This window comes from Nonomuraea sp. B208 (genome assembly GCF_057536035.1).
In genome coordinates this window covers 325,352-433,894 of the sequence record NZ_BAAJOU010000025.1, presented here as the reverse complement: position 1 = coordinate 433,894, position 108,543 = coordinate 325,352, and the positions used below count along the sequence as shown (strand labels likewise).

General features: G+C 70.0%; 116 protein-coding genes and 3 pseudogenes (2 of these 119 only partly in view). 82 read left to right on the top strand and 37 right to left on the bottom strand.

Features of this window, described 5'->3' with window-relative positions; translation table 11 throughout:
• Window positions 1-91, top strand: the 3' portion of a protein-coding gene (locus AC27IY_RS30255) for a hypothetical protein (RefSeq protein WP_487179972.1). It extends 914 nt beyond the left edge of the window; 91 of the gene's 1,005 nt are visible here — the last part of the coding sequence; its start codon lies beyond the left edge, outside the window; its stop codon occupies window positions 89-91.
• A gap of 11 nt (window positions 92-102) precedes the next feature.
• On the top strand, window positions 103-345 hold the full coding sequence (locus AC27IY_RS30250; RefSeq protein WP_487179971.1) for a hypothetical protein: 243 nt from the start codon (window positions 103-105) through the stop codon (window positions 343-345).
• Window positions 346-509: 164 nt separating this feature from the next.
• Here AC27IY_RS30250 and AC27IY_RS30245 read toward each other — a convergent pair whose 3' ends face one another.
• Window positions 510-731, bottom strand: coding sequence for a BldC family transcriptional regulator (locus AC27IY_RS30245; protein ID WP_026214226.1), 222 nt, complete (start codon window positions 729-731; stop codon window positions 510-512).
• A 257-nt stretch (window positions 732-988) separates the two neighbouring features.
• On the opposite strand from AC27IY_RS30245, the gene AC27IY_RS30240 reads away from it, so the two are divergent.
• Complete coding sequence (locus AC27IY_RS30240; protein WP_423451335.1) at window positions 989-1,207, top strand: DUF4229 domain-containing protein; 219 nt, start codon at window positions 989-991, stop codon at window positions 1,205-1,207.
• On the opposite strand, the gene AC27IY_RS30235 is transcribed toward AC27IY_RS30240, so the two are convergent.
• Window positions 1,204-2,346, bottom strand: a complete 1,143-nt coding sequence (locus AC27IY_RS30235; protein ID WP_423477816.1) for a hypothetical protein — start codon at window positions 2,344-2,346, stop codon at window positions 1,204-1,206. The genes AC27IY_RS30240 and AC27IY_RS30235 overlap by 4 nt on opposite strands.
• A gap of 156 nt (window positions 2,347-2,502) precedes the next feature.
• Between AC27IY_RS30235 and AC27IY_RS30230 the strand changes: the two genes are divergently transcribed.
• The 17 genes from AC27IY_RS30230 to AC27IY_RS30150 all read left to right on the top strand — a co-directional run bounded on the left by AC27IY_RS30230 (window position 2,503) and on the right by AC27IY_RS30150 (window position 21,023).
• On the top strand, window positions 2,503-3,219 hold the full coding sequence (locus tag AC27IY_RS30230) for a demethylmenaquinone methyltransferase (RefSeq protein WP_364458994.1): 717 nt from the start codon (window positions 2,503-2,505) through the stop codon (window positions 3,217-3,219).
• A gap of 234 nt (window positions 3,220-3,453) precedes the next feature.
• Entirely contained in the window at window positions 3,454-4,707 is a 1,254-nt protein-coding gene (locus AC27IY_RS30225; protein WP_449947044.1) for a geranylgeranyl reductase family protein, read from the top strand.
• A 64-nt stretch (window positions 4,708-4,771) separates the two neighbouring features.
• Window positions 4,772-5,167 carry an NADH-quinone oxidoreductase subunit A gene (locus AC27IY_RS30220; RefSeq protein ID WP_344208271.1) on the top strand — a complete coding sequence of 132 codons (396 nt, stop codon included), beginning with the start codon at window positions 4,772-4,774 and terminating at the stop codon, window positions 5,165-5,167.
• Window positions 5,168-5,169: 2 nt separating this feature from the next.
• Window positions 5,170-5,721, top strand: coding sequence for a NuoB/complex I 20 kDa subunit family protein (locus tag AC27IY_RS30215; protein WP_344208270.1), 552 nt, complete (start codon window positions 5,170-5,172; stop codon window positions 5,719-5,721).
• Window positions 5,718-6,413, top strand: a complete 696-nt coding sequence (locus AC27IY_RS30210; protein WP_425565106.1) for an NADH-quinone oxidoreductase subunit C — start codon at window positions 5,718-5,720, stop codon at window positions 6,411-6,413. The genes AC27IY_RS30215 and AC27IY_RS30210 overlap by 4 nt, the downstream gene beginning before the upstream one ends.
• The gene (locus tag AC27IY_RS30205; RefSeq protein ID WP_329586885.1) at window positions 6,410-7,738 is read left to right on the top strand and encodes an NADH-quinone oxidoreductase subunit D; all 1,329 of its coding nucleotides are present in this window, start codon (window positions 6,410-6,412) and stop codon (window positions 7,736-7,738) included. The genes AC27IY_RS30210 and AC27IY_RS30205 overlap by 4 nt, the downstream gene beginning before the upstream one ends.
• Entirely contained in the window at window positions 7,735-8,391 is a 657-nt protein-coding gene (nuoE, locus tag AC27IY_RS30200) for an NADH-quinone oxidoreductase subunit NuoE (protein ID WP_344208269.1), read from the top strand. The genes AC27IY_RS30205 and nuoE overlap by 4 nt, the downstream gene beginning before the upstream one ends.
• Complete coding sequence (gene nuoF, locus AC27IY_RS30195) at window positions 8,388-9,677, top strand: NADH-quinone oxidoreductase subunit NuoF (RefSeq protein ID WP_344208268.1); 1,290 nt, start codon at window positions 8,388-8,390, stop codon at window positions 9,675-9,677. The genes nuoE and nuoF overlap by 4 nt, the downstream gene beginning before the upstream one ends.
• Complete coding sequence (locus tag AC27IY_RS30190) at window positions 9,674-12,049, top strand: NADH-quinone oxidoreductase subunit G (protein WP_364459010.1); 2,376 nt, start codon at window positions 9,674-9,676, stop codon at window positions 12,047-12,049. The genes nuoF and AC27IY_RS30190 overlap by 4 nt, the downstream gene beginning before the upstream one ends.
• Entirely contained in the window at window positions 12,046-13,344 is a 1,299-nt protein-coding gene (gene nuoH, locus AC27IY_RS30185) for an NADH-quinone oxidoreductase subunit NuoH (protein ID WP_423451331.1), read from the top strand. The genes AC27IY_RS30190 and nuoH (AC27IY_RS30185) overlap by 4 nt, the downstream gene beginning before the upstream one ends.
• Window positions 13,331-13,846, top strand: a complete 516-nt coding sequence (gene nuoI, locus AC27IY_RS30180) for an NADH-quinone oxidoreductase subunit NuoI (RefSeq protein ID WP_344208265.1) — start codon at window positions 13,331-13,333, stop codon at window positions 13,844-13,846. Before nuoH (AC27IY_RS30185) ends, nuoI begins: the two co-directional genes overlap by 14 nt.
• Window positions 13,839-14,651 (top strand): NADH-quinone oxidoreductase subunit J, encoded by an 813-nt coding sequence (locus AC27IY_RS30175; RefSeq protein ID WP_364459015.1) that lies wholly within the window; start codon window positions 13,839-13,841, stop codon window positions 14,649-14,651. The genes nuoI and AC27IY_RS30175 overlap by 8 nt, the downstream gene beginning before the upstream one ends.
• Window positions 14,648-14,944: an NADH-quinone oxidoreductase subunit NuoK gene (gene nuoK, locus AC27IY_RS30170; RefSeq protein ID WP_020542667.1), complete on the top strand. Its 297-nt coding sequence runs from the start codon at window positions 14,648-14,650 to the stop codon at window positions 14,942-14,944. Before AC27IY_RS30175 ends, nuoK begins: the two co-directional genes overlap by 4 nt.
• Window positions 14,945-15,017: 73 nt before the next feature.
• On the top strand, window positions 15,018-16,874 hold the full coding sequence (gene nuoL, locus AC27IY_RS30165; RefSeq protein ID WP_344209082.1) for an NADH-quinone oxidoreductase subunit L: 1,857 nt from the start codon (window positions 15,018-15,020) through the stop codon (window positions 16,872-16,874).
• The gene (locus tag AC27IY_RS30160) at window positions 16,874-18,433 is read left to right on the top strand and encodes an NADH-quinone oxidoreductase subunit M (protein ID WP_364459020.1); all 1,560 of its coding nucleotides are present in this window, start codon (window positions 16,874-16,876) and stop codon (window positions 18,431-18,433) included. The genes nuoL and AC27IY_RS30160 overlap by 1 nt, the downstream gene beginning before the upstream one ends.
• Window positions 18,430-20,022 (top strand): NADH-quinone oxidoreductase subunit NuoN, encoded by a 1,593-nt coding sequence (gene nuoN, locus AC27IY_RS30155; RefSeq protein WP_423451330.1) that lies wholly within the window; start codon window positions 18,430-18,432, stop codon window positions 20,020-20,022. Before AC27IY_RS30160 ends, nuoN begins: the two co-directional genes overlap by 4 nt.
• 11 nt (window positions 20,023-20,033) lie before the next feature.
• Window positions 20,034-21,023: a polyprenyl synthetase family protein gene (locus AC27IY_RS30150; protein ID WP_344208260.1), complete on the top strand. Its 990-nt coding sequence runs from the start codon at window positions 20,034-20,036 to the stop codon at window positions 21,021-21,023.
• Here the strand turns inward: AC27IY_RS30150 and rarD are convergent.
• Window positions 20,985-21,923, bottom strand: a complete 939-nt coding sequence (gene rarD / locus AC27IY_RS30145) for an EamA family transporter RarD (RefSeq protein ID WP_487179970.1) — start codon at window positions 21,921-21,923, stop codon at window positions 20,985-20,987. The two genes, AC27IY_RS30150 and rarD, sit on opposite strands and share 39 nt — an antisense overlap.
• Window positions 21,924-22,080: 157 nt before the next feature.
• Here rarD and msrA point away from each other — a divergent pair, with 157 nt between their 5' ends.
• Window positions 22,081-22,743 carry a peptide-methionine (S)-S-oxide reductase MsrA gene (gene msrA, locus AC27IY_RS30140; RefSeq protein WP_487179969.1) on the top strand — a complete coding sequence of 221 codons (663 nt, stop codon included), beginning with the start codon at window positions 22,081-22,083 and terminating at the stop codon, window positions 22,741-22,743.
• A gap of 142 nt (window positions 22,744-22,885) precedes the next feature.
• Here msrA and AC27IY_RS30135 read toward each other — a convergent pair whose 3' ends face one another.
• Window positions 22,886-23,800, bottom strand: a complete 915-nt coding sequence (locus tag AC27IY_RS30135; protein WP_449947031.1) for a DUF6891 domain-containing protein — start codon at window positions 23,798-23,800, stop codon at window positions 22,886-22,888.
• Window positions 23,801-23,946: 146 nt separating this feature from the next.
• Here AC27IY_RS30135 and AC27IY_RS30130 point away from each other — a divergent pair, with 146 nt between their 5' ends.
• The 3 genes and pseudogenes from AC27IY_RS30130 to AC27IY_RS30120 form a co-directional block, all read left to right on the top strand.
• Entirely contained in the window at window positions 23,947-24,252 is a 306-nt protein-coding gene (locus AC27IY_RS30130; RefSeq protein WP_423451326.1) for a type II toxin-antitoxin system prevent-host-death family antitoxin, read from the top strand.
• A gap of 2 nt (window positions 24,253-24,254) precedes the next feature.
• Window positions 24,255-24,773, top strand: a complete 519-nt coding sequence (locus tag AC27IY_RS30125) for a type II toxin-antitoxin system RelE family toxin (RefSeq protein WP_423451325.1) — start codon at window positions 24,255-24,257, stop codon at window positions 24,771-24,773.
• A gap of 21 nt (window positions 24,774-24,794) precedes the next feature.
• Window positions 24,795-24,902 (top strand): annotated as a pseudogene (locus AC27IY_RS30120) (peptide-methionine (S)-S-oxide reductase MsrA); the annotation flags it as partial.
• A gap of 163 nt (window positions 24,903-25,065) precedes the next feature.
• Here AC27IY_RS30120 and AC27IY_RS30115 read toward each other — a convergent pair.
• Together AC27IY_RS30115 and AC27IY_RS30110 are read right to left on the bottom strand one after the other, a co-directional pair.
• A complete protein-coding gene (locus tag AC27IY_RS30115; RefSeq protein WP_487179968.1) occupies window positions 25,066-25,626 on the bottom strand; it encodes an SMI1/KNR4 family protein in 561 nt (186 codons plus the stop codon).
• Window positions 25,627-26,092: 466 nt separating this feature from the next.
• Complete coding sequence (locus tag AC27IY_RS30110; protein ID WP_487179967.1) at window positions 26,093-26,467, bottom strand: hypothetical protein; 375 nt, start codon at window positions 26,465-26,467, stop codon at window positions 26,093-26,095.
• Window positions 26,468-26,639: 172 nt separating this feature from the next.
• Between AC27IY_RS30110 and AC27IY_RS30105 the strand changes: the two genes are divergently transcribed.
• The 3 genes from AC27IY_RS30105 (at window position 26,640) to AC27IY_RS30095 (ending at window position 27,941) form a co-directional block, all read left to right on the top strand.
• Window positions 26,640-26,846: a hypothetical protein gene (locus tag AC27IY_RS30105; protein WP_423451323.1), complete on the top strand. Its 207-nt coding sequence runs from the start codon at window positions 26,640-26,642 to the stop codon at window positions 26,844-26,846.
• Window positions 26,843-27,259, top strand: coding sequence for a type II toxin-antitoxin system VapC family toxin (locus tag AC27IY_RS30100; protein WP_487179966.1), 417 nt, complete (start codon window positions 26,843-26,845; stop codon window positions 27,257-27,259). The genes AC27IY_RS30105 and AC27IY_RS30100 overlap by 4 nt, the downstream gene beginning before the upstream one ends.
• Window positions 27,260-27,557: 298 nt before the next feature.
• Window positions 27,558-27,941: a hypothetical protein gene (locus AC27IY_RS30095; RefSeq protein WP_487179965.1), complete on the top strand. Its 384-nt coding sequence runs from the start codon at window positions 27,558-27,560 to the stop codon at window positions 27,939-27,941.
• A 366-nt stretch (window positions 27,942-28,307) separates the two neighbouring features.
• Here AC27IY_RS30095 and AC27IY_RS30090 read toward each other — a convergent pair whose 3' ends face one another.
• From AC27IY_RS30090 to AC27IY_RS30080, 3 genes are all read right to left on the bottom strand, one after another.
• Window positions 28,308-28,652, bottom strand: a complete 345-nt coding sequence (locus tag AC27IY_RS30090; protein WP_487179964.1) for a transposase — start codon at window positions 28,650-28,652, stop codon at window positions 28,308-28,310.
• Between the two features lie 151 nt (window positions 28,653-28,803).
• Complete coding sequence (locus tag AC27IY_RS30085) at window positions 28,804-29,457, bottom strand: response regulator transcription factor (protein ID WP_487179963.1); 654 nt, start codon at window positions 29,455-29,457, stop codon at window positions 28,804-28,806.
• Window positions 29,435-30,586, bottom strand: coding sequence for a sensor histidine kinase (locus AC27IY_RS30080; RefSeq protein ID WP_487179962.1), 1,152 nt, complete (start codon window positions 30,584-30,586; stop codon window positions 29,435-29,437). Before AC27IY_RS30080 ends, AC27IY_RS30085 begins: the two co-directional genes overlap by 23 nt.
• A gap of 165 nt (window positions 30,587-30,751) precedes the next feature.
• On the opposite strand from AC27IY_RS30080, the gene AC27IY_RS30075 reads away from it, so the two are divergent.
• Entirely contained in the window at window positions 30,752-32,596 is a 1,845-nt protein-coding gene (locus tag AC27IY_RS30075; RefSeq protein WP_487179961.1) for a serine hydrolase domain-containing protein, read from the top strand.
• Window positions 32,597-32,749: 153 nt separating this feature from the next.
• Here AC27IY_RS30075 and AC27IY_RS30070 read toward each other — a convergent pair whose 3' ends face one another.
• From AC27IY_RS30070 to AC27IY_RS30060, 3 genes are all read right to left on the bottom strand, one after another.
• A complete protein-coding gene (locus AC27IY_RS30070; RefSeq protein WP_487179960.1) occupies window positions 32,750-33,196 on the bottom strand; it encodes an SRPBCC family protein in 447 nt (148 codons plus the stop codon).
• Between the two features lie 126 nt (window positions 33,197-33,322).
• Entirely contained in the window at window positions 33,323-33,727 is a 405-nt protein-coding gene (locus AC27IY_RS30065) for a DUF6069 family protein (protein ID WP_423477800.1), read from the bottom strand.
• Window positions 33,728-34,035: 308 nt separating this feature from the next.
• A complete protein-coding gene (locus tag AC27IY_RS30060; protein ID WP_487179959.1) occupies window positions 34,036-35,346 on the bottom strand; it encodes an FAD-dependent monooxygenase in 1,311 nt (436 codons plus the stop codon).
• A gap of 70 nt (window positions 35,347-35,416) precedes the next feature.
• On the opposite strand from AC27IY_RS30060, the gene AC27IY_RS30055 reads away from it, so the two are divergent.
• Window positions 35,417-36,055 carry a TetR/AcrR family transcriptional regulator C-terminal domain-containing protein gene (locus AC27IY_RS30055; RefSeq protein WP_487179958.1) on the top strand — a complete coding sequence of 213 codons (639 nt, stop codon included), beginning with the start codon at window positions 35,417-35,419 and terminating at the stop codon, window positions 36,053-36,055.
• Between the two features lie 87 nt (window positions 36,056-36,142).
• Here AC27IY_RS30055 and AC27IY_RS30050 read toward each other — a convergent pair whose 3' ends face one another.
• The gene (locus AC27IY_RS30050) at window positions 36,143-36,835 is read right to left on the bottom strand and encodes a TetR/AcrR family transcriptional regulator (protein WP_487179957.1); all 693 of its coding nucleotides are present in this window, start codon (window positions 36,833-36,835) and stop codon (window positions 36,143-36,145) included.
• 103 nt (window positions 36,836-36,938) lie between these two features.
• Here AC27IY_RS30050 and AC27IY_RS30045 point away from each other — a divergent pair, with 103 nt between their 5' ends.
• Window positions 36,939-37,877 carry an alpha/beta hydrolase gene (locus tag AC27IY_RS30045; RefSeq protein ID WP_487179956.1) on the top strand — a complete coding sequence of 313 codons (939 nt, stop codon included), beginning with the start codon at window positions 36,939-36,941 and terminating at the stop codon, window positions 37,875-37,877.
• A 356-nt stretch (window positions 37,878-38,233) separates the two neighbouring features.
• Window positions 38,234-38,689 (top strand): GNAT family N-acetyltransferase, encoded by a 456-nt coding sequence (locus AC27IY_RS30040; RefSeq protein ID WP_487179955.1) that lies wholly within the window; start codon window positions 38,234-38,236, stop codon window positions 38,687-38,689.
• A gap of 72 nt (window positions 38,690-38,761) precedes the next feature.
• Here AC27IY_RS30040 and AC27IY_RS30035 read toward each other — a convergent pair whose 3' ends face one another.
• Window positions 38,762-39,652, bottom strand: a complete 891-nt coding sequence (locus AC27IY_RS30035; protein ID WP_487179954.1) for a DUF1963 domain-containing protein — start codon at window positions 39,650-39,652, stop codon at window positions 38,762-38,764.
• A gap of 552 nt (window positions 39,653-40,204) precedes the next feature.
• On the opposite strand from AC27IY_RS30035, the gene AC27IY_RS30030 reads away from it, so the two are divergent.
• On the top strand, window positions 40,205-41,221 hold the full coding sequence (locus AC27IY_RS30030) for a nuclear transport factor 2 family protein (protein WP_487179953.1): 1,017 nt from the start codon (window positions 40,205-40,207) through the stop codon (window positions 41,219-41,221).
• Here AC27IY_RS30030 and AC27IY_RS30025 read toward each other — a convergent pair.
• The gene (locus AC27IY_RS30025; RefSeq protein ID WP_487179952.1) at window positions 41,214-43,901 is read right to left on the bottom strand and encodes an AAA family ATPase; all 2,688 of its coding nucleotides are present in this window, start codon (window positions 43,899-43,901) and stop codon (window positions 41,214-41,216) included. The two genes, AC27IY_RS30030 and AC27IY_RS30025, sit on opposite strands and share 8 nt — an antisense overlap.
• 160 nt (window positions 43,902-44,061) lie before the next feature.
• On the opposite strand from AC27IY_RS30025, the gene AC27IY_RS30020 reads away from it, so the two are divergent.
• Window positions 44,062-44,481, top strand: coding sequence for a hypothetical protein (locus AC27IY_RS30020; protein WP_487179951.1), 420 nt, complete (start codon window positions 44,062-44,064; stop codon window positions 44,479-44,481).
• Between the two features lie 32 nt (window positions 44,482-44,513).
• Here AC27IY_RS30020 and AC27IY_RS30015 read toward each other — a convergent pair whose 3' ends face one another.
• Both AC27IY_RS30015 and AC27IY_RS30010 read right to left on the bottom strand, forming a co-directional pair.
• On the bottom strand, window positions 44,514-45,704 hold the full coding sequence (locus tag AC27IY_RS30015; RefSeq protein ID WP_487179950.1) for a CU044_5270 family protein: 1,191 nt from the start codon (window positions 45,702-45,704) through the stop codon (window positions 44,514-44,516).
• Window positions 45,697-46,263: an RNA polymerase sigma factor gene (locus tag AC27IY_RS30010; RefSeq protein WP_487179949.1), complete on the bottom strand. Its 567-nt coding sequence runs from the start codon at window positions 46,261-46,263 to the stop codon at window positions 45,697-45,699. Before AC27IY_RS30010 ends, AC27IY_RS30015 begins: the two co-directional genes overlap by 8 nt.
• Before the next feature lie 326 nt (window positions 46,264-46,589).
• Between AC27IY_RS30010 and AC27IY_RS30005 the strand changes: the two genes are divergently transcribed.
• Complete coding sequence (locus tag AC27IY_RS30005) at window positions 46,590-47,159, top strand: helix-turn-helix domain-containing protein (RefSeq protein ID WP_487179948.1); 570 nt, start codon at window positions 46,590-46,592, stop codon at window positions 47,157-47,159.
• A 144-nt stretch (window positions 47,160-47,303) separates the two neighbouring features.
• Window positions 47,304-47,966 (top strand): hypothetical protein, encoded by a 663-nt coding sequence (locus AC27IY_RS30000; protein ID WP_487179947.1) that lies wholly within the window; start codon window positions 47,304-47,306, stop codon window positions 47,964-47,966.
• Here the strand turns inward: AC27IY_RS30000 and AC27IY_RS29995 are convergent, their stop codons facing one another.
• Window positions 47,967-48,575, bottom strand: coding sequence for a DUF1707 SHOCT-like domain-containing protein (locus tag AC27IY_RS29995; protein WP_487179946.1), 609 nt, complete (start codon window positions 48,573-48,575; stop codon window positions 47,967-47,969).
• 21 nt (window positions 48,576-48,596) lie between these two features.
• Window positions 48,597-48,785 (bottom strand): annotated as a pseudogene (locus AC27IY_RS29990) (response regulator transcription factor); the annotation flags it as partial.
• Between the two features lie 59 nt (window positions 48,786-48,844).
• Here AC27IY_RS29990 and AC27IY_RS29985 point away from each other — a divergent pair.
• The 6 genes and pseudogenes from AC27IY_RS29985 to AC27IY_RS29960 all read left to right on the top strand — a co-directional run.
• Window positions 48,845-49,354, top strand: a pseudogene (locus AC27IY_RS29985) (hypothetical protein); the annotation flags it as partial.
• A 141-nt stretch (window positions 49,355-49,495) separates the two neighbouring features.
• Complete coding sequence (locus AC27IY_RS29980; protein WP_487179945.1) at window positions 49,496-50,098, top strand: hypothetical protein; 603 nt, start codon at window positions 49,496-49,498, stop codon at window positions 50,096-50,098.
• 54 nt (window positions 50,099-50,152) lie between these two features.
• The gene (locus AC27IY_RS29975) at window positions 50,153-50,548 is read left to right on the top strand and encodes a hypothetical protein (RefSeq protein ID WP_371251369.1); all 396 of its coding nucleotides are present in this window, start codon (window positions 50,153-50,155) and stop codon (window positions 50,546-50,548) included.
• 36 nt (window positions 50,549-50,584) lie between these two features.
• Window positions 50,585-51,688, top strand: coding sequence for a hypothetical protein (locus tag AC27IY_RS29970; protein ID WP_487179944.1), 1,104 nt, complete (start codon window positions 50,585-50,587; stop codon window positions 51,686-51,688).
• Window positions 51,689-51,803: 115 nt separating this feature from the next.
• A complete protein-coding gene (locus tag AC27IY_RS29965; protein ID WP_449946978.1) occupies window positions 51,804-52,244 on the top strand; it encodes a MarR family winged helix-turn-helix transcriptional regulator in 441 nt (146 codons plus the stop codon).
• A 128-nt stretch (window positions 52,245-52,372) separates the two neighbouring features.
• Window positions 52,373-52,849: a hypothetical protein gene (locus AC27IY_RS29960; RefSeq protein WP_423451296.1), complete on the top strand. Its 477-nt coding sequence runs from the start codon at window positions 52,373-52,375 to the stop codon at window positions 52,847-52,849.
• 37 nt (window positions 52,850-52,886) lie between these two features.
• Here AC27IY_RS29960 and AC27IY_RS29955 read toward each other — a convergent pair whose 3' ends face one another.
• Entirely contained in the window at window positions 52,887-53,606 is a 720-nt protein-coding gene (locus AC27IY_RS29955; RefSeq protein WP_449946976.1) for a MerR family transcriptional regulator, read from the bottom strand.
• 63 nt (window positions 53,607-53,669) lie between these two features.
• Between AC27IY_RS29955 and AC27IY_RS29950 the strand changes: the two genes are divergently transcribed.
• Entirely contained in the window at window positions 53,670-54,332 is a 663-nt protein-coding gene (locus AC27IY_RS29950) for a hypothetical protein (protein WP_449946974.1), read from the top strand.
• Window positions 54,333-54,396: 64 nt separating this feature from the next.
• On the opposite strand, the gene AC27IY_RS29945 is transcribed toward AC27IY_RS29950, so the two are convergent.
• Window positions 54,397-54,948 carry a PIN domain-containing protein gene (locus tag AC27IY_RS29945; RefSeq protein WP_423451293.1) on the bottom strand — a complete coding sequence of 184 codons (552 nt, stop codon included), beginning with the start codon at window positions 54,946-54,948 and terminating at the stop codon, window positions 54,397-54,399.
• Window positions 54,945-56,039, bottom strand: a complete 1,095-nt coding sequence (locus AC27IY_RS29940) for a helix-turn-helix domain-containing protein (protein WP_423451292.1) — start codon at window positions 56,037-56,039, stop codon at window positions 54,945-54,947. Before AC27IY_RS29940 ends, AC27IY_RS29945 begins: the two co-directional genes overlap by 4 nt.
• A gap of 180 nt (window positions 56,040-56,219) precedes the next feature.
• Between AC27IY_RS29940 and AC27IY_RS29935 the strand changes: the two genes are divergently transcribed.
• On the top strand, window positions 56,220-56,597 hold the full coding sequence (locus tag AC27IY_RS29935; protein WP_449946971.1) for a VOC family protein: 378 nt from the start codon (window positions 56,220-56,222) through the stop codon (window positions 56,595-56,597).
• 15 nt (window positions 56,598-56,612) lie between these two features.
• On the opposite strand, the gene cpt is transcribed toward AC27IY_RS29935, so the two are convergent.
• The 4 genes from cpt to AC27IY_RS29915 all read right to left on the bottom strand — a co-directional run bounded on the left by cpt (window position 56,613) and on the right by AC27IY_RS29915 (window position 58,476).
• The gene (cpt, locus tag AC27IY_RS29930; protein WP_364459129.1) at window positions 56,613-57,146 is read right to left on the bottom strand and encodes a chloramphenicol phosphotransferase CPT; all 534 of its coding nucleotides are present in this window, start codon (window positions 57,144-57,146) and stop codon (window positions 56,613-56,615) included.
• Between the two features lie 27 nt (window positions 57,147-57,173).
• Entirely contained in the window at window positions 57,174-57,854 is a 681-nt protein-coding gene (locus tag AC27IY_RS29925) for an NADPH-dependent F420 reductase (RefSeq protein ID WP_344208222.1), read from the bottom strand.
• Between the two features lie 10 nt (window positions 57,855-57,864).
• Complete coding sequence (locus tag AC27IY_RS29920; RefSeq protein WP_487179943.1) at window positions 57,865-58,122, bottom strand: cellulose binding domain-containing protein; 258 nt, start codon at window positions 58,120-58,122, stop codon at window positions 57,865-57,867.
• A 135-nt stretch (window positions 58,123-58,257) separates the two neighbouring features.
• Window positions 58,258-58,476: a hypothetical protein gene (locus tag AC27IY_RS29915; protein ID WP_487179942.1), complete on the bottom strand. Its 219-nt coding sequence runs from the start codon at window positions 58,474-58,476 to the stop codon at window positions 58,258-58,260.
• Between the two features lie 125 nt (window positions 58,477-58,601).
• Between AC27IY_RS29915 and AC27IY_RS29910 the strand changes: the two genes are divergently transcribed.
• Entirely contained in the window at window positions 58,602-59,021 is a 420-nt protein-coding gene (locus AC27IY_RS29910; RefSeq protein ID WP_344208221.1) for a VOC family protein, read from the top strand.
• Window positions 59,022-59,255: 234 nt separating this feature from the next.
• Here AC27IY_RS29910 and AC27IY_RS29905 read toward each other — a convergent pair whose 3' ends face one another.
• Entirely contained in the window at window positions 59,256-59,645 is a 390-nt protein-coding gene (locus tag AC27IY_RS29905; RefSeq protein ID WP_449946967.1) for a hypothetical protein, read from the bottom strand.
• Window positions 59,646-59,820: 175 nt separating this feature from the next.
• Between AC27IY_RS29905 and AC27IY_RS29900 the strand changes: the two genes are divergently transcribed.
• The 9 genes from AC27IY_RS29900 (at window position 59,821) to rfbD (ending at window position 67,219) form a co-directional block, all read left to right on the top strand.
• Window positions 59,821-60,162: an MmcQ/YjbR family DNA-binding protein gene (locus AC27IY_RS29900; protein WP_371251551.1), complete on the top strand. Its 342-nt coding sequence runs from the start codon at window positions 59,821-59,823 to the stop codon at window positions 60,160-60,162.
• A 46-nt stretch (window positions 60,163-60,208) separates the two neighbouring features.
• On the top strand, window positions 60,209-60,622 hold the full coding sequence (locus tag AC27IY_RS29895) for a hypothetical protein (RefSeq protein ID WP_487179941.1): 414 nt from the start codon (window positions 60,209-60,211) through the stop codon (window positions 60,620-60,622).
• A 55-nt stretch (window positions 60,623-60,677) separates the two neighbouring features.
• Window positions 60,678-61,589 carry a DMT family transporter gene (locus AC27IY_RS29890; protein WP_344208217.1) on the top strand — a complete coding sequence of 304 codons (912 nt, stop codon included), beginning with the start codon at window positions 60,678-60,680 and terminating at the stop codon, window positions 61,587-61,589.
• A gap of 16 nt (window positions 61,590-61,605) precedes the next feature.
• Window positions 61,606-62,226, top strand: a complete 621-nt coding sequence (locus tag AC27IY_RS29885; protein WP_344209077.1) for a GntR family transcriptional regulator — start codon at window positions 61,606-61,608, stop codon at window positions 62,224-62,226.
• Window positions 62,227-62,302: 76 nt separating this feature from the next.
• Window positions 62,303-62,653, top strand: a complete 351-nt coding sequence (locus tag AC27IY_RS29880; protein ID WP_364459163.1) for a hypothetical protein — start codon at window positions 62,303-62,305, stop codon at window positions 62,651-62,653.
• A 267-nt stretch (window positions 62,654-62,920) separates the two neighbouring features.
• Window positions 62,921-64,378, top strand: coding sequence for a sugar transferase (locus AC27IY_RS29875; protein WP_344208214.1), 1,458 nt, complete (start codon window positions 62,921-62,923; stop codon window positions 64,376-64,378).
• Between the two features lie 2 nt (window positions 64,379-64,380).
• Entirely contained in the window at window positions 64,381-65,448 is a 1,068-nt protein-coding gene (locus tag AC27IY_RS29870; RefSeq protein ID WP_423451286.1) for a glucose-1-phosphate thymidylyltransferase, read from the top strand.
• Complete coding sequence (gene rfbB, locus AC27IY_RS29865; RefSeq protein ID WP_364459172.1) at window positions 65,445-66,371, top strand: dTDP-glucose 4,6-dehydratase; 927 nt, start codon at window positions 65,445-65,447, stop codon at window positions 66,369-66,371. The genes AC27IY_RS29870 and rfbB overlap by 4 nt, the downstream gene beginning before the upstream one ends.
• A complete protein-coding gene (gene rfbD / locus AC27IY_RS29860; protein ID WP_423451284.1) occupies window positions 66,368-67,219 on the top strand; it encodes a dTDP-4-dehydrorhamnose reductase in 852 nt (283 codons plus the stop codon). The genes rfbB and rfbD overlap by 4 nt, the downstream gene beginning before the upstream one ends.
• Here rfbD and AC27IY_RS29855 read toward each other — a convergent pair.
• A complete protein-coding gene (locus AC27IY_RS29855) occupies window positions 67,201-67,779 on the bottom strand; it encodes a dTDP-4-dehydrorhamnose 3,5-epimerase family protein (RefSeq protein ID WP_487179940.1) in 579 nt (192 codons plus the stop codon). The two genes, rfbD and AC27IY_RS29855, sit on opposite strands and share 19 nt — an antisense overlap.
• A 56-nt stretch (window positions 67,780-67,835) precedes the next feature.
• On the opposite strand from AC27IY_RS29855, the gene AC27IY_RS29850 reads away from it, so the two are divergent.
• The 8 genes from AC27IY_RS29850 to AC27IY_RS29815 are packed head-to-tail and all read left to right on the top strand — an operon-like array spanning window position 67,836 to window position 76,072.
• Window positions 67,836-69,056 carry a methyltransferase domain-containing protein gene (locus AC27IY_RS29850; protein ID WP_423451282.1) on the top strand — a complete coding sequence of 407 codons (1,221 nt, stop codon included), beginning with the start codon at window positions 67,836-67,838 and terminating at the stop codon, window positions 69,054-69,056.
• The gene (locus AC27IY_RS29845; protein ID WP_449946952.1) at window positions 69,053-69,829 is read left to right on the top strand and encodes a sugar phosphate nucleotidyltransferase; all 777 of its coding nucleotides are present in this window, start codon (window positions 69,053-69,055) and stop codon (window positions 69,827-69,829) included. Before AC27IY_RS29850 ends, AC27IY_RS29845 begins: the two co-directional genes overlap by 4 nt.
• Window positions 69,808-70,479 (top strand): PIG-L deacetylase family protein, encoded by a 672-nt coding sequence (locus AC27IY_RS29840; protein WP_487179939.1) that lies wholly within the window; start codon window positions 69,808-69,810, stop codon window positions 70,477-70,479. The genes AC27IY_RS29845 and AC27IY_RS29840 overlap by 22 nt, the downstream gene beginning before the upstream one ends.
• 2 nt (window positions 70,480-70,481) lie before the next feature.
• On the top strand, window positions 70,482-71,501 hold the full coding sequence (locus AC27IY_RS29835) for an NAD-dependent epimerase/dehydratase family protein (RefSeq protein ID WP_487179938.1): 1,020 nt from the start codon (window positions 70,482-70,484) through the stop codon (window positions 71,499-71,501).
• An 11-nt stretch (window positions 71,502-71,512) separates the two neighbouring features.
• Window positions 71,513-72,766, top strand: a complete 1,254-nt coding sequence (locus tag AC27IY_RS29830; protein WP_487179937.1) for a DUF4910 domain-containing protein — start codon at window positions 71,513-71,515, stop codon at window positions 72,764-72,766.
• Window positions 72,766-73,710: a hypothetical protein gene (locus AC27IY_RS29825; protein WP_487179936.1), complete on the top strand. Its 945-nt coding sequence runs from the start codon at window positions 72,766-72,768 to the stop codon at window positions 73,708-73,710. The genes AC27IY_RS29830 and AC27IY_RS29825 overlap by 1 nt, the downstream gene beginning before the upstream one ends.
• Before the next feature lie 19 nt (window positions 73,711-73,729).
• Window positions 73,730-75,178 carry an oligosaccharide flippase family protein gene (locus AC27IY_RS29820; RefSeq protein WP_487179935.1) on the top strand — a complete coding sequence of 483 codons (1,449 nt, stop codon included), beginning with the start codon at window positions 73,730-73,732 and terminating at the stop codon, window positions 75,176-75,178.
• Window positions 75,179-76,072 (top strand): glycosyltransferase family 2 protein, encoded by an 894-nt coding sequence (locus tag AC27IY_RS29815; RefSeq protein ID WP_364459201.1) that lies wholly within the window; start codon window positions 75,179-75,181, stop codon window positions 76,070-76,072.
• Here the strand turns inward: AC27IY_RS29815 and AC27IY_RS29810 are convergent.
• Entirely contained in the window at window positions 76,035-77,177 is a 1,143-nt protein-coding gene (locus tag AC27IY_RS29810; RefSeq protein WP_487179934.1) for an acyltransferase family protein, read from the bottom strand. The genes AC27IY_RS29815 and AC27IY_RS29810 overlap by 38 nt on opposite strands.
• Window positions 77,178-77,309: 132 nt before the next feature.
• Between AC27IY_RS29810 and AC27IY_RS29805 the strand changes: the two genes are divergently transcribed.
• Window positions 77,310-78,146 carry a hypothetical protein gene (locus AC27IY_RS29805; protein WP_487179933.1) on the top strand — a complete coding sequence of 279 codons (837 nt, stop codon included), beginning with the start codon at window positions 77,310-77,312 and terminating at the stop codon, window positions 78,144-78,146.
• A gap of 4 nt (window positions 78,147-78,150) precedes the next feature.
• Here the strand turns inward: AC27IY_RS29805 and AC27IY_RS29800 are convergent, their stop codons facing one another.
• On the bottom strand, window positions 78,151-78,951 hold the full coding sequence (locus tag AC27IY_RS29800; RefSeq protein ID WP_364459210.1) for a 2OG-Fe(II) oxygenase: 801 nt from the start codon (window positions 78,949-78,951) through the stop codon (window positions 78,151-78,153).
• Between the two features lie 152 nt (window positions 78,952-79,103).
• Here AC27IY_RS29800 and AC27IY_RS29795 point away from each other — a divergent pair, with 152 nt between their 5' ends.
• Both AC27IY_RS29795 and AC27IY_RS29790 read left to right on the top strand, forming a co-directional pair.
• Window positions 79,104-79,817, top strand: coding sequence for a hypothetical protein (locus AC27IY_RS29795; RefSeq protein ID WP_423451273.1), 714 nt, complete (start codon window positions 79,104-79,106; stop codon window positions 79,815-79,817).
• Window positions 79,814-81,181: an O-antigen ligase family protein gene (locus tag AC27IY_RS29790; protein WP_364459216.1), complete on the top strand. Its 1,368-nt coding sequence runs from the start codon at window positions 79,814-79,816 to the stop codon at window positions 81,179-81,181. Before AC27IY_RS29795 ends, AC27IY_RS29790 begins: the two co-directional genes overlap by 4 nt.
• On the opposite strand, the gene AC27IY_RS29785 is transcribed toward AC27IY_RS29790, so the two are convergent.
• Window positions 81,120-81,668, bottom strand: a complete 549-nt coding sequence (locus AC27IY_RS29785) for a dTDP-4-dehydrorhamnose 3,5-epimerase family protein (protein WP_487179932.1) — start codon at window positions 81,666-81,668, stop codon at window positions 81,120-81,122. The two genes, AC27IY_RS29790 and AC27IY_RS29785, sit on opposite strands and share 62 nt — an antisense overlap.
• Window positions 81,669-81,869: 201 nt before the next feature.
• Here AC27IY_RS29785 and AC27IY_RS29780 point away from each other — a divergent pair, with 201 nt between their 5' ends.
• From AC27IY_RS29780 to AC27IY_RS29770, 3 genes are read left to right on the top strand one after another with little or no spacing between them, the layout of a single operon-like run.
• Window positions 81,870-82,604 (top strand): WecB/TagA/CpsF family glycosyltransferase, encoded by a 735-nt coding sequence (locus tag AC27IY_RS29780; RefSeq protein ID WP_487179931.1) that lies wholly within the window; start codon window positions 81,870-81,872, stop codon window positions 82,602-82,604.
• 2 nt (window positions 82,605-82,606) lie between these two features.
• On the top strand, window positions 82,607-84,691 hold the full coding sequence (locus AC27IY_RS29775) for a glycosyltransferase (RefSeq protein ID WP_487179930.1): 2,085 nt from the start codon (window positions 82,607-82,609) through the stop codon (window positions 84,689-84,691).
• Complete coding sequence (locus tag AC27IY_RS29770; RefSeq protein WP_487179929.1) at window positions 84,688-86,022, top strand: hypothetical protein; 1,335 nt, start codon at window positions 84,688-84,690, stop codon at window positions 86,020-86,022. The genes AC27IY_RS29775 and AC27IY_RS29770 overlap by 4 nt, the downstream gene beginning before the upstream one ends.
• On the opposite strand, the gene AC27IY_RS29765 is transcribed toward AC27IY_RS29770, so the two are convergent.
• The gene (locus AC27IY_RS29765) at window positions 86,019-86,855 is read right to left on the bottom strand and encodes an AfsR/SARP family transcriptional regulator (RefSeq protein ID WP_423451267.1); all 837 of its coding nucleotides are present in this window, start codon (window positions 86,853-86,855) and stop codon (window positions 86,019-86,021) included. The genes AC27IY_RS29770 and AC27IY_RS29765 overlap by 4 nt on opposite strands.
• A 193-nt stretch (window positions 86,856-87,048) precedes the next feature.
• On the opposite strand from AC27IY_RS29765, the gene AC27IY_RS29760 reads away from it, so the two are divergent.
• From AC27IY_RS29760 to AC27IY_RS29720, 9 genes are read left to right on the top strand one after another with little or no spacing between them, the layout of a single operon-like run.
• Window positions 87,049-89,208: an Agd3-related carbohydrate deacetylase gene (locus AC27IY_RS29760; protein WP_487179928.1), complete on the top strand. Its 2,160-nt coding sequence runs from the start codon at window positions 87,049-87,051 to the stop codon at window positions 89,206-89,208.
• Window positions 89,205-90,614, top strand: a complete 1,410-nt coding sequence (pelF, locus tag AC27IY_RS29755; RefSeq protein ID WP_487179927.1) for a GT4 family glycosyltransferase PelF — start codon at window positions 89,205-89,207, stop codon at window positions 90,612-90,614. The genes AC27IY_RS29760 and pelF overlap by 4 nt, the downstream gene beginning before the upstream one ends.
• Window positions 90,611-92,017, top strand: coding sequence for a hypothetical protein (locus AC27IY_RS29750; protein WP_487179926.1), 1,407 nt, complete (start codon window positions 90,611-90,613; stop codon window positions 92,015-92,017). The genes pelF and AC27IY_RS29750 overlap by 4 nt, the downstream gene beginning before the upstream one ends.
• A gap of 22 nt (window positions 92,018-92,039) precedes the next feature.
• Window positions 92,040-92,768, top strand: coding sequence for a sugar phosphate nucleotidyltransferase (locus AC27IY_RS29745; RefSeq protein ID WP_364459244.1), 729 nt, complete (start codon window positions 92,040-92,042; stop codon window positions 92,766-92,768).
• Window positions 92,765-93,634, top strand: a complete 870-nt coding sequence (locus AC27IY_RS29740; RefSeq protein ID WP_487179925.1) for an NAD-dependent epimerase/dehydratase family protein — start codon at window positions 92,765-92,767, stop codon at window positions 93,632-93,634. Before AC27IY_RS29745 ends, AC27IY_RS29740 begins: the two co-directional genes overlap by 4 nt.
• A complete protein-coding gene (locus AC27IY_RS29735) occupies window positions 93,631-94,533 on the top strand; it encodes a glycoside hydrolase family 191 protein (protein WP_487179924.1) in 903 nt (300 codons plus the stop codon). Before AC27IY_RS29740 ends, AC27IY_RS29735 begins: the two co-directional genes overlap by 4 nt.
• A 1-nt stretch (window position 94,534) precedes the next feature.
• Window positions 94,535-95,836, top strand: coding sequence for a nucleotide sugar dehydrogenase (locus tag AC27IY_RS29730; protein WP_487179923.1), 1,302 nt, complete (start codon window positions 94,535-94,537; stop codon window positions 95,834-95,836).
• The gene (locus AC27IY_RS29725; protein ID WP_487179922.1) at window positions 95,833-96,786 is read left to right on the top strand and encodes an NAD-dependent epimerase/dehydratase family protein; all 954 of its coding nucleotides are present in this window, start codon (window positions 95,833-95,835) and stop codon (window positions 96,784-96,786) included. Before AC27IY_RS29730 ends, AC27IY_RS29725 begins: the two co-directional genes overlap by 4 nt.
• Entirely contained in the window at window positions 96,783-97,475 is a 693-nt protein-coding gene (locus AC27IY_RS29720) for a hypothetical protein (RefSeq protein ID WP_364459258.1), read from the top strand. The genes AC27IY_RS29725 and AC27IY_RS29720 overlap by 4 nt, the downstream gene beginning before the upstream one ends.
• A 25-nt stretch (window positions 97,476-97,500) precedes the next feature.
• Here the strand turns inward: AC27IY_RS29720 and AC27IY_RS29715 are convergent, their stop codons facing one another.
• The 4 genes from AC27IY_RS29715 to AC27IY_RS29700 form a co-directional block, all read right to left on the bottom strand.
• Complete coding sequence (locus tag AC27IY_RS29715) at window positions 97,501-98,547, bottom strand: 2-oxoacid:ferredoxin oxidoreductase subunit beta (protein ID WP_344208177.1); 1,047 nt, start codon at window positions 98,545-98,547, stop codon at window positions 97,501-97,503.
• Window positions 98,540-100,384 (bottom strand): 2-oxoacid:acceptor oxidoreductase subunit alpha, encoded by a 1,845-nt coding sequence (locus AC27IY_RS29710; RefSeq protein ID WP_487179921.1) that lies wholly within the window; start codon window positions 100,382-100,384, stop codon window positions 98,540-98,542. Before AC27IY_RS29710 ends, AC27IY_RS29715 begins: the two co-directional genes overlap by 8 nt.
• Window positions 100,385-100,510: 126 nt before the next feature.
• Entirely contained in the window at window positions 100,511-100,603 is a 93-nt protein-coding gene (locus tag AC27IY_RS29705; protein ID WP_350778063.1) for a putative leader peptide, read from the bottom strand.
• A 33-nt stretch (window positions 100,604-100,636) separates the two neighbouring features.
• Entirely contained in the window at window positions 100,637-102,259 is a 1,623-nt protein-coding gene (locus AC27IY_RS29700) for a polysaccharide deacetylase family protein (protein WP_487179920.1), read from the bottom strand.
• Window positions 102,260-102,400: 141 nt separating this feature from the next.
• Between AC27IY_RS29700 and AC27IY_RS29695 the strand changes: the two genes are divergently transcribed.
• The 5 genes from AC27IY_RS29695 to AC27IY_RS29675 all read left to right on the top strand — a co-directional run bounded on the left by AC27IY_RS29695 (window position 102,401) and on the right by AC27IY_RS29675 (window position 106,018).
• On the top strand, window positions 102,401-102,772 hold the full coding sequence (locus AC27IY_RS29695) for an NADH-quinone oxidoreductase subunit A (protein WP_423451258.1): 372 nt from the start codon (window positions 102,401-102,403) through the stop codon (window positions 102,770-102,772).
• 52 nt (window positions 102,773-102,824) lie between these two features.
• Window positions 102,825-103,355 carry an NADH-quinone oxidoreductase subunit B gene (locus AC27IY_RS29690; RefSeq protein WP_091079859.1) on the top strand — a complete coding sequence of 177 codons (531 nt, stop codon included), beginning with the start codon at window positions 102,825-102,827 and terminating at the stop codon, window positions 103,353-103,355.
• Window positions 103,352-103,894, top strand: coding sequence for an NADH-quinone oxidoreductase subunit C (locus tag AC27IY_RS29685; RefSeq protein ID WP_423451257.1), 543 nt, complete (start codon window positions 103,352-103,354; stop codon window positions 103,892-103,894). Before AC27IY_RS29690 ends, AC27IY_RS29685 begins: the two co-directional genes overlap by 4 nt.
• Before the next feature lie 20 nt (window positions 103,895-103,914).
• Entirely contained in the window at window positions 103,915-104,856 is a 942-nt protein-coding gene (gene nuoH / locus AC27IY_RS29680) for an NADH-quinone oxidoreductase subunit NuoH (RefSeq protein ID WP_329586622.1), read from the top strand.
• Window positions 104,857-104,992: 136 nt separating this feature from the next.
• Window positions 104,993-106,018 carry a hypothetical protein gene (locus tag AC27IY_RS29675; protein WP_487179919.1) on the top strand — a complete coding sequence of 342 codons (1,026 nt, stop codon included), beginning with the start codon at window positions 104,993-104,995 and terminating at the stop codon, window positions 106,016-106,018.
• A 106-nt stretch (window positions 106,019-106,124) separates the two neighbouring features.
• On the opposite strand, the gene AC27IY_RS29670 is transcribed toward AC27IY_RS29675, so the two are convergent.
• The gene (locus tag AC27IY_RS29670; RefSeq protein ID WP_449946902.1) at window positions 106,125-107,408 is read right to left on the bottom strand and encodes a serine/threonine-protein kinase; all 1,284 of its coding nucleotides are present in this window, start codon (window positions 107,406-107,408) and stop codon (window positions 106,125-106,127) included.
• A 151-nt stretch (window positions 107,409-107,559) separates the two neighbouring features.
• Between AC27IY_RS29670 and AC27IY_RS29665 the strand changes: the two genes are divergently transcribed.
• Window positions 107,560-108,543: the 5' portion of a NuoI/complex I 23 kDa subunit family protein gene (locus tag AC27IY_RS29665; RefSeq protein ID WP_487179918.1), read on the top strand. 234 nt of this gene lie beyond the right edge of the window; the window shows 984 of its 1,218 coding nt (coding positions 1-984); it begins with the start codon at window positions 107,560-107,562; the stop codon falls past the right edge of the window.

Sequence of the window (108,543 nt, the reverse complement as noted above, 5' to 3'; positions counted from 1 at the left end):
GCAGCGTCCGGCGCTGGTCGACATGCTCGGGGGTGACACGCGGATGGCGCTCGACGTCATGCTGTTCTTCAACCGGCGCTACGGAATCTAGGAGACTCGCTCATGTACGTCATCCGGCTCGCGGACGGCACCGTGCGCGTGCCGCAGAGCCTGGCCAGCGAGGACGGGCGGCTGATCGGCAACGCCTACGCGGAGCTGCGGCCCGGCGATCCGGACTACGAGCGGTGGCTGGCTGAGTCGCTGACGGAGGAGGAGCTGGAGACGCGCCGGGCGCGCTGGCGGGAGGAGAACGACGACCTGGAGCGCGAGTTCCTCGCGTTCAAGGCGCAGCAGGACGACGGCTGAGCCGAGGCCGCGTGTGCGGGGCCGCCGGACAGGCGCCAGCCACGGTCGGCGGTTGGCGCCGCCCCGTGCTTGCCGTACGGAAGTGGGCCGGGAAGCACGCGAACCTCAGAGGTCCCGCGGGCGGTGACCCTGCAGGATCACAGGATCACCGTCGTGACGGAACGTCAGACGCGCGGGGACTCCCCCGCCGGCCTGTCGGCCGTGAGAACGTCCTCGCCTCGGAGAAGGGCGTGCACTTCCGACTCGCGGAAGCGCCGGTGCCCTCCGGGGGTGCGGATACTGCTGATGCGGCCTGCCGCAGCCCAGCGCGTAACCGTCTTTGGGTCTACCCGGAAGAGGGCGGCAACCTCTCCTGGGGTCAGCAGACGCTCGCTGCTACTCTCCACCAATCTCTCCCCCTCGCATCCCGCTTCCTGCCAGCGGGCGGACAGGTAACCAGTGTGTCGAGCGAAGCCTGATTTATCCGTGGTTTTCGGAGAAGATCACGGGTTGTTATCAGCTGACTGCCCGATTGTTATATGATAGAGCCTCTTTGGGGCTCTCGTGGGTGTTTCTTTACGAAACTCCCTAACTGGGAACAGTAGCAGCGCTCGCGCCCGATGCGAAGAGCGACCGGGGGACAAGCCCGAGTAACCTCGAAGGCGTGCATCCCGTTGTCGTTTACACCGCCTCCCGCATCCTGCTGTTCCTCGTCACGCTCGGCCTCTTGGCGCTGGTCGGTCTGAGAAACCCGCTGGTCCTCCTCGTGGCGTCGTTCTTGATCAGCGGAGTGGCCAGCTATGTCCTGCTGTCCAAGCAGCGTGACGCCATGAGCGCGCGAATCAGCGACAGGCTCGACCAGCCGAAGCCGCAGGACGACTAGGGCAGGGGGAACATGCCAATCCGGGCATGGTACTCCCGTCCGAGTCTCGTTGTGTCGCTACCGACAAGTAGTCCGGTGGGTTGCGCGGAAAACGCCTTCACGCCGATGCCGCGCTCCCGGGTGGGATTCCAGCCGAGCGCCATTCCAGTGCTCGGATGAATGGCGCCGATGCCCGGCCGCGCGACCGCGCCGGGGCCGGCCGAGTCGCGTCCCTGCGGATTGTTCAGCCAGCGCTGGTGCCCGCCCACGTACACCGCGGCCCCCGTCACCGCGACCGCGTAGAGCGAGTCGCCGCCGGTCGCGTTGACCCAGGTGGGGCGGATGGCCGAGCCCTTGGCGAAGGTCTCGAAACGGGCCGCCGTGTCGCAGATCCCGCCCCTCGGGCCGCCCGTGGTGACCACCACGAAATAGCTGCCGTCGGGGGAGAAGTCGAGGCCGCGCACGTACGACGGGAACGTCTCCGCGCACTTCTGCGCGTAGGCGGCGGTCCGCCACGGCGCGACCCTGGCCACCGAGCCGGTCACGTCGATCAGCCCGAGCTGCGGCCGTGACTGCCCGTCGAGCGTGGTGAACGAGCCGTCCACCAGCAGCCGGCCACGGGCGAGCGCGAGCGCGTGCACCTTCACCTTCGGCGTCAGCGGCCCGCCCGGCCTGATGGCGAAGCCGGGGTCGGCGGCGCCCGTGGTGGCGTCGAGCCGGGCCAGCGCCTGGCGCGGGCCGGTGAAGTCGCCGCCGACGTAGAGGCTGCGGCCCTGCCGGGCGAGGGTGCTCACCGAGCCGCCGACGAGGTCGGGCGCGAAGCCGGGCACCACGGCGCCGTCGGAGAGCCGGACCTGGGCGAGGCCGCGGGCGCGGGCGTTGTTGACGCTCCAGAACTCGCCGCCGACGTAGACGGTGCCGTCGTCGCCGGCCGCGAGGCCGTACACGGGGCCGGGGACCATCGGGGCGAAGGCCGCCAGGACGCGGCCGGTCGGCAGGTCGAAGGCGAACAGGTTGTCGCGCGCCACGACCACTTTGCGCGCGGCGTCGCTCACCTCGCTGAAGGAGCCGCCGACGACGACGGTGCGGCCGACGACGGCGATGGCGTTGACGATGCCGTCCAGGACATGAGGGGTGTGATCGACCGGGTCGGCCGACACCACGCGGTCCTGTGCGACAGGACCGTGGGCGGCCGTGGCCGAAGCGATGATCGCCGCAAGGGCGACGCGGGCAAACATTCCTCAACAACTAGCAGACCCAGAGTAACGAGAGCGTCACTATCCGTTGATTGTCCCGAAAGCCATAAGCTTTCCCGCATGACGCGCGCTCAGTTGGACAAGCAGCCGGACGAGGTCGCCGCGATGTTCGATCGCACCGCCCGGCGCTACGACCTCGTCAACGACGTGATCTCCCTCGGGCAGGTGAGGCTCTGGCGCAAGGCGGTGGCCGCCGCCGTGGACGCCGGTCCCGGTGAGGTCGTGCTCGACCTGGGCGCGGGCACCGGCACCTCCACCGACACCTTCACCAGGCTCGGCGCCCGCGCCATCGCCTGCGACTTCTCGTTCGGCATGCTGAGCACCGGCGTGCGCCGGCACGGCGGCAACGCGCTGAGCGGCAAGGGGGTGCCGTTCATCGCGGGCGACGCGATGCGGCTGCCGTTCGCCGACGACACCTTCGACGCGGTGACGATCTCGGTGGCTCTGCGCAACGTGCACGACACCGAGCAGGCGCTGCGCGAGATGCTCCGGGTGACGAGGCCGGGCGGCCGGCTGGTGATCCTGGAGTTCTCGCACGTCACCGTGCCGGCGTTCGACCTGGTCTACCGCGAATATCTCATGCGGCTGCTGCCCAGGGTGGCCAAGGTCGTCGGCTCCAACGACGACTCCTACGAATATCTCGCCGAGTCGATCCGCGCCTGGCCCGACCAGCCCACCCTCGCGGGCGTCATCAGCAGGGCCGGCTGGGAGCGGGTGGCCTGGCGCAATCTGACGATGGGGATCGTGGCGATGCACCGGGCTTTCAAGGCGGTCTGACGGGCCGGCTGACACGAAATTTTCAGGAATAGTGCGGTCGATGGATTTCGTCCCCGTCCATGCCTCGCCGGTCACGCGTGACACGCCAACCCCGAGGATCACAGAACGGGTCCCCGACTGCCACTATGTACCCGAAAAGCAGTAGACTGCGGGCCGACAAGTTTGTGAAGGGGTTCACAAAGGAACGAAGGCGCCATACCCCGAGCCTTCGCGTGTGTAGGACAGGACAGTCCAGTGACCGTGCCACCAGCCACACAGGCTGACGCCGACGTCATCGTCGTCGGCGCCGGTCCCGCCGGTTCCGCAACCGCCTTTTACCTCGCTCAGGCCGGTCTCGACGTGCTGCTCCTGGAGAAGACCAGGTTCCCGCGCGAGAAGGTCTGCGGCGACGGCCTGACCCCCAGGGCGGTCAAGCAGTTGCTGAACATGGGCGTCGACATCGACGCCCCCGGCTGGATCAGGAACAAGGGCCTGCGCGTCGTCGGCGGCGGCCACCGCTTCGAGCTCGACTGGCCGCAGCTCGAACGCTTCCCCGACTTCGGCCTCGTCCGCACCCGGCAGGACTTCGACGAGATCGTCGCCGCCAACGCGGTCAAGAACGGCGTACGCCTGATGGAGGGCGTCACCGTCACCGACCCCGTGCTCGACGACCGCAGCGGCCACATCGTCGGCGTGCGCACCAAGGACGGGCGCGTCTTCCGCAGCCGCGTGGTCGTCGCCGCCGACGGCAACAGCACCCGGCTCGCGCTCGGGATGGGCCTGCACAAGCGCGACGACCGCCCGATGGGCGTGGCCGTGCGCACCTACTTCCAGAGCCCCCGTCACGACGACGACTACCTGGAGATCTGGCTGGAGCTCTGGGACGAGGACACGCTGCTGCCCGGCTACGGCTGGATCTTCGGCGTCGGCGACGGCACCGCGAACGTCGGGCTCGGGCTGCTCAACACCAGCGCCCAGTTCAAGAACATCGACTACCGCGACCTGCTGCGCCGCTGGTGCAAGGCCATGCCGGCCGACTGGGAGTTCACCGAGGAGAACATGACGGCCCCGATCCGCGGCGCCGCGCTCCCGATGGCCTTCAACCGGCAGCCCCACTACACGCGCGGCCTGCTGCTCGTGGGCGACTCGGGCGGGTCGATCAACCCGTTCAACGGCGAGGGCATCGCCTACGCGATGGAGACCGGCGAGATCGCCGCCGAGGTCATCGCCAAGTCGCTCAAGGGCACCACCCCCGCGCAGCAGGAGCGCACGCTGCGCACCTATCCTCAGACGCTGAAGGACGCCTACGGCGGATACTTCACGCTCGGCCGATGGTTCGTCGAGGCGATCGGGAAGCCGGGAGTTATGAGCTTCGGGACCAGGCACGGACTGCCTCACCCGAGGCTGATGCGCTTCGCCATCAAACTCCTTGGTAATCTCACCGACCGGCGAGGCGATGCGTCAGACCAGATCATCAACGCTCTCTCGAAGGTCGCCCCACCAGCATGAATCCCGCAATCAACAGATCCTGCTGCGCGCCCGCGCGCGCGGCGACTCCAGAGGAGGCGTAGCGATGGACCTTTACGTGCCCATCCTGGTGCTCGCCGTTCTCGCGGGGGGCTTCGCGATCTTCTCGGTCGCCATCGCTCCCTTCACCGGCCCCAAGCGCTGGAACCGCGCCAAGCTTGACGCCTATGAATGCGGCATCGAGCCGACGCCCCAGCCCGTCGGTGGCGGACGGTTCCCGCTCAAGTACATGGTCACCGCGATGCTCTTCATCGTGTTCGACATCGAGATCATCTTCCTCTACCCGTGGGCGGTCTCCTTCGCGCCGCTGCGGAACGACGCGGGCGGAGTGATCATGCCAGGGCTCGGGCTGTTCGCCCTGGTGGAGATGCTCCTGTTCATCGTCACCGTGCTCGTCGCCTACGCGTACGTGTGGCGCCGCAAGGGTCTGGACTGGGACTGAAAATGGGACTTGAAGAGAAACTCCCCAGCGGCTTCATCCTCAGCACCGTCGAGGCGGCCGCCGGATGGGCGCGCAAGAACTCCGTGTGGCCGGCCACCTTCGGCCTCGCCTGTTGCGCCATCGAGCTGATGGCCACCGGTGGCCCCCACTACGACCTGGCGCGCTTCGGCATGGAGCGCGCTTCGGCGTCTCCCCGGCAGGCCGACCTCATGATCGTCGCCGGCCGCGTCTCGCAGAAGATGGCGCCGGTGCTGCGGCAGATCTACGACCAGATGGCCGAGCCCAAGTGGGTCATCGCGATGGGCGTGTGCGCCTCCAGCGGCGGCATGTTCAACAACTACGCGATCGTCCAGGGCGTCGACCACGTCGTGCCGGTCGACATCTACCTGCCCGGCTGCCCGCCGCGGCCCGAGATGCTCATCGACGCCATCGTCAAGCTGCACGACAAGATCCAGAACATGAAGTTCGGCGCGCACCGCGCCAAGCAGATCGACGAGCTCGAACTGCGGGCGCTGCGTACGCTGCCGGTGATCGACCAGGGGGCAGCGAAGTGACCTCGCCCGACAACCTCCCCGAGGTCCCCGACGCGCAGGTGCCCGAGGTGCCGGCGGCCCAGGAGCCGCCGGTCGCCCGGCGCGGCATGTTCGGCGCCCAGGACTCCGGTGACACCTCCGGCTACGGCGGCCTCGTCGTGCGCCGGGCGCCGCAGCTGTCCACGCCCCGCCCGTACGGCGGCTACTTCGACGAGGTCGTCGACGCCCTGGCGCTCGACGACGCGATCGAGCGCGTGGTCGTCGACCGCGGCGAGCTGACCCTGCACGTCAAGCGCGAGCGCATCGTCGAGGTGTGCAGGAAGATGCGCGACGAGCCGACGCTCCGCTTCGAGCTGTCGCTCGGCGTCTCCGGCGTCCACTACCCGCACCTCGCGGGCGAGGAGCTGCACGCCGTCTACCACCTGTGCTCGATCACCCACAACAGGCGGGTGCGGCTTGAGGTCGCCTGCCCGGACGCCGACCCGCACATTCCATCCACGGTCAGCGTTTACCCTGGTCACGACTGGCACGAGCGGGAGACGTACGACTTCTTCGGCATCGTCTTCGACGGCCACCCCGGGCTCACCCGGATCATGATGCCGGACGACTGGGACGGCCACCCGCAGCGCAAGGACTATCCGCTGGGCGGCATCCCGGTGGAATACCGCGGCGCCACCATCCCCGCGCCGGACCGGAGGAGGTACTACTCGTGAGCACGTCCTACGACGAGGCGACAGAGGGCAAGGTCTACTCGGTCAACGGAGCCGACTGGGACCAGGTGGTCACCGGCGTCCGCGACTCCGAGGAAGAGCGGCTGGTCGTCAACATGGGCCCGCAGCACCCGTCCACGCACGGGGTGCTCCGCCTGGTCCTCACGCTCGACGGCGAGACGGTGACCGAGGCGCGCGGCGTCATCGGCTACCTGCACACCGGCATCGAGAAGAACATGGAATACCGGACGTGGACGCAGGGCACCACGTTCGTCACCCGCATGGACTACCTCTCGCCGATCTTCAACGAGACCGCCTACTGCCTGGGCGTCGAGAAGCTGCTCGGCATCACCGACCGCATCCCGCCGCGGGCGCAGGCCATCCGCGTGATGATGATGGAGCTCAACCGCATCGCCTCGCACCTGGTGGCGATGGGCACGTTCGGCATGGAGCTCGGCGCGACCACGCCGTTCCTGTTCGGCTACCGTGACCGCGAGATGGTCATGGACCTGTTCGAGTACATCACCGGCCTGCGCATGAACCACGCCTACGTCCGCCCCGGCGGCGTCAGCGTGGACCTGCCGGCCGGCGCGGTGGACAAGGTCGGCGAGTTCCTGAAGGAGATGCCCAAGCGGATCAAGGACATCCGCAAGCTCCTCGACGAGAACCCCGTCTACGTGCGCCGCACCAAGGACGTGGCCTACCTCGACCTGACCGGCTGCATGGCGCTCGGTGTCACCGGGCCCATCCTGCGGGCCGCCGGCCTTCCGTGGGACCTGCGCAAGTCGCAGCCCTACTGCGGTTACGAGACGTACGAGTTCGAGGTCGCCACCGAGCGCGGCTGCGACGTCTACTCGCGCTACCTCGTCCGCATGAAGGAGATGGAGGAGTCCCTCAAGATCATCGAGCAGGCGCTCGACCGGATCGCCGGCCCTGAGCTCAAGGGCCAGCCCGTGATGATCGAGGACAAGAAGATCGGCTGGCCGGCGCAGCTCGCGCTCGGCCCCGACGGGTTCGGCAACTCGCCCGACCACATCGCCCACATCATGGGCACCTCGATGGAGGCGCTCATCCACCACTTCAAGCTGGTCACCGAGGGCTTCCGGGTGCCGGCCGGGCAGGCGTACGCCAGCATCGAGTCGCCCAAGGGCGAGCTCGGCGCCCACGTGGTGAGCGACGGCGGCACCCGCCCCTACCGCGTGCACTTCCGCGAGCCGTCCTTCTGCAACCTGCAGAGCTTCCCCGCGATGGCGGAGGGCGGCCAGGTCGCCGACGTGATCGCCGCGGTGGCTTCTATCGACCCCGTCATGGGAGGTGTGGACCGGTGACGTACTCGCCGGAAATCCGCGAGCGTCTCGAACGAGACGCCAAGGAGATCATCGGCCGCTACCCGAAGACGCGGTCGGCCCTGCTGCCGCTGCTCCACCTCGTGCAGTCGGAGGACGGCTACGTCTCCGACGACGGCCAGGAGTTCTGCGCCGAGATGCTCGGCATCAGCAAGGCCGAGGTCACGGGCGTCGCGACCTTCTACACCATGTACAAGCGCAAGCCCGCGGGCGACTACCACGTCGGCGTGTGCATCAACGCGCTGTGCGCGGTCATGGGCGGCGACGAGATCTGGGAGCAGCTCTCCGAGCACGTCGGCGTGGGTCACGAGGAGACCACCGGCGACGGCAAGGTCTCCCTGGAGCGGCTGGAGTGCAACGCCGCCTGCGACTTCGCGCCCGTGATGATGGTCAACTGGGAGTTCTTCGACAACCAGACGCCCGAATCGGCCAAGCAGCTCGTGGACGACCTGCGCGCCGGCAAGGACGTGGCGCCCACGCGCGGCCCGAAGAAGCTGTGCACCTTCAAGGAGGCCTCGCGGGTGCTCGCGGGCCTGCCCGACGACCTGGCGGGCGAGGGCCCGTCGGCCGCCGGCCCCTCCCTTGAGGGCCTGAAGGTGGCCAAGGCCAAAGGATGGAAGGCCCCGGAGGCATGACGACCACGCTGACCCCGGTCCTGACCGCTAACTGGGACCGTCCCGACTCCTACACCCTCGACGCCTACGGCGAGTACGCGGCGGCCAAGAAGGCGCTCGGCATGGACCCCGACGCCGTCATCCAGGCCGTCAAGGACTCCGGCCTGCGCGGCCGCGGCGGCGCGGGCTTCCCCACCGGCATGAAGTGGGGCTTCATCCCGCAGGGCGACGGCAAGCCGCACTACCTCGTCGTCAACGCCGACGAGTCGGAGCCGGGCACCTGCAAGGACATCCCGCTCATGATGGCCAACCCGCACGCGCTGGTCGAGGGGATCATCATCACCTCGTACGCGATCCGGGCCAGCCACGCCTTCATCTACGTGCGGGGCGAGGTGCTGCACGTCATCCGGCGGCTGCACGCGGCCGTGCGGGAGGCGTACGAGAAGGGTTACCTCGGCACCGACATCTTCGGCTCCGGCTTCGACCTGGAGCTGGTCGTGCACAGCGGCGCCGGCGCGTACATCTGCGGCGAGGAGACGGCGCTGCTGGACTCGCTGGAGGGCTTCAGAGGTCAACCTCGGCTCAAGCCCCCGTTCCCCGCCGTGGCGGGCCTCTACGCCTCGCCTACCGTGGTCAACAACGTCGAGTCGATCGCGTCTGTTCCCTCGATCATCGCCAACGGCGCCGAGTGGTTCGCCGGCATGGGCACCGAGAAGTCCAAGGGCTTCGGCATCTTCTCGCTCAGCGGCCACGTGACCAGGCCCGGCCAGTACGAGGCCCCGCTCGGCATCACGCTGCGCGAGCTGCTCGACATGGCGGGCGGCATCAGGGCCGGGCACCAGATCAAGTTCTGGACGCCCGGCGGCTCCTCCACGCCGATCTTCACCGACGAGCACCTCGACGTCCCGCTCGACTTCGAAGGGGTCGGCGCGAAGGGCTCGATGCTCGGCACCCGGGCCCTGCAGATCTTCGACGAGACGACCTGCGTGGTCCGCACCGTGCTGCGGTGGACGGAGTTCTACGCGCACGAGTCGTGCGGCAAGTGCACGCCGTGCCGCGAGGGCACCTACTGGCTCAAGCAGGTGCTGAAGCGCCTGGAGAAGGGCCAGGGCACCGAGGAGGACCTGACCACGATCACCGACATCGCGGACAACATCCTGGGCCGTTCGTTCTGCGCCCTCGGCGACGGCGCGACCAGCCCGATCCACTCCTCGGTGAAGTACTTCCGCGAGGAGTACCTCAAGCACTTCGAGATCGGCGGTTGCCCGTTCGACCCGAAGAAGTCCACTCTCTGGGGTGAGCAGTGACCGTCGTAGAGACCGAAACGAACCTGGTGACCCTGACCATCGACGGGTTCCAGGTCAGTGTCCCCAAGGGCACTCTGATCATCAGGGCCGCCGAGCTGCTGGGCATCCAGATCCCGAGGTTCTGTGACCACCCGCTCCTCGACCCGGCGGCCAACTGCCGCCAGTGCCTGGTCGACATCCCCGACGCGGGCAACGGCCGCGGCTTCCCCAAGCCGCAGCCGTCGTGCGCCATCGAGGTCGCCGAGGGCATGGTCGTGCAGACCCAGCTCACCTCGCCGGTCGCCGAGAAGGCGCAGCGCGCGGCGATGGAGTTCCTGCTCCTCAACCACCCGCTGGACTGCCCGGTCTGCGACAAGGGCGGCGAGTGCCCCCTGCAGAACCAGGCCATGTCCAACGGTCGCGGCGAGTCCCGCTTCCAGGAGCAGAAGCGGACCTTCCCCAAGCCGCTGCCGCTGTCCACGCAGGTGCTGCTGGACCGCGAGCGTTGCGTCCAGTGCGCGCGCTGCATCCGCTTCTCCGACCAGATCGCCGGCGACCCGCTCATCGAGTTCTTCGAGCGCGGGGCCAAGGAGCAGGTGCGGACGGCCGACGGCAAGCCGTTCAACTCCTACTTCTCGGGCAACACCGTGCAGATCTGCCCGGTGGGCGCGCTCACCGGCGCCGCCTACCGGTTCCGGGCCCGCCCGTTCGACCTGGTGTCCACGCCGAGCGCGTGCGAGCACTGCGCCTCCGGGTGCAGCCTGCGCACCGACCACCGGCGCGGCCGCGTCACCCGCCGCCTGGCGGGCAACGACCCGCAGGTCAACGAGGAGTGGAACTGCGACAAGGGCCGCTGGGCGTTCAGCTACGCCACGCAGCCCGACCGGCTCAAGACGCCGCTGGTCCGCAACGAGGAGGGCGTGCTCGTGCCCGCCTCGTGGCCGGAGGCGCTGACGGTCGCCGCGCAGGGCCTCGCCAAGGCCCGCGGCAAGGCCGGCGTGCTGGTCGGCGGCCGGGTCACGGTCGAGGACTCCTACGCCTACGCCAAGTTCGCCCGGCTCGCCCTCGCGAGCAACGACGTCGACTTCCGCGCCAGGCCGCACTCCGCCGAGGAGGCGCAGTTCCTGGCCCACGCGGTCGCCGGCAAGGGCATCGAGATCAGCTACGCCGACCTCGAGAACGCCCCGCACGTGCTGCTCGTCGGGTTCGAGCCCGAGGAGGAGTCGCCGATCGTCTTCCTGCGCCTGCGCAAGGCGGCGCTGAAGAAGGGGCTCAAGGTCTCCTCGATCGCCCCGTTCGCCACCCCCGGCCTGGTCAAGATGGGCGGCGTGCTCGTCCAGACCGCGCCGGGCGCCGAGGCCGACGCCATCGGCGAGCTGGTCGGGCGGCTGCCCGAGGGCACGATCGTGCTGGCCGGCGAGCGCCTGGCCACCACGCCGGGCGCGCTGTCGGCGCTGGTCCGGCTGGCCAACGCCACCGGCGCCCGGCTCGCCTGGGTGCCGCGGCGGGCCGGTGAGCGCGGCGCGCTCGAGGCCGGCGCGCTGCCCAACCTGCTGCCGATCGGCCGCCCGGTCGAGGACGAGAGCGCCAGGGCCGAGGTGGCCCGGGTGTGGAACGTCGCCTCGCTGCCCGCCACGCCGGGCCGCGACACGGCCGGCATCCTCGCCGCCGCCCGCGACGGCGAGCTGGACGCGCTGGTCGTGGCGGGCGTGGACCCGTACGACCTGGCCGACCCGGCGGCGGCGCTCGACGCGCTGGAGAACACCCCGTTCATCGTCAGCCTGGAGATCCGCGCCAGCGCCGTCACCGACCGCGCCGACGTGGTCCTGCCGGTCGCGGCCGTCCAGGAGAAGAGCGGCACGTTCGTGAACTGGGAGGGCCGCGGCCGCAGCTTCGACGCGCCGCTCAAGGTCCCCGGCCTGCAGAGCGACCTCGCGGTGATCGCCAACCTGGCCGACCGCATGGACGTGCACCTCGGCCTGCCGGACGCCAAGGCGGTCCGGCGCGAGCTGGCCACCCTGGGCTCCTGGCGTGGCAGCCGGGTGCCCGCGCCACAGCTCGCCACCCGCGCCCAGGCGGCCCCCGCGGCCGGCCAGGCGCTGCTGGCGACCTGGCACCTGCTGCTCGACGAGGGCAGGCTGCAGGACGGCGAGCCTTACCTGGCGGGCACCGCCCGCCCCGCCGAAGCACTGGTCTCCGCGAGCACGGCCGCCGAGCTGGGCGTCGCGGACGGCGACAAGCTGGTGGTGGGCGGCGACGTCACCCTCCCCGTGCGCGTCGCCGACCTGCCGGACCGCGTGGTCTGGGTGCCGGCGAACTCCGGCGGCTGCTCGGTCACCCGTGACCTGCGCGCGGTGGCCGGCGACATCGTCACCATCGGGAGCGCCTCATGACCCACGTTCTCGCGGCCGATCCCACCCTCGCCGACTTCGGCAAGGACCCGCTGTGGATCACCATCATCAAGGCCGTGATGCTGTTCGTCTTCCTGATGCTGGGCATCCTGTTCGGCGTCTGGTTCGAGCGCAAGCTGATCGCCAGGATGCAGCACCGCTACGGCCCCAACCGGGCCGGGAAGTTCGGCCTCCTGCAGTCCGTCGCCGACGGACTGAAGATGGGGCTGAAGGAGGACCTGTTCCCGCGGACCGTGGACAAGGTGCTCTACCTGCTGGCCCCGGTCATCATGGTGATCCCGGCGTTCCTGGCCTTCTCGATCGTGCCGTTCGCGCCGATGGTCAACCTGTTCGGCGTCCAGACGCCGCTGCAGCTCGTCGACCTGCCGGTGGCGGTGCTGTTCATGCTGGCCATGGGCGCGGTGTCGGTCTACGGCGTGGTGCTGGCCGGCTGGTCGTCGCGCTCGCCGTACGCGCTGCTCGGCGGCCTGCGCTCGGCGGCCCAGGTGGTCTCGTACGAGATCGCGATGGGCCTGTCGTTCGTGGCGGTGTTCATCTTCGCCGGCACGCTGTCCACCTCGGAGATCGTCAAGGCGCAGGCCGAGACCTGGTACGCGGTGCTGCTGATCCCGTCGTTCCTCATCTACGTGGTCTGCATGTTCGGCGAGGCGGCCCGCATCCCGTTCGACCTGCCCGAGGGCGAGGGCGAGCTGGTCGGCGGCTTCCAGACCGAATACTCCTCGTCGCTGAAGTTCGCGCTCATCATGATGGGCGAGTACCTCCACACCTTCACCGCGTCCGCCATCGCCGTGACGCTGTTCCTCGGCGGCTGGCGGGCCCCGCTGCCGATGGAGTGGGAGTGGGCGCACACGGGCTGGATGCCGGCGCTGTGGTTCTTCATCAAGTTCGTGCTGACCTTCTGCTTCATCGTGTGGGTGCGCGCCTCGCTGCCCCGCGTGCGCTACGACCAGCTCATGTCGCTGGGCTGGAAGGTGCTCATCCCGGTCAACCTGGCCTGGATCCTCCTGGTGGCCGCGGTGCGCAACATCGTGGTCAACGAGGACAACAGGATGATCGGGGTCGCGCTGGGCGTGGTCATCGTGGTCGGCGCGCTGGCCATCTGGATGCGGTTCGACACCGTCAACCAGCGGCGCAAGGAGGCCAGGAAGGCCGAGGTCGACGCCGAGTTCGAGCAACTGTCCAACGAGCCCGCGGCAGGTGGCTTCCCGGTGCCGCCGCTCGATCTGCCGCACTACCACGGGGTGCAGCACAAGGAGATTCCCAGTGGGACTAACTGATTGGCTGAACCCCGTCAAGGGCTTCGGGGTCACCTTCCACACGATGTTCAAGAAGCCCGTCACGACCAACTACCCGGAGGTCAAGAAGCCGACGGCTCCGCGCTTCCACGGGCGTCACCAGCTCAACCGCTGGCCGGACGGGCTGGAGAAGTGCGTCGGGTGCGAGCTGTGCGCCTGGGCGTGTCCCGCTGACGCGATCTACGTCGAGGGCGCGGACAACACCGACGAGGAGCGCTTCTCGCCCGGTGAGCGCTACGGGCGCACCTACCAGATCAACTATCTGCGGTGCATCCTGTGCGGTCTCTGCATCGAGGCCTGCCCGACCCGCGCGCTCACCATGACCAACGAGTACGAGCTCGCCGACAGCAGCCGCGAGAGCCTCATCTACACCAAGGAGATGTTGCTCGCGCCGCTGACCCAGGGCATGGAGCAGCCGCCGCACCCCATGCGGCTCGGTGAGACCGAAGAGGACTACTACCGGCTGGGGCGGACCAATGGGTGAGACCATCACGTTCTGGGTGCTCGCCGTCGTCTCGGTCGGTGCGGCACTCGGCATGGTCTTCAACCGGAAGGCCGTCTACTCCGCGCTGATGCTCGGCACGGTGATGCTCAGCCTCGCGGTCCTGTACGCGGTGCAGGACGCGCCGTTCCTGGCCGCGGTGCAGATCATCGTCTACACCGGCGCGATCATGATGCTGTTCCTGTTCGTGCTCATGCTCGTCGGCGTCGACTCCTCCGACTCCTTCGTCGAGACGCTCAAGGGGCAGCGCTTCTGGGCGGTCATCGCGGCGCTCGGCTTCGGCACGCTGATCGTCGTGGCCGTCGGCAACGCGGTGTTCGCCCCGGCGGCCGGCCTCCAGCAGGCCACCGCCGGCGGGAGCGGCTACATCCGCTCGATCGCGCTCGCGCTGTTCACGAAGTACGTCTTCGCCTTCGAGATCACCTCCGCGCTGCTCATCACCGCGGCGCTGGCCGCGATGGTGCTCGCGCACCGCGAGCGGCTGGTCGAGAAGCCGACGCAGAAGGACCTGTCCAGGGCCCGCTTCCAGGGCGACCGTCCGTCCCCGCTGCCGGGGCCGGGCACTTACGCCAGGAACAACGCCATCGACATGCCGGCGCTGCTGCCCGACGGGTCGGTGGCCGAGGCCTCCGTCAACCGCTACATCGCCCGCTACGACGTCGAGCACGACCGCCTTCCCGCCGATCCCCGGCTCGCCGAGGCCATCAAGCACACGGCCGAGCAGGACGAGGCGCCCACGGAGGCCGAGCAGGACGCGACCGAGCACGGCAGTGAGGTGACCAAGTGACCACGCACTACCTCGTCCTGTCCGGCCTGCTGTTCGCCATCGGCGCCATGGGCGTGCTGATCAGGCGCAACGCGATCGTGGTGTTCATGTGCGTCGAGCTCATGCTCAACGCCTGCAATCTCGCCTTCGTCACCTTCTCCAGGCAGGTCGGCAACCTGGAAGGCCAGATCATCGCGTTCTTCGTGATGGTGGTGGCCGCGGCCGAGGTCGTCGTCGGCCTGGCCATCATCGTGACGATCTTCCGAACCCGCAGGTCCGCGTCCGTCGACGACGCCAACCTGCTGAAGTACTAAGAGGTGACTGGTGGAGTCTGAAATCGCTCAGATCACCCAGCACACCGGCGGCGTGATCGGCAACGCCTGGCTGATGATCGCCTTCCCGCTGGTCGGGGCGTTCATCCTGCTGGCGTTCAACAAGCTCACCAACCGCTGGGGCCATCTGCTGGGCGTGGCCATGTCCCTCGCCTCGTTCGTCGTGGCGGTGCTGGCGTTCTTCGAGCTGATCGGGTTCGGTGCGAGCGAGCGGCGCCGGGCGGTCGAGCTGTACGAGTTCATCCCCAACCTCGACCTGAAGATGGGGCTGCTGATCGACCCGCTGTCGATCAGCTTCGCGCTGCTGATCACCGGTGTGGGCTCGCTGATCCACATCTACTCGATCGGCTACATGGCGCACGACGAGCACCGGCGCAGGTTCTTCGCCTACCTCAACCTGTTCGTCTCGGCGATGCTCCTGCTGGTGCTGGCCGACAACTACGTCGGGCTGTTCATCGGCTGGGAGGGCGTCGGCCTGGCGTCCTACCTGCTCATCGGCTTCTGGCAGTTCAAGCCGTCGGCGGCGGTCGCGGCGAAGAAGGCGTTCGTCGTCAACCGCGTCGGCGACTTCGGCCTGCTGGTCGGCATGTTCGTCATCTGGACGACGTTCGGCACGCTCGCCTTCAAGGACCTCGGCGCCAAGATCGGCGAGACCGGCGCCTCCGACGGCGTCATGCTCGCCATCGGCCTGCTGCTGCTCCTCGGCGCGTGCGGCAAGTCCGCCCAGCTCCCGCTGCAGTCCTGGCTCCTCGACGCGATGGAGGGCCCGACCCCGGTCTCGGCCCTCATCCACGCCGCGACCATGGTCACCGCGGGCGTCTACCTGGTGGTCCGCTCCGGCGCGTTCTTCTTCCCCGAGGGCTCGGGGGCGGCGCTGGCCGTCACCATCGTCGGCGCGGCCACGCTGCTCGCCGGCGCCATCATCGGTTGCGCGAAGGACGACATCAAGAAGGGCCTGGCCGGCTCGACCATGTCGCAGATCGGCTACATGATGCTCGGCGCGGGCCTCGGCCCGGCGGGCTACGCCTTCGCCATCGGCCACCTCATCACGCACGGCTTCTTCAAGGCCGACCTCTTCCTCGGCGCCGGCTCGGTCATGCACGGCATGAACGACGAGGTGAACATGCGGAAGTACGGCGGTCTGCGGAAGTTCATGCCGATCACGTTCATCACGTTCTTCATCGGCTACCTCGCGATCATCGGCTTCCCGCTGCTGTCCGGCTACTTCACCAAGGACGGCATCATCGAGACCGCGGTGCACCACTCGCCGGTCCTCGGCTGGCTGGCCGTGCTCGGCGCGGGCATCACCGGCTTCTACATGTCGCGGATGGTCTTCATGACCTTCTTCGGGCAGAAGCGGTGGGCGGACGACGCCCACCCGCACGAGTCGCCGCTCGTCATGACGGTGCCGCTCATGGTGCTGTCGCTGGGCGCGCTGGGCCTCGGCGCGTGGCTGGTGCTGGGCGGGACGCTGTACAACTTCCTGATCCCGGCAGTGGGCGGCTCGACGGCCGACGCGCCGCACTTCAACCCGTTCACCACCCCGGGTCTGGTCACGCTCGCGCTCGTCGCGGTCGGCGCGGTCTTCGCCTGGATGCGCTACGGCCGGGCCGAGGTGCCCGCCGTGCAGCCGCGCGGCTCGTTCCTCACCACGTTCGCCCGCCGTGACCTCTACGGCGACGCGCTCAACGAGTCGCTGTTCATGCGTCCCGGCCAGTGGCTGACCCGCCTCGCGGTGTTCTTCGACAACCGCGGCATCGACGGCCTGGTCAACGGCCTGGCCGCCGGCATCGGCGGCAGCTCGGGCCGCCTCCGGCGGATCCAGACGGGCTTCGCCAGGACGTACGCGTTGTCCATCTTCATCGGTGCCGCCCTGCTGACCGGCGCCCTGCTCCTCGTTGGGACCATCTGATGTCACCCTGGCTTCCGATACTCATGGCGGTGCCCGTGGTGGGCGCCATCGTGGTGGCCCTGCTCCCCAAGGGCAGCGACAAGCTGGCCAAGCAGGTCACGCTGCTGGTCTCGCTTGCGGTGCTGGTGCTCACGGGCGTCATGGCGGCCGGGTTCGACCCCGACGGCGACCGCTTCCAGTTCACCGCCGCCTACAACTGGATCCCGAGCTTCGGCGTGAAGTTCGGGGTCGGCGTCGACGGCGTGGCACTCGTGCTCATCGCGCTGTCGGCGGTGCTGGTGCCGATCGTGGTGCTGGCCTCCTGGCACGACGCCGACGGCGTGAAGACCGCCGACGGCACGCTCGTCACGCCCAAGCGGTCGGTGAAGACGTACTTCTCGCTGCTGCTGGTGCTGGAGACGATGATGATCGGCGTCTTCGCGGCGACCGACATCTTCCTCTTCTACGTGTTCTTCGAGGCCATGCTCATCCCGATGTACTTCATGATCGGGTCGTACGGCGGCGCCCAGCGGTCCTACGCGGCCGTGAAGTTCCTGCTGTACTCGCTCTTCGGCGGCCTGCTCATGCTGGTCGCGGTGATCGGGCTCTACGTCGTGGCCGGCAAGTCCACGTTCATGTTCCCGGAGCTCGTCGGGGCCATCCAGGACCCGACAATGCAGAAGTGGCTGTTCGGCGGCTTCTTCATCGCCTTCGCCATCAAGGCGCCGCTGTGGCCGGTGCACACCTGGCTGCCCGACGCGGCGGCCCAGGCCCCGGCCGGCGCAGCGGTGCTGCTGGTCGGCGTGCTGGACAAGGTCGGCACGTTCGGCATGCTGCGCTTCTGCCTGGAGCTGTTCCCCGACGCCGCCAAGGCGTTCACGATGCCGATCGTGGTGCTGGCGGTCATCAGCATCATCTACGGCGCGATCGTCGCCATCGGGCAGACCGACATGAAGCGCCTCATCGCGTACACGTCGATCTCGCACTTCGGCTTCATCGTGCTGGGTGTGTTCGCCATGTCGTTGACGGCGTCGTCCGGCGCCGCCCTCTACATGGTCAACCACGGCTTCGCCACCGGCGCGCTGTTCCTGGCGGCGGGCTTCCTCATCGCGCGCCGCGGCTCGCCGTTCATCAGCGACTACGGCGGCGTGCAGCGGGTGGCCCCGGTGCTGGCCGGCTTCTTCCTGGTCGCCGGTCTGGCCGGGCTCTCGCTGCCGGGCCTGTCGTCCTTCGTCAGCGAGTTCATGGTCATGATCGGGACGTACGAGAGCCAGGCCCACGGCTCCGGCGCCCTGACCGCCGCCGCGGTGATCTCGGCGGTCGCCGTCATCCTCGCCGCCGTCTACATCCTGTGGATGGTGCAGCGGACGATCAACGGTCCGACGGCCGAGCCGGTCAAGGCGTTCAAGGACCTCAACGCCCGCGAGATCTGGGTCCTGGCCCCGCTCGTCGCGCTGATCATCGGGTTCGGCTTCTTCCCGAAGCCGCTGCTCGACGTGATCAACCCGTCCGTGCACCAGACGCTGACCAACGTGCAGGTGCCGGTCTCCACCATCGCTGAGAAGGGGACAGGTCAGTGAACCCCGCCATTGACGCACCCACGATCGAGTACGGCACGCTGGCGCCGCTGCTGATCGTGTTCGGCGCGGCCATCATCGGCGTGCTCGTCGAGGCGTTCGCGCCGCGCTACCTGCGCAAGTCCATCCACGTGCCGCTCACCCTGCTGAGCCTGGCCGGCGCGTTCGCGCTGGTGCTGGTGCAGGTGCTGCGCGGCCAGGTGTCCACCGCCCCCTCCGCCATGGGGGCGCTGGCCGTGGACGGCCCGTCGCTGTTCCTCTGGGGCGTCATCCTCGTCCTGTCGTTCGTGTGCGTGCTGCTCATCAACGACGAGGGACACTTCGTCGCCTCGGCGGCGAGCGTGCCGGGCAGCTCCGACGAGGAGGCGGCCGAGTCCGTCGACAACGGCTCCGGCCACACCGAGGTCTACCCGCTGGTGCTGTTCGCGGTCGGCGGCATGCTGCTGTTCCCGGCCGCGCACGACCTGCTGATGATGTTCGTGGCCCTTGAGGTCATGTCGCTGCCGCTCTACCTGCTGTGCGGCCTGGCCCGCCGGCGCCGCCTGCTGTCGCAGGAGGCGTCGATGAAGTACTTCCTGCTCGGCGCGTTCTCCTCGGCGTTCTTCCTGTACGGCACCGCCATGATCTACGGGTTCGCGGGCACCGTCTCGCTGCCCGGCATCAACCAGGCGCTGTCGGCCGGGACCGGGCTGGACCCGCTGCTGATGATCGGGCTCTCCATGCTCGGCGTGGGCCTGCTCTTCAAGATCGGCGCGGCGCCGTTCCAGGCCTGGAAGCCGGACGTCTACCAGGGCGCACCGACCCCGATCACCGCCCTCATGGCCTCCGGCACGCTGATCGCGGCCGTGGGCGCGGTGCTGCGGGTGTTCTGGGTCGGCCTCGGCAACCTCGACTGGGACTGGCGCCCGGTCATCTGGGTCATCGCGGCGCTGACCATGATCGTCGGCTCGGTGCTGGCGATCACGCAGACCGAGATCAAGCGGATGCTGGCGTACTCGTCGGTCGCGCACGCGGGCTTCCTGCTCGTCGGCGTGATGGCGACCTTCGGCACCGCCGAGCAGAACGCGGTCTCCCTCAAGGCGATCCTGTTCTACCTCGCGGTCTACGGCGTCACCACGGTGGGCGCGTTCGCGGTCGTCACGCTGATCCGCGACCCGGGCGGCGAGGCCGGTCACCTGTCGCGCTGGGCCGGGCTCGGCAAGCGCGCCCCGGTGCTCGCCGGCACGTTCGCCTTCTTCCTGCTGGCCTTCGCGGGCATCCCGCTGACCAGCGGATTCTTCGGCAAGTACGCCGTGTTCGCGGCCGCCCTCGACAGCGGCACGCAGCCCGGCGACCCGATCGGCGGCTGGATGGCCGGCCTGGTCGTGGTGGGCGTGATCGCCTCCGCGGTGGCCGCGTTCTTCTACGTCCGCGTGATCGTGCTGATGTTCTTCAGCGAGCCCGCCGCCGACGGCCCGGCGATCGCCGTGCCCAGTACGGGGACCGTGGCGGTCATCGCGGTTTCGCTGCTGGTTACCGTAGGAGTGGGGCTCTACCCGGAGTCCGTGCTCGGTATCGCCAACGACGCTGCTAGCAGCCTGTTCATTAGATAAGGGGAATCTCTATGTCTGCGCCACCCGTGGTTGACCTTCCCATTGAGGACGAGCGGTTGGCGCAGGACGTGGCCAACGGACTGGCCGCGGTCGAGAAGCTCCTGCGCTCGTCGGTGGAGAGCGAGGACGCCTTCGTCACGGAGGCGTCCAAGCACCTCATCGAGGCGGGCGGCAAGCGGTTCCGCACGCTGATGGTGTTGCTGGCCGCCCAGTTCGGCGATCCGTCCGCGCCGGGTGTCGTGCCCGGCGCGGTGGTCATCGAGCTGACCCACCTCGGCTCGCTCTACCACGACGACGTCATGGACGAGGCCCCGGTGCGCCGGGGCTCACCGTCCGCGAACGCCCGGTGGGACAACACCGTCGCCATCCTGACCGGCGACTACCTTTTCGCCCAGGCCAGCGACCTGCTCGCGGACCTCGGCCCCGAGCTGATCCGCATCCAGGCCCAGACGTTCTCCCGCCTCGTACGCGGCCAGATCCGCGAGACCGTGGGCCCGCGCGACGGCGAGGACCCGATCGCGCACTACCTCAACGTGCTCGCCGACAAGACCGGCTCCCTCATCGCCGCCTCCGGCCGGTTCGGCGCGCTGCTGTCCGGCGCCCCCGCGGACGTGGAGGAGCGGCTGAGCCGCGCCTGCGAGGCGATCGGCGTGGCCTGGCAGCTCGGCGACGACCTGCTCGACGTGGCCTCCTCCGGCGCGCAGTCGGGCAAGACGCCGGGCACCGACCTGCGCGAGGGCATCAGGACCCTGCCCGTCCTCTACGCGCTGGCCGCCGGCGACTCCCCGCGCCTGACCGCGCTGCTGTCGGGCCCCGTGGCCGAGGAGGACGTCGAGGAGGCTCTGGAGCTGCTGCGCGCCGACCCCGCCATGGCGCGGTCGCGGGCGGAGCTGGAGGCGTGGGTGGACCGGGCACGGGACGACATCTCCGGCCTGCCGGACATCCCGGCCCGCGAGGCGTTCCTAGCTCTGTGCGACTACGTGGTCCGGCGTTCCGGCTGAGGCCGCGTTCCTGCGTACCCGGGCGGTCTGACGGGCCGTCCTGAGGCTGTCGTACGTGAAGATCGCCAGGGCCAGCCACACGATCGAGAACCCGATCCACCGGCTGGACGGCATGACCTCCTTGGCGATCAGCACCCCGCACGCGAACTGCAGGATCGGCGCGATGTACTGCAGCAGCCCGATCGTGCTGAGCGGCACCCTGATCGCCGCCACGCCGAAGCAGAGCAGCGGCACCGCCGTGATGAGCCCGGCGCCGACCAGCAGCGCCGCGTGCCCCCACCCCTGACCGGGGAACGTCGACTCCCCGCTCGCCTGGAGGAAGACCAGGTAGCCGAGCGCGGGCAGCAGCAGCACCAGCGTCTCGATCGCCAGGCTCTCGGTCGCCTCGACGTTCGCCTTCTTCTTCACCAGCCCGTAGATGCCGAAGCTGACGGCCAGCACCAGCGCCACCCACGGCAGCCGGCCGTAGTCGAAGGTCAGCACCACCACCGCCAGCGCCCCGAACCCGACCGCCGTCCACTGCAGCGGACGCAGCCGCTCGCGCAGCAGCACCACCCCGAACAGCACGCTGACGAGGGGGTTGATGAAGTAGCCGAGCGCGGTCTCCACGACGTGGCCGCTGTTGACGGCGTAGATGTAGGTGCCCCAGTTGATCGTGACCGTGATGGCGGCCAGCGTGAGCAGGGCGAGCTTGCGCGGCTGCCTGGCCAGTTCTTTGACCCAGGACCAGTGGCGGCGGACGGCGAGCACCGCGAGCACGGACACCAGCGACCACACCATCCGGTGGGCGAGGATCTCCACGGCGCCGGAGGGCTTGAGGAGAGGCCAGTAGAGGGGGAAGAGGCCCCACATGGTGTAGGCGGCGATCCCGAACAGCACACCGCGCCGAGAGTCAGGCATGAACCCCATCTTCGCCGCTTACCACCCTTAACCACAAATTTCACCCTCTAAGCGGAAATGTGTAGATCTCCTAAAGCGTTGCGAGAGGTGAAGCCCACCGGGCCCGCCGCGGCGGCCCAGGTAGGCTGACCCGAGAAGGCGAGCTGGAGGTAGTGCGATGGGCTGGCTGTTCGGCGGCAACAAGACATCGATGGTCCGGCCGGAGGACGCCCTGCCGGGCCGCCCGGAGCGGATGCCCGTGACGCCGCGCCACGCGGTCCTGGACGCTCCGCTGGCCCCGCCGTACCCCGAGGAGCTGGAGGTGGCCGACTTCGGCCTGGGCTGCTTCTGGGGCGCCGAGCGCAAGTTCTGGCAGACCCCGGGCGTCGTCACCACGGCCGTCGGCTACCAGGGCGGCTACACCCCCAACCCGACGTACGAGGAGGTCTGCTCCGGCCTCACTGGCCACACGGAGGCCGTCCGCGTGGTCTTCGACCCCGCCCGGATCTCGTACGAGGAGCTCCTCAAGGTCTTCTGGGAGGCCCACGACCCCACGCAGGGCATGCGCCAGGGCAACGACGTCGGCACCCAGTACCGCTCGGCCATCTACTACCACTCGCCGGAGCAGCGCAAGGCGGCGGAGGCTTCGCGGGAGGCGTACCAGGGGGTGCTGAGGGAGGCCGGCTACGGCGACATCACCACCGAACTGGCCGAGGCCGGGCCGTTCTACTACGCGGAGGATTATCACCAGCAGTATCTTTTTAAAGTGCCGAACGGGTACTGCGGAATCGGCGGCACCGGTCTCACCTGCCCGGTGGGCATCGCACCCGCCGGCGAGTGAGCAAAGCGGACTTCGACGGGCTCCGTGCTATGGAACACCGGAGCCCGCTTTCCCGATGACCTGCCGGGGCGTGGACATCTACGATCAGCCGGTCGCTTACCTGGAGTTCTTCATGGTCGTCGGCTCCGCGGCCGGGCTGACGTCAGCCGATGAGCCTTCTGCGCCAGTCGATCTGCGTGACGGTGATGGCCTGCTCCGGATCGCCGTTCCATTCGGTGGTGAGGCCGGCCTGTTCGAGCGCGGCCACGACCTCACGGCCGATGGCCGCCGTGGTGGCCGGCGAGCCGTCGAAGCCGCCGTACAGGAGCGTCAGGCCGTGTCCGGCCGCGGCGGCGTCCGTGCACTGGCTGTGGAAGAAGACGTAGCCCCGGGCATCCGGTGAGCCCGCGTCGCCGACCTCCGCCCGGCCGCACGAACTGCAGCAGGCGAAGTTCTCCTTTGCCGTGATGCCAGCGGCCGCCAAGGCCGTGAAAGCTTGAGTGAGTCGTTCGGGGTCGGTCTCGTCCTCCCAGGCGGCCTGCTCCTCGACGCGCTCCAGCCACAGCCGGTCGGCCAGTTCGCGGGCCTGTTCAGGAGATACAGGCCGGCGATCGCCTGACACCAGGTGCTCCTCCGCGATCTCGGCCAGCTCCGCCCTGGTCGCATACCCGCCCCTGATCACCTCGCGGATGCGCGCTTCGAGGCTCTCGCGATCGTCCTCTTCCAGGTCGAGCGGCGGAGTCAGCTCGGGCGTGCCCAGGTCCAACGGGGTCCAGGCGAGCACGGATCGCCAGCTTTCCTCCTGACGTGCCCACGCGGTCATGGCTGCGATCACCGGCTCGGGCGTGTCGAGGATGACCTGGAAGTGCCTGTCGGCCCCGCCTTCACGATGCTCGAGCGTATAGTCGCCTCCGTCATGCCATACCTGCATGAAGACGTCTGGTAGGTCGGGGACCCGCTGAAGGATCAGGAACCTGTGATTCCGCCGTCCCAGCCCATCGACCAGTCCGGCGATGTCCTCCTCGCTTGCCCGCACGAACCGGCGACCGTCCTCGGTCACCACAGTGATCGCCAGCATGCTGCCCACCCTGACACACCACCCTCCGAAGGAGAAACCATTCGAGCGCGTCTGAGCCGGTCTGTGCCGTGGTCCGGAACGGAGATCTGAAAGGCACCGCTTGAGGGGCCATCGCAGTTCTGTGCAGAAAGATATACAGTTGATGCATGACTGTTCTGCACGATGTCACTGAGCTGAGTGTCACAGAGGCTGCTCGGCGAGGGGTTGCCCGTCTGGTGGCTGATGCGGAGCAGGGGGCCGATCTGGTCGTTACCCGTCGGCATCAGCCAGTGGCGGCCGTGGTAAGCATCCGCCGGCTCAAGGAGTTGGAGGAAGCGGCGGCGGATCTGCGTGATCTGGCGCTTGTGCTCGCCCGTTCGGTCACGGACACGGGTGAGCGAGTCTCGCTCGATGAGGTGCTGGCCGCCTTCGGGCATACTCGCGAGTCGCTGGCCGACATCCCGGACGAGTAAACGTGTCCGGCGTCGTCTTCACGGCGTCGGCGGTCGATGACCTCCGACGCATCGGCCCGGACGCGGTGCCCAAGGTGCTCAAGAAGATTCTTCTCCTGCTGGACAACCCTGAGTCTGGTTACCCGCTCGGCGGGGAACTGTCCGGTTTCCGGAAGCTGGTGGTCGGTCGCAACACCTGGCGTGTCGTCTACCGCATCACCGAGGACAAGCGAGTGGAGATCTGCGAAGTGTGGGCTGTCGGTGAGCGGGCTGACGCGGAAGTGTACGCCGAGGCGACGGCGAGGGTTCGCGAGGCGGGTGCTGATCGCCCCGAGATCGTCCAGCTCCGCCAGGTGATCGAGCGCCTTGGCGCGCTGGCCGATCACATTCGGGTGGAGAAAACACCCCCAAGAGAACCAGTTCCAGATTGGCTCGCGGACCGGTTGATCTACACGGTCGGGATGACTCGCGAGGACGTTGCTGCTCTTGATCTTCAAGAGGCGGTCGACCTGTGGGCTGAGTACCGGTCCAAGCCTCATTAGGTCGTACATCTATTGCCTGACGCGGAGCGCTATCACCAGCAGTATCTGTACAAAGTGCCCAATGGGTACTGCGGGATCGGCGGCACGGGCGTGGCCTGCCCGGTGGGCCTGACGTCCGGCGAGGCGTAGACCTGCGGAGATAGCTAGATTCTGGCCCATGGTCCACCGGCACGTTCGGCGTCGATCATGGGCCAGCGCCGTTTCTCGGGGGCCGGTCGCGACCAGCATCGCCCACGCGCATGACCACCGCTACGAATGACCCGAGACGGCGATGCTCAACGACAAAGAGACGTCAACTTGCGTATCGCAACCTCAGCTCGTCCATCGCGAGGTCCCAGAAGGACCTGTAACGGTTGGCGCCAGGCAGCCATGGCGCGAGATACCAGGCTTCCCACTCACCTTCAGAGGTCTTGACGTGGGGATTGAGGAGAGTCACTCCGTCATCCCAGTATCCGATCAGCAGGGTGTCGGGCACATACTCTCCTCTGTATTGGATGGAGTCCTGCTCCAGTCCATAGACGAAGTAGAGCTCGTTGGGCACGCTCCATGAGTTCTCGGGCTTGGGTTCTGACCAGCTCTCGGCGATCGAGGGATCGACATCACGGAGCCAGCCGACTTCGTCGGTGCGCAGCAGGCAACAGTCATTGTTGCTGCCCCACCCGTTGGCGAAGAGGAGAAACTGCCGGTAACTCGGCGGTAGCTCCACACCCAGCCGCTCTTCAAGCTCGCGGACCTCTGCTTTGGCGGCCGGGGGATACAGATCGCCGAGTGGGCTGATCGCCGGGTGGTCAGGACCCTCGGTCTGCGGATGGCTTGCAGGGAGGAGTTCAGACCATGCGTACGGGACACTCATCGCGAGAAGATATCCCGTTTCGAGTGGCTGCTGTACGTGCAGCACGAGCTTTGGCCGTCCCTCCCGATCATCTCCAAGCGTGAGATGATCAAGGTATGACCCTTCACGCCACTCTGATCTAGGGGGATCATGGTTCGCATCGCTGTGTCCGGTCACCGGAGGATACCGCCATACTGATCGACGGGGCGGTACGTGTGGCCCTTGCGGAGTACCGGTCGGGTGTCGCCGGGTTGTCCTGTCTGGCGGACGGGGCTGATCAGATCTTCGCTCGTGCGGTACTCGATCTCGGTGATGTGCTGGAGGCCGTGATCCTTACTCGGCGTCGTGGCGGTGGTGGTCGGTACGCGGGAGATGGGGCGCCCCATCAGAGACGCCTAGATCTATCTCCCGGGGACGTCGCGAGTTCGCTGCCGTCGCTTGTCGGGCAAATCAAGGCGCGCAATCGGCAGGTGAAGCAGCCTCTGCCTCAGATGCTGCGCTTGTCTTCGAGGTGAAGGACGGTCAGTTCATGTCCGTCGCGATCACGCTTGGCACGGCCGAGGATGCCGATTGCGAGATCGTCGTGGTTCTCCAACTCGCTGGGATCGACGTAGGTGAGAATGTCGGGGTGATGGCCTGTTACGGCCCAGCCGGATGCGTCGTCCAGGTCTATGACGTTGAAGTCGCCGGCCGGGGTGCCTGGGTGAACGGGGCCGTACTCCCGCAGAAGGGTGATCGCCTGCTGGGTGAGATCGTTGGCAGGCTCCATCAGGATCACGCAGGTTCCGTGGGCGAACAGGACCCACGACTTGGCGGGATCCAGGAGTCGACGCCAGATCTCTACGGTGGACGTCTGATTCATGCGGAGCAGCGTAACGTCCGGCTCTGACAAGCCCTGCCCGGCCAGGCTGACTTCCGTTACGGCCTGCTCTCAACCGGGGCATCAGCATCTCCTGGAACATCTGTGTCTCCCCGGAAGACGGGAGAACGAGGTGTTCCGGTCTTGGGACACCTCGTCCCATAGACTGGATGGCATGAGCGTGATGCGCGAGGAGCTTCATCATCTGGTGGACCGGCTGCCTGAGGAGAAGGTCGCGCCTCTGCTTCGCCTGGTCCGGGATCAACTCGATGAGCCGCAAACTGTTCGCGACTTGCCGTTCATCGGCATGCTGGATGCGGAGCCCGATTTTGCGGAACGTGCCGAGGAGATCTTGCGGTCGGAGGACAATCACTCTTTGTGATCGTTCTTGACTCAGGGCCGCTGGTCGCGGCGCTCAACGGCCAAGACAAGCACCATGATGCGTGCGCACGCCTTCTGAGGACTTACCCTGGCTCGCTGCTCGTCCCCTCCACAGTTGTCACGGAGGTGTGCCAGTTGGTCGAGAGGCGACAGGGCAGCAAAGCGGAGGCGGCCTTCTTGCGGACCTTCGGGTCAGGTCTGACACTGGTCGATCTCACCGAGCAGGATGTGGACCGGATGAGCGACTTGGTTGAGCTGTACGCGAGTCTTCCTCTGGGCGCGGTCGACGCATCCGTGATCGCGGTTGCTGAACGGCTCAACGTTTCGGAGGTCGCAACGCTTGATCGCCGTCACTTCACAGTGATCCGTCCGAGCCACACCAGCGCGCTTCTCCTCCTGCCAGAGACCTTATGAATTGCGACCTGACAGTACCTGTACAAAGTGCCCAATGGGTACTGCGGGATCGGCGGCACGGGCGTGGACTGTCCGGTCGGCTTGACGTCCGGCGAGGCGTAGACCTGCCGAGATAGATTCTCTAGGCGCTAGATACCTGGTCAGACGGCTGGTGGGCCTCTAGTACTCCAGTGACAATTCGCGATCTTGGTTGTTGTTGCTCACCAAGGGTGGCGAATGCTCATATCTGTCGACATGAAGCCTCCCGCTGGTTGTTGATCTTGTCATGTTGATCACGTCTTGGACCTAGCATTCTCACATGGGATTGGACATTACGGTCCTCATCGTCGACTGGGCGCACGTCAAGGAGGCCCCACCCGACCAGCGCCTGGAACTGCTCATGGGCGTCGCGTGCTCGGCTGATGGTTCGGACCTTGAGGATCCCGAGCGCGGATGGATGTGGCCCTCGGTGTCGGCCGCACCATGGTTCGCAAGGTACGAGTTTTATCGCACGCTGGGCTCGTTGAAGGCACATTTTTGGGCCGGCCAAGCCTGGGAGGAAATTCGTGGCTTCGCCGATCCGGATGGCTTCTTGTCAGGGCTGTTCTGGTACGGGCCTGACCCGGCCAACGATGCTGTCCACGTGCATGGTGATCTGTTTCCTGCTGATATCGACAGGAGCCGGGGACTGTCGCTCGCCTAGCCTCCAGAGGCTGTACCCGCCCTAGTCAAATCCTGGGTCAAGGCCGAACCGCGCCTTGAGGAACTTCGTGAGCCCTTCGCCGCGCACGCCGTGCGCCCTCCGGGGCATTGGATCGAGAACTTCGAGGAATTCGCCGACTTGCTCAACGATTGGGGTGAGGTGGTGCGCGAAGCCGACAGTCGCGGGTGGGGGCTGATCGGATTTACCATTTGACCCGCGCTCGACCGTTCCCTTCCCCAAGACGCGGGCCACGGTCAGACATGTCTGGGAGCCTAGGTTATGCAACGGCTCCGCCAGGAACATCCCTGCGCAGCGACACTGGGTACTGCGCTTGCTCCGCTTTGACGGACACCATCGTTGTGGTGGTCAGGCCGACGCGGCGGCCTCGAAGTCGGCGGGGCTACGGTAGCCCAGACTGCTGTGCAGGCGGTACAGGTTGTACCAGCCCTCGATGAACTCGAAGATCGCGCTGCGGGCCGCAGCTCTGGTGGGCCAGGACTGCTGGTCGAGGAGTTCGCCCTTGATGGCCGCGAAGAACGACTCGGCCAGCGCGTTGTCCCAGCACTGGCCGGTGCGCCCGACCGACAGCCGCACGCCGGGCCGCGCGGCCGGCTGGGCATAGGCGGCGCTCGTACATTGACATCCGCGGTCCGGATGGAAGATCACCGACGCGGTCGGTCGTCGTCGGGCGCAGGCCTGCTGCAGGGCCACCAGTGGCTATGACGCGGGTGTCGACGGCCTGAAGCGTAGGCCGAGGGCAGTTCGGACATCCGCCGGTAGTTCTGAGGGGTCACCCCGACCACGCGAAGTTCGTCGTCGGCGATGGTGTCGCAGAACTCGGCCGCAAGAGTGGGGCTCATGGTCAGTCGACCAGGCCGGCGCGGTAGGCGGCGATGGCCACTTGTACGCGGTTCGTGACGGCGAGCTTGACGAACAGGTGGGAGATGTGGCTCTTGACCGTGGCCTCGCTCATGTTCAGGCGGGCTGCGATCTCGGTGTTGGAGCGGCCGAGCCCGACCTCGACGAGCACCTCGCGCTCGCGTCCGGTCAGGGTCTCCAACCGGGCGAGCGCGTCACGGCGGCGCCGGATGGGTTGGTCGGTGGTGAGCCGGTGGATCAGCCGCCGAGTGATCCGCGGGGACAGCATCGAGTCGCCGCCGTGCGCGAGACGGATGGCCTGGATCAGGTCGTGCGGCGAGGTGTCCTTGAGCAGGAACCCGCAGGCTCCCGCCTCCAGGGCGGTGAAGACGTGCTCGTCGCTGTCGAACGTGGAGAGGATGATCACCGCGGGTGTCCGGGTGAGCCGGCGGATGGCCCCGGTGGCGGCGAGGCCGTCGTACCGGGGCATCCTGACGTCCATCAGGACGACGTCGGGCCCCAGGCGGCGGACCGCGTCGACGGCCTGGTTGCCGTCCTCGGCCTCGCCCACGACCTCCACGTCGGGTGCGGACTCGATGATGAACCGCAGTCCCGCGCGGATCAGCGGCTCGTCGTCAACCAGCAGTGTCCTGATCATGTGATTCCCTCGGGAATGCGTCCGTGGCGTGCCACGGCAGCCGGCCCTCCAGACGCCAGCCTCCCGCATCGTCCGGCCCGCCGCGCACCGTTCCGCCGATCAGCCGGAAACGCTCCGCCAGGCCCACCAGACCGACCCCGGCGCCGGTCTCCAGACTCGGCTGGAGCGATGGTCCGTTGGTGACCGCGATCGTGACGCCGTCTTCCCTGCTCCCGGTCGCCGTGACCGTGACCGGGGCCCCGTGGGCGTGCTTGTGCGCATTGGTCAGGCCCTCCTGGACGAGGCGATGCGCGGCTCTGGCCGTTTCCGATGGCCACGTGCCGATGTCGCCGTGCAGGGTGACGGTCCCGCCGGCCGATCGCCAGGAGTCCACCAGCCGCCGCAGGTCGGGGAAGCCGTCGTCGTCATCGTCGGGCCCGGCGCGCAGCACGCCAAGGATCTTGCGCAGCTCTTCGAGGGCCTCCTGCGCGCTGACCCTGATCAGCGCCGCCTCCCGCTCGATGCGCTCCGGCCCTGCGCTCGCGTTCACCTCGAGGCCGCCGGCATGCAGCGAGATGAGCGTGACCTTGTGCGCGAGCACGTCGTGCATCTCCCGGGCGATCCGGCCGCGCTCGGCGGACCTCGCCTGTTCGTTGCGCAGACGCTGCTCGGCCTCGGCGCGTTCGGCGCGCTCGCGCAGCGATCGGGTCAGCTCGCGGCGGGTGGTGGCGTACGCCCCTGCCGCCAGCGTGACCCCGGTCGCGGTCGCCGCCGAGATCAGCGCGTCCGTGCCCAACCGGCCGCCGTCCACCCACTGCTGGGCCAGGAACCCCGCCATGCCGATCGCCGCCAGCGCCGGGAAACGCCTGCCCGCGCCGGAGAACAGGCTGATCAGCAGCGGCCCAGGATTGCCCGACAGCACGTACGCGCCCGCCCCGGCGACGGCCACCGCCACCGGCCAGCGGCCCCGGAACCAGATCGCACCCGTGCCTGCCAGCCCGGCGACGGCGATGACGGGTCGCGGCAGCGGCGCCCACGGCGTCTTGACCGCCAGGACGGTGAGGAACAGGCAGAGCGCCACGGAGGCCGCGTTGATCGCGTGTGGCCCGAGCGCGGACATCCGCCGCAGCGCCGCGCGTAACGACAGCATCGGTCCAGCGTAACCAGGGCGGCGGCGCACCACCTCATACCGGCGTCGGCACTGGACGCCGGGCGTCTCCGACTTTCGTCGGAGACGCCCATGGCCGCGATGGCGATGCGGCCGCGCCCTCGCCGACCGCATCGTGGATGGCCCCGACAAGGTCAGGAGCCGCCCGTGTATGTCTTCCGTTCGATGCTCGTCGCGGTGTGCGCGGCGCTGATGATCCTCGTGCCGCGTCCCGCCGCGGCAGCTGCCGAGCTTCCGGACGAACGCGCTCTGGCCGCCTTCTTCGACGCCGCGATGGCGGACGGGCTGGCGGCCGACCATGTGCCGGGCGCGGTCGTCTCGGTGGTGGGCGGTGGGAAGATGCTCTTCAGCAAGGGGTACGGGCTGGCCGACGTCGAGAACCGCAGACCCTTCGACCCGGCCACCTCAATGGTCCGGATCGCCTCGATCACCAAGCTTTTCACCTGGACCGCGGTGATGCAGCAGGTTCAGCAGGGCAAGCTGGACCTGAAGGCGGACCTGAACCGCTACCTCACCGCGTTCCGGATCCCCGCGACCTACCCCCGGCCGATCACGCTGCAGGACCTGATGGACCACACGGCCGGGTTCGAGGACCGCACCATCGGCGTGGGGTCGCGGAGCAAGGACGACGTGCCGCCCTTGGCGGACTATCTCGCCGACAACATGCCCGCGCGGGTGCGTCCGCCCGGCGAGGTGTCGGCGTACTCGAACTATGGGGCGGCGCTGGCCGGACACATCGTGGCGCGGGTGAGCGGGCAGCCGTATGACGAGTACGTGCGCGACCACATCCTCGACCCGCTCGCGATGCGGCACAGCACGGCCGCCGAGCCCGTTCCCGCCCCCTTGGCCGCGGATCTGGCGCGCAGCTACGACTACGAGGACGGGGCGTATCGGCGCAAGCCGTTCGTCTTCGACAACCTCGCCCCCGACGGGTCGATCAGTGCCACCGCGAACGACATGGCCCACTTCATGATCGCTCACCTGCTGGACGGACGCTTCGGCGACCGGCGCATCCTCGACGAGCCGACGGCCCGGCTCATGCACCGGCGGACGTTCGCGGCCGATCCGCGCATCGACGGGTACGCTCACGGGTTCAAGGAGCAGACACTCAACGGGCATCGCGTGCTCATGCACGACGGCGGCTGGGAGGGCTTCCAGAGCGCGTTGCTGCTGGTGCCCGACGCCGGCCTCGGCCTGTTCGTCTCCACGAACAGTCTCGGCGGGGCCGACGCCATGACCAAGATCATTCCTGCCTTCTTCGACCGCTTCCTGCCTGGAGAGCGCGCCGTGCCCGACGGCGGTGCTCCCGTCGTGCCTGTCGAAGGCTTCTACAAGCTCACCAGGTCCGCGGAGTCCAGCATCGAGAAGGTGGTCGCCCTGACCAGTTCCACCCGGCTGCGGGTGGAAGGCGGGAAGCTCAGCTTCGGAGGCTCGACGTGGAGCCCGCTGGGGCCTGGGCTCTATCAGCAGAACGGCGGCACGCAGCGGCTGGCGCTGGTGACCGGTGGGAGCGATGTCGCGTACGTCGCCACGGACGGCCCCACCTACCAGCGCGTCCCCTGGTGGGACACTCCGCCGGTCAATGCCGTCATCGTCCTGCTGTTCGCCGTCACCGCACTGACCGCCGTGCTCGGCCTGCCGGTGGCCGCTGTGGTCCGTACGGCCAGGAAGCGTGCCGTTTCGCGTGTCTGGCGCGCCGGGCGTGTCCTGACTGGGCTCGCCGCCGCGGCCGGGCTGGTGTTCGTGGCGCTGTTCACGCTGGTTCTGACCGGCGACACGAGCATCCTGTACGGCGTGCCGACCGACGTCCAGGTCCTCCTGGTGCTGCCGCTGCTGGTCCTCGCCCTCACCGTCGCCGCGGTCGCCACGACCGTGAGGGCTTGGCGGAGCGCGGGCGTCCTGGCCCGCGGCCATCAGGTGGTCGTACTGGCGGGGCTGCTCGCCCTCCTCTGGTTCTGCCAGCACTGGAACTTGCTCGGCTGGCACCTGTGATCACTGAACCGCCTGGGGCGGCGAGCTGCCCGGTCGTGCTGACCGCCGGCGCAGCCGGATCAGGCGCCCGGCAGCCCGCCGTGCAGATCGAGGGAGGCGCGGTTCCTTCGAAGAGCAGCGTCAGCGAATTTCCGCTCTACACGATCGCTGTCGTCACGTACGGCTGTTCTGCTGGCCGGCGTGCGCGGCGAGGTCGTCGGCCAACCGCTGCACGAGGCGCTGCAAGAAGCGCTGCGCGAACCAGCGCGACCACCACGACGTGGTGTACTGCCCCTGCCAATGGATGAGAGTCCCACCGTCGGTGGGCTTCAGTTCGACCCGGGCCCGGTAGTCGCGGATGATCGGCAGGAACTCTGCCTCGTAGGCGAACAAGGTCGGCTCCCGCAGTTCCGTGATCTGCTCCCGGCTGACGTTCTTGCCCTTGCGGAATGCGCGAACCGCTCCCACCTGATCACGGCCGGCCGGATCGAGGTCTGCCGAGCGCTCTCGATCCAGGTCGCCCAGTGACGACCACCTCGGCCACGACTCGGCATCGACAAGTAGCGCCCAAATCGCTTCCCGGGGCGCTGCGGAGAAGGCAGAAACGGCGTAGTGAAGCATGGTGTCCTCTGGTTCATCGCGTAGGTCGCGGGGATGTCGGCTTGATCGCGCACCAATGTCCGTGCTCACAGTGAGCGTGAAGGATCGCCACGCACCGGCGCGGTGCCCCTCGCGCGGCTGCCGACGTCACCGGGTCTCGGGCAGGGGCAGGAAGCGCCGGAAGGCCGCAAGAGCGACGAAGAGGACCGCGAAATGCATGAGGCCCAAGGCGATGCCGCCGACCGAATCCAGGGACAGCGCGATCAGCACATCGGGGATCAGCGAGATGACCATGACCAGCGGCACCAGCCAGGACAGCATCCTGGCGGGGTCTTCGGCGAAGCGGCGCACGATCGTCCATCCCGTAGCACCGAGGATGACGCCGATCAGGGTCAACGAAAGGTAGGCAGGTGGGGTCAGACCTGGAACGACAGCAGAGTCCGCACCGAGAGCCTGCGCGGCGAGCGCGATCAGGGCGTTGAGTAGGCCGGCGCCGCCGGTGGCGGTCAGCACGGCAAAGCCGAATCCGCGGGCGATGGACTTGGTGATCACGAAGGTTCCTTCGGGTCAGCGGCTGACGGCCGCAACGGGTAGCGATCCGATGGGCGATCGCAGGGCCCCCGACGAGTGACGGCTGTTCCCCGATCAGGCAGCCTCGTCGACACCGGCCGTGAAGACGATCCGGACTTCACGAGGTCGCTTGCCTGGGAAATGTCGGCGGCTGGCATAGATGCACCTCGAACTCGTTCAGGGTGACGTCGAGATCGTGTGCTGCGACTACTGCGATCAACGTGAGGATGCGGAACATCAGCCGTCGCCGTGGCTGCCTCTCCGGGACCGGCCTCCCGCAGTGGATGTCGTCACCGAGCCGTGCCGGACACGACCGGAGCCGGACGTTCAGACGACTCGGCGACGAGCCGCCGGTGAACGATCCTGCGGGCAACACCGAGGACGAGCGCGCGCAACGCCGCTGCCGGCTTGCTCGAAGGGACGAACCTCTGCTGCTTGATCTTCGCGGTGCGCTGTTGCTCGGTGATGAACGGACGAAGCCCGGTCTCCCACGCGTTCAGAGCGTCGTCGAGATCGTCGGGGTGCTCCTGCACGGCCTTGCCGAGAGCAGCGCCGCCACACAGCGAGGCCGAAGCGCCCATACCCGAGTAGGTGGTCAGGCACCACGCCGCATCACCGAGCAGGACCACCCGGCCCGAACTCCACCGCGGCATCTTCACCTGGTGAACCGAGTCGAACAGGACGTCGGGGGCATCCTCCAGGGAGTCCAGGATGTGGCGCACCACCGGGTCGTCCATTCCCGAGTAGACCGACCGCAGCTGCTCGATTCGCGGCCCGCTGAACTGCTTCTGGATGTCATCGGTCCGGTACGTCAGCAGCGTCGTGGGCGCGTGATCAGCGAACCCGAACACCCACGCCGCGCGCCCGGCGCGCGGGACGACGACGGTGTCGGTCGGAGCGAACGAGGGCACGTGCTCCTTGAGTTGGAAGGCGCACACGATCGCGTTCCAATCCGTCAGGTAATCCTCGTCCGGGCCGAACACCATCCGGCGCACGGTCGAGCGCAGCCCGTCCGCTCCGACCACAAGATCGAACGTTTCGCGGTGCTGCGCGCCGGAACCGGCGTTCTCGAGCAGGACCTGTACTCCGTCGACGCCCTGGATGATCTCGATCGGGGTGGTGGCGAACCGCACCTCGACCGGGTCCTCAACGCCATCGCCGGTGATGCTCTGCCACAGCGCGGCCTCGATGTCGCCACGTAACACCGCCGCCGGACCAGGCTGGTCCAGGAACCCCAGTTCCGGCTTCGGATTGCCACGACGATCCAGCGCCCACGTGTTCCCGCCCTCCTTCCATGCAGGGTTGCGGGTGTGCAGGTGGTCGGCGATGCCCAGGTCGGCAGCGGCCTGTCGACCCTCTGGGAACAGGAAGATGAAGTAGCCCCCAGTTCGACGCTCGGCAGCCCGCTCGATGATCACGGGCGTCCATCCCGCTCGGCGCAGCCCGATCGCCGCGGACATTCCCGCGATTCCCAGACCGACGACCAACGCACGTTTCTGCATGGTGTTCCCCTCTTCCTGATCTGGCTGGTTGTTCCGATGACGGAGGCGAGGCTCATAACGCCTGGCAGGCAGCCGCTCCGTCGCCTCCGGGAGCCGCATGGCCGCAGTTCCTTAACTAAGTTCAACTCGCCTGGAGCAAGCGTGCCTGAACTTTGTTAAGGTGTCAACCGTGGCAAAGGGCATCAACAAGGAACGGATCGTGGCGGCAGCGCTCGAGCTGCTCGACGAGAAGGGCATGGACGCACTCACCGTCCGTGCGCTCGCTGCGCGGCTCGATGTGCAGGCACCCGCGCTGTACTGGCACGTCCGCAACAAACAGGAACTGCTCGACGAGATGAGCACGTTCGTGATGCGCCGCGTGACGGATGCGCTGTCGGAGATCCCGCCCGACGCCGGCTGGCGTGCCAACCTCGCCGACTACGGCCGCATCCTGCGCATGGAATACCTGCGCCATCGGGACGGGGCTCGCATCTTCAGCGGCACGCGCTTGTCGGACCCGGACGTGGTGAAAGCAAAGGAAACCTGGCTCGCGCGCTTCGTGGCGGCCGGATTCACCCTCGTCGACGCCGACGATGCCATCGACGTGGTCACCGCGTTCGTCGTCGGGTTCGTCATCGAGGAACAGGAGCGAGTGCAGTCGGACGAGACTTCCCCAGGTCGATACTCGGCCGCCGGACGCGATGCTTGGCTGGGCGAGGGGGCCGACCTGATCAAAGCCGTGGGTTGCCTGCCCGATGACCGCCACGCACGGTTCGCCCGGCACCTCGACATCGTCCTCGACGGACTCGCAGCGCGGCTGCACCGCTGATCGCCAAGGCCTGAGCCCTGCTGGTCGCAGACGACGACCGCGCGATCCGTGAGTCTCTGGAAGGTTTGACCGATCCCGTGGAGGCGCTCACCGTGTCGAAAGGTGCTGACCGGCCGGTGTCCAGTGATCGGTGGACGGCGAAGCTTGAGCCGCCGCGACGCGGTCCGCGATGTGGTCGATGACGACGTTGACCGCGCGGCGGTACGGGGTGGCGTCTTGGTTCACCTGGGACAGGAGCATGCCGCCTTGGATCGCGGCCAGCAGCGCGACCGCAAGCGCTTCGATGTCCTCGTCGGCGCCGAGGTCGCCGCGCTCGCGCATGCGAGCGAGCCCGGACTCGATCGCGGCTTGCCACGCAGCGAATCCCCTGGCCAGGCCGAGGCGAGCTGAGGGGTCGATGTCCGACAGTTCGCTGGCGAGGGAGCCGATCTCGCAGCCTCCGGCGCAGTGGACCGCGTCCAGCCGGACGGCGGCGCGTTCGCACCATTCGCGCAGTGCGTCGATGCTGTCGAGGTGGTCGAGCAGGGGTCGCTGTTGTTCGAGCTTGACGGTGTTCTGGTACTCGATCACCGCCGCCGTGAGGCCTTTCTTGTCTCCGAAGTAGTGATAGATCTGCGAGGCGCTGACCTTGGCACGGCGTTGCACGTCGGGGATGCTCGTGCCGGCCACGCCTTGCTTGAACATCAGTTCGGCGGCGGCGTGCAGGATGCGGTCTCGCGTGCGGCGACCACCCTCGGTGCTGGCTGCCTTGACCTGGGTCTCGACACCGTGCTTCGGCATGAGGGCAGCCTATCGAGATTGGAATTGACTTTCCAATTTCACGCTGCCTACGGTTGGAGTGTCCATTCCAAGATCGCTTCAGCGCACGCGAAAGGCGAAGCTCATGGCCCTCAACCCGCAAATCCAGACCGTGCTCGACGACTTGGCCGCGACCCCCGCGCCCGCGGCCAACACCCTCACTGTGGCGGAGAACCGTGCCGCCGGCCTCGCGTTCGCCTCGTTCGCCGGTGACGTCGTCCCGGTTCGCGAGGTTCGTGACATGGCCTTCCGCAACGGCGACCATGACGTCCCGATCCGCATCTACGCATCCGAGACGATCCGGACGGGCTCGCCCGCTCCGGTGACGGTGTTCTTCCACGGCGGCGGCTGGGTGTTCGGCGACCTCGACACCCAGGACCACTTCGCCAGGGTCGTCGCGACGCGGTCGAAGACCATTGTCGTCTCCGTCGACTACCGGCTGGCGCCAGAGCACCGGTTCCCGGCAGCCGTCGAAGACGCCTACGCGGCGCTGCGATGGGTCGAGCAGAACGCAGACGCCTTCGGTGCCGATCCGAAGCGCATCGCCCTGTTCGGGGAGAGCGCGGGAGGCAACCTCGCCGCTGTCGCCGCGCAGGAAGCGAAGCGACGCGGCGGACCGACCGTCACCTTCCAGGCTCTCGCCTATCCCGCGACCGACCGTTTCGACGACAGCGCATCGATGTACGACTACGCCGCCGGCCCCCTGCTGACGCGCCCTTGGCTCGAGTGGTTCTGGGGCGCCTACCTCAACACCCCCGACGAGGGTGCCGACCCCCGCGTCTCTCCACTGCGCGCGGAGGACCTCACCGGACTCCCAGCCGCGTTCATCGTCACCGCTGAGCTCGACCTGCTACGTGACCAGGGCATCCGGTACGCCGACGCTCTCCGCGAGGCCGGAGTGCCGGTGACACACCGGGCGGTCGAGGGTGTGCCCCACGCGTTCCTGTCCTTCACTCGCGACGTCCAGATCTCACGTGACGTGCTGAACGAGATCGGCGACGCCATCGGCGCGGCCTTCGCGTGACAGGTGGGCCATCCAACAGTGAGCGCTCCAACCGGACCACACTTTCAGAAGGACGCGCCCAAACCACCACTGTCGAACTAATACCGCAACGGCACTTGTTCGGGTGGGTGCCGCGCCATTCGTCGTAGCCGAGGCGGGTTCGGTGGTGGCGCATTTTCAATCCCGCCGGCCATCCTGTGGATTCTCCTCGATCTCGCGATCACGGTTGACTCCTTAACGTTGTTCAGGCAAGGTGGAGATCGTCTGGTTGACTTCGTCCAGGTGATTAAGGTGCCCGTGGCCGATGGGTTCGAAGACGGAATCGTGTATTCGAGCCAGGGCATCGTCATCAATACGTCCGTGAAAGGAAGCGCGTCATGGCTGTGACTGTCACGGAGGAACCATGGGACAGCGCGGACGGCCTCAAGCTGCGCCGGGCCATGCAGGTCGAGCTGGCAGCCCGGTACGACGTTCCCGATCAGGAAACCGAGCCGCCCACCGCCGACACGATCAGCGTGTTCCTCGTCGCGCGTGATTCGGGAGGCGGTGCGACGGGCTGCGGCGCGTTGCGTCTGCTGGGCGGAAACAGGGCCGAGATCAAGCGGATGTACGTGATCCCGGAGGCCAGGGGCACCGGCGTGGCGACCCGCATCCTGCGTGCGCTGGAGGACCACGCCCGACGGCACGGGACCGGCTCGGTGGTGCTGTCGACCGGCGTGAAACAGCCCGACGCGATCCGGTTCTACGAGCGCGAGGGCTATCAACCGATCGACGGGTACGGACCGTACGCCGGCGAACCGCTGGCCAGGTGCTTCAGCCTGCAGCTCGGCTGACGGGGGCACCCGTCGGCCGGCCTGGGTCAGCCGAGCCGGAAGGGGTGCCTCGATGCCGTCAGGTCCGGAAACCTATTCGGAGAACATGGTGAACGAGCGCATCCCGTCGAAGCGCTTGGCGGCGAGATCCTCGAAACTGATCAGGAAGCATCCGTAGTGGAAGTCGCTTGGCGTGTAGAACTGGGCGAGTGGCACCCAATCCTGAACCAACCGGTGCTCCGTCCCTGGACCATCAAGGCCGGCTTCAGGTCGGTTCTTGAGGTTCGCGGTCGCCATCTCGTGCCACGGGCCGTCGCTGCCGCCTATCTCCCTGCAGTGTCCGCCGATGCGGAGGGTGGACAACCGGTTGCCGGGCCCCGGCCAGAGGCTGTCGACGATTTCACACAGTTGGTCGAAGTGCTGCAAATCGTTGAACAGCTCGTTCACGTCATCTGACTGGCCTTCCATGGTCAACTCGTCAGTTTCATCCATCCATGCCGGCAGATCCGCCTCGACCCACGCGGAGAGCGTGCGCTCGGGAATGAGGAGTGGCATGCCGTAGTCATCGATCCCATCGAGCTCGGGCGGCAATGGCGGCACTGCCGTGTCCGCGCCTGCCGGAACGTACAGAACCCGCGCGTACTCCGGCTGCTCGTCAGGGCTGAAAGGAGCCAGCAGATCCTCCTCGTACCGCAGGAACAGGAGCAACGAGCCGTCCGCAGGCAGGGGGAGACCCTCGGCCCGCGGAAGGGCTGCGCAGTCCACGGAGGCGATGAACGGCAACGCGAACCCGTCCCTGTCGGTCGGCCATTCTGTGCCCACCGGTAACCGCGGCAGCCCTCCCTTCCGCCCGACAACTTTCTCGCCCGGGGCCGTGCCGCTCAGCCAGACCGCGAATCGGAGCTGACCCGCGAACTTGTCGATCTCGTCGTTCGGAATACCCTGGCCGATCGCCGCCTGGCGGAATTGCTCGTAACGATCCATGGGGAGAATTATGCACATCCGTGAGAGCGATATCTCATTGGGGGTCCGTATTTAGATGGTTTCCTGCTCGATGCCCGGAGGCTTTTCCGGGGAAAAAAATTCAGCGGACGGCGATGTCCCGTGCGGGATTGCCGGCATGCACGCTGAGTGTTTTCGGGAAGTATCCCGAATTCGGCTGGTGGGAGGTCGTTGCAGGCGCTGTGGAGGCGTAACGAGGCCACGGCGAGGGTCCGCGAAGCGGGTACAGGCCGTCCAGGGATCGTCCAGCTCGGCCAGGTGATCGAGCGCCTCGGTGCGCCGGCTGATCACATTCGGGTAGAGAGAGCAGCTGCCAGAGGACCGGTTCCCGATTGGCTCGCAGACCGACTGATCTCCGCCGTCGGGATGACGCGCGAGGACCGGCTTCCGTAAGGGCGAAGACAGTCGGACCGATGGCGCTTCCATGACCTACCTGGTGCGGTGCGTCTGGCTACCGTCACGTTGACAGATTTGCCGTGAAGAGGATCGGCCTAATTTCGGTGGCACCTGAAAGAACATCGAAAGGGGCAGGTCATGAAGGCGACGCGGGTTGCGGGGATGGGCCTCGCAGTCGGGGCGGTGCTGGCGCTATGCACGATCACGGGGCCGGCGCAGGCGACGGAGGAAAGCTGGGACAAAGCGGCGGGCTGCGCGGAGGCGCGGCCGGAGGTCACCTCCATCAGCGGCTGGGTCTCGCCCAACGCCTGCACTTTCATCAAGCGGCAGATCAAGTTCGGCAAGGTCACCACCCCCGACCGGGTGGATGCCTACGCCGAGATCTGGGCCAAGGACGCGACGCTGTGGGAGCCGGCGAAGGCGAGCGCGCCGCTGATCCAAGGTGAGGAGGCCATCAGAAAGTCGATGAGCGGATCGCTCAGCCTGGTCCCCGACTTCCGCTTCCGTGGCACGCGCATCGCCGTGAACGGTCCCGCCGTCATGTTCGAAGCGCACAACGAGGCCACGATCAAGGGACACGAGGTCACCTATCCTGCGGTCTACCGGGTCCAGCTGACCGACGGTGGCAAGGTCGACCAGGGCCGTCGCTACTACGACCGGCACACCTGGTTCAAGCCGCTCGACCCCGGGTTGCCCGACCTGTTCGCCGGCGTCGCCGACGGCAGCGCCCCCGACCAGGGCCGTAAGCCGGTCCTCGGCCCCGATGAGCTCGTCGCCCGTGCCGAGGCATGGAACAACGAGAACGCGGAGGCCCTGGTGGACCGGCTCACCGGCGCGCCGCTGTCCGCCCCTGGCCTGAACGGTGGCACGCTGCGCACCAAGCAGGGCAAGCTCGCCTACCTGAAGAGGTTCTTCGATCAGGTCAGCGATGTCCAGCTGCAGCCGGGTCAGGCCGTCAAGGTCGACGGCGCGACGTACCTGGAATGGTACGGAACGCTCCTGCCCAAGGGTCAGACCGACCTGGTCAGCTTCGGCATCATCGAGCGGGTCGGCGACAACGGTGACATCTCGAACGACTGGGCCCTGACCTTCGACCAGCTGCCGCTCGTCGCCGACGAAGCCAAGATCGCCGAGCTGTACGGCAGGCTCAGGTAGCGATCGCGGCCAGCTCCACCCGCGAGGAGATCCCCAGCTTGGGGAAGGCCTTGTAGAGGTGGTAGCCGACGGTGCGTGGGCTGAGGTACAGCTGGGCCGCGATGTCGCGGTTGGACGCGCCCGCGGCGGCCAGCCGTACCACCTGCCTCTCCTGCGTGGTGAGGACGCTGAGCGGATCGTCCGCCTGGCGCGGGGCCGCGGGGACGTCGCCGGTGGCGCGTAGCTCGGCGCGGGCGCGCTCGGCCCACAGCATCATGCCGAGCCGGTCGAAGGTCTCCAGGGCGGCGCGCAGCTGGGCGCGGGCGGCGGCCCGCTTGCGCGCCCGCCGTAGCCACTCGCCGTAGAGCAGCCGGGTGCGGGCCTGCTCGTGTGGTTGCTCGCCCTGCTCGTGCGCCCGCAGGGCCTCCTCGTACAGGTCCTCGTCGTTCTCGACGAGGGCGCGGCAGCGCAGGACGACCGCGTCGGCGGACGGCACGCCGACGCCGGCCGCCCAGTTCAGGTAGTACGCCAGGGGCTCGCGCGCCCGCTCGGGCTCCCTGGCCTTGACGGCGGCCTCGATCCGGTCAGGGGCGACGAAGACGGACACCGGCGCGTTGGCGGCCGAAATCCTCTCCAGGATCCCCAGCGACGCCTTCGGACGGCCCAGCGCGAGCTCCAGCCGCCCGAGCCCGGCCACCGCGACCGCCTCGGCCGTGCGGAGCCCGCGCATTTCCGCCTGTTCGAAGACGGCCGCGGCCGCCGTCCGGCAACCCTGCTCGTCGCCCAGCTCGCCGTGCGCCAGGGCGAGCAGCGCGGTGAGCGCGACCGCTCCGTTCCGCTGCCCCAGATCGCCGGTCACGGGGATGATCTCCTCCAGCCTGGTCGCCGCCTCGCGATACCTGCCGAGCAGCATCTGCGCCTGCAGCCGGGTCTCCACGGCGGTGGTCAGCCAGCCGCCCATGTCGTGGGCCCTGCACTCGGCCTCGACGCGCGCCGCGGCGGCCTCGCCCTGACCGTAGCGCCCGACGGGCGCGCACAGCTGGGCCATGAAGAGCATGCCTGGCACCTGGAGCGCGGACAGATCCGGAGCGAGCACCAGCTCCTGCATGAGCGTGACCGCATTCTTCAGGTCGCCGTTGACCAGCGCGGCCAGCCCGAGCGCGCCGCTCACCAGCGGAGAGCCGATCTCGGGCAGGGCCCTGAGCAGTCCTGCCGCCTGCTCCGCCAGGCCCGGGTCACCGGCGTACCATCCGCAGCGCACCGCCTCCACGATCAGGTAGGCCGCGCGCTCGGCGTCCAGCCTGGCGACCCGCTCCGCGCCGGCGATGATGAGCTCGCCGGCCGCGGCCTGGCTGCCCTGCTCGAACTCCCGATGGGCGCGCACCTGGATCAGGTGAGCGAGGGCCAGCGGATCCTGGATCTCCTCGCTGGCCCGGTCGGCCAGCGAGCCCGCGCGGGTCGGCTGGCCCGCGTCGCTGGCCGCCACGGCCGCGGCGGCCAGCCGTACCGACCGCTTGGCGGTGTCGGGGGTGAGTTCGGCGGCCCGTTCGTAGGCCGCGGCCATGGCCGCGAAGCCGGAACGGGTGCGCGCCCGCTCCGCCGCCAGCTCAAGCTCGCGCGCCACGTCCTCGTCAGGCGTGGTCGTCGCCGCGGCCAGATGCCAGGCCCTGCGGTCGGCGTGCTCGCCGCCATCGAGCACCTCGGCGAGCGCACGCCGTACGGCCAGCCGCGACGTCAGCGGCAGGTTCTGGTAGGCGGCGGCCCTGATGAGCGGGTGCCGGAAGGCCACCACGGCCCCGTTCACCGTGACCAGCTTGGCCTGCTCGGCCGCTTCCAGATCCGCCACCCCGGCGGAGAAGGACTCCGCGGCGCGCAGCACGATGCCAAGATCGCCTGTGTCGTCGGCGGCGAGCACCGCGAGCAGGGCCTGCGCCCTGTCGGGCAGCGTCCTGATCTGCTGCTGGAAGGCCTGCTGCACCCGGTTGGCGACCGGAATGGTGGTGAACGGGTTCAGCTGCCCGGCCCGCTGCTCCGAGGTGAGCGCGGACGGCAGCTCGATGAGCGCGAGGGGATTGCCGCCCGCCTCGTCCAGGACGCGGTCACGCACCTTCGGCGCCAGATCCCTGGCCGACTCGGCCAGCAGCGCGACGGCGGCGTCGCGGTCCACACCGTCCAGCCACAGCTCGGGCAGCCCCTGTGGATGGAACTCCTCCCTGCCCGCGAACACCAGCGCGATGCCTTCCGCGTCCAGCCGCCGCGCCACGAACACCAGCGCGTCGATGGACGCCCGATCGAACCACTGCGCATCGTCGACCAGGCAGAGCAGCGCCCCGTCGCCCGCGACCTCGGCCAGCAGGCTGAGCACGGCCAGCCCGACGAGGAACCGGTTCTCCGGAGCCGCCGCGCCCAGCCCCAGCGCGCCCTGCAGCGCCGCCGCCTGTGCCTCGGGCAGCGCGTCGATCCGGTGAAGCTCGGAACGCAGGAGCAGATGCAGGGCGGCGTACGGCAGCTCCGCCTCGGACTCGATGCCGACCCCGTGGAGCACCCGCGCCCCCGCGGCCCGCTCCGTCAGGTGGCCGAGCAACGCGGTCTTCCCGATGCCCGGCTGGCCGCGTACCACCAATGCGCCACTGCGCCCGGAACGCGCGTTCGCCAGCAGCCGATCCACCTGAGCCTGCTCCGCAGCCCGCCCGTACAGCATGGCCGAAATCTAGCGGAACGCGGACATAGCTCCGGCCTGGCAGTGCGAGCGGGGGAGCGTGACCGGACACTACCGTCACGATGACAGATTCGGCGCGGCGTCGGCCTGCGTAATTTCGTCGGCACAGGGACGACAGCGTCCCGCACGAAAGGATCTGATCATGGCCGCTCACGCCACCGCGCCCACTACTGCCGCCGACTCCAACGCCGGGGCCAAGCTGCTGCGGTTCGCGCTCAAGCAGGACGCCATCGGGTCGGGCGCCAACGGCCTCGTCTTCCTGGCGGTCGCAGCGATCTTCGGCTCGATGTTCGGCCTGCCCGCCGGGTTCCTCGTGCCGGCCGGCGCGTTCCTGGTCGCCTTCGCCGCGACCCTCCTCCACCTTGCGGCGCGTCCGGTGGTGAACAGGGCGGCGGTGATCGCGGTGATGGTGGTCAACGTGGCCTGGGTGGCGGCCAGCGCGGAGATGCTGATCGCCGGATGGTACCCGCTGACCGGTCTGGGCACGGCCTTCGTGGTCGTCCAGGCGGCAGTGGTGGCGGGTTTCACCGGCCTGCAGTTCGCCGGGCTCCGCAAGGCCTGAGCGAGCTGCGGACTGTGAGACCTCCGGATATTTCAGCTCGGCGCCTCGTCGGTCCATTCGGCGACCTCATAAGTTTCGTACTCCGACACCTCGCCTGGCTCGTGAAAACGGTCTGGCTGACTCTCGGTCGTCAGGCGGCGGGGCTTGCCGTCGTCTCCCGGGGGGAGATCGCGGGAGCCGTGCGGCGGCGTCGCCACGAGATCGCGCATGGCCAGCAGTGTTCCGTTGTCAGGGTCGATGATCCACTGGCGTCGGTAGGTACCGAGCTGCTTGGGTGCGGTGAAGAGGCCGAGGGGGACGGTCGTCTCCAACGGCAGGGCAATCACCACTCCAGGACGGCCCAACGGGTCGGTCGTCCTGCTCTCGACCTTGACGCCGGGCAGGGTGGCGAGCATCCGGAACGCGGCCGCCCGTACTGCCGGCGGGACGAGCGCCTCGGCCAGCAAGGTGCCGGCCACATCACTCAGCGCTCGGACGCGCTTCTCACCGTGCAGGGCCCGCATCGGCTGCCTCGTGACGACCGGAGCGTACGCTTCCCAATTGCCTTTGAGATCCAGCAGCGCGTTCTCCAACTGTTCGGGCTGGGTCGGCAGCGCGGCCAGCTGTTGCGGTGTCATGCCGAAGAATCGTCGATCGTCCACCCTGCGGCACGGTTGCCTGCTTTTCGGAGTTTCGAAGAACAGGGTGCCCGGCCCGTCCGCGGTCGCCACCTGCACCTTCATGGGAGCTCCCGCTTTCCGCCATTTCTGCCTGTCGCGGGCGGTCCACGGGCGGGCAGGCAAGTTCTGGACGGCGAAGCATGACTTGCCGCGCTGATCGGTCCAGTCGTCGTACTGCATCCTCGACTCGACCTTGTAGTGGTCCGCCGCGTTCTCGCCGACCGCGTAGATCTTCCCGGCGATACGGGTGGTGTGCCAGTACTTGCCGGTCGGCCCTTCCTGAACGTTGGCGGCGGCCACCAGCAGGGCGTTGCCCGGGGCCTGAGGGCTTCCGTTCTCGCCGAGACGGACCGGCTGGTCCCGGTCCGACGTCAGAGAGACGGTGGCCAGGGTCGCCGCGACCAGTGCGGTCGTCGCCATCATGCTCATCATCGGAACTCTGAAGCTGCGGCGGGAACGTCGGGGAGGATCAGAGCGCCAGTTGGCACGCAGGGCGAGCTGGTCCGGGGCCTCCTCCTGGGCCAGCGTCGTCCGCATCTGCCGGAGTGCGTCGAGTTCATCCATCGTTGTTCTCCCCCGGGAGGGCTTTGCGGAGTTTCGTCCGAGCCCGGTGAATTTTGGCCTTGACGGTGCCGAGGGGCAGATCCAGAATCGCCGCGATCTCGGCGTACGACAGCTGGCCCCAGGCCAGCAACAGAATGGCGCTGCGATCCTGGGAGCTCAGTGCGGCGAGGGCCTTCGCCAGATGAAGGCCCTGCGCCGCGGCGGTCATACGATCGCTGACCAGCTCGGCGATGCCGTCCTCGGCCGGGTCCACGCCTGTTCGGGCGAACGCCCTGAACATACGGGTTTCCTGCCGATGGTGCTTGGCGATCAGATTGCTGGCGATGCCCCATAGCCACGCGGCGAATTCTGATCGCCCGTCGAACCGTCCCCGCTGCCGGAACGCGGTGGCGAACGCTTCTGCCACGATGTCATCGGCGAGAGTGCGTCCGAGGCGGCGTTTGATGTAGGCGTGAAGCCGCGGGGCGTGACGGTGGAACAGTTCGCCGAATGCCTCAGGATCTTCCGAAGAGGCGGCGACAAGTTCCGCATCGCCGAGCTTCTCCGTAGGCCGACTCACCACTCTGGCCGTAGCCACGGGGCGGTGTGTCGCTTCATGATCGGGTCCTCCGGGTCCAAGGTGCTTGCTGTACCCCCTCTATCCCGAAGGCCGCTCCCCGGTTGCAGGTTCCTTGGGCACACTGTGGCGGGGTAGGGCTGCGCTGGCGAAAGCTCGAGTCACGCCTGGCGCGGGCCCAGCGCGATCTTCCTCATCGACCTGTCGTCCCTTCTGCTCACCGGAGTGGCGAAGGGTAGTTGAGGAATCGCTTTGCGTGGTCGAATTCTGGCGATCGCCTGATCGGGGAGTTCTCTTGGCCATAGCATCGTTGCTATGGTCTGGGTAGCGTGGAACTGGAACCGGAAGTTCGGGAGTGGCTGGAGAAGCTGTCGGCGGAGTCGTTCGCGCGGGCGGCCTTCTCCATAGATCTGCTGGCAGCGGAAGGCCCGTTACTGGGAGAAGCGTACACGCGACAGCTCGATGGCAAGCTGCGCGAGCTGCGGTTCTACCTTGATGACCTGACAATGCGAGTCAGCTACTGGATCACTTCGGATCGGCGGATCATCCTCCTGACGGTTTTCCACAAAACGCGAATGAGGGAAGATCGAGAAGTGGCGATGACCGAGCGGACCGATTGGGCTGATCTCCGTGACCGACGACTGTCCGAGCCCGGGGCGGCCGAGGCTTACGATGCGGCTCGTCTCGCCTTCGAACTCGGTAGGGCAGTACGACAGATGCGGGAATCTCGCGGGTGGAGCCAGAGTGAGCTGGCTCGCGCGGCTGACATGACGCAGTCGGCAGTGGCTCGTTTTGAAGGAGGAGGCACCGTGCCGACGCTGCCGGTCCTCGAGCGACTGGCCAAGGCTCTGGACGCCGATCTGGAGGTGCGGATCAACCCGCGTGCTCCCGTAGCCTGAGCCTGATGACCGCGCCTCACAGCGCGCGTAGTGAGAGTGAGGCGGAGGCTCTGGCCGGGAGTCTCACTCCCGACGATCGCCAAATGATCCGTACCGCTGAGCTTGCGCGGTACTGGCGGCCCTCGCGGAGGGGAACGGGGACCGATGGTGGTGGAATCGGAGGCCGAACGATCTGCATCAGGGCGCCATCAGCTGCCCGCTCAGGCGGGCGCGCTCGGCGCGGAGGGTGAGCAGGTCTGGGCGGTGACCGGGGAGCACAGCGGGCAGCCGGTGGCGATGCGCTGGGAGCAGGCGGGGTGGCGCCTGATCGGGGTGCCCGTGCTCGAGACGCCGGACCACGAGGTGTCGGGCAGCGTGCTCCGGGACGTCGCCGTGATCGGTCCCGATGACGTCTGGGTCGTGGGCGGGGTCTCGTGGCTGATGGAGCACGAGTACGACGACGAGGGCGAGCCGCTGGAAAGGGGCCGCCCGGTGGCTCTGCACTGGAACGGGAGGTCGTGGACCTGCCACTGGGGTCCGCTGGGGTCGAGCGCGGGGCGTCCTGCTGGGCGGATGACCAGGTTCGGCCAGGCGGAGCCCGATGGCAGGGGCGGCCTGTGGGTGCTCGGCCGGGGCGACCTGCTCTGGCATCTGTCCGACGGGCGCTGGACCCGGCACCGGGTGCCCGCGCCGGCGGGGTACGCGGCGAAGGTCAGCTCTCTGGCCCGGCGGCCCGGTACGAGCCAGGTCTACGCCGTGGGCTCGGTGACCTCGGAGGAGGAGGACGCCTTCGAGGTCTCCCACGTCGCCCTCTGGCGGGCAGGCTGATCAGCGCTTGCGCCGGTGGCGTGGCTTGCTGCTCACCCCGCCGAACAGTGCCAGGCCCTTCACCACCAGCACCGGCACCGACGGATCGACGTCCGCGCTGCCGTGTACGTCGAAGCCGCCGAAGATCCCGATGCCCTCGCTGCGCACCTCCATCCCCTCGGGCACGATGATCTCGGCCCCGCCGAAGATCGCGTTGATTCTGATCTCGATCTCCCTCGCCTCGAACTCGGCATCGGTCAGGTCGAGCCGCACGCCACCGAAGAGGGCCAGCCCCGTGGTCCGGCGCCGTACGCGCCAGCGACCCTTGCGCTCGCTGCCGCCGAAGACGGCGATGACGTTCTCGGGCGCGGACTCCGTGGCCGGCGGGTTGGAGACCAGGCTGGGGGCCACCGGGTGGCGCTGGTCGGCCTGGAGGTCATGGGTGAGGAGCTGGAGCTCTCCCATGGTCTTGGCCAGGTAGACCTTGTCCAGGCGTTCGGAGTACTCCTCGTGGCTCAGCTGGCCGGTGCTCATGGCTTCGCCGAGCACGGCGGCGATCTGCTCCCGGTTGCTGTCCGAGGCGCGGAGGTGTGACGGCTGAGGGTCCCTGGGCGAGGGGAGGTTTTCCATAGCAGTCACGATAGTACGCGTTCAGGGTCGGTTGAGGTAGAGGAGGACGGCCGGGACGCGGCGGTGGTCCTCCTCCGAGTTCGCCAGGCCGAGCTTGGCGAGGATCGAGCTGACATGGGTCTCCACCGTCCGGTCGGTCAGCCAGAGGCGCCGGGCGATGCCGACGTTCGTACGGCCCTCCGCCATCAGCGCCAGCACCTCGCGCTCCCGCGCGCTGAGCGACGCAAGAGGGTCGCCGGTCCGGCGGAAGCGACAGCAGCGGCGCGGAGACGCTGGCCCTGGCCGCGGCCCACCCCGGCCTGTACCGCCTCGCCACCGTCGCCGCGATGCTGGCGAGCATGCTCATGGTCCCGGCGGCTCTCGGCGTCAAGCGGCTCGTGGCGGACCGGAGTCCGGGACTCGGCTTCGTCGGCGCGGTGCTGACGGCCGCTGGATACATCTGCTGCTTCGGGATCGCCCTCAGCGGGATCACCGACGTCGCCATGGCCGAGCACGGCGGCCCCGTCCAGGACTACGCGATCGTCCTCGACAACAGCCAGAGCGACGCCTCGACGCTGTGGGTGTTCCTCCTCTTCGTGCTGGGCAACCTGGTCGGCACGCTGCTGCTCGGCCTGGCCCTCCTCCGCAGCCGCAGGGTCCCGCTCTGGACGGCCGCGGTCCTCGCCTGGCCTCCGCTCCACGTGACCGGACTGGTGGTGGGCAGCGAGTGGTTCGAGGTCGCGGGCGCCGCCCTGCAGGCGGTCGGCCTGACGGCCACCGGCTCCCGCCTCCTGCGGTGACCTTCCGGCGGGGGCCGGGCGTCTCGGAGACCCCTGTGAGCGGAGCCTGCGTCCGTGAGGCCTGCCCAGGGGTCCCGTTGGTTCCGGTGAGCCGCTGCTTCACAGGGAGCCCAGCCGAGGTGCTGTCGCTAGGCTGCGATCGTGATCAGCCGAGACGGGGAGCTCCTGGGCATGCGGGCCGCACACAGATTGGCCGAACTGGGCTGCTGTGAGATCGAGCCGGGATTGAGCGAGGCGGAGTTCGACCGCGTCGAGCGCGACTTCGGCTTCGAGTTCGCTGATGATCACAGGGCGTTCCTCGCAGCCGGACTGCCCGTGAGGGAGGAACCACAACCCGGGGCCACTTGGGAACACCCATGGCCGGACTGGCGCGGCGGTGACCCTGACCGCCTACGCGACCAACTCACCTGGCCCGTCGAGGGGATTCTGTTCGATGTCGAGCACAGCGCCTTCTGGCATGGCACCTGGGGCGACCGACCCGATGACCTGACAGCGGCGCTCGCTGCGGCGCGCAACCGACTGCACCTTGTGCCGACCCTCATCCCGGTCTACGGACACCGGTATCTGCCCGCAGGCCGCGGTACGTACGGGCATCCGGTGTTGTCGGTCTACCAAACGGACATCATCTTCTATGGCACCGATCTGGCGGACTACATCACGACCGAGTTCAGCGGAACAGACCGGTCGATAAGCGAAGACTGGATCGCGCCACCGCTGGTTCCCTTTTGGGGAGACCTCCTGTGAGGCCGTGTGGGGCAGGTCGTCGTACGTGGGCGGGGCCTCAACTAGGGTTTTCCCATGCCCCCCGGCAAGGCTTTCCTCGTTCTGGTGTGCGCCGCCTTGACACTGTCCGGTTGTGCGACCTCCTCCTGGGAGGACATTGGCAGCGCGAAGCTGTCGGCGGACGAGCGTACGTTGACGGTTGATTTGATATTCGGCGCTCCCGAGGGATCCTCGAGGCTTTGTGAGAGGGTGACGGACACGGAACTGGACGAGTCCTCCTCACAAGTGGCCATCGGGGTCCTGGTGGAGAAGGACTGCCCCCGGCAATGGCCCTGGGAGGAGCCCGTCTTCACCAACCTGATCGGCTACCGGCATCCGGTGAAGTTCACCCTGAAGCGATCCCTCGCTGGAAGAACCGTCATCAACAGCACCGACGGTCAGCGTGTGTGGATCTATCCGGAGGAGAGCTAGTCAGGAAACCGCAGGCTCCCCGAACTGGAAGCCACCATGGACGTTTCACTCAGCGCCTACGAACGCGCCCAGCACCTGTTCCCCGATCACGGCTGCCTGACCTGGATCAGAACCGGTACGTCCGACGAGGCGTTCGCCGGCCTGGTACGTGGTTTCGGCGGCGACCCGGCCACCGCCCATCCCGCCACCTGGGAGGACGCCGAAGGCGAAGCCTACGACGACCTGGCCGAGGACGCCGACGGCATCATGCTGGCCGCTCGGCACGGAGCGTGGACGGTCGCAATGGAGCTCTTCAACGCGCGGGGCATGAGCCTGCGGACGCTGCGCGACCTGGCGGCCGGCGGCGAGGCCTACAGCGTGGGGTGGACCGTGAACGGCCTGGCGAGCGTCACCTACGTGGCCAGGGGTGAGTTGGTCGCCACCTTCGAGCCCGGCGACCTGGCAGGCGTCGCCCCCGCGTCCGGCCGTGACTGGCTGGCCGGGCTCCCGGTGTCGGAGGAGCAGTGGCGGCGGCACTGGTTCGGCGCGGCGCTGGCCGTCGGGGAGGAGCTGTCCGGCGCGCGCGTGGACGGCTCCTGGCTGTGGCGGGAACACCTGTGCGTCCAGTTGCACCCGCTCCCGCCCCGCCCCGTGACGCCCGCGGACCTGCTGGACGCGGACATGCGGGCGGTCGCCGACCGCGATCCGCGCATCGGGGCGATCGCCGCCGACCCGACCCCCGCCCAGCTGCCGGAGATCATCCTTGTCGCCGCCGAACTGGCCGTCGCCACCACCGGCCTGGAGGGCCCGTCGATCGAGGAGGCCATGCGCTTCATCGCCGCCGGCGACCGCGGCGACACGGCCCAGGAGACCCGCACCCGCCTCTTCCGCCTGCGCGACCGGTACCGCGCCGAAGCCCGCGGCGTTCCCGGCGCGAGCCCGGGGCACGACACCGAGCACGGCCGCCTGCTGCTGAAGGAACGGGCCGTGCAGGCGCTGATCTACGCGCTGCGGCCCGGCGCCGACCTCGCCGAGGTCGCGCGAGAGACCGTCGAGGCCGCCGGAGAGACCCATCTCCGCGAGGACAACGGCGACCGCGAGCGGGAACGCATCCTGAGCGTCGTCACCTACTACCTGCGCACCGGGATGAGCCCGTGGTGACCGGTCCCGAGTAGGTGGCGTTCGTCGGTACTCCAGCCACACTTGTCGAGTCCTGAGGACTCGTCGGCCTTCCCAGAGCTCGCGGGGCGGGGCGGGCGTACGGGAGACTGGGCAGGTGACCGACGACCGTCCCGACGCGCCCGTGAGCAGCCCTTCCATCATCCTGCTCACGCTGGCCCGCCGGATCGAGACCGAGCTCAATGCCGCGCTCTCCCCGCTCGACCTCACGGTGAGCAGGCTGGGGCTGCTCGGACACATCGCCGGTGTGCCGGGCGTCTCGTTCAGCGATCTGGCGCGCATGTCCGGGACCACGGTTCAGAGCGTTCACGCGGCCGTCAAGACGCTGGCCGGAGCCGGGCTGGTGCGCGACAACACCGCCCGGGCCGGCTCGGCGTCCGCGATCGAGGTGACACCGGAGGGCGCGCGGCTCCTCAACGCGGCGAAGGAGGCGGTGAGCGGTGTCGACGAGCGGCTGTTCGGCCCGGACGCGGACCCGATCCAGCGGCAGATCGCCGACGCCGCCCGCGCCGCCTTCTCCGGCGGCGACCCCGCCTGATTCCTGGGCCGGTCGCGGCCCGCCCCTGGTCCGAATCCAGGCCTGGCCCGAGGCTGCCCGCACGACCTTCAAGGAGCCTGAAGGATGCGGTAGGCTTCAGGCTGCCTGAAGGTCGGGGAGGAGAGCTTGTGGAAGCGCTTTTGTTGTCGGTGCACGTGCTGGCGGGCATCGTGTTCGTCGGGGGTTCGGCCGTCGCGGCCAGTCTGTTCCCCCGTTACGCGCCCATCGCGGCCGGAGTTCCCGCCGGAGGCGTGCCTGAGGCCGCGTCGCCTCAGGTCGAGCCGGACCGCAATCGGGCCGTGGCTCTGGCGATGCACCGCATCACCCGCGGCTACAGCCTCTTCGGCATCGTCGTACCCGTCGTCGGCGTCGTGCTGGCCCTGGTCCAGGGACGGATGGGCGAGATCTGGGTCAATGTCTCGATGCTCCTGACCGCCGCCGCGGGCGGTCTGCTCGCCCTGCAGATCTACCCCCGGCAGCGGGCCGCGCTGGCCGAGCCTGGCGACGCCGGGTCTCTGCGCAGGCTGTCCATGCTCGCCGGGATCTACAACCTGCTCTGGGCCGCCGTCGTCGTCCTGATGATCGTCCGCCCGGGTGCTGACTGAGCGCGGGTCCGTCGAGGAGGCGTTCGGGCCAGAGCGCTCAGGACGGTGAGCGCCGACGTACGGATACCTCAAGGACCACGGCGTGGGCGCCGTCGGCGTCGACGAGATGTTCTTCCACCGTAGGGCCGGTGATGGCGAGGTGGTGGCGGCGCAGCCAGCCGAACAGGTCCCGCCCGGCCCGGACCACGTCCGTCGAGGGCGGGACGACGGCCCGTACGGCGGCGCGCGCGGGCAGGGTGAGCTGCTCGCCGCCGTCGCGATCGGTGCTCACCGCCGCCGTGAACCCGCCGGTCGGCTCCCCGCGCAGCCAGGTCAGCAGGGTCGCCGGCGGCGCCGGGCACAGCGCGGCCAGCTCGGACGGGTGGTCGAGACGCACGCGGCGTACGCGCAGGCGGCGCGAGCCCAGCGTGGTTTCCTGGGGCAGGATCGACATCGGCGTGGTCAGGCGGTCCTCGGCATGAGCCGCGGCGGCGGTGAGGGCGGCGATGTCGTGCCTGATGTTCGTCACGATCTCGGCCAGGGCCTGTCGCAGCTGCGCCTCGGGCGCGTCCAGCAGGTCGGCGATCTGGCGTAACGGCAGGCCGAGGCGCTGCAGGCCGCGGATGCGTTCCAATCGCGACAGCTCGGCCACGCCATAGCGGCGGTAGCCGGTGGATCCGTCTACGGCGGCGGGCGGCAGGAGTCCGATCTTGTCGTAGTGGCGCAGGGTTCGTTCGGACACGCCGACCATGCGCGCCAGTTGCCCGATCCGCCACATCCCTGGCTCCTCTCCGCGGCAGGTTGACTTTGTCCCTGCGGCAAGGTCCTACCGTCACCGTCCATGACCGATGCGAACCCTCGGAACCGGCTCACCGGTGTCCTGCTGTTGACCTCGTTGGTCGCCATGATCGCCGGTGCGGCCATCGTGGTGCCATCGGGGTTGACCCTGAATTCGGCCGACCCCGGCGCCGCGCTGGCCGCCGTGGGCGAGCAGCCCGGGCTGCACCTGACCGAGCTGGCCTTCGACGTACTGGGCTGGCTGGCGCTGACCGCGGCCGGGCTCGTGATGTCCGCCCGCTCCGCCCGGGCACCGGAACCGCACCTGGTGACGCTGGCCGGCGGGCTGCTGGCCGCCGCCGGGCTGGCCGGTCTGCTTCACGACGCGGGGAACCTGGCGCTGACCCAGCTGGCCGCCCGCCCCACCGCCCCGGCGGTCGCCACCGTGGCCTGGGCGGTGCTGCTCACCGCCAAATGGGCGGTCAACCTGGCCGGACTGCTGTGGGTCGCCGCCACCGCCGCGGCGGCGGCCGGCCTCCCGATGCCGGCCGGACTCCGCGTCGCCGGTGCGGCCGCCGCGCTCTCGGGCGCGGCCGCGGTCGTCCTTCCGTGGACGACCGGGACGGGCGGGCCGACGGCGGCGCTGGAGCAGCTCGGGTACGCACTCCACCTGCCGGTCATGATCTGGTACGGGGTGCTGGGCGGGCGCTACCTGCGTCACCGGTGATCGGCGACTCACCCGGTTGGAGGAAGCCGCGGTCAATTTGCGGATGATCGGTCGAAGGGACGGCCTAGAGAAGTTTGCGGTCTCTGGCCCAGCCGGGGAGCTCAGGTCCTGTGCAGGGAAGGCGCATTCCGGAGGCGCGTAGGTCGTCCACGTGGCTGCAAATCTCGGCCAGAGTCATTTTCCCGAGTCTGTGCAGCCGGGTCAGCAACCATATGGTGCCGTGGATCTCGAGTCCGTTCGCCCGGCCGACCTTCGTCGCGTCTCGGTCATCCGTGAGTGCGACCAACCCATGTACCTGGGCCGCGGCGAAGATGCTGGCTTCTCCCTTGTCGTAATCGTCGCTGGTGCCGAGCAGTTGGCTCCACGTCTCGAAGGCGATGAGCTCTTCGACCGAATCCTGAGGTTGGATTTGCAGCCATTCAAGTTCCGTGAGGCGGCGCAACAAAGGACACTCGTCCGAGTATTTGCCCAGCTCGTCGACAACGATAAGAGTCGTGGACATTTCCGTGACGCATGCTCCTAGAACATCGAGCCGGTCGGCCTTGGCGAAGTGAAGGAGCACCATGGTGTCGGTCACGAGCGGAGGCAGAGGGCCGGCAGGCTTCGGTTCGATCACGGGCACTCATCCGTCTCAGCTGTCGGAGGCAGGTCCGTCTCGCTTTTGAGTTGTCCGTGCATGAGTTCCAGAGCGCGATGACTGGTGATCCGACCGTTCTTGTACGCCGTCATCACCGCATGGGCGAAGGCCGGAGGTACGCGGATCTCGGCCAAATCCGGCTGTGGCGTCCAGCCCAGGGAATCCCTGAACTCTGCGAAGGTCGGTGGACAGATCCGCAGGTCCTTCTCTTCGTTCTGGTTGATGGCATCGGCGACTCTTGCCTGTCGGAGTGCGAGACTCCAGGACGTCCGGTACTCCGCTGCCAGACGGACCAACCCCGCTCTGGTGAGGGTCGTCGATGCCGCAGCAGACCGGATAGCCTCAACTGGCAAGAGAAGCTCAGCGGCGAAGGCGTCTATCACGGCTTCACGAGCTTCGCGGGAGGTGCCTACTCCCAGATCGGTGGAGTATTCATCGCCCAGGATCAGGTGTCCGAGTTCGTGGGCGGCAGTGGTTCGCCGCCGTCCGGGATCACCGCTTATGGAGACGACAGCGGCAGCCACGTCACCATCTGTCGCCGAAGCGCCTTCTCCTGAGAGATCGGTCACCAGGACGAACTGACCACACCGTTCGCAAAGGCCGGCGAGCGATTCGATGGGCGCGAGTCCCAAATTCAGCTCAGCTCTCAGCCACCGGGCCGCATTTGCAGCTGCCGTCGGTCCGTCGACCCTGCCGCTGTATCGCTTGATGGGGATGAGTTCCAGTGTCCCGAGAGAAACCAGGAGCCGGATCTCCCGAATCCAGGCCGCGAGAGCGGCATCCATGCGATAGGACACCTGTGCGGCAGATGACGCCGTGTCCTCAGTGAGAGGCGGACGGTGGGACATCACGATTGGAGGCGCGTTGAGGAAATGACCCAATGGAAGGTCGAGTGCTCGGGCCAGTCGTACGAGTTCCAGAGCGTCGAGACGCCTTGTGCCGGCCTCGATCTTGCTGATCATGGTCCTGTCGAGACCGGTCAGCTCGGCCAGCTGCTCCTGGGAGAACCGCATGGCCAGTCGAGACTCACGAACTCGCGCCCCGATGTCGGCCCAATCCAGGGTGCTCATGGTGCGATGATCGCACATTCGCTGGTTGGGTGACCACTGGCGCACTCCTCAGTGCGACTTCTTTACCCTGCCACCACCGCGATATTTGGTACGAAGCGTTCAATTAATGGGTACTGCGGGCGGGGTGCTGACCCGCGAGCAGAGCGATGATTTTCGGGGCGGAAGTCGGTCTAAGAGGGCATGAGTACTCAGCCGAGCACGTACGCCATCCAGCCCATCCTGTGCACCGCCGACCTTGAGCGGTCGAAGTCCTTCTACGCCGAGCTGTTCGGCGCGGAGGAGCACATGCGGGTGCCGGGCGACGACGGGCCGTTCTCCGTGGAGCTCCGCTTCGGCGACGTCCGTCTGGGGCTGCTCGCCTACATGCCGGGGGTCGAGGTTCCGCCGGGCCGGGTCATCGTGGCGGTGTTCGTGCCCGACGTCGACAAGCTGCTGCCGCTGGTGGAGCCGGCCGGCGGGAAGGTGCGGGGTCCGGCCAACGACATGCCGTGGGGCCACCGGGTCGCCCACATCACCGATCCGGACGGGAACCTGATCAACCTCACCCAGCAGCTCTGAGCAGGTCCTGCCAGGTCACGCGAGGTGGGCGGCGACGGCTCGGGCGCAGTCCAGCGGGTCCATCAGAGAGGTGTCGATCTCCAGGTCGTACGACACGCCCTCGTGGACCGTCGTCGCCTGGGACGCGGCCATGCCCGCAGGGCGGTCGCCGCGGGCCGCCTCGCGGGCCGCGGCGACCGCCGGGTCGCAGCGTACGCCGACGAACAGCACGCCGAGCCCGGCGAGGGCCTGCCGCCACCGCTCCTGGGAGTCCGGGCCGCCGATGAACACGTCGTCCACGACGACCCGGGCGCCCGCGCGGGCCATCGCGGCGATGCCCGCCGTCCACGCGCCGTCGATGATCTTGAACTCCGGTCCGACGACCACGCTGCCGTCGGGGGCGAAAGAGACGCCCGCGTCGGAGTCCCGCAGGGCGGGGGGCAGCGCCTCGACCATGGTGTCGACCGAGAAGAAGAGCCACGGGTCCGGCAGGACCGTCTGAAGGGACCGCGCGATCGTGGTCTTGCCCGAGCTGGAGCCGCCGTTGAGAACGATCACCTGAATGGTCATCGCGCCATCGTACGGGCTGCTGGGGTCTCAGCGGCCGGCGGCGGCGAGGCCGGATCGGATGGTCTCGGCGGAGGCCGGCACGCCGGGCGACTCCCAGAAGTCGGCGGCGTCACCCGCGTACGGGCCGCCGTAGACGGGGGTGCCCGGCTGGAACCGCCGGCCCTCCGCCAGGGCCCCCGCGTCCACGGCGTCGTAGCCGATCGCGTCGAGGAACGCGGCCGCCTCCTCCTTGGCCGCCGCGTCGTCGCCGGCGATCGCCAGGGCGCTGCGGTCGGCGGCCCCGGCGGGCCGGGCCAGCGCCCCGAGGTGCCGGAAGAAGATGTTGTTGAAGACCTTGACCACCCGCGACTCCGGCAGGTGCCGCTGGAGCAGCTCGCTCGACGTGGTCGAGTCGTCGTCGAGCTCGGGGAAGTGCCCGTCGCGCTCCGGGTAGTAGTTGTTGGTGTCGAGGACGGTCTTGCCGGCGAGCGGCTCCACCGGCACCTCGCGGTACGCCTTCAGCGGGATGCTCACCACCACCAGGTCGCCGGCCGCCGCGGCCTCGGCCGCCGTGGCCGCCCGCGCCTTCGGGCCGAGCTCCCCGACGAGGTCGCCCAACGTCTCGGGGCCGCGTGAATTGCTGAGCACCACGTCGTATCCGGCCGCGACGGCGAGCCGGGCGACGGTGCCGCCGATGTGTCCGCTGCCGATGAAAGCGATAGTCGTCATGCTTGCTCTATCACCGGGAGAAGCCTTGGCATTCCCGGTGACAGGGCAGGCGGGGGTCAGGAGCAGGTGTAGCCGGAGGGATGGGCGGTGTCGCCGTTCGGCCGGGTGGTCTGGAAGCCGAAATGGTGGCGGCCCCTGGGGCGAGGGCGCCGTTGTGGGCGGCGTTCCGCACCGTGACGGTCCGGCCGGAGACGGTGACGGCGCCGTTCCACCAGCCGGTCAGGGTGTGGCCGGCGGGCAGGGTGAAGGTGACCGTCCAGCCGGTCATGGCCGAGGCGCCGGTGTCGGTGAACCCGCCAGCACGGCGACCGCCGGGCGGAGCCTGGAGCGACCCGAGTAGATGACCACCGTGCTCTCCTTCTGGGTGGACCGATGGTCAGTGTGGGAAGCGGTACGAAATGTGTCAATGATTGTCTGAAATATTTCGGAACGCACGAGGCCGGCCTGGCCGGTTCTGGGACTGGTCGATGAAAGTTTCCTCGTCCATACTGAGGTCAGCGGGCAGGCAGAGGACGACCGCCGCCCGACCGAAACTTTCGAGAGCCACATCTGGCTGGAAATAGGCGGCCATATTGGTCAGGACATATCGACGTGTGTTCACGGCCGCCAGTATTTGCTTCATCGGGCGGCTTCCGTGGCAATTTTCTTCGTCATTCCCGTGAACGCCGTGTTAAGCCGCCATTTTCACGCCGCGCAGGTGGACAGGGTGAATAAGGAAGACGATATTGGGAGCAAGGAGGTTCATTCATGGAGGCACGCCTGGACCATCTCGTCTGCTGGGTCGCCGACCCGGCCGCCTCGCTGCGCTTCTACGAGCGGGTGGTCGGATTGCCCGGGGTCCGGGCCGAGGAGTTCCGAGAAGGCAGGGCGGGGTTCCCGAGCGTCCGGGTCGCGTCCGAGACGATCCTCGACCTCATGCCGTACGAGAGCGCCAGAGGCGTGGACGAGGGCACCGGGGTGCGGGGCACGGCGGGGCACCCGCTCAACCACTTCTGCCTGGCCGTGAATCGCGATGATTTCGACGCGCTCCAGGTGCGGCTCAAACAGAACGAGGTCGAGGTCACCGGGACCGGAACGAACTCGTTCGGCGCGCGCGGAATCGCGCCCGAGACGATTTATTTCGCCGACCCCGACGGCAATGTCATCGAGGTCCGATATTACGAGTGAACCTTTTCGACCTGATCGCGCTGGTCAGCAGGACCGGCGGCGCCTGGACCCGCTCCGGCAAGCGGGAATTTCGGGCCGGATATGACCGGCACCCGATCTCGCCCGCCGGACTCCGACAACGGGGAGAGCCTCCCCGGCCCTGCGCGGGCCGGGGAGGCAGGCGGGGAAACCCTCTCGATCCGGGGCCACCGTCCCACGGGGAGGGTCACTCAGGTGGACCCGCTCGGTCGACTGTCAGCACTTCAGCGTGAGCATGCAATAGAGACCCCGTGCGTGCTTGCCGACGTACCTCTTGACCGTCGGGTGGTTCCTGAAGTGGTTCCAGCCCTTCTTCGCGATCTTTTCGAGCTGGTTCCACAGCCACATGCCGCCGGCCTTCATGATGCCCTGGCAGATCAGCCACTTCTTCAAGTTGCTCTTGAACCTCTTGCAAGGGTTGGGCTTGCCCTGGACGGCCGCCGTCAGGGCGACGGTCTCCACCGAGGCGGTGGTGTGCCCGAACGTCGACTGCGCCGCCGCGGCGCGTAGGGCGGGGCCGGCCGGGGCGGCCTGGGCGAGGGCGGGGACCGCGAGAATCCCGATGGTGGTCAGGATCGCCACCACCAGCGTCTTGAGGGATCGCATCCGTTGTTCTCCTTTCCTTCGGAAGGCCCGTGAGATCACGAGAGGAAGGTAGGAGCGATCATGTTGAGGGTCTGTTGAGGCCCGGTTGAGCCGCCCCGGTTCGCCGGCCGCCGGAGTTGTCGGCGGGCTCTGGTAGACAGGCGGCATGGCTGTGAGCGTCGATGAGTTCCTGCAGATGCTGGACGAGCTGCCCGGGGTCAAGTTGAGCCACGGCGGCGAGTGGATCGGCGTCAAGGTGCGCGACAAGGGCTTCGGCTACCTGTGGGAGAAGACCGAGACGGTCGGGCTCAAGGCCACCGTCGAGGAGCAGCTCGCGCTGGTGGCCGAGCGGCCCGAGGTGTTCGAGGTGCAGTTCACCGCGGGGCGTTTCGGGTGGGTGGTCGTGCATCTCGACCGCATCGACGCCGACGAGCTGTTCGAGCTCGTGACCGAGGCGTGGTGCCTGACCGCGTCCCAGCAGATGGTGGCCGACTTCCTGGCGACCCACCCCATCGGGCAACGGGTGCAGTCCGGGTGATCTCCGCCGGTCGCGGGGGAAGGGGCTGCTGATCTACCCTTTTCTGGTGGACAGCGAGAGTCTGGCCGCGGCCGGCCTCCTGGCGGCGCTGAGCCGGACGGTGGAGATCTTCGCCGACTTACGGCACCCCTTCGTCCGGCACGAGCACATCTCCACCTTCTTCCCGCCCGCCGGCGTCCGCGTCGGCATCGCCTTCGTGCTGCCCGACGGCCGCGAGGTGCGCTTCGAGGTCTCCGTAGCAGCCGACGGCGACGTCTTCCACGTCGAGGGCTCGATCACCGCCGATGGCTCGATGACCTCCGATGGCTCGATCACCGCCGACAGCGAGACGCTGCTCGACCTGCCGCGCAAGACCCTGCCCGACGTCGGGGCCGCGCTCGACGCGCTCGACGACTACGCGGGCGACGTCGCCGAGGCCGCGAACCGCACGATCGACCGGCTGTTGGAGGAGATCGCCTGAACCTCGTTCCATGATTCATTGGACTTCATTGTCTGATTGTCTGACAATGTAGGACATGAGGAACGGACCTTTCGCCGTGGTCGCCGCCGCCGTGCTCTGGGGGACGGCGGGCACCGCGGGCCTGCTCGTCTCGGCCGACAGCGTCGCGCTCGCCGCCGCCAGGCTCGTCGTCGGCGGCGCGGCCCTGGCCCTGATGGCCGGGTCCGGGATGCGGCGGGTGCTGAGCCCGGGGCTGCTGCTCGGGGCCGTGGCGGTGGCGGCGTACCAGCTCTGTTTCTTCGCCGCCGTGGCGCGGACGGGCGTCGCGATCGGCACCGTGGTGGCGATCGGCAGCGGGCCCGTCTTCACGGGGCTGCTGTCCTGGCTGCTGCACAGGCGGCGGCCGAGCCGCCGCTGGGCGACGGCCACGGCCGCGGCGATCTGCGGCTGCGCGGCCCTGATAGTGGGCGGAGGAGTCTCGGCGGGCGGGCCGGCCTCCGGGCAGGTGGTGTCCGGGGTGCTGTTCGCGCTGCTCGGCGGCCTGCTCTACGCCTTCTACGCGGTCATGGCGGCCCGCGCCATCGGCGACGGCGGCGAGTCGAACGCGGTCATGGGCGTCATGTTCGGCGGTGCGGCGCTCATCATGCTGCCGGTGCTCGTCGTCCACGGCGGCGTCGGCTGGGAGCCGCGCGGCCTGCTCGCGGTGCTCTACCTGGGCCTGGGGACGACGGCGCTGTCCTACTTCCTGTACGGGCGGGGGCTGCGCAGCACGCCGGTCGCCACGGCGGCCACACTCGCCCTCGCCGAGCCCGCCGTGGCCGCGCTGCTCGGGGTGGTGGTGCTCGGCGAGCGCCTCGCGCCGGTGTCGGTCGCCGGGCTCGTGCTGCTCGCGTTCAGCCTGGCCGCGGTGGCGATCCCCGAGAGGGCGGCGCGGCCCGAGGTCCGCGTACCGGCGGAAGTGGGAGCCCCAGGCGTGGGGGAGCGTTAGAGTCGCAGGCGTGACGATGCCCCTCAAACCCGTCTCCACCGTGGGGGCGCTCGCCGACGCCCTGCGCAGCAGGGTGCTCTCGGGTGAGATCGCGCCCGGCACCCCGCTCCCCGAGCAGGAACTGGCCGCCTCCTACGGGGTCGCGCGGCCCACCGTCCGCGAGGCGCTGGCCGTCCTGGTGCACGAGGGGCTGCTAAGACGGGAGCGCAACCGCAGCGCCTACGTCCCCGAGGTGACGCTCGCGGACCTCGACGACCTCATGTACGTACGCCGCCCGCTGGAGGACCTGATGGCGCGGGCGATGGCCGGCCGGCGGGTGCCCGCGGCGGAGGCCGCGCTGCGGCGGATGGCGGCGCTGCCCGCCGAGGCGCTCTGGTCGGAGAGCGTGGCCGAGCACATGGCGCTGCACGAGGCGCTGATCGAGGCCGTCGGCAGCCCGCGGCTCGAACGGCTCTACGGCGTGCTGGCGGCCGAGACCCGGCTCGGGCTGGTCCGCCTGCGCGAGGTGTACGAGGACCGGGACGTGCTCGTCCGCGAGCACCAAGCCCTGCTGGACGCCATCGCCGGCGGCACCGCCGAGGAGGCGAGGGCGGCGGTGGCCGCGCACCTCAGCCACTCCTGGGGCGGCGGCGCCTGACGCCGGGAAATCGCTCCATGCGCCAATGCGCGCGAACCCTTGCGGGACGGCCATGGAACTCGCAAGAATCGCGGCCATGCACGGCAATCCGATGCCGGACTCTTACGTGTATGTCACGGAAGAGGGCGTCACCCGTCACTACGCGGACGGGAGCGTCGAGGCCCTCGCGTGGGAGGACGTCGTCGAGGTTCGTGTCGTCACCGAGCCCGGTGAGGACGTCCTTTTCGTTTTGCTCGATCGCGACGGCGAGGGTTGTGTCGTGCCCCGCTCCGCCACGGATGCGACGTTTCTCGCCCGCCTGCGCTATTTGCCGGATTTCGACCTCGACCGGCTGACGCTCGCGGCCGACTCCGCACGCGACGGGGTCGTGGTGGTGTGGCGCAGCCCGGATCCGCCGTCGGCGCTGCCCGACCTCGAATACGACTAGCGCGCTCACTAAACCGGCCATCTGCCGAAATGTAGCCGTAAACCTCCTAAATCCCTCTTGTGGACCGCTGCACCAAATGGAGCGTTCCGTCAACCCCTCGGCGTCCCCATCAAACGTCCGATTGTGGACGTTTGATGCCATTCCCCATGTCGGAGCCGATCTTTAATCTTTAGTGGGGGCCGCCGCCCTTAAGAGGGGGTTTTGTCAACCCATGTGGTGATTGGTGCGTCAGGTTATCAGGGAGCACGAAGTTCACAGGGTGGTGTTATGAGGGTGGGGACCGGGGAGTCCGCTGTCGTGCTCCTCAAAGCCGCGCCACGCCGCGCGTCCAGCATCTGGACCCGGGCGTACCTGCGGCTGCTGCTGTACGGGGACACGACGTGCGCGCTGCTCGCCTGCGTCTGCGTGCTGGGCGCACGGCTGCTGGGCGGGGCGTTCGTCCCCTGGGTGGAGTATCTGCTCGGGTTCGGCCTGGTCGCCGGCTGGCCCCTCGCGCTCGCGATGGGCGGCGCCTACCGCCAGCGCGCCAACGGCGAGGGCACCGAGGAGTTCAAGTCCGTCTTCAACGGCGGCGTCGGGCTGATGGCCACCGTCGCCATCATGGCCTACGCCACGCAGACCGTGATCGCCCGCAGCTTCGTGATGGCGATGCTGCCGCTGGCCCTCGCCGCCACGCTGGGCTTCCGCTTCCGCATGCGCAAACGCCTGCACCGCAAACGGGCCGTCGGCGACTACATGCGCCAGGTCATCGCGGTCGGGCACCGCGAGTCGATCATCGATCTGGTCATCCAGTTCAGGCGGCAGCCGTACCACGGCATGCGGGTCGTGGGAGCCTGCCTGCCGCCCGACCACGACCTCGACGCCGACCTCGACGGCGTGCCGGTGCTCGGCACGTTCGGGGACGTGGCGCGGGTGGCCGAGCGGGAGCGCGCCGACGCCGTGGCCGTGCTGGCCTGCCCGGAGCTGGACGGCGCGGCGCTGCGCCGGCTCGCGTGGAGCCTGGAGACCGCGCGTACGGACCTGTTCGTCGCGCCGGCGCTGCTCGACGTGGCGGGGCCGCGCATCAGCATCAGGCCGGTCGCGGGGATGCCGCTGCTGCACGTGGAGCACCCCGAGTTCGACGGCACCAAGCAGCTCGTCAAGACCGTCTTCGACCGGCTGGTGGCGGCGCTCGCGCTGCTGCTGCTCGCCCTGCCGCTGCTCGGCATCGCGCTGCTGATCCGCCTCACCAGCCCCGGCCCGGCGTTCTTCCACCAGACGCGGGTGGGCAAGGGCGGCGCGGAGTTCCGCCTGGTGAAGTTCCGGACGATGGTCGTGGACGCCGAGCGGCTGAAGGACACGCTGCTCGGCGCGAACGACTTCGACGGCGTGCTGTTCAAGATGCGGAACGATCCAAGGATCACCGCCGTGGGCGCTTTTCTCCGGAAGTACTCCCTCGACGAGCTGCCCCAGCTCCTCAATGTCCTGCGCGGGGAGATGTCGCTCGTCGGCCCGCGCCCGCCGCTGCCGCGCGAGGTCGCCGAGTACGGCACCGACGTGCGCCGCCGCCTCGTCGTCAAGCCGGGTATGACCGGGCTCTGGCAGGTCAGCGGCCGTTCCGACCTGACGTGGGAGGAGTCCGTACGGCTCGACCTGCGTTATGTCGAGAACTGGTCGCTCATCCTCGACCTGCAGATCCTGTGGAAGACCTGGTCCGTCGTCACCCGTGGAGAAGGGGCGTACTAGCGGTGAAAGCACTCGTGCTCGCCGGGGGGTCGGGCACACGGCTTCGGCCGATCACGCACACCTCGGCCAAGCAGCTCGTGCCGGTCGCCAACAAACCGGTGCTGTTCTACGGCCTGGAGGCCATCGCGGCCGCCGGGATCACCGAGGCGGGGCTGGTGGTCGGCGACACCCACGCCGAGATCGAGGCGGCCGTGGGCGACGGGTCGGCGTTCGGGCTGGAGGTGACGTACCTGCGGCAGGAGGCGCCGCTCGGGCTGGCGCACGGCGTGCTGATCGCCCGCGACTACCTCGGCGACGACGACTTCGTGATGTACCTGGGCGACAACTTCGTGGTGGGCGGCATCAACGACCTGGTGGAGCGCTTCGCGCGGGAGCGCCCGTCCGCCCAGATCATGCTCACCCGGGTCGGCGACCCCCGCCAGTTCGGCGTGGCCGAGCTGGACGCCGCCGGACGGGTGATCGGGCTGGAGGAGAAACCCGAGCGGCCGAAGAGCGACCTCGCGCTGGTGGGCGTCTACCTGTTCAGCCCGGCGGTGCACGCGGCCGTGGCCGAGCTGAAGCCGTCCTGGCGGGGCGAGCTGGAGATCACCGACGCCATCCAGTGGCTCATCGAGGCCGGGCTGCGGGTGGACTCCTCGGTGATCTCCGGCTACTGGAAGGACACCGGCAACGTCACCGACATGCTGGAGGTCAACCGGCTGGTCCTGGAGTCGGTCGAGCCGCGCGTGGACGGCTATGTGGACGCGGCCAGCGAGCTGGTCGGCCGGGTCGTCGTCGAGCGCGGCGCGACGGTCGAGCGCTCCCGCGTGGTCGGCCCGGCGATCATCGGCGAGCGCGCCCGCGTCCGCGACAGCTACGTCGGCCCCTCCACCTCGCTCGGGGCCGACTGCGTGCTCGCCGACGCCGAGATCGCCTACTCCATCGTCATGCCCCGCGCCTCGATCTCGGGGGTGGGCCGCGTGGAGTCCTCGCTCATCGGCCACGACGCCGAGGTCACCCCCGCGCCCAACACGCCCCGAGCTCACCGTCTGGTGCTCGGCGATCACAGCAAGGTACAGATCTCCTCATGACCAGAGTCCTGGTGACGGGGGGTGCGGGGTTCATCGGCTCGCACTTCGCCCGAAGCCTCCACGACATGGACGTCACCGTCCTCGACAAGCTCACCTACGCCGGCGACCGTGCCAACCTCGAGGGCGTCAGGCACGAGTTCGTCCACGGCGACATCTGCGACGCCGGCCTGCTCGCGCGGGTCGTGCCCGGCCACGACCTGGTGGTCAACTTCGCCGCCGAGTCCCACGTGGACCGCTCGATCGCGGGCGCGGCCGAGTTCATGCGCACCAACGCGCTCGGCACCCAGACGCTGCTCCAGGCGTGCCTGGAGGCCGGGGTGCCGAAGGTGGTGCAGGTGTCCACCGACGAGGTCTACGGCTCCATCGACGTCGGCTCGTGGGACGAGTCCGCGCCGGTCCGGCCGCGCTCGCCGTACGCGGCGTCGAAGGCGGCCGGCGACCTCATCGCGCACGCGTACGCGGTCACGTACGGGATGGACGTCTCGATCACCCGCTGCGGCAACAACTACGGCCCCCGCCAGTACCCGGAGAAGATCATCCCGCTGTTCGTCACGCGGCTGCTGCGCGGCGAGAAGGTGCCGCTCTACGGCGACGGCGGCAACGTACGGGACTGGATCCACGTCAGCGACCACTGCGCCGGCATCCGCCTGGTGGCCGAGAAGGGCGCGCCCGGCGAGGTCTACCACATCGCGGGCACGGCCGAGCTGACCAACAGGGAGCTGACCGGCCGCCTGCTGGAGGCGTGCGGCCGCGGCTGGGACCTGGTCGAGCAGGTGGCCGACCGCAAGGGCCACGACCGCAGGTACTCGCTGGACGACCGCAAGCTGCGGGCGCTCGGCTACCGTCCCGAGGTCCCGTTCGAGCAGGGGCTCAAGGACACCGTCCGCTGGTACGCCGAGCACCGGGACTGGTGGGACCGATGAGATGGCTGATCACGGGTGCGGGCGGCATGCTGGCCGCCGACGTCCTCGACCGGCTGACCAGCACCGGCGAACCGGTGCTCGCGCTCGGCCGCGCCGAGCTGGACGTGCGCGACCGGCGCGCGGTGCGCGAGTTCGTGGCCGCCTACCGGCCCGGCGCCGTGATCAACTGCGCGGGCTGGACCGCCGTGGACGACGCCGAGACCCACGAGGCCGAGGCGCTGGCGGTCAACGGCCACGCGGTGCGCTGGCTGGCCGAGGCGTGCGAGGGTGCCGGCGCGCGGCTGCTGCAGGTGTCGACCGACTACGTCTTCGACGGGGCGGCGGCGGGGCCGTACGGGGAGGACGACCCGACGGGCCCGCTCAACGCCTACGGCCGCACGAAGCTGGCGGGCGAGCGCGCCGCCCTGGACCACGGCCAGTACGTCGTCCGCACCGCCTGGCTCTACGGCGCGCGCGGCACCAACTTCGTCCGCACGATGATCCGCCTGGCCGGGGAGCGGCCCTGCGTGGACGTCGTGGACGACCAGCGCGGCCAGCCGACGTGGGCCGCCGACCTGGCGGTGAGCCTCGTCCGGCTGGCCCGCGCGGACCTGCCGCCCGGCGTCTACCACGCGACCAGCGCGGGCGAGACGAGCTGGCACGGCTTCGCCAGGGAGATCTTCGCGCTGCTCGGCGCGGACCCCGAGCGGGTGCGCCCGGTGCCGACCGCCGACTTCCCGAGGCCCGCCCGCCGCCCGGCCAACAGCGTGCTCGCCTGCCGCAGGGGCGAGCCGATCCGCCACTGGCGCGAGGCGCTGCACGCCGCCTGGCCGGTGCTGGTGGGGAGCCGTCAGTGCAACGTGGCGTAGAACTCCCGGCAGGCGCGGTAGTCGGGGAGCAGCCCGGCCGCCAGCGCCTCGGCGAGGGACGGCGCCGCGGCGTCCTGGTCCGACAGCACCGGCTCCAGCCCCGCCGGCCACTCGATGCCGAGGTCCGGGTCGAGCGGGTTGACCCCGTGCTCCCCGGCCGGGTTGTAGGTCGCCGAGCACAGGTAGACGACCGTGGCCTGCTCGCTGAGCGCCATGAACGCGTGCCCCAGCCCCTCGGCGACGAGCATCGCCCGGCGCGTCTCGTCGTCCAGCACCGCCGACTCCCAGCGGCCGAAGGTGGGGGAGCCGGCGCGCAGGTCCACGACCACGTCGAGGACGGAGCCGGCCACGCAGGTGACGTATTTGGCCTGGCCGGGCGGCACGTCCGCGAAGTGCACCCCGCGCAGCACGCCGGCGCGCGAGACGGAGCAGTTGACCTGGGCCACGCCGAACGGGTGCGGCAGCTCCGCGGCCTTGAACGCCTCCAGGAAGGCGCCGCGCGGGTCGGCGTGCACGCGAGGGGTGAAGAGCCACGAGCCTTCGATCGAGAGCTGATCCACGAACGCAGCATGCCAGACCACCGCTCCGGCGCACGAGCCCTGGGAGGGATCTTCAGATGACGACCGAGGTGACGACCTGCCGTCTGTGCGGCGCGGACGAGCTCGCGGGGGTGGTGGACCTCGGCGCGACCCCGCCGTGCGAGCTGTTCCTCACCGCCGACCGGCTCGCCGCGCCGGAGCCGACGTACCCGCTGCACCTGCGGGTCTGCACGAGCTGCTGGCTGGCCCAGCTCCCGCCGCTGATCACGCCGGAGGAGACGTTCACCGAGTACGCCTACTTCTCCTCCTACTCGACCTCCTGGGTGGAGCACGCGCGCCGCTTCGTCGAGGGCGCCGGGCTCCAGCCGGGCGACTTCGTGGTGGAGGTGGCCAGCAACGACGGCTACCTGCTCCAGCACGTGGTCGAGCGGGGCGTGCGCTGCCTCGGCATCGAGCCGTCGGCCAACGTCGGCCGGGCCGCCAAGGAGAAGGGCGTGCCGACGCTCACCGGCTTCCTCACCCCCGAGACCGGGCGGCAGGTGCGGGCCGGGCACGGGCCGGCCGACCTGGTGGTGGCCAACAACGTCTACGCGCACGTCCCCGACGTGGCCGGCTTCACGGAGGGGCTGCGGGCGCTGGTGGCCGACGGCGGCCGGGTCTCGATCGAGGTGCAGCACCTGCTGACGCTGGTGGAGCTCAACCAGTTCGACACGATCTACCACGAGCACTTCCAGTACTACACGGTCGCCTCCGCCCAGCGTGCCCTGGCGAGCGGCGGGCTGCACCTGGTGGACGTGGAGCTGCTGCCGACGCACGGCGGCTCGATCAGGCTCTGGGCGCAGCCCGAGGAGGCGCCCGTGTCGCAGCGGGTGGTGGACGTGCTCGCCAGGGAGAAGGCGGCCGGGCTGCACGAGCTGTCCGGGTACGCCGACTTCGCCGCCCGCGTGGCCAAGGTCCGGCGCGACCTGCTGCGCTTCCTCATCGACGCCGCCGACGCGGGGAAGACGGTGGTCGGCTACGGGGCTCCCGGCAAGGGCAACACGCTGCTCAACTACTGCGGGGTCCGGCCGGACCTGCTGGCGTACACGGTGGACCGCAACCCGTACAAGCACGGCAGGTTCACGCCCGGCTCGCGCATCCCCGTCCACCCGCCCGAGCGCATCGCCGCCGACCGGCCGGACTACGTGCTGGTGCTGCCGTGGAACCTGCGCGAGGAGCTGGTCGAGCAGCTCTCGTACGTCCGCGAGTGGGGCGGCCGGCTGGTCTTCCCCATCCCGAGCCTGGAGGTCGTGGGATGAAGGTCGTGCTGTTCTGCGGCGGGCGCGGCACCCGCATGCGCAGCGACTTACCCGGGGGCACCATGCCGAAGCCGATGCAGCTCGTCGGCCCGCGCCCGCTCGTCTGGCACGTGATGCGCTACTACGCGCACTTCGGGCACAAGGAGTTCATCCTGTGCCTCGGCCATGGGGCCCAGCACATCAAGGACTTCTTCCTGACCTACCAGGAGACCGGCTCGAACGACTTCGTGCTCAAGGACGGGCGGGTCGAGCTGCTGTCGACCGACATCTCCGACTGGCGGATCTCGCTGATCGACACCGGTCTCGACGCCACCATCGGCGAGCGGCTGCGCCGGGTGCGCCCGTTCCTGGGCGACGACGAGATGTTCCTCGCCAACTACGCGGACGTGCTCACCGACGCCCCGCTGCCGGACATCATCGCCCGCTTCGCCGCCGCCGACGCCGGGGCGTCGATGATGGTCGTGCCGCCCACCAACACCTTCCACGTGGTGGACGTCGGCGAGAGCGGGCAGGTCGGGGCCATCACGCCGGTGGCCGAGCTGCCGCTCTGGGTCAACGGCGGCTTCTTCGTGCTGCGCCAGGAGGTCTTCGAGCACCTTCCGCGCGACGGCGACCTGGTCGCGGACGCCTGCGCCGAGCTGGCCAAGCGGGGCCGGCTGATCGCGTACCCGCACCGGGGCTACTGGCGGCCGAGCGACACCGTGAACCAGCGCCTGGAGCTGGACAGCGCCTGGGCGAGGGGCGAACGCCCGTGGGCGCTGTGGGAGAGATGACGGGCCTGCGCCCGGCCCGGCTCGACGCGGTCGTGGCGCTCGGCGCGCACTGCGACGACCTCGCGATCGGCGCGGGCGGCACCCTGCTCACGCTCTGCGCCGGCCGTCCAGGGCTGCGGGTGGACGCGCTGGTGCTGTCCGGCGGCGGCACCGGGCGGGAGGACGAGGAGCGGGCCGCGCTGGCGGCGTTCTGCCCGGGGGCCGACCTCGCCGTCACGGTGCTCAAGCTGCCCGACGGCCGGCTGCCCGCCCACTGGGACGAGGCCAAGAACGCCCTGGAGGACCTGCGCGCCCGCACCGAGCCCGGTCTGATCCTCGCCCCCTGGCGGGGCGACGCCCACCAGGACCACCGCGGCCTGGCCGAGCTCGTGCCGACCGTCTGGCGGGGCTGTCTCGCGCTCGGCTACGAGATCGTCAAGTGGGACGGCGACCTCGGCCGCCCCTCGGTCTACCAGCCGCTCGACCCGGAGACGGCCGAGGCGAAGGTGCGGCTGCTCCAGGAGCACTACCCCTCCCAGCGGCACCGCCCCTGGTACGACCGGGAGACCTTCCTCGGCCTGGCCCGCGTCCGCGGCGTCGAGTGCGGCGCCAGGTACGCCGAGGCGTTCCACACCAACAAGATCGTCATCGACCTGGCCTCCGGAGGCTGACCTTGCGGATTCTGTTGACCGGCCACCAGGGCTACCTGGGCAGCGTGCTGGCCCCGGTGCTGGCCGAGGCGGGGCACGAGGTGATCGGCCTCGACTCCGGCCTGTTCGCCGACTGCCTGCTCGGGCCGGCTCCCGCCGACCCCCCGGGACACGCCGTGGACCTGCGGGACGTCCCCGCCGAGGCGCTGACCGGCATCGACGCCGTCGCGCACCTGGCGGCGCTGTCGAACGACCCGCTCGGCTCGCTCGCGCCCGACCTGACCTACGACATCAACCACCACGCCTCGGTCCGGCTGGCCCGGCTGGCGCGCGAGGCGGGGGTGCGCAGGTTCGTCTACGCCTCCACCTGCTCGGTCTACGGCGCCTCGGGCGGGGACGCGCTGGTGGACGAGGACGCGCCGCTGCGGCCGGTGACGCCGTACGCCGAGTCGAAGGTCCGGGTGGAGGACGACCTCGCGGAGCTGGCCGACGACGACTTCTCGCCGGTGTTCATGCGCAACGCCACCGCGTTCGGGTTCTCGCCCCGGCTGCGGGCCGACATCGTGCTCAACAACCTGGCCGGGCACGCCGTGCTGGCCGGCGAGGTGCGGGTGCTTTCCGACGGCACGCCGTGGCGGCCCCTGGTGCACGCCCGCGACATCGCCGAGGCGTTCCTGCGGGCGATCGAGGCGCCGCGCGAGGCCGTGCACGCCCGCGCGTTCAACGTGGGCACCGAGGCCAACAACGTGACCGTCAGGCAGATCGCCGACGAGGTGGCGGCGGCGGTGCCGGGCGCCGAGCTGACGATCACCGGCGAGAGCGGCGGCGATCCGCGCTCCTACCGGGTGGACTTCTCGCGCATCCGGCGGGCGCTGCCCGGCTACGAGGCCGGCTGGTCGGTCAAGGCCGGGGCGGAGGAGCTGGTGACGGCGTACCGGACGTACGGGCTCACCAAGCACGACTTCGAGCGGCGCTACACCCGGCTGGCCCGGCTGTCGGACCGGCGCGCGGCGGGCACGATCGACGCCGGGCTCCGGCCGTGACCGGCGAGGAGATGCACGAGCTCGTCCGCCGGCTCTACCCCCTGTGCCGCAGCATCACGGGCGACGGCGTCAGGAGCACCCTGGCGATCATCGGCGAGCGCCTGCCGCTGGCCGTCCGGGAGATGCCGACCGGGAGCGAGGTCCTGGACTGGACGGTGCCGAAGGAGTGGAACATCCGCGACGCCTACGTCAAGGACGCCTCCGGGCGGCGGGTGATCGACTTCCGGGAGTCGAACCTGCACGTCGTGGGCTACAGCGTGCCGGTGTCGGGGACGTACTCGCTGGCCGAGCTGCGCCCGCGGCTGCACACGCTGCCCGAGCAGCCGGGGCTGGTGCCGTACCGGACCAGCTACTACGCCGAGACGTGGGGCTTCTGCCTCAGCCAGGACGCCCTCGACCGGCTGCGCGACGAGGACGGCCCCTTCGAGGTGCGCATCGACTCGACCCTCGCGCCCGGCGCGCTGACCTACGGCGAGTACGTCGTCCCCGGCCGGCTCCCCGAGGAGGTGATGATCTCCTGCCACGTGTGCCACCCGTCGCTCGCCAACGACAACCTGGCGGGCATCGCGGTGGCCGTGGCGCTCGCGCTGCGGCTGCGCGAGCCCCGCTACACCTACCGGTTCCTGTTCGCGCCAGGCACGATCGGGGCGATCACCTGGCTAGCGCGCAACCGGTCGCGCCTGCACCGCGTGGCGGCCGGGCTGACGCTGGCCTGCGCGGGGGATCCGGGGGCGCTGACGTACAAGCGGAGCCGGCGGGGCGACGCGCTCATCGACCGGGCGGTCACGCACGTGCTGCGCGGCCGGCCGCACGAGGTGCTCGAGTTCTCCCCGTACGGCTACGACGAGCGCCAGTTCTGCTCGCCGGGCTTCGACCTGCCGTTCGGCAGCCTGACCAGGACGCCGTACGCGGGATACCCGGAATATCACACCTCGGGGGACAACCCGGATTTCGTGACCCCGCAGGCCATGGAGGACACCCTCGACGCCCTCACGCGGGTCGTCGAGGTGCTGGAGCACGACCGCACGTACGTCAACCGCAGCCCGTACGGCGAGCCGCAGCTCGGCCGCCGCGGGCTCTACGGATCTCTGGGCGGCCGGAGTGACACGAAACAGGCCCAGATGGCGATGTTATGGGTGTTGAACCTGTCAGACGGGGAGCACGGCCTGCTCGACATCGCCGATCGTTCCGGACTGCCGTTCGCCGCCGTGAAGGCGGCGGCCGAGTCACTGCTGGACGCCGGACTGCTGAAGGAGAAGGCCTGATGGACCTCAAGGTCGGTGACGTGGTGGAAGTGCGGAGCGAGGCCGAGATCCGCGCCACCCTGGACGAGCGCGGCGAGCTCGACGGCCTGCCTTTCATGCCGGAGATGGCGGCCTACTGCGGCAGGCGCCTCACCGTGCACAAGGTCGCGCACAAGCTGTGCGACACCCAGACCAGGACCGGGCTGCGCCGGATGGAGCGGGCCGTGCACCTGACCGGGGCGCGCTGCGACGGCTCGGCCCACGGCGGCTGCCAGACGAACTGCTCGATGTACTGGAAGGACGCCTGGATCAGACGGGTCGGCGAGTCGCCCGCGCAGAACGCCGCGGACCCGCGCCTGCTGCCCCTGCTGGAGGTGGGCACCCGCAAGCCGGACCGGCCCGACCACTACTCCTGCCAGGCCACCGAGCTGCTGCGGGCCGCGCCTGCCTGCCTGCCGGTGCGCAGCATGGGCCAGTACGTCGCCGACGTGCGCACCGGCAACGCCGGTCTGCGCCGCACCCTCCACGCCCTGCTGATCGGCGGCTTCAACCGGCTCCAGGCGGTCAGCACGCGGGTGCTGCCACCGCGGCTGCGGCTCAGGGAAGGACGCCGCTGGGGCTTCCTCAAGCCCGGCCTGCTCGGCCGGACGCCGACGGCCACGCTCGACCTGAAGCCCGGCGAGCTGGTCCGCGTCCGGTCCAAGGACGAGATCATGGCCACGCTCAACGAGCGCATGGAGAACCGCGGCCTCGGCTTCGAGGAGGAGATGGCCCGCTACTGCGGCACCGTCACCCGCGTCCAGTCGGTGGTGGAGCGCTGCGTCGACGAGCGCACCGGCGAGCTGCTCACCATGAAGACGCCCTGCGTGACGCTGGAGAACGTGGTCTGCCAGGGCCTGCACAGCCTCAACTGCCCGCGCGAGTTCGTGCCGTTCTGGCGGGAGATCTGGCTCGAACGGGTGTGACCGCACTGGAAAGGAACGCATGGAGGAGACGGAACGTGTCGAGGAGGTAGGCGTCCGGGCGGGCCGCGGGCTGCGCTGGACCGTGCTCGGCAGCCTGGTGACCCGGGCCGGCTCCTTCGCCATGGGGCTGGTGCTGGCCCGGCTGCTCGCCGCCGACGACTTCGGCGTCTACGCGGTGGCGCTGGCGGCGACGCAGATCGTCATGCACGTCAAGGACATCGGCATCCAGGCGGCGGTCATCCACTGGCGGGGGCGCGTGGAGGACATCGCGCCCACCGCCAGCGTGCTCAACTTCGCCGTCACCACGCTGGCCTACGGCGCGTTCTGGCTGTTCGCGCCGGTCTTCGCGCGGCTGTCCGGCAACGAGGAGGCCACCGGCGTGGTGCGCCTGCTCACCGCGGTCGTCCTCATCGAGGCGTTCACCGCCGTGCGCAGCGCCACCCTCCTGGTGCGCTTCCAGCAGGACCGGCTCACGCTCGCCATCATGATCGGCTTCGTGGCGAACGCGGCGGTGGCGGTCAGCCTGGCCTTCGCCGGCGCGGGCGCGTACGCCTTCGCCTGGGGCCAGGTCACCGCCTCGCTGGTCACCGGCGTGCTCATCTTCTTCTGGGGCTGGCTGCCGATCAGGGTCGGCTGGGACCGCGAGACCGCCGGCAAGCTGCTGCGGATCGGCATCCCTTCGGCGGTCGGGTTCGGGCTGGAGGCCCTGCTCATGAACGCCGACTACGTCATCGTCGGCAACGTGCTCGGGGCCGAGCAGCTCGGCTACTACCTGCTGGCGTTCAACGTGTCGAGCTGGGTGCCGGGGATCATCGGCACCGCGCTCCGCTACGTGTCGCTGCCCAGTTTCTCCCGCCTGTCGGAGGACCCGGCGGCGCTGTCGGAGGGGGTGCGCAGGTCGGTGCCGGTGATGGTGGCGTTCGTGCTGCCGCCCGCGCTGGTGATGGCCTTCCTCGCGCATCCGCTCATCACGTTCCTGTACGGCGAGCGGTGGGACTTCTCGGCCGGGGTGCTGCGCTGGCTGGCGGTCCTGATGGTGGTGCGGATGCTCATCTCGTACCTGGCGGTGGACATCCTGACCGGGCTCGGCGCGACCAGGACCACCGTCTGGCTCAACCTCGGCTGGGCGGCCGTCCTGCTGCCCGCCCTGCTCGCCGGGGCGCACCTCGGCGGGATCCGGGGCGCGGCCGTCTCGCACGCCCTGGTCGCGGTGCTGGTCGCGGTGCCGATGGCGGTGTTCGTCCTGCACCGCGTGGGGGTGCGGCTCGCGCCCGTGCTGCCCGGCCTGGTGCGCCCGGCCCTGGGCGCCGTCGCGGCGGGGACGGTCATGGCCGTGCTGGAGGGCGTCACCCGGGGCGGGCACGCGCTCGTGCAGCTCGGCGTGGCGGGCGGAGCGGGGCTGCTGGTCTTCGTGCTGGTCGTGGTGCCGGGCGCCGCGCTGAGGAAACTCGTCACTAGGAGCGCTTGAATGTCCTTCGCCGACTCGCTGGTCTCCGTGGGGCTCCCCGTCTACAACGGGGCCGCCCGCATCGAGGGGACGATCCGCTCGGTGCTCGCCCAGGACCACCAGAACCTTGAGCTGGTCGTCTGCGACAACGCCTCGACCGACCGCACCGAGGAGATCTGCCGCGACTGGGCCGCGAGCGACCCCCGCGTGGTCTACCACCGGCAGCCGGAGAACATCGGGCAGCTCCCCAACTTCGCCGACGCCATCAGGCGGGCGCGGGGCGAGTTCTACCGGTGGGCGGGCGACGACAACTGGCTGGCCCCCACGTACGTCTCCCGCTGCCTGGAGGTCTTCGCCGCCGACGAGCGCCTGCTGCTGGTCACCACGCAGCAGGCGTACGCGTGCCCGGACGGCTCGACCAGGACCGCCCCCTACACCGGCACCGGCTACCTCGCCGACGACCCGGTGGACCGCTTCGCCGAGTGCCTGCGCGTGCTCAACGAGGACCCCCTCGTCATGGACCCCCTCTACGCGCTCATGCGCCGCGAGCGGATCATGCGGGTGGACCGGGGCCGGGCCATGCTGCGCGAGGACGAGATCTACGCGGCCCGCATGGCCCTCGCCGGGCCGTGGGGCCACGTGCCGGAGATCCTGGCCGGGCGGGAGTGGGAGGTCCAGCAGCAGGGCGACATCGCGCGCAAGCTCGGGGTGCCCGCCTGGCAGGTCCGCGTGGCCCTGCTGCTGCAGTGCAGGGAGCTGTTGCGCGCGCTCGGCGAGGTCGGGCTGACGCCCGCGCAGCGGCGGCGGGGGCGGGCGCTGGTGGCCGGGATGTACCTGCGCAGGCACGGGGTGACGGCCGTGCGCAGGGGCCGCAAGCTCATGGCGACGACCCGGCTGCTGGGGGCGGGCCGGTAGCGGGCGTGCGCGTCCTCCCCGTGAATCGGTCGCGCAGCGCGGCCGCGCTGCGGTAGCGCTGGAACGGCAGCTCGAACGCCGCGGCGAAGCCCCACGCGAACAGCACCGACGCCGGCGCGGCCACCGCCAGCAGCGCGAGCAGCCGGCCCGTGCCCGGCTCCAGCAGCGGGGCCACGAGGAAGTGGTTCACGGCGACCACGATCGGCGCGTGGACCAGGTAGAGGCTGTAGGAGAAGGAGCCGAGCGTGCGCACCGGCCGGGTGTCGAGCAGGCGCACCAGGGGCCGGGGCCGCCCCAGGGCGACCGCGGCGAGCAGCAGCCCGGCGGCGGGCGCGAGCGCGAGGTCCACCCAGAAGAACCTGGCGACCGTCCACTCCGAGCCCTGGACCACGATGAGGACGAGCACCGGGAGCGCCGCCCCGGCCGCCGCCCAGTGCAGAGGGAGCCGGGTCCGCGCCCGGAGCACGCCGGCCGCCAGCACGCCCGCCGCGAACAGCACCGCGAACTGCGGGGTCAGCCGCATGAGCAGCCCCACGGCCGGCACGTACGCGGCCAGCACCCCCACCGCCACCACCACGACGGCGACCACGCCCGCCATCGCCCACGCGCCGAGCCGCCGCACCAGGAGCAGCAGGAGCGGGAAGACGAAGTAGAGCTGCGCCTCGACGGCGATCGACCAGAGTGCGCCGTTGGGGCTGGGCGAGCCGATCACGTCCTGGAGCAGCAGCCCGTACACGACGACCGTCTTCGCGGTCGGGACGGGCTGGCCGGGCTGCGGCACCAGCAGCCAGGCGACCGCCAGGCTGAACAGCAGCGCCGCCCAGTACGGCGGCAGGATGCGCCAGGCGCGGCGGCGGGCGAAGCGGCGCAGGCCGCCGAGCCGCCAGCCGGAGCGGGCGGGGGAGACCGCGAGGGAGAAGCCCGACAGGGCGATGAAGACGACGACGGCGAAGTGGCCGTAGAGCAGCCAGCCCGCCCAGCCGGGCCCGGTGTCGGCCGGGAAGCCGGGGAAGGACAGCAGCCAGCAGTGGTGCAGGACCACGAAGAGCGCGGCGAGGCCGCGAATCCCGTCCAGCCCGCCGAGCCGCGTCCCGCCCCCGTCCATGCCCACTCGGATATATCGCGATCTGCCCGGCTTACGTAACAAGCAAGTCGAAAGGCGCGATGTCCTGATTGGAACGGTATTTCTGGGGGGATGAACGACGTCCCGTTGCGCTGCAAATCGGGCTGGGGATATATGGAATTCTGGACGGCCATTCTGGGTCTTGCCCGCAACAAGTTCGTCGCCGCACCGGTGGCCGTCCTCACCGCGGCGCTGGCCCTCACGGGATATCTCGTCCTGCCCGAGCGGTACGTCGCCAGCGCCTCCATGGTCCTGGTGACCCCGTCGGGCGGCGGCTCGATCGACCGGACCAAGCCGCTGGCCCAGACCAATCCGCTGCTGCAGTTCTCCGACGACCTCAGGACCACCGCCAGCATCCTCATCCTGGCCATGAACTCGCCCGACGTCTTCAGGTCCGTCGGCGCCCCCGAGGACGGCCCGGTCGAGCTCACCATCGACGACGGGCGGACGAACCCGACCCTACTCGGCGTCGGCACCACCGGCCCGTTCGTCTACGTCGAGGTCGAGGCCGCCTCCAGGGCCGAGGTGACGAAGGTGCTGGCGGCGGCCCAGGAACGGCTCCGCGAGGAGCTGGAGGACCGGCAGAACGAGCTCAAGGCGCACCCCGTCACGTTCGTCCAGCTCGACGACGTGGTGCGGCTCGGGCCCGACGCGGACCTCGCGCCCAAGCTCCAAGGGGCGGTCGGCGGCGCGCTGCTCGGCCTGGTGGCGGGCTTCGGCGCGGCCTACGCGGCCGTGCGCGGCAAGCTGCGCCTGCCCGCCCGCCTCGCCCCCGAACCCCCTGCTCAGGAGAACAGGGAGAACAGGGAGAACGGGGAGAACGGGGAGAACAGGGAGAACGGGACCCTCCAGAAGACCGGCAGCCTGAACGGCCGGACCCCGCACGACCCGGCGGTCGATGACGCCGAGACCGGTCCCATCGACGTCATCAGCGGCGGCGGCGACCGCTGAAGCCCTACTTGCGCGGCCCGACCAGGTCGGCCAGCGCGGGCGGCACCCACCGCCTGGCCACCTGGCGGAAGCTGCTCTTCCACTCCTCGCCCGGCCGCTGCTTGAACTGCGTGTCGTGCTCGTCCAGCGTCTCGTCCTCCGGCCGCCCGTTCGTGTAGTAGTAGAGCGCCATCGAGCGCCGGGCCCGGTCCTCCGGGCAGGTCAGCGGCTCGGGGTGGCCGTGGTTGGCGTCGTCGGTGGTGGCGAAGACCACGAAACGGTTGAACACCGGCAGGACCTTGTGCTCGCAGCGGGTCATGTCCTTGTTCCAGAGCTGCAGGTGCCCGCCGTAGGACTCCTCCCAGTCCTTGTTGAGGTAGAGCAGGCCGTTGAGCCGGCGGTCGAGGTTGAGCCTGCGGTGCCGGTTGAAGTCGACGTGCACCTTCAGGTAGCCGCCCGGCCTGATCTGGTGCAGGCCGCCGCCGTCGTAGTGCGGGTCCGACACCAGGTGCTCGATGCCGGTGAGCCGTTCGAGGAAGTCGACGAACACCTGCCCGTTGAACTCCGACAACAGGTGCCGGGTGGCCGGCCCCATCTTCTCGGTGTCGGCGAGGGCGAGCTTGATCTCGCGGGCGTTGTCGAAGCGCTGCCACTCGACGTCGCGCGGCTCGGGGAACTCGGCGAGCACCGGCTCCAGCGCCTCGGGAGGCAGGAAGTCGTCGATCACCACGTGCCGGAAGGGACTGGCCTTGAGGAACGACTCCCGCAGGCTGTCCGCCAGCGGAAGGAGATTGTCACGTTTGAAGGTGAAGTCGGAAATCGGCATCGATGCTCCCCACCCTACGGAAATGGCGTGAATACCCCGGGTGTGACATCGTGAAATAAGGTGATCTCGTTACGGATTTCCCAGTAACACCGGATACGTCCGAGGCCGATGTCCGTATCGAGGGTTTCATCCGGTTCGGGAGGGAAAACGCCTTGGACTTCTGGGGGACGGTCCTGGTCGTGTTCCGGCGCTGGTACGTCACCGTACCGGCGTTGCTGCTGGCCCTCGGCGGCTCGTTCGCCGTCTACCGCACCGTCCCGACCGTCTACCAGTCGGGCGCGGTCCTCGTGCTCACCATCCCCGTGACCGGCGGGAGCGTTCCAACCGATCCCGCCTACCCGAACCCCCGTACGAACCCGCTGCTCAACTACAACGGCTCGCTCAACGTCGCGGCCTCGATCCTGCTCCAGGCGCTGAGCGCCCCGGAGACCGCCGCCCGGCTGGGGGCGCCGCCCGGCGGCGAGACCACGTACGTCGTCCACAACGGCAGCCCCAACCCCGAGCTGCTGGCCAGCGGGCCGTTCGTGATCATCAACGCCAGGTCGCCGTCCGCCGAGACCGCGCACACGCTGGTCTCCCGGCTCGTCGAGCAGGCGCGGAGCGAGCTCGCCGCCCGCCAGGCCGTGCTGGGCGCGCCCTTGAGCACCTACATCCAGCTCACGCCGATGGTGCCGCCCACCGAGCCGCAGGAGCAGCGCGGCGGCAAGAGCCGCACGGCCGTGGCGGTGCTGGCGCTCGGCCTGTTCGCCGCGCTGACCGCCGGTTACGCGATGGAGAGCCTCGCCGCGGCGCGGCGCCGCAGGCGGGCCGGGCCGGGCCCCGTCGCGCCCGCGGAGCGCGCCGAGCCGCTGGCGCTGCGCCCGTGAAGGCGATCGCCCTCACCAGGACGGAGCCCGTGGCCGGGCTGCCCAGGCCGCACCCGGCCGACGGGGCCACACTGGGCGTCGTCTTCGTGGTCATCCTGATGATCGTCCCGGCCCGGCTGGTGTTCCGCGGGCTCTCGTTCGCCATCACGCCGGCCGAGGCCGTGGGGCTGTTCGCGCTGGTGTGGTGGTTCTGCGCGCAGCTCACCACCACGCTCGGCGCGGCCAAGGGCCGCACCCTCGTCCGCAGCGCGGTCTTCGTCTACGCCTCCTCGCTGATCGCCACCTACGCCTACGCCGCCGCCGGCAACCTGCCGAGGGACGAGCTCGACCTCGCCGACCACATGCTGGTGAGCGCGTTCGCGATGATCGGGATCGTGCTGCTCGTCGTGGACGGCGTACGCGGCCGGGCTCGGCTCGACCTGGTGCTGAAGACCGTCGCGGCGATGGGCGCGGTGCTCGGCGTGATCGGCGCGGCGCAGTTCCTGCTCAGGTTCGACCCGACCCCGTACATGGTGCTGCCCGGCCTGCGCTTCACGCAGGAGGAGCTGTTCGTCGTGGAGCGCAACGGGCTGAGCAGGGTGGCGGCGACCACCGGGCATCCGATCGAGTTCGCGGTCGTGTGCGCGATGATCCTGCCGATCGCGCTGCACTTCGCCTTCCAGGCGCTCGAACGCCGCCAGCCGCACCTGCGCTGGTGGCTGTGCGCGGGGCTGATCGCGGCCGGGATGGTGTTCTCGGTGTCGCGCTCGGCCTTCGTCGGCGTGGCGGGGGCGGCGGCGGTGCTGCTGGTCGGCTGGCCGCGCCGGCGGCGGCTGCTCGCGCTCGGGGCGATGGTGGTCTTCCTGGGCGCGGTCAAGGTGGTCGTGCCGGGCGTGCTCGGCGCGATCCTGGACCTGTTCACGGGCCTGTCCACCGACTCCAGCCTGCGCTGGCGGACCATGGACTACGCCGCCGCGGCCACCGAGATCTCTCGCCACCCGTGGCTGGGCCGCGGCCTCGGCACCTGGTACGCCCCCAAATACCTGGTCTTCGACAACCAGTACATCCTCACCACGGTCGAGACCGGGATCATCGGCGTGCTGGCCTTCGCCGGGCTCTTCCTGGCCGGGATCTGGTCGGCGCTGCGCGCCCGCCGGCTGCTCACCGACCCCGCCGACCGCGACCTCGGGCTGACGCTGGCCGCCTGCCTGGTGGTGCCGCTCATCGGGGCCGCGACCTTCGACCTGCGCTCGTACGCGGTGATCACCGGGCTGTCGTTCCTGCTGGTCGGCTCGGCCGGCGCGCTGGCCCGCGAGGCCCGGCTCAGCCGAGCAGCCGCGCCTGCGCCTCCTGCCACGACCCCGCCGCCAGGTCCCGCGCGCTGATCGCGGTCACCGGCAGCGGCCAGGCGACGGCCAGGTCGGGGTCGTCGTAGCGGACCGAGACGTCCTCGGCCGGGTCGTGCTCCCTGTCGATGCGGTAGCAGACGTCGGCCTGCTCGGTGAGCGCCTGGAAGCCGTGCAGGAAGCCGCGTGGCACGTACAGGCAGGCGAAGTCCTCGTCGTCGAGGCGCACGCTCATGCTCCTGCCGTACGTCGGCGAGCCGGGCCGGGCGTCCACCAGCACGTCGTGGATCGCGCCGCGGGCGCACCTGACGAGCTTGGCCTCGCCGCGCCCCACCCGCCCGTGCAGCGCGCGGACCGTGCCGAGCCGCGAGCGCGACTGGCTGTCCTGGATGAAGGCGGCGGGGTCGAGGCCGTGTTTCCCGGCCACGGCCGCGTCGAACGTCCGGGTGAAGAACCCCCGGTCGTCGTGGTGCGGCGTCGGGACGAAGAGAAGGACGCCGTCGAGGGCGCCGCGCTCCACTCTCATGCCCCTCATCCTGCTGGCGGGCCCACACTTACTGCCAGACCCACACGTAACGGATTTCTCCGGAATGCCGATGATTCGGGCGAAAGGTCGGGCTGGGCTGGGCCAGGGCGAAGGAGCGAGGACATTCCGGCAGACCCCTTCACGGACCCCTTCACCACGGCCGGTCCTCCCGCGCGCGTGCGCGTGGGAGCCGTGCACGTCATGGCCGTCACCGAGACCGGAGTGGCCGACCACGTCTCCCACGAGTGGGCCGCAGGCCGGGGCGGCGCGATCGTCACCGCGAACGTGGACATCGTCCGCGCCGCCACCCGCGACCCGGCGCTCGCCGCCCTCGTCGCCCGCGCGGAGCTGGTCGTCGCCGACGGCATGCCGGTCGTGTGGGCGGGCCGGCTGGCCGGCGCCGCGATCCCTGAGCGGGTGACCGGCGCCTCGCTCGTGCACACACTCGCCGGGCGCGCCGCCCGCGACGGCCGGCCCGTCTACCTGCTCGGCGGCGACGAAGGAGTGCCGGAGGCGGCCGCCCGGGCCCTGTTGGAACGTTACCCGGCGCTGCGGATCGCGGGCACGGACGCACCGCCGTACGGGTTCGACGCCGACCCCGCCGCCCGGCGCGCGGCCGTCGAGCGCGTCAGAGAGGCCGCGCCCGGCCTCGTGCTCGTCGGACTCGGCTTCCCCAAGCAGGAGCGGCTGATCGCGGAGCTGCGGCCCGAGCTGCCCGCCGCCTGGTTCCTGGGCTGCGGCGCGGGCATCGCGATGGCCGCCGGCCAGTTCAGCCGCGCCCCCGAGGCCCTGCAGCGCGCGGGCGGCGAATGGCTGCACCGGCTCGCGCTCGAACCGCGCCGCCTGCTCCGGCGCTACCTGCTCCACGACGCCCCCTTCGCCGTGCGCCTGCTGACCGGCGCGCTCCGCGCCCGTCTCCGTCTCCTGGGAAGGTGAGCATGCTGGCGATCGTCATCGTCACGTACTTCAGCGAGCGCGTCATCGGCGACTGCCTGCGCTCGCTCCAGGACGCCGGCGCGGGGGACGCCCGGGTGCTGGTCGTGGACAACGACTCGGCCGACGGCACGGTCGCGGCGGCCCGCGCCGCCCTGCCCGCCGTCGAGGTGGTCCCGACCGGCCGCAACGCGGGCTTCGCCGGCGGCGTGAACGCGGGGATCGCCGCCGCGTCCGGCTGCGACGTGCTCGTGCTCAACCCGGACATCCGCCTCGCCCCCGGCGCGATCACCGCGCTGCGCGAGGCGCTGGCCGTGCCCGGCACCGGGATCGCGGTGCCCCGGCTCACCGCCGAGGACGGGACGATCCACTTCTCGCTGCGCAGGAGACCCACCGTGCTGCGCGCGCTCGGCGAGGCGCTGCTCGGCGGCCACCGGGCCGGCCGGGTCCCGGCGCTCGGGGAGCTGGTCGTGGCGGCGGGCGCGTACGAGCGGCCCGGCACCGCCGACTGGGCGACCGGCGCGGCCTGGCTGGTCTCCCGCGCCTGCCTGAACGCGCTCGGGCCGCTGGAGGAGCGCTACTTCCTCTACTCGGAGGAGACCGAGTACATGCTGCGGGCCGGCGAGCACGGCTTCGCCGTCCGCTACGAGCCGCGGGCGCACGCCGTGCACCTGGGCGGCGAGCAGGGCACCTCCAGCAGTCTCTGGGCGCTCGCCACCGCCAACCGGGTCCGGCTGCACCGCGAGCGGCACGGCCGGGCCCGCGCCCTCGCCATGCGCGGCGCGGTGCTGCTCAACGAGGCGATCCGGGCGCTCACCCGGCCCGGCCAAGGCGGTGCCAAGCACCGGGCGGCCCTGCGCGCCCTCGTCCGCCTGCCGCACTGGCCAGAGCAGCCGGGCGCGACCGAGCAGCCGGGCGCGGCCGACCCGCCGAGGACCGCCGACCCGCCCGGGTACGTCTGCTTCGCCGCCCAGGACTGGTGGTACCACAACCGGGCGCACTCCGACTTCCAGCTCATGCGCGCCCTCGCCGGCCGGCGCAAGGTGCTGGTGGTCAACAGCATCGGCATGCGCATGCCCGCGCCGGGCACCACCACCCACGTCACCCGCCGCGTCCTGCGCAAGCTGCGCAGCGTGGCGAAGTTCCTGCGGCAGCCGTTCCCCGGCTTCCACGTGATGTCGCCGCTGCCGCTGCCGTTCTACGGCTCGCCGGTCCTGCGCCGGGTCAACGCCCTGCTCGTACGCGCCCAGGTGCGGGCGGTGTGCCTGGCGCTCGGCCTGCGCCGCCCCGTGATGGTGGTCACCATCCCCACGGCCTGGGACGTGGTGCGCCCGATGCCCCGGCACGCGCTGCTCTACAACCGCTCCGACCGGCACTCGGCCTTCCCCGAGGCGGACGCCGCCGTCATCGGGGCGATGGAGAACGAGCTGCTGGCCCGCGCCGACCGGGTCCTCTACGCGAGCCGCACGCTGATGGCCGAGGAGCGCGAGCTGACCGGCGAGCGGGCGTGCTTCCTCGACCACGGCGTGGACGTCGACCACTTCACCAGGGCCGCGGAACCGCCTCCCGACCTCGCCGCCGTGCCGGGGCCGCGCGTGGGGTTCTTCGGCGCGCTGGACGAGTTCGTCGTGGACGTCGGGCTGCTCGAACGCCTGGCGGCCGAGCTGCCGCAGGCCTCGCTCGTGCTCATCGGCGACGCCACCGCGCCGATGGAGCGGCTGACCGTCCATCCCAACGTGCGCTGGTTCGGCTTCGTGTCCTACGAGCGCATCCCTGCGTACGCGTCCGGCTTCGACGTGGCGATCATGCCGTGGCAGGACAACGCGTGGATCAGGCACGCCAACCCCATCAAGCTGAAGGAGTACCTGGCCCTGGGCCTGCCGGTGGTCAGCACGGACTTCCCCGAGCTCGCCCACTACCGGGACCGCGTGCGGGTCGCGGCCACGCCCGAAGCGTTCGTGGCGGCCGTCAAGGCCGCGCTGGCGGAGGGCGGCCCGCGGCCGGCCGCCGAGCTGCGGGCGTCGGTGCTGGGGATGTCCTGGTCGTCGCGGGCCGACCGGCTGCTGGAGCTGGCCGAGGGGGAGCGTTGACGCGGGCGAGCCGGCTGGTCCTCGCCGCGGTGGCGCTGCTCGCCGCCGCGGCCCTGGTGTGGGTGGTCGTCGGCAGGTCCGAGGGCGAGCCGGCCCCGAGCCCGTCCGGCACGGCCGCCCCCCGCCCGGACGTCGCCGGGCTGCCCCGCGTCCCCTGGGAGGGCGGCCCCGCCTACTACGACCGCTTCGCGAGCACCAAGGCCGCCGGCTGGACGAACCCGGCGTTCTTCCCCATCGGCGTCTGGTACGAGTCCGTCATCACCCAGGACGACGTGAACAAGGACGTCGAAGCCGGCATCAACACCTACATCGAGCTGACCGAGACCAGCGACATGGCGCTGATCAGGAAGAACGGCCTGTTCGCCGTCCCCAGCAAGCCGCTGAAGGACTACGGGGCCGAGACCGTCGCCTGGCTGATCACCGACGAGGCCGACATGTGGGCAGGCCCCGGCGACGACGGCTGGACCGGCAACTTCCCCGGCGAGGGCCCCCTCTGCATCCCGGACGACCCGCACAAGGAACGCTGCGGCTACACCGTCATGAAGACGCTGAAGGACCGGCTGCCCAAGGACGGCCGCCCGCACTACGCCAACTACGGCAAGGGCGTCATGATCTATCAGGACGACCGCCAGGCCGGCCGGTTCGTCAACGACTACACCGACTTCGTCTCCCTCGACGTCTACTGGTACACCAGCTACTTCGCCTGCCTCGACGGCCAGAACTGGCTGCACTGGGCCGGCGAGGACCGCTGCCGCCGCGCGGCCAACTACGGCCTGCTCATCGACCGCCAGCGCAAGCTGGACGCCCTCGACGGCAAGCTCCAGCCCATCTACGCCTTCGTCGAGGTCGGCCGCCCCGCCGCCGAGGACCGGCGGCAGATCGAGCCCGACGAGGTCAAGGGCGCGGTGATGAGCTCGCTGATCCACGGGGCCAGGGGGGTCATCTACTTCAACCACAGCTTCGGCGGCCCCTGCCAGAGCCAGCACGTGCTCCGCGACGCCTGCGGCGTCACCACCCGGCCCGCCGTCATCGAGGTGAACCAGCAGATCAGGCAGCTCGCCCCGGTGCTCAACACCCAGTCCGTCGAGTACGGCTTCGGCCCCGGCGTGGACACCATGCTGAAGGCGCACCAGGGCGTCTATTACCTGTTCGCCATGCCGTCGGCGGAGGGCCGGCCGGGAGCGCACACGTTCGCGCTGCCCGGCGGCCTGTCACCCGGTCAGGTCGAGGTGATGTTCGAGAACCGGCGCCTGCCCGTGGACGCCTCAGGACGTTTCACCGACACCTTCACCAGCGAGAACTCCTATCACATCTACCGGATCACGCCCTAGTGGTGCCGGGGGCCGCAGTGCGGGCAGCCGCGCCCGTGCCGGGGGCCGGCCCGCCGGTGCACGAGCCGGCCGTGCGGCGCCGCCCGCCCCGCCGACAGCGAGGAGTCGCTGCTGAGGATGGCCGCGTGCAGCTTGCGCAGCTCGGGGCCGGGCTCCAGGCCGAGGTCCGTGGTGAGGATGCGCCGCCCCGACTGGTAGACGTCCAGCGCCTCGGCCTGCCGCCCGCTGCGGTAGAGCGCCAGCATGAGCTGCCCGCGGAAGGTCTCGCGCAGCGGGTGCTCGCGTACCAGCGTGGACAGCTCGCCGACCAGGGCGGCGTGCCGGCCGAGCCGTAAGTCGGCCTCCACGCGCTCGCCGAGCGCCGCCAGCCGCAGCTCCTCCAGCCGGGTGGCCTGGCGGTGCAGCAGGTGGATGTCGTCCAGCCCGGACAGCGCCGGGCCGCGCCACAGGTCGAGGCCGGCGCGGAGCAGGGCGCTGCCCTTCGCGTCGTTCCCGGAGGCGAGCGCCGAGCGGCCCTGCCGGACCAGCAGCTCGAACCGGCGGGCGTCCACGTCCTCCGCCGGCACCCTCAGCCGGTAGCCCGTGGCCTGGTGGGCGATGGGGACGTGCTCGCCGAGCGTGCGTCTGAGCCGGTGGAGCTGGAGACGCAGGCGCTGTTGCCCGGCGTCACCGGCCTCGGCTCCCCACAGTGCGTCGATGAGGACGTCGCTGTGCGCGACGGTCCCGTCGTGGCAGAGCAGCAGGGCGAGGAGGCTGCGTTGCTTGACCGAACGCAGCGGCACGAGGCCGCCTGCGCCGGTCGCCTCCAGCGCGCCCAGGATGCGGAACTGCATGGTTCCCCCAGCTGCACGTATCCGATCTTCTTTCGCTGACGAAGGATATGCCGCTCGAATGCGCCGGAAAACGCTCGTGAGGAAACTGTGTTGAAACGTAAATGAAATTGGTCATCCGCACACTCGGGAACTGGCTGATGGTCCGTACGTCAGCCATCGGAGCATTCGTGCCATCAGTGCCGAATGGGGGGATATGGTGGGTTCTTTTCGGCATTTCCGAAAGACGGCTTTTGCGCCGTCGAGGCGGGCGCTGGCCCTGGTCAGCGCCACCGCCATCATCATCGGCCCGAGCGCCGCGCCGGCGCTCGCGGCCACACCAGAAACCGAGACCGGCGATCATCACGCGCACGCCGCTCCTTTGCGTGCGCCCATTGATCGCCCGAAAGCGGAGAAACTCGGACCACTTCCGGCGAAAAAAGGCACAATTCCGGTAGAACGGTCCACCACGGCCGCTCGCTCCTCCGCCGCGCTCGCCGCCGCCGCCAACGACCGCGTCGCGCTGCGCGTGCTCGTGGTCGCCGTGGACGAGGACGACTGGGGCGTCGCCACCTGGCGCTCGGTGCTGGGCCGGGTCGGCGCCCAGTACGACGTGCTCTACAGCAAGACCCAGCCGCTGACCGCCGCCGACCTCGTGCAGGCCGACGGGACCGGCAAGTACAACGCGGTCCTGCTGACCAACAACTCGCTGCTCTACAACGACGGCTCCGGCTACGTCAGCGGCCTCGACGCCACGGAATGGAACGCTCTCTGGGCCTACGAGCGCGACTACGGCGTCCGCCAGGTCTCCCTCTACACCGCCTACGGCACCTTCCCCGAGGACTACTGCCTGCGCGCCGGCAGCGAGGGCGGCGTCGGCACCACCCCGATCTCGACCGCGCTCACCACGACCGGCGCCGGCGTCTTCGACTACCTCAAGAACACCGCGAACGTCCCGATCTCGCAGTCCTACGTCTACCGCTCCACGCTGGCCTCGGGCTGCACCGCCGACGCCGTGCTGACCAGCGGCTCCGACGTGCTCGGCGTCCGCAGCACGTCCGCCGACGGCCGTGAGCGCATGGCGCTGACGTTCACCTCCAACCAGTACCTGCCCCAGGCGGACCTGCTCACCTACGGCCTGTTCCGCTGGGCCACCAGAGGGCTGTTCCTCGGCGAGCAGCGGCACTACCTCAACGCCGACGTGGACGACTGGTTCAACAACACCGACCACCTGTACGCCGACGGTCACCTGGAGACCAGCCCCGGCTACCGGCTGACCTGGTCGGACGCGGTCAGCACGTACAACCAGCAGAACAGCTTCAAATCCGCCAACGCCCTGGCCGACACCTTCAAGCTGAACATCGCCTACAACGGCGAGGGCTCCGACCAGTACGCCCTCCCGTCCTGCCTGCTCCCGATCCTGCTGCAGGACGCCCTCACCAACTACTCGCGCTGCCGGGCCTCCTCCTTCACCTGGGTCAACCACACGTTCTCGCACCCGAAGATGAACTCCACGGACTACGCGACGAGCCGCGCGGAGATCCAGAACAACCTCACCAGGGCCGCCGCGCTCGGCCTCTCCGCGGACCCGACGGTGCTGAAGACCGGTGAGTACTCCGGCCTCGGCGTCTACCACCCCGACCCCAACAACGACATCGACCCGCCCACCGACTACGGCCTGGCCGCCTCCAACCCCAACCTGCTGCAGGCCGCCAAGGACCTCGGCGTGAAGTACCTGCACGGCAACATGTCGTTCGCCAGCCACCAGCCGTCCTGCTTCAACTGCGGCATCCGGCACCCGCTGCAGCCCGCGGTGATGGTGGTGCCCGACTGGCCGACCAACATCGCCTACCACACGACCACGCCGGCCGAGGAGACGCTGTTCTACAACTCCTACTACGGCCCCAGCGGCAAGTTCCCCTACTGGCCGGTCAACCAGACCTACACCCAGGTCATCGACCACGAGAGCGACGTGGCGATGCAGCACGTCATGTCCGGGTCGGTCTACACGCACACCTTCCACCAGGGCAACCTGCGCAACTACGGCTCCAACCGCAGCCTCGTCTTCGACTGGCTGAACGGCGTCATGGCCAAGTACAACACCTGGTACAAGGTCCCGCTCCTCACGCCGAACTGGGGCTCGCTCGCCCAGTACGTCGACCAGCGGACCACGCACTTCGCCGGCCTGTCCGGCGTCAGCGCGGTCTACGACCGGGTGGCGGGCACGGTCACCTTCACCGCCACCGGCAGTGACGCCGCCGTCTTCGCGACGAACGTCAACGCCGCCGGCGCCACGGCGTACGGCACCGACAAGGTCGCCCGCCTCACCCTCACCGCCGGGGTCCCTGTCACCGTCCCCGCGAGCGTGCGCCCGTGAAGGTGACGCTGGTGTCCGAGGGCACCTACCCGTTCGCGATGGGTGGTGTCAGCGTCTGGATGGACCAGCTCATCCGGGGCATGCCGGACTACCGCTGGGACGTCGTGACGATGACCGTGGACGGTGGGGAACGGCCGGTGTGGGATCCGCCGGCCAACCTCGAACAGGTGGTCTCCGTACCCCTGTGGGGCAACGTGCCCCGGCGCCCCTCGCGGGCGCCGGGGGGCGCTTTCACCGAGGCGTACGGACGCTTCCTGGAGATGGTGCTGACGCCGGCCGTCATGGGCGACGGCAGCGCGGAGTTCCTGGCGGTGCTGGAGTCGCTGCACCGCTTCGCGCACGAGGGCGGGGACCTGCTGGGCGCGCTCACCGCCAACGAGTCGCTGACCCAGCTCATGGACGCCTGGTACTGGAACAGGACCGACGGGCTCACCCTGGCCGACGCCATCACGGCCGGGGACCTGATGGGGCACATGCTGCGCCCGCTGGCCGAGCCGGCGCCGCGTACGGACCTCATGCACGTGGCCATGAACGGCCTCAGCATGCTGACCGCGATGTCCGCCAAGTGGCGGCACGGCACCCCGATCGTGCTCTCCGAGCACGGCGTCTACCTGCGCGAACGCTACCTCCAGTACGTGGACGAGCCGGTCTCGCACGCCGTCAGGGTGCTGCTGCTCAGCTTCTTCCGCCGACTGGCCGGGGCGGCGTACGTGGCGGCCGACCGCATCGCGCCGCACTCGTCGTACAACCGGCGCTGGCAGATCCGCAACGGCGCCGACCCGGACCGCATCCGGATCATGTACAACGGCGTGGACCCGGACGAGTTCCCGCCGGTCGAGTCGGCCCCCGACGAGCCCACGCTGGTCTTCATGGGGCGCATCGACCCGCTGAAGGACCTGCACACGCTGCTGCGCGCGTTCGCCATCGTGCGGGAGAAAGTGCCCGACGCGCGGCTGCGCATCTTCGGCGGCGTACCGGACGGCAACGAGCCCTACCACGAGAGCTGCCTGCAGCTCGCCGAGGAGCTGGGGGTCACGGACGCGGCCCGGTTCGAGGGTCGCGTCACCACCCCCGCCGCCGCCTACCACGCCGGCGACGTCGTGGCGCTGACCAGCATCTCCGAGGGGTTCCCCTACACCGTGGTCGAGGCCATGGCGTGTGGCCTGCCGGTGGTCGTCACCAACGTCGGCGGGGTGGCCGAGGCGGTCGGCGAGGCCGGGATGGTGGTGCCGCCGCGCGACCACGTGGCCGCCGCCGAGGCGATGGTGCGCCTGCTGCGCGACACCGGGTTGCGCCGCCGGCTCGGCGCGCTGGCCCGCGAGCGGGTGCTCGAACGCTTCACCCTGCGGCAGTCGCTGGACGACTACCGCTCGGTCTACGAGGAACTGCTGGGGGTCACCGCATGACCGCTGTGGAGCCGTCGACGTCGCGCTCCATGGACGACCTCATCGAGCCGATGGGGACCGGCGCCTTCCGCGCCGTCGAACCGCTGCAGGTCGCGGCGATGCTGGAGTCCCAGGGGCTGAGCGACAGGATCGCCCGCGAGCGGTACGGGCACGACGACGTGTTCTCCCTGGCCGAGGCCGCGTACACGCACATCAGGACCCTGGACAGGCCGCGCCCGCCGGTCGCCGAGGCGCCGCTCAAGCGGGCCAGGCCGTTCGCCCAGATGCTGCACGGGCTGCTCTACGGCCTGCCCGCCGCGCTGCTGCCCGCGGCCTCCGGGCTCGTGGGCGCCCAATGGCTGATGCCGGGCCTGGTGCTGACCACCGGGCTCGGCTGGGTGATCGGCAGCGGGGCGGCGCACCTCGCGTACACGCTGGTGGGGCGGGGCTATCCCCGCTCGGCCGGGCGGGTGTTACGGACCGGGCTGCTGCTCGGGGTGCTCGGGGCCACGGCGACGGCCGGGCTGCTCGCCCTCGCCATGGGCGGGCCGCTCGCGCTGGTCGCGCTCTGCGTCACGCAGGTGGCCTTCCAGATCGCCTCCGGCATGCTGCTGTTCTACCGGCGCGAGCTGTGGCTCGGCGTGATCATGCTGCCCGGGGTCATCGCCGGCCTCGCCTACGTCGGCCTCGCCGACCGGTGGGTGGGCCTGCTGGCGGTCTGCGTCGGCGTGGTGTGCGTGGCCGGCGTCGTCGGGGCCGCGCTGCTGCTCACGCTCGCGCAGGGCGAGGCGACCGGGAAAGAGCCGCCGCTGCGCCGCCTGTCGCGCTCCCACCTGCGCGGGCTGCTGCCCGCCCTGGCCTGGGCCACGCTGACCGCGCTCTTCCTGCTCCAGGCCGAGGCCCGCTACGTGCTCGACCGGAGCGACATCGCCGTCGCCGGGGCGGGGCTCGTGCTCGGCATGGGCCTCCTGGAGTACCGGGCGCACCGGTTCGACGACGACGCGCGGGCCTCCGTCCGCGACGTCTGCTACCCCGCCGACTTCACCCGCCGCGGCCGGTGGCTGGTCGCCAAGGGCCTGCTGACCTGCCTCGCGGCGCTGTCGGTGCTCTCCGCGCTGCCGCTGGTCTTCCTGCGCGTCACCGGCGGGCTCACCCCGGAGAGCGTGACCATGGCGGTCGCCCACGTGACCGTCGGGGGCGCCTACTTCGTGGCGTTCCTGATCGCCAACCAGGGCAAGGTCGTCCATCTGTGCCTGGCCCAGGCGGCGGCGCTGGCCGTCCATCCCACGGGGCGGCTCCTGCTGCCGGGCGGCGGCTCCGCGCAGGCCGACGTGCTGCTCTTCGCCGCCGCCTCGCTGCTGTTCCTGCTGATCCTGCTGGTCCTCATGAGCCGCGGACTCAGGGACGTCAGGAAGTACCGCTGAACCATCGACCGGGAGGCTTCCCATGCACGTCGTCATCCTCGCAGGCGGCAAAGGAGTGCGGCTGCGGCCGTACACCTCGGCGCTGCCCAAGCCCCTGGTGCCCATCGGGGAGGAGTACGCGATCCTCGACATCATCCTCCGGCAGCTCACCAGCCAGGGCTTCACCCGCGCCACGCTCGCGGTCGGCCACCTGAGCCCGCTCATCCGCGCGTTCGTGGGCGACGGCTCCCGCTGGGGGCTGGAGGTGGACTACACCGAGGAGGTCACCCCGCTGTCCACGATCGGGCCGCTCTTCCCGATCAGGGACCGGCTGCCCGAGCACTTCCTGGTGATGAACGGCGACGTCCTCACCACGCTCAACTACGCCGAGCTGCTGGCCAGGCACGTCGAGGCCGGCGCGCCGCTGACCGTGGCGACCTCCCCGCGGGTCGTGAAGATCGACTTCGGGGTGCTGGAGACGAGCGGCGGCCAGATCACCGGCTTCCGCGAGAAGCCGCTGCTCAGCTACCTCGTCAGCATGGGCGTCTACGCGCTGTCGCGCGACACCATCGCCCACTACCCGGACGGCATGCCGTTCGGCTTCGACGAGCTGGTGCTCGACCTGCTCGCCCACGACCGGCCGCCGGGCTGCTTCGAGTTCGACGGCTACTGGCTCGACATCGGCCGGCCCGACGACTACGACGAGGCCAACGCCCGGTTCGAGGAGATCCGCTCGCTGCTGCTGCCGACGGATCGGGAAAGGGTTCGATGAGCACTGTCGTCGTCTTCGGGTCCACCGGCTTCCTGGGCCGCCCGGTGGCCGAGCTGCTGGCGGGCGACCCCCGGGTGTCCCGGCTGATCCGCCCGCGCCGGGCCGAGCTCGACCTGCTGGCCGCCGCCCCCGCCGACGTGGCCGACCTGCTGGGCGAGAGCCGCCCGTCGGTCGTGCTCAACTGCGTCGGCCGGATGTCCGGCCGCTACGACGAGCTGGTCCGCGGCAACGCCGGGGTCACCGCCGTGCTGCTGGAGGCGCTGGCCGCCGCCGCGCCGTGCGCCCGGCTGGTCCGGCTCGGCTCGGCCGCCGAGTACGGCCCCGCCCTCCCCGGCACCGCCCAGCGGGAGGACGGCCCTGCCCGCCCCACCGGCGCGTACGGCATCAGCCACCTGGCCGGCACCCTGCTGGTCGAACGGGCCCGCGAGGTGGACGCGATGTCCCTGCGCGTGTTCAACCCGGTCGGCCCCGGGGTGTCCGCCGTCAACGTGCTCGGCCGGGTCCGCGACCTGATCAGGGCCGCGACCGGCGACATCGAGCTGGGCCCGCTCGACGCCACCCGCGACTTCGTGGACGTGCGCGACGTCGCCGCGGCGGTGGTCGCCGCCGCCTTCGCCGACGATCCCGCCGAACGGGTGATCAACGTCGGCAGCGGCCGGCCCGTGCCCGTCCGGCAGGCGGTCAGGCTGCTCGCCGCGGCGAGCGGGTTCGCCGGCGAGATCCGGGAGAGCGCCCCGGAGTCCGGCCGCTCCGACACGAGCTGGAGCCAGGCCGACACCGGGCGGGCGCTGCGCGTGCTCGGCTGGCGGGCCGGCGTCCCGCTGACCGACTCGATCAAGGCCATGACGGCGGAGGAGAGCGCGTGAGGCGGCTCTGGACGGCCGTGCTGCTGGCCGGGCTGCCGGCCGCGCTCACGTCCTGCGCGCCCCGCGTCCCGCTGACCGAGGTGCGCTCCTTCACCTACGTCCTGCAGAACTACCCGGGCGGCCGGCTCGACACGGTCGCCCGCGCCCCGCACCAGCTCGCCATCGTGGACCTGTCCCGCGACGGCACCACGGCCGGCTACTTCTCCGCGAAGGAGGTCGCCAAGGTCCGGGACACCGGCAAGACCGTCCTCGCCTACTTCGAGATCGGCAGCATCGAGCGGTTCCGCACCGAGGCCCGCACCCTGCCCGCGGACCTGAAGCTCAACCGCTGGCTCGACTGGCCGGAGGAGCACTTCGTCCGCTACTGGGACTCCCGCTGGTGGGACCTCGTGCTGCGGCCGCGCGTCGACCAGGCGCTGCGGGCCGGGTTCGACGGGGTCTACCTCGACACGCCGCTCGCGTACGAGGAGATCCACCTCGACCGCGTGCCCGGCGAGACCCGCGCGAGCCTCGCCCGCCGCATGAACGAGCTGATCGTCAGGATCAGCAGGTACGCCAAGAAGGTGCGCCCCGGCTTCCTCATCGTCCCGCAGAACTCGCCCGAGCTGCGCCTCCAGCCCGGCTACGTCGAGGCGATCGACGGCATCGGCATGGAGGAGCTGTTCTTCCGCGCCACCGGCCGCCCGTGCGACACCGGCTGGTGCGCCGAGAACCTGGCGCACGCGCTCGCCCTGCGCAGGCTCGGCAAGGCCGTGCTCGCCACCGACTACGCCACCCGCCCGGCCGACGTGGCCGCGGCCTGCGCCCGCTACCGCCGCCACGGCATCGCGGGCAACGTCACCGTGGTCGAACTCGACCGCGTCAGTCCCCTCTGCACCGCTGCGAAAGAAGGAGCTTGAGATGCCGAAGACCGTCGGCGTGATCGGCATGGGCTATGTGGGCCTGACGCTGACCGCCGCCCTGGCCCGCAAGGGGTTCGTCGTGCACGGCGTGGACGCGAACCCGCGCGTCGTCGAGGCGCTGTCCAACGGTCGGATCCACGTTTACGAACCCGGCGTGCAGGAAGAGTTCGCCGAGCACCTCGGCAGCGGCATCACCGTCGCCGACCGGCTGCCCGACACGCCGCTCGACGCCGCGATCCTGTCCGTCTCCACGCCCGTGGACCTCGCGACCGGGCGGCCCGACCTGCGCAACCTGGCCGCCGCCGCCGAACACGTCGCCGCCACCTGCCGGCCGGGCACGCTCGTCGTGGTCCGTAGCACCGTCCCGATCGGCACCTCCCGCTCGGTCGTGCTGCCCGCGCTCACCGCCCGCTGGGGCGACGACGTCCGGCTCGTCATGGCGCCCGAGCGCACCATCCAGGGCCAGGCGCTGCGCGAGCTGGTCGAGCTGCCCCAGGTCGTCGGCGGGCTCGACGAGGAGAGCCTGGAGGCGGGCGTCGCGCTCTTCGCCGGCCTCGCCGAGCAGGTCGTGCCGGTGTCCGGCCTGGAGACCGCCGAGATGGTCAAGCTGTCCAACAACTGCCACACCGACCTGATCTACGCCTTCGGCAACGAGCTGGCGCTCATCGCCGAGCAGCACGGCCTCGACCCCCTGGAGGTCATCAGGGCCGCCAACCTCGACTATCCCCGGCCCGACCTGGCCAGGCCCGGGTACGTCGGCGGCGGCTGCCTGTCGAAGGACCCGTACCTGATGATCGCGAGCACGCGGCGGCCGCCGTACCTGGTGGACCGGGCGCGGGCGCTCAACGAGCGGCTGCCCGCGCACGTCGCCGAGCGGATGGTCGAGCTGATCCGCGAGAGCGCCGGACGCACTGAGGGGGTGCGGCTGTCGGTGCTGGGCTGGGCGTACAAGGGCTGGCCGGCCACCGACGACATGCGCGGCACCCCCATCGCCGAGATGATGCCGCTCTTCCGCGCCGTCGGCCTGACCGTGCTCGGCCACGACCCGCTCGTCCCCGACGACGTCATCCGCGAGTACGGCGGCGAGCCCGTCAGTCTGGACAAGGCGTTCGCCGACGCCCACGCCGTCCTCGTCATCAACGACCATCCCGACTACCGGGGGCTGGAGGTCGAGTCACGGCTCGCCACCTCCGGGGTGCGGGTGGTGTTCGACTCCTGGCGCATCCTGGACGAGGCGGCGATCATCCGGCACGGCGTCCGCTACGCCGGCATCGGCTACCTGGCGGAGGAGCGGGCATGAGGGCGCTGCTGCTGGGCGGGGCCGGCTTCATCGGGCTGCACCTGGCCCGCCGGCTGCTCGCCGACGGGCACGAGGTGACCGTCGTGGACGACTTCTCGCGGGGGCGGCGCGACGACGCGCTCGCCGGGCTGGCCGTCGAGGTGCGCTCGGCCGACCTCACCGACCCGGCCGCGTACGACGCCCTCGAACCCGGCTGGGACCAGGTGTTCATGCTGGCCGCCGTGGTCGGCGTGCGCAACGTCGAGTCCGGCCCGGCCCGGGTGCTCCGGGTCAACACGCTGTCCCTGATGCACCTGCTGGACTGGATGGGGCCGGGGCGCGGGCGGCTGTTCTTCGCCTCCACCAGCGAGGCGTACGCCGGGGCGGTCAGCACCGGGCTGGCCGCCGTGCCGACCGCCGAGGACGTCCCCCTCGTCATCGAGGACGTGGGGTCGGCGCGGCACACGTACGCGATCAGCAAGCTGCTCGGCGAGGCCGCGGTGCTGCACACGGCGCGGGCCAAGGGGTTCGAGGCGGTCATCGGCCGCTTCCACAACGTCTACGGCCCTCGCATGGGCGCCGACCACGTCATCCCCGAGCTGTCGCTGCGGGCCGGACGCGGCGAGGACCCGTTCACCCTCTACGGCGCCGACCAGAGCCGCGCCTTCTGCCACGTGGACGACGCCGTCGAGGCGGTCGTGAGGCTCATGGCCGAGCCGCGCGCGGCGGGCCGGATCGTGCACATCGGCAACGACGCCGAGACCAACATCGGCGACCTGGCCAAGCTCGTCCTGCGCATCGCGGGCGCGAACCCGGAGATCCGGCACGTGCCCGCGCCCCCCGGCTCGGTCGCGCGCCGCTGCCCCGACCTCACGCTGCTGCGCGAGCTGACCGGGTACGAGCCGCGCGTCGCCCTGGAGGACGGCGTCCGCCGGACCTACGCCTGGTACCGGGAGTCGTGGACCGGATGACGCAGCCCATCGCGTTCTACTACGGGGCGGGGGAGCTGGAGCGGCTGTCCGGCTTCGACAAGGTCGTGCTCCAGGCGGACTTCTACCGCCCGGACGAGCTGGACCTGCTGCGCGGGCGCGGCACGCAGACCCTCGGCTACCTGTCGCTGACCGAGGACGCCGGGCCGCCCGCGCCGTGGCACCGCGCCGAGCACAACCCCGACTGGGGCGGCGCGTTCGTCCACACCGGCGACCCCCGCTGGGTGGCGCACGTGGTGGAGCAGGCCCGTACGGCGATCGGGAAGGGCTTTCGCGGGTTGTTCCTCGACACGCTCAACATCGAGCAGACCTACCCCGAGGACCTGCCGCACCTGCTCTACCTCATCGCCGCCATCCGCGAGGAGACGCAGCCGGAGTACCTGCTGGCCAACCGGGGCTTCGGGCTGCTGCCGCAGCTCGCCGACCTGGTGGACGGCGTGCTGTTCGAGTCGTTCTCGGCACGCTGGGTGGACGCCGGCAACTACGCGCCCTGGCCGGACGACGTGCTGGAGGTCCACGCCTCCGTGGCCGAGCGGCTGCTCGGCCTCGACGTGGACCTCTACGCACTTGACTACGCCGACAACGACGAGCTGTGCGACTTCGCGCGCCGGCGGGCGCGCGAGTTCGGCATGCTCTGCTTCGTCAGCGACAGGGTGCTGTCGCGGATCTGAGCCGTCGGCCGGTCAGTTGACGCGCCTAGTTGATGCGCCAGGTGTCGCCGCCCAGCAGCAGCTCGCTCAGGTCGCCGGGGCCCTGCCGCTCGGCCGCCTCGTCGAGCTGCTCGGCCATCAGCGTCTCGTAGGAGGGCCGGTCGACGCTGCGGAAGATGCCGATCGGGACGTGCTCGAAGGCGGGCTCGTCCAGGCGGGACAGGGCGAAGGCGAGGCTGGGGTCGGGGTTGTGCACGTCGTGCACGAGGATCTGGTCCTCGGTCACGCTCGCGCGGGGCACGACCTCGATGCCGCCGTTCGCGCCGCGGACCACGGCCTTGGTGGCGCTGGCGATCGGCTGCCCGTGCTCCAGGCGCAGCGTGATGTCGTCACGCAGGCCCGGGTCCTTGAGCGGCTCGAAGGCGTTGTCGTTGAAGATGTTGCAGTTCTGGTAGATCTCGACCAGGGAGGTGCCGCGGTGGGCGGTGGCCTCCCGCAGCACCGACTGCAGGTGCTTGCGGTCGGAGTCGATGGTCCGGGCGACGAACGAGGCCTCGGCGCCGATGGCCAGCGAGATCGGGTTGAACGGCTTGTCGAGCGAGCCCATCGGCGTCGACTTCGTGATCTTGCCGACTTCGCTGGTGGGGGAGTACTGGCCCTTGGTCAGCCCGTAGATCCGGTTGTTGAACAGCAGGATGTTGAGGTTGACGTTGCGGCGCAGCGCGTGGATGAGGTGGTTGCCGCCGATGGACAGGGCGTCGCCGTCGCCGGTGACGACCCAGACGCTGAGGTCGGGGCGGGAGGCCGCCAGGCCGGTGGCGATGGCGGGGGCACGGCCGTGGATCGAGTGGAAGCCGTAGGTGTTGAGGTAGTAGGGGAAGCGGGAGGAGCAGCCGATGCCGGAGATGAAGGCGATGTTCTCCCGCTTGAGCCCGAGCTCGGGCAGGAAGGACTGGACGGCCGCGAGGATCGCGTAGTCACCGCAGCCGGGGCACCAGCGCACCTCCTGGTCGGACTTGAAGTCCTTCAGGCTCTGCTTGGCGTCGGTCTTCGGGACCAGGCTGAGGCCCCTGCCGTTGACGAGCTCAGTCACTGTCGATCACGTCCTGGATGACTCCGGCCAGCTCCTCGGCCTTGAACGGGAGCCCGCGCACACGGTTGTAGCTGATGACGTCGACGAGGTAGCGCGCGCGCAGCAGCAGCGCGAGCTGGCCCAGGTTGATCTCGGGCAGCAGCACCTTGTCGTAGCTCTTGAGCACCTCGCCGGTGTTGGCCGGCAGGGGGTTGAGGTGGCGCAGATGGACCTGGGCGACCTTGCCGCCGCCCGCCCTGATGCGGCGCACGGCCGCGGCGATCGGCCCGTAGGTCGAGCCCCACCCGACGACCAGCACCTTCGCGTCGCCGTCGGGGTCGTCCACGACCAGGTCGGGAACGTCGATGCCGGCGATCTTGGCGGCCCGGGTGCGGACCATCAGGTCGTGGTTGTCGGGGTCGTAGGAGATGTTGCCGGTGCCGTCGGCCTTCTCGATGCCGCCGATCCGGTGCTCCAGCCCGGCGGTGCCGGGGATCGCCCACGGCCGGGCCAGGGTCTCGGTGTCCCGCTTGAACGGCAGGAACGTGCCGTCCTCACCGTTGGGGTCGGTGGTGAACTCCTGCGAGATGTCCGGCAGGTCGGACACCTCCGGCAGCCGCCACGGCTCGGAGCCGTTGGCGAGGTAACCGTCGGACAGCAGCATGACCGGGGTGCGGTACTTCACCGCGATCCTGGCCGCCTCGATGGCGGCGTCGAAGCAGTCGCTCGGCGACATCGGCGCCACGACCGGCACCGGCGACTCGCCGTTGCGGCCGAACAACGCCATCAGCAGGTCGGTCTGCTCGGTCTTGGTCGGCATGCCGGTGCTCGGCCCGGCCCGCTGCACGTCCACGATGATCAGCGGCAGCTCGGTGGTGACCGCGAGGCCGACCGTCTCGGCCTTCAGCGCCACACCGGGGCCGGAGGTGGTGGTCACGCCGAGCGCGCCGCCGAACGCGGCCCCGAGCGCCGCGCCGACGCCGGCGATCTCGTCCTCCGCCTGGAAGGTGCGGATGCCGAACCGCTTGTGCTTGGACAGCTCGTGCAGGATGTCGGAGGCCGGCGTGATCGGGTAGGAGCCCAGGAACAGCGGCAGCTTCGCCTGCACGCTCGCGGCGATCAGGCCGTAGGCGAGCGCCTGGTTGCCGGAGATGTTGCGGTAGACGCCGGGCGCGAGGCGGGCCGGCTTGACCTCGTAGGAGACCGAGAACGACTCGGTGGTCTCGCCGTAGTTCCAGCCCGCCTGGAAGGCCGCGATGTTGGCCTTGGCGATCTCGGGCTTCTTGGCGAACTTGTTCTCCAGGAACTTGATCGTGTGCTCGGTCGGCCGATGGTAGAGCCAGCTCAGCAGGCCGAGGGCGAACATGTTCTTGGAGCGCTCGGCGTCCTTCTTGGACAGGTCGAAGCCTTCGAGGGCCTTGACCGTGAGCGAGGTCAGCGGGACCGCGTGCACCCGCCACTCGGCCAGCGAGTCGTCCTCCAGCGGGTTGGTGGCGTAGCCGACCTTCTGGAGGTTGCGCTTGGTGAACTCGTCGGTGTTGGCGATGATGTCGCTGCCCCTGGGCAGGTCGCCGAGGTTGGCCTTGAGCGCCGCCGGGTTCATCGCGACCAGCACGTTGGGCGCGTCGCCCGGCGTGAGGATGTCGTGGTCGGCGAAGTGGAGCTGGAAGCTCGACACGCCGGGAAGGGTGCCCTGAGGGGCGCGGATCTCGGCCGGGAAGTTGGGCAGCGTCGACAAGTCGTTGCCGAACTCCGCCGTGCCCGCGGTGAATCGGTCGCCGGTGAGCTGCATGCCGTCGCCGGAGTCGCCGGCGAACCGGATGATCACGCGGTCGAGTTGCTGGACCTGCTTTGCCACAGCCGCTCAGTCCTCCTCGACGCGCCGGGGCGCGGTTGCATTGGGCGCGTTCTCTGTTTCCATGCTAGATCCTCGGAAGGGTCACGCGTTTGCAAGCCGCCGAACGCGGGTAAACGCGGTGGGAAGTCAGGGTGAGATCGGAGAACGACGACGACACAGCCCGGACGCGAGCCTGCAGAGATCGACATGCAGGCGGGCGAACAGGACGGTACGGGTCACGAGCGCCAACTATACGTCCCTCCGACCCGTGGGCTACGTCAGGGGCTGCTTGCGGGACGGCTCACTCCCTGACCTGTACAGGCGTCCGGCCTGCATGCCGGCAGGTCCGTACAACTCTGGAACGGTGACGAAGGTGTAACCCTTCCCGCGCAACCGCTTGAGGATGTCCGGGACCGCGGCCACGGACTCCCGGTGGATGTCGTGCAACAAGATGATCGCACCTGGATGCGCGTCGTGCACGCTTCTGTCCACGATGTCGCGGGTCGCGCCGCCCTGCTGGTCGGCGGCGTCCACGTCCCAGGTCACCAGCGGGAAGCCCTGGTCCCGCGCCACGTTGCGCAGCATCCCGCTCACGGCCCCGTACGGCGGCCGGACCAGCGTCGGGGCCTGGCCGATGGCCGCGGCCACCGCGTCGCGGGTGCGCTCCAGCGAGTCGGCGATCTTGGCGGTGCCCGGCTTCGACAGGTCCGTGTGCGACCAGCTGTGGTTGCCGACCAGGTGGCCCTCGTCGCTCATCCGGCGCAGCAGGTCCGGCTGGGCGGCCGCGTTGGCGCCGACGACGAAGAAGGTCGCGCGGGCGTTCTCGCGCTTCAGGATGTCCAGGAGCTCGGCGGTGTGGGGGCTGGGGCCGTCGTCGAAGGTCAGGGCCACGCACTTGGTGGCGGCGCAGTTCACGGTGCCGGCGCGGTTGCTGACGGCGGCGGGGGAGCGCGGCGGCGCGGCGAACGGGCCGCCTGGCATGTCGTTCTGCGGGGTGCCGGGGGTGTCGCCGGGCGCGCCTGGCGTGTCGTTCTGCGGGGTGCGGTGTGTGTCGCGGTGTGTGCCGGCGGGCGGGCCATCAGGCGTGTCGGCGGATCGGGGAGCGGTGCCGGTGGCGCGGCCGCTGTGGGCGGTGCCGTCGAGGGTGGCCTGCTGGGCCCGGTGGCCGAGCTCCGACAGCAGCGGGGCCGCCCTTTTCGCGGGCACGGCCACCGCGAGCCGCCCGAGCCGGCACGGCGTGAGCTGGCAGTCGTCGAACTCGACCACCAGGTCCCCGGCGCGGTTGAAGGCCATCGAGTCGAACTGGTCGTCGTCGGCCGTGACGGCGTCCCGCTCGACCTGCGCGCCCCGGTCCTTGAGCTGCTCCTTGACCAGCGTCACCAGCCGCCGCCTGGCGTCGTCGCCGGCGAGCAGGCCGGTGGAGCCGGTGGTCGTGCCGGAGCGGGGGTCGTACCAGAGCGTGCGGGTGGAGTTCTCCCAGCGCGCGCCCGTGAACTCGCCGGTGCGCAGCCGCACCCCGACCGCGTCGGGGGAGGCGGCGGCGAGCTGCCATTCGACGTTCAGCTCGGGCCGCGGGTCGGAGATCTCGTCGCCGGTCCGCGTACGGAAGTCGCGGAGCTGCCGTCGCGCCTGCTCGCGCAGCGCCGTGACGAGCGCGGGCGCGCCGGCCAGCGAGGGGTAGGTGATGTGCACGTAGCGCGATCCGTGGGCGGCGTGGCCCTCGGTGACCGTCTCGGTGGACAGGCCGGAGACGCCCGCCGGATCGACGAAGTCGATCATCGTCGGCTCTGCCGGGACCATGACGTTCTGCTCGGGGCCGGCGGCGGCGGCGAGGCCGCACCCGCCGGTCGAGAGGGTCAGCAGAGCGACTCCGAAGACGAATCGCTTGTTGTGCATGAATGTCACATTATGGTGCTGATCATGCCCTTTGTGACGATTTGTAGGGATGTGGCAGGGACTTTGACGGAGCTTGGGTTTAGCTCACCTTCGGGGGCTGGGGCCCTGGGTTCCGCGGAGGCGGCGGGCTACGATCGCGTCATGGACGGCTATTTCGGGTCGTACGTGCTGGTCGCCGCGCTGTTCGCCATCGGCGTCGCCATCGTGGCGGGGGCCCTCACGGTCAACCGCCTGCTCCGCCCGACCCGTCCCACGCCCGACAAGCTGACCACGTACGAGTGCGGGGTCGACCCCGTCGGCGAGGGCTGGGCGCAGTCGCAGGTCCGCTACTACGTCTTCACCTACCTCTACGTCGTCTTCGCCGTGGACGCCGTCTTCCTCTTCCCCTGGGCCACGATCTTCGACGCGCCCGGCTACGGACTCACGACGCTCGCCGAGATGTTCGTCTTCCTCGGCTTCATCGCGCTCGGCATCGTCTACGCCTGGCGCAAACGCGTCCTCACCTGGACCTGAAGTCCCGGGGGTCGCCTTTGCGGCACGCCCGATAAGCGGGAGAATGGATGACATGGCAGCGACGGATCTCCCGATGCCCACCGTGGGCCCGGTCTCGCGGCTGGCGCCCAAGCCGATGCGCTTCGTGCTCAACTGGGGCCGCCGCTACTCCCTGTGGGTGTTCAACTTCGGGCTGGCCTGCTGCGCCATCGAGTTCATCGCCACCTCCATGAGCCGGCACGACTTCATCAGGTTCGGGGTCATCCCGTTCGCCAACGGGCCGCGCCAGGCCGACCTCATGATCGTCTCGGGCACGGTCACCGACAAGATGGCGCCCGCCGTCAAGCGCCTCTACGAGCAGATGCCCGACCCCAAGTACGTCATCTCGTTCGGCGCCTGCTCCAACTCCGGCGGGCCCTACTGGGACTCCTACTGCGTGACGAACGGCGTCGACCAGATCATCCCCGTCGACGTCTACGTCCCCGGCTGCCCGCCCCGCCCCGAGGCCCTGCTCCACGGCATCATGAAGCTGCAGGAGAAGATCGCCGGCGAACGGCTGAGCGACCGCTACGTGTGGTCCAGGTCGCACGGGGAGGAGGCGTGACCGACCTGCTCGCCCGCCACTTCGGCGACCGGGCGGCCATCACCGAGTCCTACGGCGAGACCACCGTCGACGTGGCGCCCGCCGACTGGATCGAGCTGCTCACCTTCGCCCGCGACGACCTCGGCCACGTCTTCTTCGACTGGCTGACCGGCGTCGACGAGCCGCCCGACGCCTTCGTGATCGTCGCCCACGTCTACAACCCGGCCGGCCGCGAGCGCCTGCTGCTGCGCACCCGCGTCTCGCGCGCCGAGCCGCGCCTGCCGAGCGCCGTCGGCGTCTACCGGGGGGCCGACTGGCACGAGCGGGAGACGTACGAGATGTTCGGCGTCGTCTTCGAGGGCCACCCCAACCTCGTGCCGCTGCTCCTGCCGGACGGTTTCGAGGGCCATCCGCTGCGCAAGGACTTCGTCCTCGCCGCCCGCGTCGCCAAGGCGTGGCCCGGCGCGAAGGAGCCGGGGGAGTCCGGGCACGGCGCGCCGAGCCGCCGCAAGACCCTGCCGCCGGGCGTGCCCGCCGATTGGGGCACGCCGCCCACCTGACCCCCGCTGGGAGCCGCCCGATGCTGCACGTGGTGCTGAGCTTCGCCGTCATCATCGTCGTGTTCCTGGTGCTGCCGCTCATCGTCGGGCAGACCGAGCACAAGGTCATGGCCCACATGCAGTCGCGCCTCGGCCCCATGTACGCGGGCGGCTTCCACGGCTGGGCGCAGCTCATCGCCGACGGGGTGAAGTTCGCCCAGAAGGAGGACGTCATCCCGGCCGCGGCCGACCGCCGCATCTTCATGATCGCGCCCGGGGTGGCGCTGGTGCCGTACCTGGTCGTGCTCGTCGTCATCCCCTTCGACCGCGACTTCGTGGCCGTGGACCTCGACCTCGGGCTGTTCTTCGTGCTGGCGGTCATGGGCGTGGGCGTGCTGGGCGCGATCATGGCGGGCTGGGCGTCGGCGAACAAGTACTCCGTGCTCGGCGGCATGCGCGCGGCGGCCCAGCTCATGTCGTACGAGCTGCCGCTGGTTCTCGCCGCCTCCTCGGTCGCGATGGCCGCCGGCACGCTGTCGATCCCCGGCATCGTCGAGGCGTGGCAGTGGTGGTGGCTGCCGTGGCAGGCGGTCGGGGGCGTGGTGTTCTTCGTGGCCGGGCTGGCCGAGCTGCGGCGGCCGCCGTTCGACATGCCGATCGCCGAGTCCGAGATCATCATGGGGCCGATGACCGAGTACACCGGCATGCGCTTCGCACTGTTCATGCTCGCCGAGTACGCCGGGATCGTCGTGCTGTCCTTCCTGACCGCCGTGCTGTTCCTGGGCGGCTGGCACGGGCCGTTCCTGCCGGGGTGGCTGTGGACGCTGCTGAAGGTGTTCGCGCTGGCGTTCGTGGTGATCTGGCTGCGGGTGACGTATCCGCGGCTGCGCGAGGACCAGTTGCAGAAGCTCGCGTGGGTGGTGCTGGTGCCGCTGGCACTGGGACAGCTCGCCCTGACCGGAGTGGTGAAGGTCCTGCTCTGAAACACCGCCGCGAAGCCGCCGGAAAGAGCCATCCTGTAGGAGGACACGAACGAGCGGGGACGGGGCGGTGGAGCCGCCCGGCACACGGGGTCGGTGGCGCTTGCACGAACGCGAAGGGTCAGGAGGCGGCGGCGGGATGCGTGAACCCGACGGCTCAGCGGGTGGCGGCGGGGTGAGTGGCTCAGGACGCGACGGCTCAGGGGGTGGCGGCGGGGTGCGCGAACTCGTCCCGGCGACGGGCGCGACGGCCAGAAGCAAGCGTCCCCAACTCGCGATGACCGCCGACGCGGGCATCCTGACGGTCACCGACCGCATGTCCGGCGAGACGGCGCAGGTCAAGCCCGCCTCCCTCTACCTCTACCGCCACGAGCGCCCCGGCTCCGAGGATCTGTACGGCGTCGCCGCCCTCGACGCCGACGGCCTCGTCCTGCTCGACCTGCCCGGCGGCTGGCACATGCCCAGCGTGAAGGACCTCGCCGCGCAGGCCGGGATCCCGGTGTCGGAGACCCGCTACCAGACCCCCGCCCGGATCGGCGCGAACCTCGCCGCCCGCGCCCCCGGCTGGCGGCGCTTATCCGGCCTGCCCCGCCGCCGCCGCTTCACGAAGGTGCACAAGATCGCGGTCGCCGGCGCGGGCGTGGCCGGCCTGGCCGTGATGACGATCCTGGCCGTCAACGGGATGTGGTTCGCCTGGCGCGGCGTGGCCACCCTGGGCCGGATCCTCGTCGACCTGCTGGAGGTGAAGTGGCTGTTCCTCGCCTTCTTCAGCCCGCTCCTCCTGGTGATGCGTCCCATCACCGGGCGGCTGCACCGCTGGCGGGTGGGGCAGGGCTCGATCGTCGGCCCGCCGTCGGGGCCGTACCTGGTGGGCCGGCAGCCCAGCACCCTGGAGGTCGTCGGCGGCGTGCAGACCCTCGCCACCATGCGCCGGGGCCGCGCGCCCGGCCTGGCCGCCGGCCTGCTCCTCTACCGCCACGAGGACCTGACCGGTCTGTTCATCCTGGACAGCCTCGGCAAGGCCCTCCACCACCTGCCCGGCCCGTGGCCGGCGGCCGACCTCGACCGCTTCGCCAAGCGCAACGACCTGACGCTGGCGGTGCACGGGTTGACGCACGACGAGTACACGACCCTCGCCAAATCCACCAAGTCCGCCACGCCCTGACGCCGGCTCGCTCTGGCCCGTCACGCCGGCTCGCTCTGGCCCGTCACGCCGGCCCGCCCCGGGCCCCGTCACCTCTGCCCCCAGCTTGGGCCGGCCCCCGGTCGCCTCAGTGGATGATGGCCAGCATCACATCCGAGGCCGACGGCCGTTCGTCCGGCCGCTTGTTGAGGCACGACCCCACGATCCCCCGCAACCCCGGCGGCAGCGGCGACAGATCCGGGTGGACCGTGAGCACCCGGTTGAACACCGCCGGCACCGTGTCCTCCCCGAACGCCGGCCGCCCCGTGGCCGCGAACATCATCGTCACCGCCCAGCTGAAGACGTCCGAGGCCGGCCCCACAGCCTCGCCCGTGAGCTGCTCCGGTGACATGTAGGGCGGAGTGCCCACCATCTTCCCGGCCGTCAGCGTCACCTGGTCGAGTCCGCGCGCGATCCCGAAGTCGATCACCCGTGGCCCGTCCGGCCCGATGAGCACGTTGCTCGGCTTGAAGTCCCTGTGGACGACGCCCGCCTTGTGGATGGCCGCCAGCGCACCGGCTGTGGATAACGCCAGCCGCGTCAGCCCGTCCTCGTCCCGTGGCCCGTGCTTCTTGACCAGTTGCTCCAGCGACGGCCCGTCCACGAACTCGCTCACGATGTACGGGAATCGTCCGCTGATGTCGACGTCCAGGACCCGGGCTGTGGAGAACGTCGCCACCCGCCGCGCCGCCTCCACCTCACGCGCGAACCTGGCCCGCGCAGTCTCGTCCACAAGGTCGTGCAGCACCTTGACGGCGACCCGAGTCCCGTTGGGCGCCGCCGCGAGGTAGACCGATCCCTGCCCGCCGCGCCCGAGCGACCTGAGGACCCGGTAGTGCCCGATCCACTCGGGCTCGCCGGGCCGGCGCTGGTGGCTGGGCTCGGTGCTGCGCTGCTGAACGTTCATGGGCGGCGGCGTCGGGCGCTGGCCGCCCATGACCGGAACGTGCCGCTGATCCCCCATGACCGGCATGGGCCGCTGACCGCCCATGGGAGACACCTGCGTCGGACGCTGGTGCAGGGGCGGATACATCGGCGGACGCAGCCGCGCCCGGACCATCCTCGGCACCAGCACCGCCGCATGGACGACGCCGCCGAACCACGCCGCGACCAGCCCCACCGACACCAGGAAGTCGAGCGGCTGCGGGATGTCGTCGATGTTGTCGTACGAGAGCGCGCCGATCACGAAGGAGCCGATGCAGACGAGGTAAACCGAGGCGGCGACGGCCTGGAGGGCACTTCGCAGCCAGTACGCGGCGAACCCGATGGTGAACGGGGTCGCCAGCCCGCACGTGAGGAGAGGCAGGCAGGCCCACACGACGGCGGCCGCCCACGCCCCTCCGCTCGGACGGACTGCTTCGCTGTGCTGCATGGCGGGAAGACTATCGCCCCGTCGTGGTTCATACCGGGCATGCGCTCAGCTTGTGGATAACCACCCCTCATTCTGTGGATGGCTGTGGAAAACCTGGGGACAACACCCCCGCTCATTCACGTGCGCGCCCACTTGCGCCATGATGTTGAACATGGGGCGAATACCGGGAGTGGGACTGGTGAAGGGACTGTCCATCACCCTTCGCCACATGCTGCGCAAATCCGTCACGCAGCAATACCCCGAGGTCAAGCCCGCCCTGCCGCCCCGCAGCCGAGGCGTTATCGCCCTGGTTGAGGAGAACTGCACCTCTTGCATGCTGTGCGCCCGGGAATGCCCGGACTGGTGCATCTACATCGACTCCCACAAAGAGACCGTCCCGGCGCCGGAAGGCGGCCGCCCGCGCCAGCGCAACGTCCTCGACCGGTTCGCCATCGACTTCGCGCTGTGCATGTACTGCGGCATCTGCATCGAGGTCTGTCCCTTCGACGCGCTCTTCTGGTCCCCGGAGTTCGAGTACGCCGAGGGCGACATCCGCAACCTCCTGCACGAGAAGGACCGGCTGAGCGGCTGGACGCAGACCGTCCCGCCACCGCCACCCCACGACCCGGGCGCCGAACCCCCGAAGGAACTCACGGCCGCCCCCCGCCGCCCCGCCGGCCGGACCACCCCGGGCACCCCTGCCGACCGCCCCGCACGCGGAACGCGCGACGCGAAGACGGCACAGGCACCCGCGCCCACCGGCACGCCCGCTACCGGTCCCGCAACGCCGCCGGCCGCCACTCCCGAAGCTTCCTCCGGCGGCCCCCGTACTGACGCGGCCCCGCCCCAGCCCCGGGACGCGAGCACCGGCAGCACGGGCACGACCGGTGCTGGTGCGGCCGCTGCGGACGCGGGCACCGGCGGCACGGGCACGGGCACCGCAGGCGTGGGAGGCCCGCAGCCGCCCGCCGCTGCCCAGCCATCCACAGCCGCTCCGGCTTCGGGCACCGAGCCCGGCCGCCAAGGCCAGGAGTCGGAGGCAGGCGCCTCGGAAAGGCCCCGACGCCCTCGCCGCGCCATGTCCAACGTGCGCGGCATCCGCCCGCCCGGCGCCCTCCCAGCCCGCCCCGCAGGCGACACCCCCGCGCCCGCAGCC

What these genes read in the sequence shown, in the direction of transcription:
- AC27IY_RS30250 (WP_487179971.1), top strand. Translation starts at nt 103, where the DNA reads ATGTACGTCATCCGGCTCGCGGACGGCACCGTGCGCGTGCCGCAGAGC.
- AC27IY_RS30230 (WP_364458994.1), top strand. Translation starts at nt 2,503, where the DNA reads ATGACGCGCGCTCAGTTGGACAAGCAGCCGGACGAGGTCGCCGCGATG.
- AC27IY_RS30220 (WP_344208271.1), top strand. Translation starts at nt 4,772, where the DNA reads ATGGACCTTTACGTGCCCATCCTGGTGCTCGCCGTTCTCGCGGGGGGC.
- AC27IY_RS30215 (WP_344208270.1), top strand. Translation starts at nt 5,170, where the DNA reads ATGGGACTTGAAGAGAAACTCCCCAGCGGCTTCATCCTCAGCACCGTC.
- nuoF (WP_344208268.1), top strand. Translation starts at nt 8,388, where the DNA reads ATGACGACCACGCTGACCCCGGTCCTGACCGCTAACTGGGACCGTCCC.
- nuoH (WP_423451331.1), top strand. Translation starts at nt 12,046, where the DNA reads ATGACCCACGTTCTCGCGGCCGATCCCACCCTCGCCGACTTCGGCAAG.
- AC27IY_RS30175 (WP_364459015.1), top strand. Translation starts at nt 13,839, where the DNA reads ATGGGTGAGACCATCACGTTCTGGGTGCTCGCCGTCGTCTCGGTCGGT.
- nuoL (WP_344209082.1), top strand. Translation starts at nt 15,018, where the DNA reads ATGATCGCCTTCCCGCTGGTCGGGGCGTTCATCCTGCTGGCGTTCAAC.
- AC27IY_RS30160 (WP_364459020.1), top strand. Translation starts at nt 16,874, where the DNA reads ATGTCACCCTGGCTTCCGATACTCATGGCGGTGCCCGTGGTGGGCGCC.
- AC27IY_RS30150 (WP_344208260.1), top strand. Translation starts at nt 20,034, where the DNA reads ATGTCTGCGCCACCCGTGGTTGACCTTCCCATTGAGGACGAGCGGTTG.
- rarD (WP_487179970.1), bottom strand. Translation starts at nt 21,923, where the DNA reads ATGCCTGACTCTCGGCGCGGTGTGCTGTTCGGGATCGCCGCCTACACC.
- msrA (WP_487179969.1), top strand. Translation starts at nt 22,081, where the DNA reads ATGGGCTGGCTGTTCGGCGGCAACAAGACATCGATGGTCCGGCCGGAG.
- AC27IY_RS30135 (WP_449947031.1), bottom strand. Translation starts at nt 23,800, where the DNA reads ATGCTGGCGATCACTGTGGTGACCGAGGACGGTCGCCGGTTCGTGCGG.
- AC27IY_RS30130 (WP_423451326.1), top strand. Translation starts at nt 23,947, where the DNA reads ATGACTGTTCTGCACGATGTCACTGAGCTGAGTGTCACAGAGGCTGCT.
- AC27IY_RS30115 (WP_487179968.1), bottom strand. Translation starts at nt 25,626, where the DNA reads ATGAGTGTCCCGTACGCATGGTCTGAACTCCTCCCTGCAAGCCATCCG.
- AC27IY_RS30110 (WP_487179967.1), bottom strand. Translation starts at nt 26,467, where the DNA reads ATGAATCAGACGTCCACCGTAGAGATCTGGCGTCGACTCCTGGATCCC.
- AC27IY_RS30105 (WP_423451323.1), top strand. Translation starts at nt 26,640, where the DNA reads ATGAGCGTGATGCGCGAGGAGCTTCATCATCTGGTGGACCGGCTGCCT.
- AC27IY_RS30095 (WP_487179965.1), top strand. Translation starts at nt 27,558, where the DNA reads ATGGGATTGGACATTACGGTCCTCATCGTCGACTGGGCGCACGTCAAG.
- AC27IY_RS30085 (WP_487179963.1), bottom strand. Translation starts at nt 29,457, where the DNA reads ATGATCAGGACACTGCTGGTTGACGACGAGCCGCTGATCCGCGCGGGA.
- AC27IY_RS30080 (WP_487179962.1), bottom strand. Translation starts at nt 30,586, where the DNA reads ATGCTGTCGTTACGCGCGGCGCTGCGGCGGATGTCCGCGCTCGGGCCA.
- AC27IY_RS30070 (WP_487179960.1), bottom strand. Translation starts at nt 33,196, where the DNA reads ATGCTTCACTACGCCGTTTCTGCCTTCTCCGCAGCGCCCCGGGAAGCG.
- AC27IY_RS30060 (WP_487179959.1), bottom strand. Translation starts at nt 35,346, where the DNA reads ATGCGGCTCCCGGAGGCGACGGAGCGGCTGCCTGCCAGGCGTTATGAG.
- AC27IY_RS30050 (WP_487179957.1), bottom strand. Translation starts at nt 36,835, where the DNA reads ATGCCGAAGCACGGTGTCGAGACCCAGGTCAAGGCAGCCAGCACCGAG.
- AC27IY_RS30045 (WP_487179956.1), top strand. Translation starts at nt 36,939, where the DNA reads ATGGCCCTCAACCCGCAAATCCAGACCGTGCTCGACGACTTGGCCGCG.
- AC27IY_RS30040 (WP_487179955.1), top strand. Translation starts at nt 38,234, where the DNA reads ATGGCTGTGACTGTCACGGAGGAACCATGGGACAGCGCGGACGGCCTC.
- AC27IY_RS30035 (WP_487179954.1), bottom strand. Translation starts at nt 39,652, where the DNA reads ATGGATCGTTACGAGCAATTCCGCCAGGCGGCGATCGGCCAGGGTATT.
- AC27IY_RS30030 (WP_487179953.1), top strand. Translation starts at nt 40,205, where the DNA reads ATGAAGGCGACGCGGGTTGCGGGGATGGGCCTCGCAGTCGGGGCGGTG.
- AC27IY_RS30025 (WP_487179952.1), bottom strand. Translation starts at nt 43,901, where the DNA reads ATGCTGTACGGGCGGGCTGCGGAGCAGGCTCAGGTGGATCGGCTGCTG.
- AC27IY_RS30020 (WP_487179951.1), top strand. Translation starts at nt 44,062, where the DNA reads ATGGCCGCTCACGCCACCGCGCCCACTACTGCCGCCGACTCCAACGCC.
- AC27IY_RS30015 (WP_487179950.1), bottom strand. Translation starts at nt 45,704, where the DNA reads ATGGATGAACTCGACGCACTCCGGCAGATGCGGACGACGCTGGCCCAG.
- AC27IY_RS30000 (WP_487179947.1), top strand. Translation starts at nt 47,304, where the DNA reads ATGGTGGTGGAATCGGAGGCCGAACGATCTGCATCAGGGCGCCATCAG.
- AC27IY_RS29995 (WP_487179946.1), bottom strand. Translation starts at nt 48,575, where the DNA reads ATGGAAAACCTCCCCTCGCCCAGGGACCCTCAGCCGTCACACCTCCGC.
- AC27IY_RS29975 (WP_371251369.1), top strand. Translation starts at nt 50,153, where the DNA reads ATGCCCCCCGGCAAGGCTTTCCTCGTTCTGGTGTGCGCCGCCTTGACA.
- AC27IY_RS29970 (WP_487179944.1), top strand. Translation starts at nt 50,585, where the DNA reads ATGGACGTTTCACTCAGCGCCTACGAACGCGCCCAGCACCTGTTCCCC.
- AC27IY_RS29955 (WP_449946976.1), bottom strand. Translation starts at nt 53,606, where the DNA reads ATGTGGCGGATCGGGCAACTGGCGCGCATGGTCGGCGTGTCCGAACGA.
- AC27IY_RS29950 (WP_449946974.1), top strand. Translation starts at nt 53,670, where the DNA reads ATGACCGATGCGAACCCTCGGAACCGGCTCACCGGTGTCCTGCTGTTG.
- AC27IY_RS29940 (WP_423451292.1), bottom strand. Translation starts at nt 56,039, where the DNA reads ATGAGCACCCTGGATTGGGCCGACATCGGGGCGCGAGTTCGTGAGTCT.
- AC27IY_RS29935 (WP_449946971.1), top strand. Translation starts at nt 56,220, where the DNA reads ATGAGTACTCAGCCGAGCACGTACGCCATCCAGCCCATCCTGTGCACC.
- cpt (WP_364459129.1), bottom strand. Translation starts at nt 57,146, where the DNA reads ATGACCATTCAGGTGATCGTTCTCAACGGCGGCTCCAGCTCGGGCAAG.
- AC27IY_RS29925 (WP_344208222.1), bottom strand. Translation starts at nt 57,854, where the DNA reads ATGACGACTATCGCTTTCATCGGCAGCGGACACATCGGCGGCACCGTC.
- AC27IY_RS29920 (WP_487179943.1), bottom strand. Translation starts at nt 58,122, where the DNA reads ATGACCGGCTGGACGGTCACCTTCACCCTGCCCGCCGGCCACACCCTG.
- AC27IY_RS29915 (WP_487179942.1), bottom strand. Translation starts at nt 58,476, where the DNA reads ATGAAGCAAATACTGGCGGCCGTGAACACACGTCGATATGTCCTGACC.
- AC27IY_RS29910 (WP_344208221.1), top strand. Translation starts at nt 58,602, where the DNA reads ATGGAGGCACGCCTGGACCATCTCGTCTGCTGGGTCGCCGACCCGGCC.
- AC27IY_RS29905 (WP_449946967.1), bottom strand. Translation starts at nt 59,645, where the DNA reads ATGCGATCCCTCAAGACGCTGGTGGTGGCGATCCTGACCACCATCGGG.
- AC27IY_RS29900 (WP_371251551.1), top strand. Translation starts at nt 59,821, where the DNA reads ATGCTGGACGAGCTGCCCGGGGTCAAGTTGAGCCACGGCGGCGAGTGG.
- AC27IY_RS29890 (WP_344208217.1), top strand. Translation starts at nt 60,678, where the DNA reads ATGAGGAACGGACCTTTCGCCGTGGTCGCCGCCGCCGTGCTCTGGGGG.
- AC27IY_RS29885 (WP_344209077.1), top strand. Translation starts at nt 61,606, where the DNA reads ATGCCCCTCAAACCCGTCTCCACCGTGGGGGCGCTCGCCGACGCCCTG.
- AC27IY_RS29880 (WP_364459163.1), top strand. Translation starts at nt 62,303, where the DNA reads ATGCACGGCAATCCGATGCCGGACTCTTACGTGTATGTCACGGAAGAG.
- AC27IY_RS29875 (WP_344208214.1), top strand. Translation starts at nt 62,921, where the DNA reads ATGAGGGTGGGGACCGGGGAGTCCGCTGTCGTGCTCCTCAAAGCCGCG.
- rfbB (WP_364459172.1), top strand. Translation starts at nt 65,445, where the DNA reads ATGACCAGAGTCCTGGTGACGGGGGGTGCGGGGTTCATCGGCTCGCAC.
- rfbD (WP_423451284.1), top strand. Translation starts at nt 66,368, where the DNA reads ATGAGATGGCTGATCACGGGTGCGGGCGGCATGCTGGCCGCCGACGTC.
- AC27IY_RS29850 (WP_423451282.1), top strand. Translation starts at nt 67,836, where the DNA reads ATGACGACCGAGGTGACGACCTGCCGTCTGTGCGGCGCGGACGAGCTC.
- AC27IY_RS29845 (WP_449946952.1), top strand. Translation starts at nt 69,053, where the DNA reads ATGAAGGTCGTGCTGTTCTGCGGCGGGCGCGGCACCCGCATGCGCAGC.
- AC27IY_RS29830 (WP_487179937.1), top strand. Translation starts at nt 71,513, where the DNA reads ATGCACGAGCTCGTCCGCCGGCTCTACCCCCTGTGCCGCAGCATCACG.
- AC27IY_RS29825 (WP_487179936.1), top strand. Translation starts at nt 72,766, where the DNA reads ATGGACCTCAAGGTCGGTGACGTGGTGGAAGTGCGGAGCGAGGCCGAG.
- AC27IY_RS29820 (WP_487179935.1), top strand. Translation starts at nt 73,730, where the DNA reads ATGGAGGAGACGGAACGTGTCGAGGAGGTAGGCGTCCGGGCGGGCCGC.
- AC27IY_RS29815 (WP_364459201.1), top strand. Translation starts at nt 75,179, where the DNA reads ATGTCCTTCGCCGACTCGCTGGTCTCCGTGGGGCTCCCCGTCTACAAC.
- AC27IY_RS29810 (WP_487179934.1), bottom strand. Translation starts at nt 77,177, where the DNA reads ATGGACGGGGGCGGGACGCGGCTCGGCGGGCTGGACGGGATTCGCGGC.
- AC27IY_RS29805 (WP_487179933.1), top strand. Translation starts at nt 77,310, where the DNA reads ATGGAATTCTGGACGGCCATTCTGGGTCTTGCCCGCAACAAGTTCGTC.
- AC27IY_RS29800 (WP_364459210.1), bottom strand. Translation starts at nt 78,951, where the DNA reads ATGCCGATTTCCGACTTCACCTTCAAACGTGACAATCTCCTTCCGCTG.
- AC27IY_RS29785 (WP_487179932.1), bottom strand. Translation starts at nt 81,668, where the DNA reads ATGAGAGTGGAGCGCGGCGCCCTCGACGGCGTCCTTCTCTTCGTCCCG.
- AC27IY_RS29780 (WP_487179931.1), top strand. Translation starts at nt 81,870, where the DNA reads ATGGCCGTCACCGAGACCGGAGTGGCCGACCACGTCTCCCACGAGTGG.
- AC27IY_RS29775 (WP_487179930.1), top strand. Translation starts at nt 82,607, where the DNA reads ATGCTGGCGATCGTCATCGTCACGTACTTCAGCGAGCGCGTCATCGGC.
- AC27IY_RS29765 (WP_423451267.1), bottom strand. Translation starts at nt 86,855, where the DNA reads ATGCAGTTCCGCATCCTGGGCGCGCTGGAGGCGACCGGCGCAGGCGGC.
- AC27IY_RS29760 (WP_487179928.1), top strand. Translation starts at nt 87,049, where the DNA reads ATGGTGGGTTCTTTTCGGCATTTCCGAAAGACGGCTTTTGCGCCGTCG.
- AC27IY_RS29750 (WP_487179926.1), top strand. Translation starts at nt 90,611, where the DNA reads ATGACCGCTGTGGAGCCGTCGACGTCGCGCTCCATGGACGACCTCATC.
- AC27IY_RS29745 (WP_364459244.1), top strand. Translation starts at nt 92,040, where the DNA reads ATGCACGTCGTCATCCTCGCAGGCGGCAAAGGAGTGCGGCTGCGGCCG.
- AC27IY_RS29740 (WP_487179925.1), top strand. Translation starts at nt 92,765, where the DNA reads ATGAGCACTGTCGTCGTCTTCGGGTCCACCGGCTTCCTGGGCCGCCCG.
- AC27IY_RS29730 (WP_487179923.1), top strand. Translation starts at nt 94,535, where the DNA reads ATGCCGAAGACCGTCGGCGTGATCGGCATGGGCTATGTGGGCCTGACG.
- AC27IY_RS29725 (WP_487179922.1), top strand. Translation starts at nt 95,833, where the DNA reads ATGAGGGCGCTGCTGCTGGGCGGGGCCGGCTTCATCGGGCTGCACCTG.
- AC27IY_RS29720 (WP_364459258.1), top strand. Translation starts at nt 96,783, where the DNA reads ATGACGCAGCCCATCGCGTTCTACTACGGGGCGGGGGAGCTGGAGCGG.
- AC27IY_RS29700 (WP_487179920.1), bottom strand. Translation starts at nt 102,259, where the DNA reads ATGCACAACAAGCGATTCGTCTTCGGAGTCGCTCTGCTGACCCTCTCG.
- AC27IY_RS29695 (WP_423451258.1), top strand. Translation starts at nt 102,401, where the DNA reads ATGGACGGCTATTTCGGGTCGTACGTGCTGGTCGCCGCGCTGTTCGCC.
- AC27IY_RS29690 (WP_091079859.1), top strand. Translation starts at nt 102,825, where the DNA reads ATGGCAGCGACGGATCTCCCGATGCCCACCGTGGGCCCGGTCTCGCGG.
- nuoH (WP_329586622.1), top strand. Translation starts at nt 103,915, where the DNA reads ATGCTGCACGTGGTGCTGAGCTTCGCCGTCATCATCGTCGTGTTCCTG.
- AC27IY_RS29675 (WP_487179919.1), top strand. Translation starts at nt 104,993, where the DNA reads ATGCGTGAACCCGACGGCTCAGCGGGTGGCGGCGGGGTGAGTGGCTCA.
- AC27IY_RS29670 (WP_449946902.1), bottom strand. Translation starts at nt 107,408, where the DNA reads ATGCAGCACAGCGAAGCAGTCCGTCCGAGCGGAGGGGCGTGGGCGGCC.